Here is a 111,065-nt window from a genome sequence, read left to right as displayed (position 1 = left end):
GGGCGCGGCAAGCCCGAGATGGCTCCACGCCTTGGCGGCCAACATCCTGCCGCGCGGGGTACGCTGGATCAGCCCCTGCTGCAACAGGAACGGCTCGATGACCTCCTCCAGCGCATCGCGGCTTTCCGAAAGCGCGGCGGAAAGCGTCTCGATCCCCACCGGGCCGCCCTGGTAATTCTCGGCCATCAGGCGCAGGTAGCGCCGGTCGGCCCCATCGAGGCCGAGGTGATCGACCCCGAGCCGGGTCAGCGCCATATCCGCCAACTCGCGCGTCACGCGGCCATCGCCTTCGACCACGGCGAAATCCACCACCCGGCGCAACAGCCGCCCGGCGATACGCGGCGTGCCGCGGGCGCGTTTGGCGATCTCGCGCGCGCCGCCTTCGTCCGCCGGGGCGCCGAGCTTGCGGGCGTTGCGGTCGACGATGATGTAAAGCTCGTCCTCGGTGTAGAACTGCAGCCGCGTCGGAATGCCGAAACGGTCGCGCAGCGGCGTCGTCAGAAGCCCCATGCGGGTGGTGGCGCCCACCAGCGTGAAGGGCTGCAACTCGATCCGCACGGTGCGCGCGGCGGGGCCTTCGCCGATCACCAGATCAAGCTCGAAATCCTCCATCGCCGGGTAGAGCACCTCTTCGACCGAGGCGTTCAGTCGGTGGATCTCGTCGATGAAAAGCACGTCGCGCGCCTCGAGATTGGTGAGGATCGCGGCAAGGTCACCGGCTTTGGCCAGCACCGGGCCGGAAGTCATGCGAAAGCCCACGCCAAGCTCGCGCGCCATGATCTGCGCCAGTGTCGTCTTGCCCAAGCCCGGCGGCCCGTGGAACAGCGTGTGATCCATCGCCTCGCCGCGCTGGCGGGCCGACTGGATGAAGACCGACAGGTTCGCCCGCGCCTCCGCCTGCCCAACGAATTCGCTGAGCATTTGTGGCCGCAGCGCGCGGTCGGTGTCTTCGGGCAGCGGGTCGGGCCGCACGGTTGGGTCGATGTCGGTCATAGGGCCTCGTTATGCCGTAGGGTGCGTGGTTCTTCCAGCGGAAGGTTCACGCACCAGCCGCCGCGCGCATTCATGCTCACCCCTTCGGCGCCAGCAGTTTCAGCGCCGCGCGAATGAGCGCCTTGGTATCGGCCTCGGGCGTCTCGCCTGCCGCCTGCGCCACGGCGCCCGCCGCATCGCCCGGGGCATAGCCGAGGTTACCGAGCGCCGAAAGCGCCTCGGACTGGGCAGAGGCATTGGGGGCGGCAGGTTTCGGCGCGGGGCGCGGGGCGGCAGCTTCAATCACCGCCTCGTCGGCGGCGGCCTCAGTCTCGCCCATGGCGTCGGCCACGGTGCCGGTCATCGCCATGACGCCGGGCGCCTTGTCCTTGAGGTCAAGCACCACGCGTTGGGCGATCTTGGGCCCGATGCCCTTCGCGGCCTTCACCGCGTTCCAGTCACCAAGCGCGATGGCGCGGCTCACGCCATCCGGCCCCAGCGTGCCGAGGATCGCGAGCGAGGCCTTGGCCCCCACCCCCTGCACCGAGGTCAGCAGCCGGTGCCACTCCTTCTCCACCAGCGTCTGGAAGCCGAGAAGCTGCATCAAGTCCTCGCGCACCACGAGGTCGGTATAAAGCGCCACCGCCTCGCCCACGCCCGGGAGTGCTGCCATGGTTCGGTCGGAGACATAGACGAGGTAACCCACCCCGCGCACGTCGATCAGCACATGATCCGTAGCGCGGTAGTCGATGCGGCCCGAAAGCTTGCCGATCATGCGCTTGCCCTCGCCACCGCCTGCGCCAGCGTGCTCGCCCCGCCGTGATGCGCGTGGCAGATCGCGATGGCCAGCGCGTCGGCGGCATCCGGCCCCGCAATCTCGATCCCCGGCATCTGCATCTTAACCATATGCGCCACCTGTCCCTTATCCGCATGGCCGACGCCGACCACGGTTTTCTTGACCTTGTTGGGGGCATATTCGCCCACCGTCAAACCAAACTGCGCGGGCACCAGCATGGCGATGCCCCGCGCCTGCCCCAGCTTCAACGTCCCGGCGCCATCCTTGTTCACGAAGGTCTGCTCAACCGCTGCCGCTTGGGGCCGCCATGCCGTCAGCACGCGCGTAAGCTGCCCATGCAAGGACAAGAGCCGCGCGCCAAGGTCGTCGCCTTCGGAGTGACAGATGCCATTGGCCACATGGGCGATTCGGCTGCCCGAGACATCGATCACGCCCCAGCCCAGATTGCGCAGCCCCGGATCTATGCCGATCACCCGTATCATCTCTGCCCCTCGATAAAATTGTTGCTTTTTTGGTGCACTAGCACGAAAGGCGAACATCGCAAAGCCCTGAAGCGTGGCGGGCGCTTTGCGACAGGCGCTCTGTCGCTTTTAAACCGCGGTGTCGAATTGCGCCTCTCCATGGTTCAAAACCGACATGCCGGGCGGTGAATTTTTCCCGTAATGAGAGTGGGTTAACCCTGTTTTCGACCCATGCAAAAAACGCAGGCCTCACTGTCGTTTTTGAGGGATTGCGCGGGGCGAATTTCGGGCATACTTGCCAAAAATTCCGTTCGGTAAGGAAGGCCATCCTGCCCTCCTGCCGGCGCAACCTGAGATCAAACAAAGGACGGCCCCATGGCAGCTTTCGACACCACCCGCACCGCTTACGGCTCCCCCTCGGCCGTCACACGTATCCTTGGCTTTTTCGGCGCCTTCTTCGCTGCGGTTGAGGCTTGGCAAGACAGCCGCGCCACCCGCAAGGCGCTGTCGGACCTGACCGATCTCGAATTGCAAGACATCGGCTTGATCCGGGGCGACATTGACCTTGTGGCGCAGAACCACTTCGTGCGTTGACCCTACGGGATAAACATCAGCCCCATTAGAAAAGCCGTAGCGGAGAGCCTCCGCTACGGCTTTTTCTTTACGCAAGGGGCGGTGCCACGTTACCGCATGATCGGGCCGGTCAGCTCGGACAATGTCTGGGTCACCGGGTCGATGGCCATCATCTTGGCGCCGATCTGCTCAAGGTTCGACCCATTGGCGAGGCGCGAAAGGCGTTCGTTATAGGTCACCGGGCCGATCGCGGCGAGGGTGAAGGCTTTGAAGCCGAAAAACACCAGAACGATCAGGAAAAGCCCTGTCATCGGGAACCCCCGGCGGGCGCGTTTCGGCAAGACGGAGATCAGCCCGTCGCGTCCGACGCGGGTGACATGTCCTCGTTCCAGCTTCCGATGCTTGCGCCCCAGAAGTTCGATCCGTTTCGCGAATTGAGCGTGTCCTTCAGCCATCACAGCCTCCGTAGCAATCCGGCCCCCACCGTTTGCTGCCAATTTGAATAAAGTCCAAATGTGGCAACAAAGCGGCAAAAGGCTCGAATGCAACGAAAATGAGGCGTGAATTATACTTTCGTTTGAAGCGTCAGTGTCGTCCAGTCACCAATGCTCTCGCGGTGGGTCAGATTGATGCCAGATCGTGCATAAACCTCGATCACCTCTTCCGCCTGTTCGTTCAGCAGGCCGGAGAGAATCGCATAGCCGCCGGGTTGGAGCGCCGCCGCCATGTCGGGGGCCAGCGCCACCAGCGGTCCTTTGAGGATATTGGCAAAGACCAGATCGAAAGGCGCGGCTTCGGCCAGCGCGGGGTGGTCGAAGCCCGCCGCTTCCACGCAGGTCACGCGGCCCGTTAGCCCGTTGGCATCGACATTGGCCTGCGCCACTTCGACCGCGACCTCGTCGATGTCGCTGGCCAGCACGGTTTCCGGCCAGATGCGCGCGGCGGCCATGGCCAGCACCGCGGTGCCGCAGCCGATGTCGGCGACGTTGCGGCCGTGGAACCCCTCGTTCGCCAGCCGGTCCAGCGCCTTGAGACAGCCCAAGGTGGTGCCGTGATGCCCGGTGCCGAAGGCCATGGCGGCCTCGATCAGCAGCGGCTCGCAGTCTTCGGGCACCTTGTCCGCGTCATGGCTGCCGTAGACGAAGAAGCGGCCCGCCTCCACCGGCGCCAATTCGCGCCGGACATGGGCGACCCAGTCGGTCTCGGGCAGTTCGGAGACGGTGAATTCCTTGGCGCCCATGGCCTTGGCCAGCACGGCAAGTGCTGCGGTATCGGGCGCTTCTTCGAAGTAGCCGCCGACTTCCCACAGGCCCGAGCCGTCCTCGACCTCGAAAACACCCACGCCGGTGGGCTCAGGGGTCAGCCGCTCCATCGCCTCGCCCAGAGCATAGGCGGGGTCGCGGCCTTCAAGGGTGGTCAGGGCGGTGAAAGTGGGCATGGCGCGGTCCTTTGCTGCGGTGCGGTTGCGTTTCGCCTAGGGCCACGCGCGCGCCGGGTCAAGCCATGCCGGGTTTTGCCCGTTACTCGGCGGCCTGCGCCACGACAGGTTGAAAGATCGTCTCATGCCCCGGCGCGGGGTGGCGCGGGATCAGCAGCGATAACATCAAAGACACCGCCGCCATCCCTGCCGCAAGGAAGAACACTGCCGCCGGAGAGGCCAGCCACAGAAGCCCCAAGAGTACCGGCAGGAAGACCGCGGCGATATGGTTGATGGTGAAAGCCACCGCCGCCGTGGGCGCGATATCCGCCGGATCGGCGATCTTCTGGAAGTAGGTCTTCAGCGCCAATGCGAGGGCAAAGAACATGTGGTCAATGACATAGAGCGCCGCCGCGATCACCACGCCCCAGCCGAGGTAATAGACCCCGCCATAGGCCAGAAAGACCAAGATCAGTCCGATGTATTCCACCGCCAAGGTCCGGCGTTCGCCGAAATGGCCCACCGCGCGGCCCATCAGCGGGGCAAAGAGCATATTGGCGACAAGGTTGATGAGGTACAACATGGTGATCTCATGCACCTCAAAGCCGAAGCGCTCGACCATCATGAAGCCCGCGAAGACCACGAAGATCTGCCGCCGCGCGCCGGACATGAATTGCAGCGCGTAATAAAGCCAGTAGCGGCGGCGCAGCACCATTTTCTTGTTCTGCACCGTGGGCGCCTCGAACTGCGGATAGGCCAGCATGGCGGTGATCGCGATAGCGACGGTGACACCGCCACCGATCATATAGACGATGCTGTAGCTCAGGCTCAGCGTCTCCCACAGCGCCATGATCGCCAGATAGGCCACCAACGTGGCCAGCGAGCCCGCGGCCATGAGCCAGCCGATCATCCGCGGGGCGTCCTCGATCTTCAGCCATTGTAGTTGCAGCGACTGGTTCACCGTCTCGTAGTAGTGAAAGCCGATGGAGCTGAGCATGGTGATCGTCAGGATACCGCCCATGGAGGGGAAATAGGCCGTGACCGCCGTGGCCGCGCCCAGAAGCGCGAGCGAGACCAGCCCCAGCACCTGTTCGCGCATGAAGAGCAGGATGGCGATGACACCGATGGCGAAGAAGCCCGGGATCTCGCGCACCGTATGCAGCAGCCCGATGTCGGACCCGTCGAAATCCGCGACCTCGATGACGAAGTTATTGAGCAGCGCCGACCATGTATTGAAGGCAATCGGCATGGCCAGCGCCATGAGGAACAGCAGGGCCACGGGACGGCGCCAGAACGGCAGGCGCTTGGCCTCTTCGAGGGTGATAAAACGGGTCATGGCAATTCATTACGCCCAAGGCCCGGGGATGGCGAGAGAAAAGGACGATCCGGCTCAGGAGCCGGGCAGTGCCAGACCGGGGGCTGGCGCACACGAACTTTCAGGTGGGCACTTTATGGCAGCAACTCATATGAAACATGCGCAAGCCGCCACTCCGATAGCAAAAGCGCCAGACCATGGGCCGGTCTGGCGCTGCCCGGCGGCCTTCGGCCTTGATTCCGGGCTGTTTTGTTCGATGCAGATGCCCTGCCAGCCAGCCTCAATAAAAACTCTGCGGATCGATATCCACCGCCAGCCGCAAGTCCCCCTTGAGCCGCAGCCCGCCGACCCAGCGGCCCAGCGCCTCCTGCAACGCCACGCCTTTATCCGCCTTCACCAACAACCGCACCCGATGCCGCCCACGCACCCGCGCGATCGGCGCGGGCGCCGGGCCGAAGACCTGCGCCCCCACGGCACGCAAAGGCGCATCATGCCGCGCCAGATGGTTGCCCAGATCGAAGACCGCCGCCGCATCGCTGCCGCTCAGGATGATCCCCGCCATGCGCCCATAGGGCGGCACCCCGGCTTGCCGCCGTTCCCCGGCCTCGGCGGCCCAGAAGGCCTCCTCCTCACCCGCCAAGATCGCCCGGATCACCGGGTGCTCGGGCTGATAGGTCTGCAACAGCGCCGCGCCCGGCGCCTCGGCCCGGCCCGCACGCCCCGCCACCTGCCGCATCAGTTGGAACGTCCGCTCCGCTGCGCGCAGGTCCGACCCGGTGAGCCCGAGATCGGCGTCGATCACCCCCACCAGCGTCAGCTTGGGAAAGTTATGCCCCTTGGCCACCAGCTGCGTGCCGATGATGATATCCGCCGCCCCCTCGGCGATGCCTGCGATCTCGGCCTTGAGCGCGCGGGCCGAGCCGTACATGTCAGAACTCAGCGTCGCGATCCGCGCCTCGGGCCAGAGCGCTGCCGCTTCTTCGCCCAGACGCTCCACCCCCGGCCCCACGGGCGCGAGCTTGCCCTCGACCTCGCAAGAGGGGCAGGCCTCGGGCATCGGCTTGCTCTCACCGCATTGATGGCAGACGAGGCGTTTCAGGAACCGGTGTTCAACCATCCGCGCATCGCATTGGTCGCAGCCGATCTGCTCGCCACAGGCACGGCAAAGCGTGACCGGCGCATAGCCGCGGCGGTTGATGAAGAGCATCGCCTGTTCGCCGCGCGCCAGCCGCGCGTCGACCTCGCGCTTCATCTCGCCCGAAATCCATTTATCCCCCGGCAGCCCCGCCTGCCGCATGTCGATCGCGCCCATCTGCGGCATCACCGCCGGGCCGAAACGCGAGGTCAACTCCAGCCGCCGGTACTTCCCGGCCTCGGCATTGGCCCATGTCTCGAGGCTCGGCGTGGCGCTTGCGAGCACCACCTGCGCGCCGCAGATTGAGGCCCGCAGCACCGCCATGTCCCGCGCGTTGTAGAGCACGCCGTCTTCCTGCTTGTAGGAGGTGTCATGTTCCTCATCCACGACGATCAGCCCGAGGTTCTGGAACGGCAGGAACAGCGCCGAACGTGCGCCGATCACCAGTTGCGCATTGCCCTGCCCCACCATGCGCCAGATGCGGCGCCGCTCCGTCATGGTCACGCCCGAGTGCCATTCGGCGGGCTTGGCGCCGAAACGCTCTTCGACACGCTCCAAAAACTGTTCGGTGAGCGCGATCTCGGGCAGCAGCACCAGCGCCTGCCGCCCGGCCTGCACCGCCGCCGCCACGGCTTCGAGATAGACCTCCGTCTTGCCCGAACCGGTGACCCCGCGCAAAAGCGTGGTGCCGTAGGTCTCGGACTTGATCCCCTCGCGCAGCACTGCCGCCGCCTTGGCCTGATCCTCGGTCAGCGCCTTGCCCGGCAGCGAGGGATCGAGCGGGCGGAACGGCAGGTCGCGGGGGCTTTCCTCCTCGCGCACGGCGCCTTGGTCGACCAGCCCTTTCACGACCGAGGACGTCACCCCGGCCATCTCAGAAAGCTCCTTCAGCGTGAAAGCCAGATCGCCATATTCCTCCAGCACCGCCATGACCCGCTGGCGCGCATCGGTCATGCGCGACGGCACGCCCTCACCGGCCCGGTAGATTTTGCGCATCGAGGGCGGATCGCCCAGCCCCGGCGCACGGGTTGCCAACCGCAGCATGGCGGGCAGCGGGGTCAGCGTATAGGCTGCGGACCGTAGCAGAAACTCGCGCATCTCCTCGCGCATCGGCGGCGCGTCGAGCACCCGGATCACATGGCGCACCTTGTTGATGTCGTAATCCCCAGCCCCCGGCCCCCAGACCACACCCATCACCTTGCGCGGCCCCAGCGGCACCTCGACAAAGGCCCCTGCATGGCAACCGCCCTCGGGCGCGCGATAATCCAGCGCGCGGCCCAAAGGCTGGGTGGTCATCACCGACAACAACTCACCATGGTGGTAGAATTCAGCCATACCTGCTGCATGCTCCGTGTCGCTTGGGGGAATTGAGGCTTTAAGCATCGCAGATCATGCGGTAAAGCCAAGGCAACGAATTGACCCGATAGCGATCACATTCCAACCCGGAAGGAAAGCCCATGAAATTCTTCGTAGATACAGCCGAGATCGACGCCATCGCCGAACTCAACGACCTTGGCATGGTTGACGGCGTGACCACCAACCCCTCCCTGATCCTGAAATCGGGCCGCAACATCCTTGAAGTCACCAAAGAGATTTGTGACCTCGTCGATGGCCCCGTCTCCGCCGAAGTCGTGGCGCTGGAAGCCGACGCGATGATCGCCGAGGGCCGCAAACTGGCCGAGATCGCCGACAACATCACCATCAAACTGCCGCTGACATGGGACGGGCTGAAAGCCTGTAAGGTTCTGTCGGGCGAAGGTCACATGATCAACGTAACACTCTGCTTCTCGGCGAACCAAGCGCTGATCGCGGCCAAGGCGGGCGCGACTTTCATCTCGCCCTTCATCGGGCGTCTCGACGACATCAACCTCGATGGCATGGACCTGATCCAAGACATCCGCACCATCTATGACAACTACGGTTTCGAGACGCAGATCCTCGCCGCCTCCATCCGCAGCGTGAACCACATTCTGGACGCCGCACGCATCGGTGCCGACGTGATGACCGCGCCGCCAGAGGTGATCAAGAAACTGGCCGCGCATCCGCTGACCGACAAGGGGCTGGAGCAGTTCATGGCCGATTGGAAAAAGACCGGTCAGAACATCCTCTGATCCGGCCTTAACGCGCGAACATCAAACCCCTTCCGCCCGTGGCGGAGGGGGTTTTTCTTTGCCTTAGGCCGCACTCCCTTCGACCGTCAGGTGATCGCCCGACCACAGGCCCGGACGCACCTCGGCCTCGGCCGCGCCTGCGCGGATGCGGCGGCATTGCCCCACGGGGATCGCCGGGGCTTGCAAGACCAGATCCATGCCCTGCGCCGCCGTCTGGGGCGGCAGGGCCGCATGCATCCCGTCCAATGCCACCGACACATCGCAGGGCAGATAGACGCTCGCCCCGCCCACGCCGGTATCCTCTTGCCATGGGGTCAGCGGCGCGCCGACGGCGCCGACACAGCAGACGGCGGTTTGCAATTCGATCGCCCGCGCCCGCGCACAGCTGAACACACGGTTATAGCCGGTGATCATATCGGTCTTGGCGGGAATGATCACCAGATCGAGGTTCAGCTCCCCCAGTTTTGACCAGAGCGCGGTATATTCCGCATCAAGACAGATCGCGATGACACAGCGCAAACCGTTCCACTCGAACAGGTTGATCCCCGTGCCCGCGATGGTCACGCCGCTGGCGCCATTCGCCTCAAGCGGGGTCAGGCTCAGCTTGTTCTGCACTTGCAGCCCGCCATCGGGGGTTAGAAACCACGCTTGATTAAGGTAACCTTCGGGTGCATCGACCGAAGGGAAGGCCACGGGAAAGGTGCCGGGCAGCAGGGCCACGCCGGCTTGCTCAACCATGCGCCGCATCGGGTCGAGCGCCAGCGTGGCGGTCTGCGCGAGCCAGCCAAGCTGCTCTTCCGCAGGTAAGTCGGCGGGGGCGAAACTCAGCCACTGCGCGCAGCAGAACTCGGGCATCACCAAAAGCTGCGCCTCGCGCGCGGCGGCCTGCTGCAACCGCGTCTCGACACTGGCGAGCCAGCTTTGCAGCGAGTCCGGCGCGACCTGAAGGTTGGCGGCCCAAAGATCGACAGAGACATGTTCCATGTAAGATTTCCTCTCCCGGCAAAGACCTGTTCCACCGCATCCGGGGATATGCGGCAGGCTTCGATCAGCTACGCGCGGCCCTACGGCTGAAATCCGCGCGTCGACCGGGGCTAACACGTCTGCGCCGCTTTTGTTCCGCCGGGCTTCGTTCTACATCCCGGCTTGACGCAATGCGGCAACAAAGATCGCAGGCGGCAGCACCCGTGACCAATTGGGGGCAGATCTTGACGCCCCAGCATGCTATGACACCGCAAATCAAAAAGAGACGCCCATGAGCAGCAGCCCCAAAATCGACGACGCCCTGCGGGAGGCGATCATCTCAGCGCCTGACGTCATTCTTGACGACAGCGACGTGATGCAGGCGCTGATCGCGGCCAATGAAAAGGCCATGGGCGGCAATATCGTCGATCTGCGCGGCATCGCGATGGAGCGGCTGGAAACCCGTCTTGACCGGCTGGAGGACACCCACCGCAGCGTGATCGCGGCGGCCTATGAGAACCTCGCCGGGACCAACCAGATCCACCGTGCCATCCTGCGCATGCTCGACCCGGTGGAGTTCGAGACCTTCCTGCGCAACCTCGGCGGCGAAGTGGCCGATATCCTGCGCGTCGATGCGGTGCGGCTGGTGTTGGAATCTACTCAGAACGACAATGACCCGGCGGTGCAGCGCTTGGGCGATGTGCTCAGCGTGGCCGAACCGGGGTTCATCGACGACTACCTGAGCCAAGGGCGCGGCGGCATGGTGCGGCAGGTGACCCTGCGCGCGCTGCAAGATGGGTCCGAAGCGCTTTATGGCAGCAAGGCGGGGTGGATCCGCTCGGAAGCCTGTCTCAAGCTTGATTTCGGCCCCGGTCGGCTGCCCGGCCTGTTGGTCATGGGCGCCGAAGACCCGCATATGTTCGGCCCGCAACAGGGCACCGATCTGCTCACCTTCTTTACCGGCGTGCTGGAGCGATCCATGCGCCGCTGGCTGTCTTGAGCGAGAAGGCAAATCCGCTGCTGATCAGCCCCGCCGCGCGGGACGCGCTTCAGACGTGGTTGGAACACCAAAGCGCGCTCAAGGATGCGGCCGAAAATACGATCATCGCCTACCGGGGCGATGTGACCGAATTTCTTACCTTCATGACGCTGCATAAGGGCGACACCCAAGGTCTGGGGGCGTTGGCGAAAATCACCATCAGCGATATGCGCGCATGGATGGCCAGCACCCGCAGCGGCGGGGCGGGGTCACGCTCTGTCGCGCGCAAACTCTCGGCGGTGAAAGCCTTTTACCGCTGGCTGGCCGAGCGGGAGGGGTTCGAGCCCACTGCGGTCCTCCTCGCCCGGTCGCCCAAGTTCACCAAGAAACTGCCCCGCCCGCTGGCCGAAGACGCCGCCCGCGCGCTGATCGACTGTGTCGAGACCCAAGCCCGCGCGCCATGGGTCGCGGCGCGTGACGTGGCGGTGCTGACCCTGCTCTGGGGCTGCGGACTGCGGATTTCCGAAGCGCTGGCGCTGAAAGGCGGCGATGCGCCCCTGCCCGCCAGCCTGCGCATCCTTGGCAAAGGCGGGAAGGAACGGGTCGTGCCGGTCTTGCCCGCCGCCCGCGCCGCGGTCGCAGACTACCGCGCCCTCTGCCCGCACCCGCGTGAGGCGCAGGCCCCGCTGTTCCGCGCCATCCGCGGCGGTGGTTTGGGCGCGCGCGCCGTGGCGCAGGTGATGGCCGATGCGCGGATGCAACTGGGCCTGCCCGCCAGCGCCACGCCCCACGCCATGCGCCACAGCTTTGCCACCCATCTGCTCGACGCGGGCGGTGATCTGCGCGCCATTCAGGAGCTTCTGGGCCATGCCTCCCTCTCGACCACGCAGGCCTATACCGCCGTCGATACCGCGCGGCTGATGGAGGTCTATAACAACGCCCATCCCAAGGCGGGCCGCTGAGCCCCTTGCACCCCGCGCGTCAATCGCCATATTGGCCCCAAGCGAGGACGACCTCCCCCATTTGGGCAGCCACTCGGGACGACCCGACCAATACCGGGACCACCCCATGCGCAGCACCGCAGACCGCATCCGCCACGCCCTTAGTTTTGAGATCATCGCCCTGCTGATCGTCACCCCCGCCAGTGCTTGGCTCTTTGACAAGCCCATCGGCCATATCGGCGTCGTCGCCGTGGTCAGCGCCAGCATCGCGACGGGGTGGAACTATCTCTACAACCTCGGCTTCGACCACGCCCTGCGCCGGTTGCGCGGCACGGTGAAAAAGACGGTGCCGATCCGCGTGCTTCATGCCGTGAGTTTCGAGATCGGGCTGCTCTTCGTGCTCTTGCCCTTCATCGCGTGGTATCTAGAGATTTCTCTGCGCGAAGCCTTCTTGATCGACGTGTCCCTGGCGGTGTTTTACCTGATCTACGCCTTCGTGTTTAACTGGATCTACGACGTGCTCTTCCCCGTCTCGGAACCCGCAAACGCGTCTTAATCTGCCCTGAGGCGGCGAACGAATTCCGCCGCCGCTTCCGCCGGATCACGCGCCCCATCGGCCACGGCATCGCTGAGCCGCGTCAGATCGTCCTTGGCCTGCGGGGTCTCAAGCTGCGCCAAAAGCCGCTGCTTCACGTCCTGCTCAAACCAATAGCGCGCCTGTGCGGCGCGGGTGCGGTCCCAGAACCCGTTTTCGCGGCGCCAGTCGGTCAGTTCCTGCAAGGCGGCCCAAGTCTCCTCTAGCCCGTTTTCTTCCAGCGCAGAGACGGCGGTGGCACGCGGAAAGCCCTCGGGGTCTTGCGGGCGCTTGCGCAACAGGCGCAGGGCACCGGCATAGTCAGCGCGGGTGCGCGCGGCGGTGGATTTCAGATCGCCGTCGGCCTTGTTGATGACGATAAGGTCGGCAATCTCCATGATGCCGCGTTTCACGCCCTGCAACTCGTCCCCGCCAGCGGGGGCCAGAAGCAGCACGAAGGCATCCGACATCTCGGCCACGACAGTCTCCGACTGGCCCACGCCCACGGTCTCGATCAGCACCACGTCAAAGCCCGCCGCCTCGCAGAGCCGCACCGCCTCGCGCGAGCGGCGCGCGACGCCGCCCAGGTGGGTCTGGCTGGGCGAAGGGCGGATGAAGGCATTGGGGTCGCGGCTCAGCCGGTCCATCCGCGTCTTGTCGCCGAGGATCGAGCCGCCGGTGCGCGCCGAACTGGGGTCCACCGCAAGCACCGCCACGCGTTTGCCCTGCCCGGTCAGCATCATGCCGAAGCTTTCGATGAAGGTGGATTTGCCCACACCGGGCGTGCCCGAAAGCCCGATGCGCAGCGCCTGCCGGTCGGTGGGCAGCTTCGCCAACAGCTCCGCCGCCGCCGCGCGGTGATCGGCGCGGCCCGATTCCACCAAGGTGATCGCCCGTGCCAATGCGCGGCGCTCTCCTGCTATGATGCCTTCGGCCAATGTCTCGATATCCATGGGGCAACTTTTGCGGGGGCGGCGTGGAATTGTCCATCCCCACCCTTGGCGCGGCGACGGCTTTGCCCGATAACCGCGCCATGTCCAACGCTGATTTCGCCCTGCCCATCGACGCCGTTCTGCCGGATGTGATCGCCGCCCTGCGCAACACGGGCCGCGTCGTGCTGCAAGCGCCCCCCGGCGCGGGCAAGACGACGCGGGTGCCGCTGGCGATGCTGGAGGCCGGGCTGACCCAAGGCCGCATCCTGATGCTGGAGCCGCGCCGCCTTGCCGCCCGCGCTGCCGCTGCGCGCATGGCCCAAAGCCTCGGCGAGGAGACCGGCCAGACCGTGGGTTTTCGCGTACGCGGCGCCTCGGCGGTGTCCAAGGCCACGCGCATCGAAGTAGTCACCGAGGGTATTCTGACCCGCATGTTGCAGGACAACCCCGACCTGCCGGGCGTCGGCGCGGTGATCTTCGACGAATTTCACGAACGCTCGCTCAACGCCGATCTTGGCCTCGCGCTGGCGCTCGAAGTCGCGGGCGCGCTGCGCGACGACCTGATGCTGGTGGCCATGTCCGCCACGCTCGACGCCGCCCCGGTGGCCGCGCTGATGGAGGCGCCGATCGTGACCTCCGAGGGGCGCAGTTTCGAGGTTGAACCGCGCTGGCTCGACAAGCCCATGGGCAAACAACGGCTAGAGAACGCCGTGGCTGACCTCACGCTGAAGGCGCTTTCGGAATCGCCCGGCTCCGCGCTGGTCTTCCTGCCCGGCGAGGGGGAGATTCGCCGGGTCGAGGCGCTTTTGCGCCCCGCCCTGCCAGCAGATTGCACCCTCGCCCCGCTTTTTGGCGCGCTTGATTTCAAGGCGCAGCAGGCCGCCATCGCGCCCGCGCCCTCGGGCCGCAAGGTCGTGCTGGCGACCTCCATCGCCGAGACCTCCCTGACCATCGAAGGCATCCGCATTGTCGTCGACGCGGGCCGCGCGCGGCGCGCGCTCTTCGATCCCGCCTCGGGCATGTCCCGGCTGGTGACCGAGCGGGTGACCCGCGCCGAGGCGACGCAGCGCGCGGGCCGGGCCGGGCGGCTTGATACCGGGGTGGCCTACAAGCTCTGGACCCGGGGCGAAGAAGGGGCGCTGGCGGCCTTTCCCCCGGCCGAGATCGAGGCTGGCGACCTCACCGGTTTCGCCTTGGAACTGGCGCTCTGGGGCGCGCAGGCGAGCGATCTGAGCTTCGTCACCCCGCCCCACGCAGGCCGTCTGGCCGAGGCGCAATCGGTGCTCCAGATGCTGGGCGCGCTGGACGCTGCGGGGCGCATCACCGAACATGGCCGCACCTTGGCAAAACTCCCCCTGCACCCACGATTGGCGCATATGGTGGCCCGCGGCGGCCCTCGCGCGCCGATTCTGGCGGCCCTTCTGGCCGAGCGTGACCCGATGCGCGGCGCACCCGTCGACCTTGCGCAGCGGATGGACGCGCTGGCCGGCAAACGCACTGCCACGCCGCCCCATGCGCCCACGCTAGCGCGCATCAAGGCCGAGGCGAAACGCCTTGCACGCGGCGCGAAGGGCGACGGGCCGGACTCCTTGGGCGTGCTGGCGGCCCTCGCCTACCCCGACCGCGTCGGGCTGCGCCGCAAGGGCGAGGCACCGCGTTATGTGCTCTCGGGCGGCAAGGGCGCGGTGCTGCCAGAGGCCGACCCGATGGCGGGCGCGCGGCTCTTGGTGGCCACGGACCTCGACGGCGACCCGCGCGAGGCGCGCATCCGGCAGGCGGCGCTGATCTCGGACGCCGAGCTGCGCGCTACCTTCGCCGATCAAATCCGCTGGCAGGATGTCTGCCTATGGTCGCGCCGTGAGGGGCGTGTGCTGACCCGCAAGCAAGAGGTCTTTGGCGCGCTGGTTCTAGAGGACCGCACATGGCCCGATGCGCCCGCCGATGCAGTGGCAGTCGCGATGCTGGACGGGGTGCGGCAATTGGGGCTGAACCCCGGCAAGACGGCGGCGCTGTTTCTGGCCCGCGCCCGGCTGATGCCCGCGCCCTTCCCCGATTTCACCGAAGCGCATCTGATGGAGACGCTGGAAGACTGGCTGCTGCCGCATCTCACGGGCGTGCGCAGCAGCGCCGATTGGAAAGGGTTCGACATCACCCCGGCGCTCAAAGCCCGGCTGAGTTGGGAGCAGCAACAAGAGTTGGACCGCTCGGCCCCTGCCCATTTTGAAACCCCGCTCGGGCGGCGCGTGGCCATCGACTACAGCGGAGAGACCCCCGGCATCGCGCTGCGTTTGCAAGAGATGTTCGGCGTAACACGGCACCCGACGGTGGGCGGTCAGCCATTGCAGGTCACCCTGCTGTCGCCTGCACAGCGCCCGGTGCAGGTCACGATGGATATCCCCGGCTTTTGGGCAAGCTCCTATGCCGATGTGCGAAAGGACATGCGCGGGCGGTATCCGCGTCACCCGTGGCCCGACGACCCCACGGTGGCGGACCCGACCCTGCGCGCCAAACCGCGCGGCACCTGACAAGACAACGCGCGCCGAAAGCGGCGCGCGATCCGTTCGGGTGAGACGTACCTGTTAAGCCGCGACGAACTTCAACGAGACGCCGTTGATGCAATGCCGCTTGCCCGTGGGCTCTGGCCCGTCATCAAAGATATGGCCCAGATGGCTGCCGCAGCGGTCGCAATGCACCTCGGTCCGGCGCATGAAGAAACTGTTGTCGGCCATGGTCTCGACCGCATTGTCGAGCGGCTGATAAAAGCTCGGCCAGCCGGTGCCGCTTTTGAACTTGGTCGCCGCATCATAAAGCGGCTGATCACAGCCCTTGCAGATGAAGGTGCCGGGGCGTTTCTCGTCGTTCAGCGGGCTGGTAAAGGCGCGCTCCGTGTCGCCTTCGCGCATGACCGCATATTCCAGATCGCTCAGCATCGCGCGCCACTCGGCCTCGCTGCGGGTAACCTCGAAGTCGCCCTCGACATAGGCCGCCGATGCCCCGCGCGCGCCCAACCCGATGGCGGTGGCGCCCAGAAAGGTCGATGTCAGAAAATGACGTCTGTTCATGGTGTTACTCCTCGCGTTCGGATGGGATGGCGGCGGGCCAGCATGGGGGTACTGGCCCGGCCACATCATGCAGGTTGCCTATTACTTGGGCACCAGCACGCTGTTTACAACGTGGATCACCCCGTTGGACTGGTTCACATCTGCGATAGTCACGCGCGAGGCATTGCCGCTTTCGTCGATGATATAGACGTTGCGGCCCTTCACCTGCGCCGACAGCGCATCGCCGGAGACGGCGTTGAAGTGGTAGAACCCATCGCTGGAGGCGCGGGCCTTGGCGGCGATGTCGGCGGCGGACCATTTACCGGCCACCACATGGGCGGTCAGCACTTTGGTCAGCATGTCCTTGTTCTCGGGCTTGAGCAGGGTCTCGACAGTGCCCGCAGGCAGCGCGTCAAAGGCGGAGTTGACCGGGGCGAAAACGGTGAACGGCCCTTCGGAGGCCAGCGTGTCGACCAGACCGGCGGCCTTCACGGCGGCGACCAGCGTGGTGTGATCGGCGGAGTTCACGGCGTTTTCGACGATGTTCTTATTCTCGAACATGGGCGCGCCGCCCACTTCGGGATTGGCGGCGATGGCACCGGTGGCCAGCAGAGCGGCAGTGGCGGTGGCGGCGGCGAATGTCTTGAGCGTCTTCATTGGGTTTCCTCCCTTGAATGCCCCCCGTTGTGGGCGGCGATACTGGACCCACGGGGCAGACGTGAGAGGAGTTTCAGAATGGTTCAGAAAATTCGCAACAAAGTTATAACGCGTTGTAAGGGGGGTGAAAAATGAAACGCCCTGCTCGGTCAAAGCAGGGCGTTTCGGGGTTTAGAGCTCCGCCACAGCACCAGCGGCCATGACCTCCCCGGTGGGGACACCGCCGGGTGCGCCGCCGGGCGGCTCATCGGTGATGGCCAGCGTGATCTGCGCCGCCTCGGGCGCCAGATCGGCGGGCAAGGCCACGCGGTTGACCTCCCCCTCAGGCAGCACGCCCAAAGAGATCGGCGCGCGGTCCGGCAGGATTGCCCAAAGCTCTAACACGCGACCCGCGGGCGCGTCGCCCGAGACACGGCGCAGCGCGATATCGCCGCGCGACATATCCATGACGGCCAGCAATTCCAGCGCGCTGTCCTCGGCGGCCATGCGGGTGGCATAGACCTCTGCCGGGGGCCGCATCTGCGGCTCGCGCAGCATCGGCAGGGCAAGGAAGGCCACAGTGGCCAGTGCTGCCACCGAAACCCCCTGCCACAGCCAGAGCCGCTGCAACAGCGGTACCTGCCGCGCGGGGAAAAGCCGCGCCATCAGCGCGCGGCGCAGCTTCGCGGGCGGGGCGACGGGGGCGATATCGTCGGTCATCGCCACGAAACGCTCCTGCCAATCGGCCACGCTGCGGGCAAATTCACGGTCTTGCATCAGGCGGGCGCGTGCCGCGGCACGGTCTTCGCCTTCCAAAAGGCCCAAGGCCATTTCGGCGGCCAGCAGATCGTCGTCTTCGGGCGGGGTGATGGGGGTGTCGCTCATACGCTCATACACTCCCGCAGGGCCATCAAACCGCGGCGCAGCCAAGTGCGCATGGTATTGAGCGGCACGTTGAAACGTTGCGCCAGATCGGCATAGCTGTCGCCGTCGAGGTAGGCGCCCCGCACCGCCGCACCGCGATCCGCTTCGAGATCATCCAGACAATTGGTCAGGCGCTTGGCCTCTGACGCGGCCACGGCGGATTGTTCGGGGCTCGGTCCCGGCGCGGCAAGCTCCAACCCCGGCGTGTCGATGTCCTGATGGCCCTTACGGGTGGCGCGCAAACGGTCGATCGCGGTATTGCGCGCAATGGTGATCAGCCACGTCATCGGCGACAGACCATTGGCCTGATAGCGGTCGGAATTATTCCAGATTTTGACGAAACTGTCCTGCATGGCATCCTCTGCTGCGGCGCGTGTATCCAACACACGCAGGCAGACCCCGAATAGTTTCGCCGACACCCGATCATAAAGCGCCTCAAAGGCGGCACGATCCCCCAATGCGACCTGCGCAATCAGACGTTCAATCTCTTCACGGTCGCTGTCCAAGGGCCACTCCTTCGGGCGGTCATGTCTTTCGCGACACGTCGATCATGGTGCGACGGCCGCTGCAAAAGTCAACGATGCAATAGAAGCGCATCTTTCGAATGCCACCCTGCCCCATCCTTGGGCAGTCGCGCAACCCATCGCGGGAAAACGAAAATTCGCGCCACCGTTCACAGAGATTGCAGGCTTTGAAAGCTTAGGCTACCCACGATTCAGAGGGGAATGCGCAAAGGGAGACTGTGCATGCAAAACGCGCTTGAGACATCCTATGACGTGGTGATCGTGGGCGGGGCCATCTATGGCTCGGCTTTGGCTTGGTGGTTGACCAACACGCCGGGGTTCGACGGCGAGGTGCTGGTGGTCGAGCGTGATCCAACCTATGAATTCGCCTCGACCAGCCATACGAATTCCTGCATCCGCCAGCAGTTCAGCGCCCCCGTGAACATCCAGATTTCGCAATTCGGGGCCGAGTTCATCAAAAACTTCCGCCACTTCATGCATGACGATCCCGAGGTGCCGGAACTGGCGCTGCAAAGCTTTGGCTACCTCTATCTTGCCGACACGCCCGAGTTTGCCCAGACCCTGCGCGAGGCGCAGGGCATCCAGACCTCCATGGGCGCCCATACCCAGCATATGACCAAGGATGAGATCGCCGCGCGCTATCCCTTCTACATGCTCGACGATGTGATCGCTGCCAATCACAATACGGTGAATGAGGGCTATTTCGACGGCGGCACGATGTTCGACTGGTTCAAACGCATGGCCAAGCGCCGCGGCGTGACCTTTGTGCATGACGAGGTGACCGGCATGGTGCTGAACCCCGCGGGCAGTGCGGTGGATGCGGTGACGCTGAAGTCCGGCGCGACGGTCTCCTGCGGGACGGTGGTCAATGCCTCTGGCCCTCGCGCGGCGGCGACGGCGCAGATGGCCGGGATCACCCTGCCCGTGGTGCCGCGCAAACGCTACACCTTCATCTTTGACGCCGCCGAGCCGCTGGAAATGGACCTGCCGCTGACCATCGACCCCAGCGGCGTGCATATGCGCCAAGAGGGCAAATATTACATGGCCGGCTGCCCGCCAGAGGATGACTATGACGCGGCCTATGATGATTTCACCTTCGTCCATTCGATCTGGGAAGAGAAGGTCTGGCCCATCATCGCTACCCGCGTTCCGGCCTTTGAGCGGGTCAAGGTGATCAACGAATGGGTCGGCCACTACGCCTATAACACCGTCGACCAGAACGCGATTCTGGGTCGGCACGACAAGGTCGCGAACTTCGTCTTCATGAACGGCTTTTCCGGCCACGGCTTGCAACAGGCCCCCGCCATCGGGCGCGGCACGGCAGAGTTGATCACCCATGGCGGCTACCGCACGCTCGACCTAACCCCGCTAGACTACGCGCGGATCGTGCGTTCCGAGAAATTCGTCGAAAGGGCTGTGATATGAAATTGCGCGAGAACAGCTTCCTCACGGCCATTCGCGCCGGTCAAAAGCAGCTTGGCCTCTGGGTCTCCCTCTCCAACGGTTATGCCGCCGAGGTGGTGGCCCATGCGGGCTATGACTGGGTGATGCTGGATATGGAGCATGCGCCCAGCGACATGGCCTCAGCCCTCGGGCAGCTACAGGCGTTCTCGGGCAGTGAGACCACGGCAATGGTGCGGCCCGACTGGAACGATGCGGTCAAGGTCAAACGGCTGATGGACCTCGGCGCGCCGGGCCTGCTGTTTCCCATGGTGCAGACCCCTGATGAGGCCCGCGCCGCCGTGGCCGCCTGCCGCTACCCGCCGCGCGGTATCCGGGGGGTGGCCGGGCTGAACCGCGCCAATCAATTTGGCCGGGTCGCGGATTACAACGCCGAGGTCGAGAATCAGACCGCCATCCTGATCCAGCTTGAAACCCGCGCCGCCGTCGAAAACGCCGCCGCCTTTGCCGAGGTTGAGGGGATCGACGGCATCTTCTTTGGCCCCGCCGATATCGCCGCCGACATGGGCCATCTGGGCCAGACCCTGCACCCCGAGGTCTGGGAGGTCATCCGCCCCGCGGCCAAACTCTTGATGGACAAGGGCATTCCCGTGGGCACGCTGGTCACCGACCCCGATTTCGCCGCCCAACTGCTGAACGAAGGCTTCACCTTTGTCGCCTGCGGCACGGATGTGGGCCTTTTGGCCCAAGGGGCCGATGCGCTGCGCGCGAAGGTGCGCGACAAGATTTCTGAGACGTGAAAGGAAGATGTTATGAAATTTAAGAAACTGGTCCTGACGGGCGCCGCCGGGCGCCTCGGCTCCTACCTGCGTGAGCCGCTAGCCGGCATGTGTGAGGAACTGGTCAGCTCCGACATCGCCGAGGACATTGGCAAGCTTTACGACGGTGAGCGTTATCAAAAGGCCGATCTGGCGGAATACGACCAAGTCGCGGCCCTGATGGAGGGCGCCGACATGGTGGTGCATTTCGGGGCCATCGTGGACGAAAAACCCTTTATGGAACTGCTCGGCCCGAACTTCGTCGGCTCTTACAACGTATGGGAAGCGGCCTATCAGGCGGGCGCACGGCGCGTCGTCTATGCCTCGTCGATCCATGCGGTGGGGATGCACAAAAAGGCCGATTTCATCGGCATCGATGCGCCTCACAAGCCCGACACTTTCTACGGCCTCGCCAAATGCTTCACCGAAGACCTCGGCTCCATGTATTGGGACAAACGCCAACTTGAATCCGTACATCTGCGCATCCTCAGCGCGGCACAGGTCAACAACTCCCGCGCGCTCGGCTCTTGGCTCAGCTATGACGACCTGATCCAACTGGTGACCCGCGCGGTGGACACGCCCTCGGTCGGATTCTCGGTGATCTACGGCGTGTCGAACAACGACCGCGCCCCGGTGGACAACTCGAAAGCCTCCTTCCTCGGCTACCGGCCTAAGGACAATGCCGAGCAATTCGCCGAAAAAGTGCTGGCCGAGGAAGGCCCCGTGGACATCACCGACCCCGGCCAGATGTGCCACGGCGGCCCCTTCGCCAAGGTCGATCTGGGCGAAAGCGGCATCGCGCAGATGACCATCGTCGACGACAAGAAAGAGACCTAAGCGGCCAAACGAAAGGGACCGTCATGAAACTGCAAGACCTCGATATCATCGTGACGGCCCCGCCCGCCCCCGGCTGGGGCGGGCGCTATTGGATATTGGTCAAGGTGACCACCGACGCCGGCGTAACCGGCTGGGGCGAATGCTATGCCGCCAGCGTCGGGCCCGACGCGATGCGCGCGGTGATCGAAGATGTCTTTGCCCGTCATATGCAGGGCGAAAACCCCGAGAATATCGAGTTGATGTTCCGCCGTGCCTATTCCGCAGGCTTCACCCAGCGGCCAGACCTGACCGTGATGGGCGCGTTTTCGGGGCTTGAGATCGCCTGTTGGGACATCTTGGGCAAGGACCGTGACCGCCCGGTGCATGCGCTGATCGGCGGGCGCACCAATGACCGGGTGCGCGGCTATACCTACCTCTACCCCCTGCCGCATCACAGCATGGCGGATTTCTGGACCTCGCCCGAGATGGCGGCGGAATCGGCGGCGGATTGCGTGGCGCGCGGCTATACGGCGGTGAAATTCGACCCCGCTGGCCCCTATACGCTGCGCGGCGGGCATATGCCTGCAATGTCGGACATCAGCACCTCAGCGGCGTTCTGCAAGGCCATCCGAGAGGCGGTGGGCGACCGCGCCGACCTGCTGTTTGGCACTCACGGGCAATTCACCACCGCGGGCGCAATCCGGCTGGGCCAAGCGATCGAACCCTATAGCCCGCTGTGGTACGAAGAGCCGATCCCGCCAGACGCGCCTGAGCAGATGGCCAAGGTCGCGCGCGGCGTGCGCGTCCCTGTGGCCACGGGCGAGCGGCTGACCACCAAGGCCGAGTTCGCGCCGCTGTTGCGGGCGGGCGCGGCGGAGATCCTGCAACCGGCCCTTGGCCGTGTGGGCGGCATCGCGGAGGCCAAGAAGATCGCCACCATGGCCGAGGTGTACAACGCGCAAGTGGCGCCGCATCTCTATGCCGGGTCGGTGGAATGGGCCGCGAATGTGCAGCTTGCCACCGCGATCCCGAACATCCTGATGTGCGAATGTATTGAGACGCCATTTCATGACCAATTGATCAAAGGGTCGATCCGGGTGGAGGACGGCTTCATCACCGCCCCCAAAGCGCCCGGTCTGGGGATCGAAGTTGATGAGGAACTCGCCCGCGCGCATCCCTATACCGGCGACGGGCTGCATCTGGAGATGCGCGAAGAGCCTTGCGACTATGTGAACGGGAATAATTTTCAGGGCGGTGCGCCAGCGGATAGCCACTAGGCGCGCGTACCCGGCCCGGATTCAAGCCGCAGGCGCCGGGCCATCGCCTGCCCGCCCCCCCCCCCGGGTCGGCGCTGGCCCTCAGCTACCCCAACAGCTTCCGCGCCGCCGCGACGATCCCCTCGCGTGAGGGCAGCGTCGCCGCATAGGCCGGACCCGTTGCGATGAAACTGTCCTCCGCCGTCAGCCGCGCGAAACGCTTCACACCGCGCTCGGCCATCAGCGCCATCAGCGCCTCCGCCTGCCCGCCAGTGCGGCGGCATTCGTCGACGATCAGCACAGGCCGATCCCCGATGGCCGCAATCAGCGCCTGCTCCGGCATGGGGGCCAACCAACGCAGGTCGATCACCCGCACATCGACGCCCGCCTCTGCCAAATCCCGCGCCGCCTGCTGGCTCAGATAATGCCCGTTGCCATAGCTCACGATCGCCAGATCCGCGCCCTCGCCCGTGACGCCGACCTCGCCCAGTCCGATCCGCCGGTCCGGCGCCGGATAGCTGCGCATCCAGCCGCCATCCCCGGCCTCCATCAAATCGCGCATTGGGTAGAGCGCGATGGGCTCGACAAAGACCACAACGCGCTGCTCCTCCCGCGCCAAACGGTGCGCCTCCCGCAGCATCATCGCCGCGTCGTCCCCCGCCGAGGGGCAGGCGATGATAATGCCGGGAATGTCGCGCAGCACGGCCAGCGAATTGTCGTTATGGAAATGCCCGCCGAACCCTTTCTGATAGCCCAGCCCCGCGATGCGCAGCACCATCGGGTTGCTCCACTGCCCGTCCGAGAAGAAGGGCAAAGTCGCCGCCTCGCCGCGCAGCTGGTCCTCGGCATTGTGCAGATAGGCGAGGAACTGGATCTCCGGCATCGGCACGAAACCATTGTGCGCCATCCCGATGGCAAGGCCCAGAATGCTCTGCTCGTCCAGCAGCGTGTCGATCACCCGCCCCGGGCCGAAACGGTTCTGCAACTTCTGCGTGACGCCGTAGACCCCACCCTTGCGGCCCACGTCCTCGCCCATCAGCATGGTCTCGGGATGGGACAGCATCAGGTCGTGCAGCGCCCAGTTGATCAGCCGCGACATGGGCTGGGGGTTATCCATCTGCCCCATGTCGCTGCCAAAGGTCTCGGCCCGCGCCTCGGCGCTCGGCCCGTTGCTGGGCGCGCAGTCGCGCTTGGGCGGCACGAGGCTCGCCATGACGTCCGACGCCGCCTTCAGCCGGGGGCGTTTCACCACCTCGTCAGCCGCCTTCGCGACCGCCTCTTGCGTATCGCGGTAAATCGCCAGCGCTTCCTCGGCAGACGCCCCAGCCTCCACCAGCAGCCGCGCGGAATGCAGCAGCGGATCGTTGGCCTCATCCGCCTCCACCTCGGCGCGGGGCAGATAGGAGGTCGCCACATCCGCCCCGGCATGGCCATAGAGCCGCACCGTGCGCAGGTGCAGGAAAGCCGGCTTACGGTGCACGCGCACGTAATCCGCCGCCTCCTTCGCCGCCGCATAGGCCGCGTGAAGATCAAGCCCGTCGCCCTCGAAATACTTCAGCCCCGGTCGGGCAGACATCGACGCCTTGATCCAGCCCGTCGGCGTCTTGGTCGAGATGCCGATGCCGTTGTCCTCACAGACAAACAGCAGCGGCAGCGGCACGCCCTGCACGGCGGTCCAGCAGGCGGCGTTGATCGCGCCCTGCGCGGTGGAGTGATTGGCCGAGGCGTCGCCGAAACTGCACATGGCGATGCCGTCGCGCGGCAGGATCGCGTGCTCGGGCCGGTGCCGCCGCGCCATGCCGATGGAATGCGCCGCCCCCACCGCCTTGGGCAGATGGCTGGCGATGGTCGAGGTCTGCGGCGGGATCATCAGTGGGCGCGAGCCCAAGACCTTGTGCCGCCCGCCGCTGGTCGGATCCTCCGCCGAACAGGCAAAACTAAGCAGCATGTCGCGCATCATGTCCTGCCCGCCCGCCTGATCGGCCCGGGCGATCTGGAAGGCCGCATCGCGGTAATGCAGGAAAGCGATGTCATCGACGCGCAGCGCCGCCGCCACCGCTGCCATCCCCTCGTGGCCGGAGGAACCGATGGTGTAGAACCCCTGCCCCTCCTTCTGCATGACGCGGCTTTGCAGGTCGAGCGCCCGGCTCAGCACCTGCGCGCGGTAGAGCTGCTCCAACTGGTCGCGCTCCAGCGCCTTTTCGGAATGGGTGGAATCGGGAAAATCCCCCGCCGCAACGCGACGGAGGAAGTTCTCATGAACGATGGCAACGCGGTCCATGGGGCCTCTTGAAATAGAAATTAATCGCCCTCGGCGAAAGCATGTCGGCCAGAAAGAAAGGCGCCGCCCCTCTTTCTGGCCATAAGTATTTTGGATGGCTGGGGGAGGTTCCCCCGATGCCGGTGTTTAGAAGAACGCCTGCAGGCCGGTCTGGGCGCGGCCCAGGATCAGCGCGTGCACGTCATGGGTGCCCTCATAGGTGTTCACCGTCTCAAGGTTCATCATGTGGCGGATCACTTGGAATTCGCCCGAGATGCCGTTGCCGCCGTGCATGTCACGCGACATGCGCGCCACGTCGAGCGCCTTGCCGCAGTTGTTGCGCTTGACGATAGAGATCATCTCGGGCGCGGCGTTGGCGGCATCCATCAGACGGCCCACTTGCAGCGAGCCCTGAAGGCCGAGCGAGATTTCGGTCATCATGTCCGCGAGTTTCTTCTGGAACAGCTGCGTTTGCGCCAGCGGCTTGTTGAACTGCTTGCGGTCCAGCCCGTATTGCAGCGCGGCGTGCCAGCAGAACTCGGCGGCACCCATCGCGCCCCAAGAAATGCCGTAGCGGGCGCGGTTGAGGCAGCCGAAGGGGCCTTTCAGACCCTGCACATTCGGCAGCAGCGCATTTTCGCCGACTTCAACACCGTCCATCACGATCTCACCGGTGATCGAGGCGCGCAAGCTGAGCTTGTTGCCGACCTTGGGCGCGCTCAGACCCTTCATGCCTTTTTCCAGCACGAAGCCGCGGATTTTGCCGTCATGCGCCTCGGACTTGGCCCAGACCACAAAGACATCGGCGATGGGGGAGTTCGAGATCCACATCTTGGAGCCGGTCAGCTTGTAGCCCGTGTCGGTCTTCACGGCGCGGGTCTTCATGCCCGCGGGGTCGGAACCCGCATCGGGCTCGGTCAGGCCAAAGCAGCCGATCCATTCGCCCGAGCAGAGCTTGGGCAGGTACTTCTGGCGCTGCTCTTCGGAGCCATAGGCATAGATGGGGTACATGACGAGGCTCGCCTGAACCGACATCATCGAGCGGTAGCCGCTGTCGACACGCTCAACCTCACGCGCGACGAGACCGTAGGACACATAGCTGCCGCCGAGACCGCCGTATTCCTCGGGGATGGTGACGCCGAGAAGGCCCATCTCGCCCATCTCGCGGAAGATCTCGGGGTCGGTCTTTTCCTCGGCAAAGGCTTCGATAACACGCGGTTGCAGCTTTTCCTGCGCATAGGCGCGGGCGGAATCGCGGATCATGCGCTCGTCTTCGGTCAATTGGCTGTCGAGGCGGAAGGGATCCTGCCAATCGAAGGTACCAAGATCGGGTTTGTCCTTGGCGCGCAGCTTGGGGGCGTCAGCGGTCATGATGCATCCTTTCGGGTGATGTGATTTGCGGCAGTATTGCAAATCGGCGGCGCGAACTCTATCGCTGCTTTGTCCTGAGTTCATGAGAAAAAGTCATATGATCGCGCCGCGCCGCTTCCTGCCTTCGATCTCGGCTCTGCTGTCTTTTGAGGCGGTCGTGCGGCTGGGCACCGCCACGGCGGCGGCGCAGGAATTGAACCTCACGCAGAGCGCGGTGAGCCGTCAGATCAAGACGCTGGAGGAACAGCTGGGCGTGACGCTGATGATCCGGCAGGGCCGCCGTCTGACCCCGACGCAGGCCGGGTTGGATTATGTAACGCAGGTGCGCGACATCCTGAACCGGCTGGCGCAGGCCTCGGTCTCGGCCCGGACGAACCCTACGGGGGGCACGCTTAATCTGGCGATCCTGCCTGCCTTCGGGATGCATTGGCTGGCCCCGCGCCTGCGCGATTTCGCGCGTGACCACCCGGAGGTGACGGTGAACCTATCGACTCGGCTGCGGCCCTTCGCCTTTGCGGGCAGCCGATTCGACGCCGCCATTCATTTCGGTCATGAAGATTGGCTCGGCGTGCGCTACCTGCCGCTTTTGCCGGAAACGGTGGTGGCGGTCTGCGCGCCCGATCTGCTGCCCGCACCCTTGGAGGATGCACGCGACGTGCGCCATCTGCCGCTGCTTCATCTGGAGACCCGCCCGCGCGGATGGGCGCGCTGGCTGTCCTCGCTCGGCGTGACGGATGAGCCGCCCGGCGGCATGATGTTCGACCAATTCTCGACCATGGCGCAGGCGGCCATTCACGGGCTGGGGGTGGCGCTGCTGCCGACCTTCTTCGCCCGCCCCTACCTGCGCGACGGGCAATTGGTGCTGGCCGCTTCACCGACCACGCAAAGCATCGGGAACTACTACCTCGTCTGGCCCGACGACCGCGATGAGACGGCGGCGCTTGCGTCATTCCGCGGCTGGCTGGCCCAACAGGCGGAGCCTGCGACGGCGGGGTGAGCCGCGCAAGGCTGGCCCAAGTTATGCCGCATTTACCTTGTAAGAAACCGGCTAACCCGCCCGCATCGGGCGTTCCAAAGGAGCAGATGATGCTAAGTTCATACCGCAAAAGCACCGGCGCTCTGGCCCTTGCCCTGAGCCTCTGCGCCGCTGGCGCCATGGCCGAAAGCCGCAACGTGCTGATCGTCGACGGCGCCTACTTCCCATCGCTGTCCCATGTGCAGCCGGGCGATCAGGTGGTCTTTACCAACAACGCCACCGGCAGTCATACGATCACCGGCGAGGACGAGGCATGGACCAGCGGGCCGATCCCCGTGAACGGCAGCTACACGCTCGACATCACCGCACAGACCCCGACGCGTTTCAGCGGGCAGACTTTGGAAGAGCCTGCTTTCGAAGGGGCGATCAGCTTCGACTGAGCCCGCACCGGTTTCAGCCCTTCAAAGCCCCGCTTGCGACAGCGGGGCTTTGTCGTTTCAGCGCTTGACCTTATTGGGCAAAAACGCGGTCCATATCGGCGAAACCCTTGACCTCGATCGGATTGCCCGACGGGTCGCGGAAGAACATGGTCGCTTGCTCGCCCGGCTCCCCTTCGAAACGCAGCGAGGGTTCGATCACGAAGTCGACCTCTGCGCCCTTCAGCCGCTCCGCCAGCGCCTTCCAATCCTCCATCCGCAGGACGACGCCCAGATGCGGCATCGGCACCATATGCTCACCGACCTTGCCGGTGGCCTCTGTCTTGAAAGGCTCGCCCAGATGCATGGAGATCTGGTGGCCGAAGAAGGAATAATCGACCCAAGTTTCGGTCGAACGGCCTTCGGTGCAGCCCAGCACATATCCGTAGAAGGCGCGGGTCTCATCAAGGTCGCGGACGTTATAGGCAAGGTGGAAGGGGGTGAGCATAGCGGTCTCCTGTTTGGTTACCGCATGTGTATCCCTTGGCGGGAGAGGTGCAAGGGGCTGGCTTGCGGGGGGGGGGGGACGCGCAGCTTAGGCAACAGCCCGGAAACAAGGGCGTAGGCCCGGCTACTCGTAAACAAAAAGGGCGCGCCCCGCTGGACGCGCCCTCTCGCTAAGGCCCGAGACCCTTACTTCATCTTGATGCGGCCATCGGTGTAGGGCTTGTAGCTGCCGTTCTTCGCCAGATACTCCGCCGTCACATCCGCCAGATCGGGGCCGAAGTCATAGGCATTCTCGGCGTCCTTGAACATCGCATAGCCGTCGCCGCCATTGCGGACATAGTTGTTGGACACGGCGCCATAGGTCTTTTCGGGATCAATCGGTTCGTCACCCACCATCACATCGCTGATGCGGCTGCCGGGCTCGGCCTTGGGATCAAAGGTGTAGGACATGCCCGCCACCTGCGGGAAGCGGCCCGCGCCGTCTTCCAATTGGCTGACACCGTTCTCCAGCGCCTCGATCAAAGTCGCACCGCTGATCTGGAAGGTCGAGAGCGTGTTCTGGAACGGCAGCACGGTCAGCACTTCGCCCATGGTCACCTCGCCTGCGTCGATCGAGGCGCGCAGGCCGCCCGCGTTGGAGATCGCCACGTCGATACCTTGATCCTTCACCCGGTCCAGCATGGCGTCGGAGACAAGGTTGCCCATTGCGCATTCCTGCGCGCGGCAGACATCACGGCTGCCTTCGATGGTCTCCGAAGTCTCGGCCACGACCTTCTGGCGCAACTCCTCCAGCGGGGCGGCGCGTTCGGCAACCAGATCAACCGTGGCCTGATCCTCTTCGACAGAAGCGTCAAGCAGGATCGGATCGCCTGAGATCGAGGTCACCTCGCCCGCATCATCGAAGGTGACATTCACCTCGCCCAGATACTTGCTGTAGGCATAGGCCTGCACGATCGGCACGTCGTTGACCATGGTCGGATAAGCGCCCTCGGCCCGTTCCTCGCTGTTGCTCAGAAGCGTGTGGGAATGGCCGCCGACGATCAGGTCGACGCCGGTCAACTCCTCGGCCAGCCGCTTGTCGGCGGCAAGCCCCACATGTGTGAGCAGGATGATCTTGTTAACCCCGTCCTCGGTCAGCGCGTCGATCTCGGCCTGCGCCGCATCCGCTGCGGGGGAGAAGATCACCTCCGCCCCGGGCGAGGAGGTTTCGGGCGTATCTTCGGCAAGGACGGAAACGATGCCGATACGCTCTCCACCAACCTCAACCACGGTGGATTTGCCGATCTCGCCCTCCAGCCCCTCGACACCGCTCACGTCGATATTGGCCGAGAGCACCGGGAAATCGACCTGTGCCACGAAATCGGCCAGCCCCTCGGGGCCGTCGTCAAACTCGTGGTTGCCCACGGCCATCACGTCATAGTCGAGCTTTGACATGAACTCGGCCGCCATGTCGCCCTTGTAGCGCGTGTAGAAAAGCGAGCCTTGGAACCAGTCGCCTGCATCCAGCAGCAGGTGGTTCTCGCCCGCGCGTTCGCGTGCGGCTTCGATTGCGGTGACCATGCGCGCGACGCCGCCAAAGCATTTTCCCTCGGCGTTATCCTCGGCGCTGCAGGGGCCGTCATATTTGCTGATCGGCTCGAACCGGTCATGGAAATCATTGGTATGCAGAATGGTCAGATTATACTCGGCCGCCGCCATGCCGCTGGTCAAAGCCAGCGCAGCGGTCGCGGTCAGGAATCGTTTCATGATAGTTCCCCTGTTGCTTGTTATGCCGGTATCGTGGCGCGGGGTTTGGCCCGTGTCAAAGGTCATATGACCTGCCCTATGGTCACCCGCGGGTCTTGACCCCGCCCCGCCCGGCGGGCATCAGAAGCCATGCTGATTTTCAAGATATTCCGCGCAGACGAATGGGCTGCGCTGCGCAAGAACGGGGTCTCGGACGGGGCGCCGATCGATGTCACCGATGGCTATGTGCATTTCTCCACCGCCGAACAGGCGGCGGAAACCGCTGCCAAACATTTCAAGGGGGAGGACGGTCTCTTCCTGCTCGCGCTTGAGGCCGACGCTCTGGGCGATGCGCTGAAATGGGAACCCTCGCGCGGCGGTGCGCTTTTTCCCCATCTCTACCGCCCGCTCAAAATCGAAGACGTGGTCTGGGCGCAGCCCCTGCCGCTGGTGGATGGCGTGCATGAATTCCCCGCAGGATTGGGCGAGGCCAGCAAATGACGCCGCTCTTGGAAAAGCTGGGCCTGCAGGCGCTGCACCGGGTCGATCCCGAAGCGGCCCATAGTCTGGCGATCCGCGCGCTGCGGGCGGGGCTTGCGCCCGCGCCGGGGCCGCAGACTTCGGCGCGGCTGCACACCACGCTTGCCGGGCTGGACCTGCCGAACCCTGTCGGGTTGGCGGCGGGGTTTGACAAGAACGCCACTGCAATCGCCCCCCTCTCCCGCGCCGGGTTTGGCTTTGTCGAAGTGGGGGCCGCCACGCCCCTGCCCCAGCCCGGCAATCCGCGCCCGCGCCTGTTTCGCCTGACCGAAGACCGCGCCGCAATCAACCGCTTCGGCTTTAACAACGAGGGGATGGAGGCGATCTGCGCCCGGCTTTCACGCCGTGGCACGGGTGTGCCGGTGGGGTTGAACCTCGGCGCGAACAAGACCAGCAAGGACCGTGCTGCCGACTTTGCCCGCGTGATGACCGCCGCACGCAACCACGTCGATTTCGCGACGGTCAATGTCTCGTCCCCCAATACCGAAAAGCTGCGCGACCTTCAGGGCAAGGCGGCGCTGTCGGCCCTGCTCGAAGGGGTGATGGATGTGCGCGGCGCCACGCCGGTTTTCCTGAAAATCGCCCCCGATCTTAGCGAATCCGAGATTGAGGATGTCGCCGAGGTTGCCCAAAATTCGGGCGTTGCTGCCATCATCGCGACCAATACCACGCTTGACCGGACTGGCCTTGCCAGCGCCCATGCGGGCGAAGCGGGTGGTCTGTCCGGTGCGCCGCTGTTCGAACGCTCGACCCGCGTCTTGGCGCGGCTGGCGGGGCTGACGGATATTCCGCTGATCGGCGTCGGCGGGGTGTCGGACGCGCAGACCGCCTATGCCAAGATCTGCGCCGGGGCCTCTGCCCTGCAACTTTACACCGCGCTGGTCTTCGGCGGCCTCGGACTGGTGCGAGAGATCACCACCGGGCTGGATGCGCTCTTGGCTCGCGACGGTTTTGCCAGCGTGGCCGAGGCCGTGGGCAGCAAACGCGAGGACTGGCTATGATCACCCTATGGCATAACCCGCGCTGTTCGAAATCGCGGCAGACGCTGGCGCTGATCGAAGCGGCGGGGGTGGAAGTAACACTCCGCCGCTACCTCGAAGACGCGCCGACACGGGATGAGATCATCGCCGCCCGCGACGCCCTTGGCCTGCCTGCGATCAAGATGATGCGGACAGGCGAGACGCTGTTCAAAGAGTTGGGCCTGACCAAGGACAGCCCCGAAGAGGCTCTGATCGACGCCATGGCCGCCCATCCGATCCTGATCGAGCGCCCCATCGCCTTTAGCACTGGCCGCGCAGTGATCGGCCGCCCGCCCGAAGCGGTGCAGGCGCTGCTCTAGCCCGCCGCGCGCTCCAACGCCGGATAGCGCAGCGCCAAGGTGATGCCGCGCACCACGAAGGACACCAGAAGCGATATCCAAAGCCCGTGATTGCCCAGGCTTGGCACCAATGCCAGCGCGGTCACGGCATAGATCAGAAACGACACAAGCATCATATTGCGCATGTCGCGCGACCGCGTGGCGCCGATGAAAATACCGTCGAACATATAGGCCGCACAGCCCAGCAGCGGCGCCGCGACCATATAGGGCAGATAGACCCGGGCGAGCTCTTGCACCTGCGGGGCCTTGGCCATCAGGTCGATAATCGCGCCACCGCTGACGGCAAAGACCACCGCCAACAGCAGGCTGACCAACAGCGCCCAAGCGGAGGTCAGCACCGCCCCGCGCCGCAGCACATCGCGCTGCCCCGCGCCGTAGGCCCGGCCAATGATCGCCTCGGCGGCGAAGGCGAAACCGTCCAGCCCGTAGGAGGTGATCATCAGGAATTGCAGCAGCACCTGATTGGCCGCCAAGGTCACATCGCCCAAGCCCGACCCCATGAAGAGGAAGGAGACAAAGATCGCCTGCAACAAAAGCGAGCGGATCAGGATATCGGTGTTCACCTGCATCATGCGCGTCCAGCGAGGCCCGTCAAAGACCTGCGCCCAATCGCGCCACGCCACCCCTGCGAAAGCCGCGCGGCAGAACCACAGGCCCAAGGCCGCCCCGCTCCACTCTGCAAGGAAGGTGGCGATGGCGACGCCTTCGACACCCCAACCGAGGCCCAGCACAAACCACAGGTCCAGCAGGATATTCAGCCCGTTCATCCAGACCTGCAACACCAGCACGGCGCGGCTGCGCTCCTGCGCGATGAGCCAGCCGGTGATCGCATAGATCGAGATCGCGGCGGGGGCAGACCAGATGCGGATCGCCATATATTGCCGCGCCAGCCCCTCGACCTCGGGCGATCCGGGGGCGATCTGGAACGAGGCCCAGAAAAGCGGCCATTGCAGCGCCATCAAGGCCAGCCCCGCCCCCGCGCCGATCAAAAGCCCGCGCGTCAGCAGCGCGGCGACCTCGCCCTCTTCGCCATTGCCCGCCGCCTGCGCGGTCAGCCCCACGGTACCCATCCGCAGAAAGCCGAAAATCCAGTAAAGCGCCGAGAGGATGATCGCCCCCAGCCCCACCGCGCCGATGGGGGCGGCGGCGCCCATCTGCCCCACCACCCCGGTGTCGACCGCGCCGAGGATCGGCACGGTGGCGTTGGAGATGACAATGGGAACCGCGATCTTGAGCACACGGCGGTGGGTCACCACATCCCGCGCCGCCAGCGTACCACGCTCAACCGCGCGCACCTCTGCCTCGGTCAGCGGCTCTGTCTCTGATTGCGGCTCAGCCACGCCGTTGCGGCATCAGGAAATGGCCCGTGGCCTGCGCGAAAATACGGCTGCGGTTGTCCTGCCATGCCTCGACATGGACGCTGGCATAGCGCCGCCCCGAGCGGTTGATACGCGCCCGCGCATAGGCATCGCGCGGCAGGCCCGACCGCAGGTAATCCACGGTGAAATCGATCGTCTTGGGCAGCCGCGGCAAGTGGTCGGCATCCAGATTGTCCAGATCGAGCGCGCCGCTTTCCATATCTTCCCAGATCAGCCCCCAGCTGAGGGTGATGATCGCGGTCGCCTCAAGAAAGGCCGCCGTGGCCCCGCCATGCAGGGCGGGCAGGATCGGGTTGCCGATCAGTTGCTCGGAAAACGGCATGATGCCGGTTAGCTCATCGCCACGGCGCTCGAACTCGATGCCCAGAAAACGGATATAGGGCACGCCTTCGACCATGGCGCGCAGCACCCCGTCGCGGCGTTGTTTGATGACCTGAACTGGCTCCGGCTTGCGACGTGTGGTCATGTGTGCCCCTCCACGGTGAAAGTGCCGGTTGCCGTGGCGACAAGGTTGTCGGCGTCCTCATCCGTCGTCGTGGCCCGCACGAAGGCCACCGAACGGGTGACGTGATAGCAGGTCGCGCGGGTGATGATCGTCTGCCCCGGTGTGGCGGCACGCAGATATTCGATCCGCAGGTCCATCGTGGCAGTGGCCGCCGGGTTGCTGGGGTGGCTCATCACCGCAGCGCCGCAACAGGTGTCCATCAGCGCCGAGACCGCCCCGCCGCTGATCACCCCGGTCTGCGGGTCACCGATCAACTTGTCGTCATAGGGCATGGTGATCACGGCAGAGCCATCGCCCAACTCCTGCAACTCCATCCCCAGAGCCAAGGAATGGGGCAGCGCCTGAATGAACTGTCGCGCCAGCTTTAATTTGTCGGACATGCAACCCAACCCTCTGCCTCTGGTTTTGTCCTTTATCAGGGCGAGATAGCCAAAGGGCAAGACCGCCTGTTGCGCATCCCCGCGCGTGACCATAGTTTGCCGGAAGGGAGAAGATGCTTTGGACGATGAACGCCTGACATTCAAAGAGATGTGCGCGGCTTTTGACGTGACGCCACGCACGTTGCGCTATTACGAGTATATCGAATTGCTGCAACCGCACCGCGAGGGGCGCTCGCGTTTCTATGGCCCACGCGAACGGGCGCGGATGAAGCTGATCCTGCGCGGCCGCAAGTTTGGCTTCGCGTTGGAGGACATCCGCCAGTGGCTGTTGATCTACGAAAAAGAGGGGACCGAGGCGCAGATGCGCACTTGGGTCACCATGGCCGATGGGCAGTTGGAAGAACTGGCCGAGCAGCGCCGCCAGTTGGACGAAGCCATGGCGGAATTGCAAAAGCTGCGCGACGACACCGCCGCGGCCATCGCCTCGGACAAGGGCTGAGCGGCTGGCTGAGCGGCGGGCTCAGCGGCTGTTGCGCTGCGCCAACTGCCCGATAAGCATCTGCAAATCCGCCGTGATGCGGATGAGATCGGACACCACATCCGCGCTCGCGTCTCCGGCCAGATCGAATGCGCCGTTTTCGATGGTCTCGGACGCGCCTTTCAGCTCTGCAACCACGCGCGCGCGCGTTTCTGCCACGGAACCGTTTTTAGCCCCGCTACCTGTCTGCTCTTGTTTTTCTGACATGCCTGGTGCCTCTTTAGGTCGAGCGCCCGCACCTACAGCCCCCACGACGTGGGGTCATGTCACGCAGTCACGCGACAGCGACGCGAGGTCAACCTTGCCCTAGGGCGCGCCCTCTTTCGGGCGGCGCAGCAGCCCCGCCCCCAGCCCGCGAATGGCCGCGGTCGTGCGGTCATTCACCTCAAGCTTGGAGAAAATCCGCCGCACGATCGTATCGACCGTATGAGGCGAAATCCCAAGTATCTCGGCAATGACCCCATTGCTCTTGCCGGTTGCGATCCACTCCAACACCTCGACCTCGCGCGGGGACAGGCCGAAATCCCGCGGCGATTGGCTTTCGGCCAAGACGCAATAGCGCAGATGCGCGATCTGGGCGGCGCTGAGAAGTTTGTACAACGCCTCCGGCGACAGACGCGCCTGTTTGGCGGCAAACCCCAGTCCTACCACGGCGGAATCCCTGCCCGGGCCATGCACCCTAAGCGAAATGCCGTCATTCGGGTAGCGCCGCATCAATCCTTTCATATAGAGGCCTTCCGCAGAGGTAAGCCGCGCCGTGCGGGCCACATCCGACCAGTAAATCGGCATCACCTGTTGCCGGGCCAGCGCCTCCACCGGGCTTGCGCGCAGCTTCTCTATGTCCAGAAACTGCGAATGCCACTGCGGTCCATCTGTCCCACTGCTGTCGAACTGATAGAGGATCGCAGGCGCGCCGGGGCTGTCCCCGTGATAGCTGACCAGATCAATTCCAAGACCTTGATAATAGGCAAGACCGCAGGCCAGAAGCCGCGCCGCGGAGGTGGCGTTCTGCGCGCAGTGAACCAATCCGTCCAGCGTCTTCGGCCCGCTTTGTTCGAGGTTTGCCATCTCCCACCCGTTTTGCTGCCCAGCGCCATGGCGGCGGCGCACGCCCATCATCCTTTCAAACCTAAAGGAAATTACACTGCGCATAAAGTGACGCAACGTATCACTTACGTCAACGTCAACTCCCATTGTATCAGAAATGCCAGCCCCCAACTGAAGTCATGAAACGACGATTGGAGAGTGATGAGATGACCGCCGACACGCTGACCATTCGCCAGATGTGCGACGCTTTCGAAGTGACCCCCCGCACCCTGCGGTTCTACGAAGCGAAAGAGCTGCTCTTCCCATTGCGCGAGGGCCAGAAACGCCTATTCACCAAAAGCGATCGCGCCCGGCTCAAGCTGATCCTGCGTGGCAAGCGCTTTGGCTTCAGCCTCGAAGAAATCCGCCAGCTGCTCGACCTTTATCATATGGGCGACCAGCAGCAGACGCAGATCGCTGCCGCCTATGAGATCGCCCGCGCCCGTCTGGCCGACCTCGAGTCGCGCCGCGAAGAGCTGAACGAGGCCATCGAAGACCTCAAGGACCAGTTGAAATGGGGGGAAAAGATGATCGCCTCCATGAACCAACCCCGCCGCGCCGCCGAATAACCCCGGCGACGCCGCCCCTCACATCCATAAAAAGACGACCCGGAGAGCAAAGATGCCCAGTTACACAGCCCCCACCAAAGACCTGCAATTCGTTCTGCACGACGTGCTGAAGGTGACCGAAAGCAAGACCCCCGGCTATGATGAGCTGGAGCCCGATTTCACCTCCGCCATCCTCGAAGAGGCGGGCAAGCTCACCTCCGAAGTGCTCGCCCCGCTGAACGTCGTGGGCGACAAGGAAGGCTGCCGTTTGGAAAACGGCGTCGTCTACACGCCCAAAGGTTTCAAGGAAGCCTTTGAAAAGGTGAAAGAAGGCGGCTGGGCCGGCCTCGACATGCCCGAAGCCTATGGCGGGCAGAACATGCCCTACGTCCTCGGCACCGCCGTGGGCGAGATGTTCTCCGCCGCGAACCAAGCTTTCACCATGTATCAAGGTCTGACCCACGGCGCGGCCTCCGCGATCCTCGCCCATGGCACCGACGCGCAGAAAGACACCTACCTGCCCAAGATGGTCTCGTGCGAATGGACCGGCACCATGAACCTGACCGAGCCGCATTGCGGCACCGATCTGGGCCTGATGCGCACCAAAGCCGCCCCGCAGGACGACGGCAGCTATAAAATCTCCGGCCAGAAGATCTTCATCTCCTCAGGCGAGCATGACATGGCCGACAACATCATCCATCTGGTGCTGGCCAAGATCGAAGGCGGCCCCGAGGGCATCAAGGGCGTATCGCTCTTCATCGTGCCGAAGTTCATGGTGAACGAAGACGGCTCCTTGGGGGAGCGTAACGGCGTCTCCGTCGGCTCCATCGAAGAGAAAATGGGCATCCACGGCAACTCGACCTGCGTGATGAACTACGACGGCGCCACCGGCTATCTGCTGGGGACCGAACACAAGGGCATGCGCGCCATGTTCACTATGATGAACGAAGCCCGCGTCGGCGTCGGCATGCAGGGTCTGGCACAGGCCGAAGTGGCCTATCAAAACGCGCTGGAATACGCCAAGGACCGCCTGCAAGGTCGTGCCGTCACCGGTGCCGTCGCCCCCGAAAAGCCCGCCGACCCGCTGATCGTGCACCCCGACATCCGCCGTTCGCTGATGGACCAGAAAAGCTTTGTCGAAGCCGCCCGTGCCTTCATCCTCTGGGGGGCCACGATGATCGACGCGGCGCACCGCGCCGAGGATAAGGACGCCGATGGCCTCGTCTCGCTGCTCACCCCGGTCATCAAGGGCTTCCTCACGGACCAAGGCTACGACATGACCGTGAAGGCGCAGCAGGTCTACGGCGGCCACGGCTATATCGAGGAATGGGGCATGTCCCAATTCACCCGTGACGCCCGCATCGCACAGATCTACGAAGGCGCCAATGGCGTGCAGGCGCTTGACCTCGTGGGCCGCAAACTGGCGCAGGACGGCGGCAAGCACGTCATGGCCTTCTTCGACCTCGTAAAGGGCTTCATCAAGGACAACGCGGGCCAAGACGCCGAATTCGACGCGGCATTTCTTGAGCCCCTGAAGGCGGCCAGCAAGGACCTGCAATCGGCGGGCATGTACTTCATGCAGAACGGCATGAAGAACCCCAACAACGCGCTCGCCGGGTCCAATGACTTCATGCATATGTTCGGTCATGTCTGCCTTGGCCTGATGTGGGCCAAGATGGGTCTGGCGGCGAAAGAAGCATTGAAGAACGGCAGCGGCGACGCCACCTTCTACGAGACCAAGCTGGCCACCGGCCGCTACTATATGGCGCGCCAACTGCCCGCCACGGCCTTGCACCTGACCCGCATCCAATCGGGCGCGGATACGGTCATGGCGCTGGAGGCCGCAAACTTCTAAAACGGGGGGTGGGGGCAAGCCCCCCACCCTGCCCAACACCCGGAGAGACCATGCCCAAACGCTTCCGCCTGACCCGCCGCTTCCCCGTCGCCATGACCGAGGAGGGCTACCGCAGGCTAAAGAAGTTCAGCACCGACGCAGGTCTTGATGAGGGGGAAGCGCTGTCGTTCCTGTTCGAGAATTTCAACTCGGTCATGAACGAGGAAAACCTGATCGCGCGGCTGCGCCTGTTCAACGCCGAACTGGACGCCCGCAAACGCTGAACCCTTGGGGAGGGGGCCAGAAGATGCAGACCAAAACATCCAGCTGGATGACCGAAGAACACCAGATGATCGCCGACATGACGGCGCAGTTCATCAACACCGAATGGGCGCCGCATTTCGAGAAATGGCGCAAACAGGGCCAGATGGACCGCGACACATGGGCACAGGCCGGAGAGCTCGGCCTGCTCTGCCCCTCGGTGCCCGAAGAATACGGCGGCGCTGGTGGCGACTTCGGCCATGAGGCCGCGATCCTCATCGAAGGCTCCCGCGCCAACCTCGCCTCCTGGGGTCACGGCATCCACTCCGGCATCGTGGCGCATTACATCCTCGCCTATGGCACCGAGGACCAGAAAAAACGCTGGCTGCCCAAGATGGTCTCGGGCGAGTTGGTCGGCGCGCTGGCGATGACCGAACCCTCCACCGGCTCGGACGTGCAGCGCATCAAGACCAAGGCGATCCGCGAGGGCAATGCCTACCGCCTGTCGGGTCAGAAAACCTTCATCACCAACGGCCAGCACGCCAACCTGATCATCGTGGCGGCCAAGACCGACCCCAAGGAAGGCTCCAAGGGCGTCAGCCTCGTCGTCGTGGAAACCGACAAGGCCGAAGGTTTCCAGCGCGGCCGCAACCTCGACAAGATCGGCCTGCATGCCGCCGACACTTCCGAGCTCTTCTTCGACAATGTCGAGATCCCGCCTGAGAACATCCTCGGCCAAGACGAGGGCCAGGGCTTCTACCAGATGATGCAGCAACTGCCGCAGGAACGCTTGATCATCGGCTGCGGCGCGGTGGGCGCCATGGAAGGCGCAGTGGCGCGCACGGTACAATACTGCAAGGAACGCGAGGCTTTCGGCGGCCCGCTGACCCAGTTCCAGAACACCCGCTTCCAACTCGCCGAGGTCAAAACCAAGACCGCGGTGGCCCGCGCCTTCCTCGACGAATGTATCGCGGAACACCTGCGCGGCGAGCTCAGCGTCGATAAGGCGGCAATGCAGAAATACTGGCTCACCGACACTCAAGGCGAGGTGCTGGATGTCTGCTTGCAGATGCACGGCGGCTACGGCTTCATGCAGGAATATGCCGTGGGCGAAATGTGGGCCGATGCGCGGGTGCAGCGCATTTACGGCGGCACCAATGAGATCATGAAGGAACTGATCGCGCGCAACCTCTAGCCGTGCGCGGGTTGAAACTCCGGCGCAGAGGTATTTGAAAAAGGATGAAGATAAGGCGCCCCCTGCCCCCTTCATCCTTTCACAAATACCTTCCGACATTTCAGCGGGCGCCGAAAGAAGAGGAGGAATGACAGGTGACCATACAGCTTTATTGCTTTGGCGAATCGGGCAACGCCTACAAGGCGGCGCTTGCGCTCGAATTGTCCGGGCTCGACTGGGAGCCGGTGAAGGTGGACTTCTTCGGTGGCCAGACGCGCCAGCCCGACTACCGCGCGCAGATCAACAACATGGGCGAGGCGCCGGTGATGATCGACGGCGATCTGCGGCTTACCCAATCGGGCGTGATTCAGGATTACGTCGCGGAAAAGACGGGCAAATTCGGCGGCCGCGACGCGACGGAACGGCGCGAAATCCTGCGGTGGGTGCTATGGGACAACCACAAGCTTAGCTCCGTTGCCGGGATGACCCGTTTTCTGATGAACTTCCTGCCCGAAGACAAACGGCCCGCCGAGGTCATCGCCTTTAATCAAGGCCGGCTCAAGGCGGCCTATAGCGTGCTGAACGACCATCTCGACGGCCGCGCCTGGATCGTGGGCGACGACATCACCAACGCGGACCTCAGCTGCTGCGGGTATCTTTATTACCCCGAGCCTTTCGGTTTCGACCGCAGCGACTGGCCCCATATCGACGCGTGGCTTACGCGTCTGAGCGAAACACCGGGCTGGAAAGCCCCCTATGATTTGATGCCCGGCAGCCCTGCTGACCGCGCCTGACCCGGAGGACATGACATGACCCAAGACGTTTACATCTACGACGCCCTGCGCACCCCGCGCGGCAAGGGCCGCAAGGACGGCGCCCTGCACGAGGTGACCTCGCTGCGGCTTTCCGCCCAGACCCTGAACGCCGTGAAGGAGCGCAACAACCTCGAAGGCCATGCCGTCGAGGACGTGATCTGGGGCAACGTCACCCAGGTGATGGAACAGGGCGGCTGCCTGGCCCGCTCGGCGGTGCTGGCCTCGGACCTTGATGAGCGCATCCCGGGTCTGGCCATCAACCGTTTCTGCGCGTCGGGCATGGAAGCGGTGAACCTCGCCGCGAACCAAGTCAAAGGCGGCGCGGGCAACGGCTATATCGCCGGTGGTGTCGAGATGATGGGCCGCGTGGCCATGGGCAGCGATGGGGCGGCCATCGCCGTGGACCCGACGCTGGCGATGGAGAAATACTTCGTGCCCCAAGGCATCTCGGCGGACATCATCGCCACCGAGTTCGGCTTTTCGCGCGACGAGGCCGACCAACTGGCCATGCAGTCCCAGCAGCGCGCCGCGCGGGCCTGGGAAGAGGGCCGCTTCGACAAGTCCGTCATCACCGTGCGTGACCAGAACGGCCTCGCGATCCTCGACCGCGACGAATACATGCGCCCGCAGACCGATATGCAGAGCCTTGGCGGCTTGAACCCCGCCTTTCAGCAGATGGGCGAGGTCATGCCCGGCTTCGACAAGGTCGCGCTGATGAAATACCCGCATCTTGAGCGGATCAACCACATCCACCACGCGGGCAACTCGTCGGGCATCGTCGACGGCGCCGCCGCCGTGCTGATCGGTAACAAGGAGTTTGGCGAGCAGCATGGGCTGAAGCCCCGCGCCCGCATCCGCGCCACCGCCAAGATCGGCACCGATCCCACCATCATGCTGACCGGCCCGGTGCCGGTGACCGAGAAAATCCTCAAGGACAACGGCATGACCATCGGCGACATCGATCTGTTCGAGGTCAATGAGGCCTTCGCCGCCGTGGTGCTGCGCTTCATGCAGGCCTTCGACGTGGATGACAGCAAGGTCAACGTGAACGGCGGCGGCATCGCCATGGGGCACCCCCTGGGCGCCACCGGTGCCATGATCATCGGCATCCTGCTTGATGAGATGGAGCGCGCCGACAAGGAAGTGGGGCTGGCCACGCTCTGCATCGCGTCCGGCATGGGTGCCGCCACCATCATCGAGCGCGTGTGAGCCGCGAAGGGAGCAAAAGAATGACCGATTTCACCATGAACAAGGATGCCGAGGGCATCGCCACCATCACCTGGGACGTGCCGGGCAAGAGCATGAACGTCATGTCCTTCGACGGCCTGCGCGATCTGGAAAAGCATATCGACGACGCGCTGGCCGATGAAGCCGTCAAAGGCATCGTCATCACCTCCGGCAAGGAAGGCTCCTTTGCCGGGGGCATGGACCTGAACCTGCTGGCGAAGATGAAGGAAGACGCAGGCGACGATCCGGCCAAGGGGCTTTTCGAGGGCACGATGCAGATGCACGCCCTGCTGCGCAAGATCGAGCGCGCGGGCATGGACCCCAAGACCAACAAGGGCGGCAAGCCCGTGGCCTGCGTGATCCCCGGCACCGCCGCGGGCATCGGGCTGGAACTGCCACTGGCCACGCATCGCACCTTTGCCGCCGACAACCCCAAGGCGCGCATCGGCCTGCCGGAGATCCTCGTGGGCATCTTCCCGGGTGCGGGCGGCACCACGCGAATGGTGCGCAAGCTCGGCGCCATGGCGGCCTCGCCCTTCCTTCTGGAAGGCAAGATGGTTGCTCCCGCCGCCGCGCAGAAGGCCGGGATCATCGACGAGGTCAGCGAAGACCCGATGGCCGCAGCCCGCGACTGGGTGCTGAACGCCAAGGACGCCGATCTGGTCAAGCCGTGGGATGCCAAGGGCTACAAGATGCCCGGCGGCGCGCCTTACCACCCGGCGGGCTTCATGACCTTCGTCGGCGCCAACGCCATGGTCAACGGCAAGACCCAGGGCGTCTATCCGGCGGCCAAGGCGCTCTTGTCGGCGGTTTACGAAGGCGCGCTCGTGCCTTTCGACACCGCACTGAAGGTCGAGGCGCGCTGGTTCACCAACGTGCTGATGAATCCGTCGTCGGGCAACATGATCCGCTCGCTCTTCCTCAACAAGGAAGCGCTGGAGAAAGGCGCCGTGCGGCCCGAAGGCGTGCTGGACCAGCGCGTGAAGAAGCTGGGCGTTCTGGGCGCGGGCATGATGGGTGCCGGCATCACGCTGGTCTCGGCGCAGGCCGGGATCGAGGTGGTGCTGATCGACCAGACGCAGGAGGCCGCGGACCGCGGCAAGGCCTATACCGAGGGCTATTTCGACAAGGGCATCGCCCGTAAGAAAGCCACGCCCGAGAAGAAGGCCAAGGTGCTCGATCTGATCACCGCCACCACCGATCTGGAGGCGCTGAAAGGCTGCGACCTGATCATCGAAGCGGTCTTCGAGGACCCGAAGGTGAAGGCCGAGATGACCCAGAAGGTCGAAGCCGTGATCCCCGAAGATTGCATCTTTGCCTCCAACACCTCGACCTTGCCGATCACCGATCTGGCCAAAGCGTCGAGCCGCGATGAGCAGTTCATCGGCATCCACTTCTTCTCGCCCGTCGAGAAGATGCTGCTGGTGGAGATCATCAAGGGCCAAGAGACCGGTGACCGGGCCGTGGCGAAAGCGCTCGACTACGTGCGCCAGATCCGCAAGACCCCGATCGTGGTCAATGACGCGCGCTTCTTCTATGCCAACCGCTGCATCATTCCCTATATCAACGAGGGTGTGCGCATGGTGCAGGAGGGTGTCGAGCCGGCGCTGATCGAGAATGCGGCCAAGCTGGTCGGCATGCCCTTGGGCCCGCTGCAGCTGATGGACGAGACCTCGATCGATCTGGGCGCGAAGATCGCCCGGGCGACCAAGGCGGCGATGGGCGATGCCTATCCGAACGACGACATCGACCCGCTGGTGTTCTGGATGGAGGAAGAAGGCCGTCTGGGCCGCAAGGCCAACGCCGGTTTCTACAGCTACGACGCCAAGGGCAAGCGCGAGGGTCTGTGGCAGGGCATGGGGGACAAGTACCCCGTGGCCGACGAGCAGCCCGAGTTGATCGAGGTGCAGCACCGCTTGCTGTTCTCGCAGACGCTGGAAGCCGTGCGCGCGCTGGAGGAAGGTGTCTTGATGGACATCCGCGAGGGCGACGTTGGCGCGATCCTCGGCTGGGGTTTCGCGCCCTGGTCCGGCGGTCCGCTGAGCTGGCTCGACATGATCGGCGCGCCTTATGCGGCGGAGCGTTGTGACGAGTTGACCGAGAAATACGGTGAGCGCTTTGCCTGCCCGGATCTGCTGCGCGATATGGCGCAGAAGAACCAGAGTTTCTACGGACGGTTCAACCCGGACGCCAAAGCGGCGTGAGGGGGAGAGGGGCGCTTCGGCGCCCCTTTTTATTTGACGCTCCTGCTGCCACCCGGCCCGGAATCAAGCCGCAGGCGCCGGGCCATTGCCTGCCCGTCCCCCGGGTAGGCGATTTGGTGAGGCTGAGCGTGACCCCGCGAGGGCACATCACGGTTGAACCATAAAGTGGCAACAACACTGCGCGGGTCGCCAACCCACGGGCAGGCGCTGGCCCTAGTGCTCTTGGTAAACGTAACCGAACCGCGCGATGTCCTCGGCGCAGATCTCCGACACCAAATCGCGCAACTCGGGCGTATAGGCCGCCTGCCCCTCCGAGGCATTCACCCGCGGCAAGTCCAATTCAAACCCAAGATGCTCAAACAATGGCGCCGCATCCTGCGCAAAATGCTCCAGCCGAATATAAAGATCGCAACGCTCCCGCCCCGCCGCATCCTGCATATACCGCCGCGCAGGCCATGCGCGCAGACTGGCTTGCGTCTGCGGATGCCGCAGGAACCCGGCGAAATCCGTCGCCTTCGCCAAAGCCACCGCCGGATGATCGAACCCCTGCCCCCGCAGCCAGCGATAGTAGCTCGCCACCCGATCCCACGGGTTGCGCACCAGCGTGAAGCAGAACAGATCGTCCAATTCCTCAGCGCGCACCAGCCCATCGATGTCCGCCAGTGTCGAGTGCTTCCACAGCCGCCCCGCCGCCTGCGCGCCCTGCACCCGCCGCCGCCGCTTGCGCGCTTTCGGCGTATCGCCCAGCATCACATCGTCTTTCATCGCGCGATCTTCAAGCGCCAGCGCTAGTGAGGTGCCCCCGGTCTTGGGGATATGAACGAAGACGTAACGCCGACCGCGACTGATGATCACTCCACCGCCTCCGGCGCGCGCAGGGTCGAAGGCTCATCGCTGCGTAGGGCGATCACCGCCCCGGCCAGTGCGATCAACGCCATGCCCGCGAATCCCAAGGGCGGCACCTCTTGATCCCAAAGGATATAGGCCCAGAAACTGGCGAAGATCAGCAGCGAGTACTCGAAAATCGCCACATGCCCGGCCTCTCCCAGTTGGTAGCCGCGCACCAGAAAGCCGATGCCGATGAGCGAGCCCACCGCCTGCACCGCGATCCAGAACCACATCGCGCCGTCGAGCGGGCCCCATGTGCGGCTGACGAAACCTTCGGCCCCCGCCACCTCCGCCCCCGGCAGGACCAAGACACCGATGCCGCCCATAACAGCCAACATGCCGAAGAAGCCTGCGGTCATCACCATCGTGCTCTCCCCCTCGCACCACGCCCGCGTCGCCACGGCACCGATGGCATAGAGCGCCCCGGCCAGCAGCGGGAGGAAGGCCACGGGGTCAAGATCGCTCGGGTCCGGGCGGATCACCATCAAGGCCCCGGCAAAGCCCACGGCCACGGCCCCCCACCGCCACGGGCCGACGCGTTTGCCCTGAAACAGGGCCGAGATCATCAGCACGAAAAGCGGCGAGGTGAACAGCCCGGCCACCACCACCCCGATGGGCAGAAAAGCCAGACAGCCGAAATAGATCAACATCGCCCCGGCCTGAAACAGGCTGCGCCCGGCCACGGCCCAGAACCGCCGCGGGCGCAAAATGCCGAAACCCAAGGCCGCGAGCACCATCAGGATCGCCACCGCCATAAGCCCGCGCAGGAAGTGAAACTGCCAGAGCGACCCGCGCTCGGTGATGAAGGGGACGAAATTGTCCGTCAGCCCCAAAGCCGCCATACCGCTTACCGCGCAAAGCGCCGCCAGCCCCGATTTTACCGCTATGTCCTGCATCTGCCCTCCTTTTCCCTCCTGACCTCTTTTCAAAGTCACGTCCGGGCAGCAATACTCAACCCCAAATCGCAACCAATGCCTTGGGAGGGGTCGCATGGGGTGGATGACGGATGAAAGCGGGCTTGAGAAATGCGCGGCGAATTTCGTGCCGCTCACGCCCTTGTCGCATTTGGCCCGCGCCGCAGAGGTTTTCCCGAACCAGACGGCAGTGATCCACGGCGTGCATCGCGTCACCTATGCCCAGTACCATGACCGCTGCACCCGCCTCGCCGCGCTACTGGCCGAGATCGGCGTGACCCCGGGCGATGTGGTCGCCACCCTTATCCCCAACTTGCCCGCGCAGGCCGAGGCGCATTTCGGCGTGCCCGCCTGCGGGGCCGTGCTCAACACCATCAACATTCGCCTCGATCCCGACACGGTGGCCTATATCCTCGACCACGGCGGCGCCAAGGTGCTTTTGGTCGATACCGAGTTCCTGCCGCTCGCCGAAGACGCCTGCGCGCGGATGGAGGGCACCTGCCCCGCGATCATCGAAGTGCCCGACCCTGCCGCCGGTTTCCCTACCAGCGGGCGGCACCCGCAATACGAAGACCTTCTGGCCGAAGCCAATCCGAATTTTCACTGGATCATGCCCGAAGATGAATGGGAGAGCCTCGCGCTCAACTACACCTCCGGCACCACCGGGCGGCCCAAGGGCGTGGTCTATCACCACCGCGGCGCCTACCTGATGACCATGGGCACGGTGATCTCTTGGCAGATGGTGCTGCGCCCGGTCTTCATGCAGATCGTGCCGCTGTTTCACTGCAACGGCTGGAATCACACTTGGATGATGCCGCTTTTGGGCGGCACGCTGGTCTGTTGCCGCGACATCACCGCCGCCGCGATCTATGACGCCATCGCCGATCACGGCGTCACCCATTTCGGCGGCGCGCCCATCGTGCTGAACATGCTGGTCAACGCGGACGCAGAAGACCGCCGCGCCTTCGATCACCGGGTCGAGGTTTTCACCGCGGGCGCGCCCCCGGCCCCCGCGACCCTGTCGAAGATCGAAAAGCTGGGGTTCAACGTCACGCAGGTCTATGGGCTGACCGAGACCTTTGGCCATGTCACCGAATGTCTCTGGCAAGGCGCATGGGACGGGCTGCCCGAGCCTGAGCGCGCCGGGATCAAAGCGCGCCAAGGTGTCGCCATGCCGATGATGGAAGAGATCACCGTGATGGACGCCGAGATGGCCCAAACGGCGCGCGACGGAGCGGCGCAGGGCGAGATCATGATCCGCGGCAATGCGGTGATGAAAGGCTACCTTAAGAACCCCGAGGCCACGGCAGAAGCCTTCGCAGGCGGCTACTTCCACTCCGGCGACATCGCGGTGCAGCATCCCGACGGCTACATCCAGATCGCCGACCGCGCCAAGGACATCATCATCTCGGGCGGAGAGAATATTTCGAGCGTCGAGGTCGAGGGCGTGTTGATGGGCCACGAGGCGGTCAACCTCGCGGCCGTGGTGGCGCAGCCGGATGAGAAATGGGGCGAGGTGCCTTGCGCCTTTGTCGAGCTGAAACCGGGGGCGGAGGCCAGCGAAGAGGCGCTGATCGCCTTCGCCCGCGCGCGCCTTGCCGGGTTCAAGACGCCCAAGCGCGTGGTCTTTGGCGAACTGCCAAAAACCTCCACCGGGAAAATCCAGAAGTTCGAATTGCGCAAACAGGCGGCGGCCCTCTAAGGCGGGGCATTATGTCACCTGCCATTGCTGATCCCGCAGCGCGTGGTAGAGTGGCGAAAACTGACAGGCCCGCAGCAGAACCCCATGACCGCCTTGACAAAATACGCCCGGCTCGAAGCGACGGGCCTTTGGCGCGCCACGCCCGATGCGCAGCGGCGCGAGGTGATCGTCTCTATCGGTGACGCCACGCTGGTGATCAGCGATCTCAAGGATCAGGCGCTGACCCATTGGTCGCTGGCCGCCGTCGACAGGGCCAATCCCGGCCAGACCCCCGCGCTCTATCATCCCGACGGCGATCCGGGCGAAACTTTGGAACTGCCCGACAATGAAACCGAGATGATCGAGGCCATCGAAAAGCTGCGCCGCGCGATCAACCGCAGCCGTCCCAAGCCGGGGCGTTTGCGGTCGGTCGGGATGCTGGCCTCCGTCGCGGTGGTGGCGGCGCTGGCGGTCTTTTGGATGCCCGGCGCGCTGCGCGATCATGCGATCAAAGTGGTGCCAGAGGTCAAGCGTGTCTCTTTGGGCACGGCGCTGCTCAAGCGGCTTGAACGCGTCTCTGGCCCCGCCTGCGAAAGCCCCGGCGGCAGCGCCGCGCTGGCGCGGCTCACCAAACGGTTGGAGGTCGGGCGCGTGGCGATCCTGCCCGATATGACCCGCGCCAGCCTGCATCTGCCGGGCCGTCTCATCGTGCTCGACCGCGCGGTGCTGGAGGATTACGAAGAGCCCGATGTCGCCGCGGGCTATGTGCTGACCGAGGATGTGGCGCGCCGGGAACATGACCCGCTGCGCGCCCTTCTGGAGGCCGTGGGCCTGCGCGAGAATTTCCGCCTGCTGACCACCGGCGATATCTCTTCCGCGGCGCTGGATGCCTATGCCGAGCAACTGCTGATGCGCCCCGCCGCGACACCGCAGGTCGAGGCTCAACTGGCGCGATTTGCCCAAGCCGAGCTGCGCAGCAAGCCCTATGCCTTTGCGCGTGACATCACCGGCGAAAGCACCCTGCCCCTGATCGAAGGTGACCCGATGAACGGCAAGCTGACCGCGCCGCTGATGTCGGATGCCGATTGGCTGAGATTGCAAAGCATCTGCGGCGGCTGACGGATTGGCCCAAGAAAAAGGCCAGCCCGGGATCACCGTGGCTGGCCTTTTCTGTCGTCACTGCCTAACGCTTAGCGCCGCAGATAGGCGTCCCGATACCCCGCCCGGCGCAACTGGCCAAGGGCCGCTTGCGCGGAGCCGCCCGCGATGGGGCCTGCCTGAACGCTGTGATAGGTCTTGCCGCCCCGTGTCTGTTTGCCGATGCGGGCGGGCAGGCCCAAGGCCGCGATCTGCCGCGCCGCGCGCTGCGCATTGGCGGGGCTGCCAAAGACACCGACCTGCACATAGCCCGCTTTGGTGCTGGGCTGGGCTGTCGGGGCCGAGCGGCTGGAATAGACGGGGGCCTTCTTGATCGGGCGGGCATCCCGATGGATCGGCGCGGCGTTGCGGTAGCGCAGCACCCGTTTCACCACTTGGCCATCCCGCTCGACGATCTTGACCCGCCCCAGCTTGCGGCGTTGCGTTTCGATATCGAGATAAGGATAGATCAGCGGCACCTTGGCGGTCACGTCTTCGCCGGTGGCCTTGTTCACCAAACGGCGCGGCACGGTCTGGGTCCAGACCAACAGCATGTCGGCGCGGCCTTCCAAGGTCTGCTCGGCCCGGTGCGGGTTCAGACGGTCGTCCTCCCAAACCTTCCGGTATCCTTTGGGGACTTTCACATTAGTCGTGTTCACCCGATTGATCGCCACGTGTTTCGGCACGATCCGCGTCTGCGTGCCCACGGCGCGGGCGGGTTTGGCGCTGACCACCGGGGCGGCGACGGCGGCAGGGGCCACGATCCGCGCGGGTGCAGCGGCAACGCCGGGCATCACACCCGCGCTGCGGTAGGGCTGCGGTGCGGTGCCGCGCTGCGGGCTCGAAGGGGCAAGACGCCCCGTCACAATCGGCTCCGCCTGCGGACCACAGCGCACGCTATACCCATCCCCGCGCCGCATATAGCGCTGCGACAGGGGCGAAGCGCCGGGGCAAGCGGTGACGAAGCCAGCCGGTGCCGGGGCGGCCAGCGCGACGGGTTTGCTGGGCACCACGGGCACGGGGCGCGGCGCGGTCTCGCGCACGACTTTGGGGGCAGTGCTCCGCGCCGGGGCTGGCGCGACACGGCGCACCACTTTTTGCGGCGCGGGCCGGGCCACGGGGGCTTTCGGCTTCGCCTTGGGCGCGGGCGCTTCGGCGACACGGGCTGGGGGCCTCTTGGCCGGGGCGGGGTCGACTTTGGTCTGCGCCGCCTCAACCTTGGCCTCTGCCACTTTCACGCCATTCGTGGGCTGGAACCCGCAGATTTGCTCGCGCGCGCGGCTCATGCGGGGCACCCAAGACACATTCCCGTCAATGCCCGCGCGGATGAACACACATCCCGCGCTGTCGACATATTGCTTACCCTTGTAAGAGGACGGCGGAAACTCTGCCGGTTGGCTGCGGCTGTCCTGCGCTTGGGTCTGCGATCCGCCGACGCCCAAGGCTGCGACGATCATCGCCATGGCAATACTTCTGGTAAGTGTCATCTAATGCCCCCACACTATCTGGTAGAACGATGCATCAGCGCGCGGCCTGAGTAAAGCACCGCGCGCCGATTAGCGAAACTTACCCGATCACTTGGTGCCGAACATCCGGTCACCTGCGTCGCCCAAACCGGGGATGATATAGCCCTTTTCGTTGAGGGACTCGTCCAGCGAGGCCGTGACGATGCGCACGTCCGGATGCGCCGCTTTCATGGTGGCGACCCCCTCGGGCGAGGCCAGCAGGCAGAGGAAGATGATATTGGTGGCGCCTGCCTCTTTCAGCAGGTTGATCGCCGCGACCGAAGAATTGCCGGTGGCCAGCATCGGGTCCACGGCGATGACCAGACGGTCTTCCATCGCCTCGGGCACTTTGAAGTAATACTGCACCGGCTGGAGGGTCTCTTCGTCACGGTAGAGACCGACAAAGCCGACCCGCGCCGAGGGGATCAATTCGAGCACCCCATCCATCAGCCCGTTGCCCGCCCGCAGGATCGAAATCAGCGCCAGTTTCTTGCCGTCGAGCGTCGGCGCGTCCATCTCTTGCATCGGGGTCTCGACCCGTTTGGTCGTCATCGGCAGGCCGCGCGTCACCTCATAGGCCAAAAGCTGGCTGATCTCGCGCAGCAACTGCCGGAAGACGGCGGTCGAAGTGGCTTTGTCGCGCATGATGGTCAGCTTGTGCTGCACCAGCGGATGGTCGACGATCGTCAGGTGATTGGGGGTATCGGTCATGCGGCAGGCTCCTTTATTTGCCCTGCTTCTAGCCGCACAAGCGCCCCGCTCGCAAGCAAAGGCTGCGCGGCTACTGCGGCACCTCTACCCCCAGATGCCCGGCGACGAGGGCTGCGACATCGGTAAAGCCGATATGCCCCAATGCCCCTGCCCCGGTCCCGGCGACCAGCACCGGCACCCTTTCCCGGGTGTGATCGCTGCCCGCCCATGTCGGATCATTGCCATGGTCCGCCGTGACCACCAGCATGTCGCCCTCGCGCAGCGCCGCGATCACCTTGCCGATCTCGGCGTCGAACCACTCCAACGCGCGGGCATAGCCCGAGACATCGCGGCGGTGCCCGTAAAGGCTGTCGAACTCCACGAAATTGGCGAAGGTCAGGCTGCCCTCTTCGGCTTCACCCACCAGATCATGCAGATGATCCATCAGCTTGGCATCCGGCCCTTTGCGCAGCTCGTCGATGCCCTGCATGGTGAAAATATCGCCGATCTTGCCCACCGCATAGACCCGCCCTCCGGCGTTCTGCACCCAGTTGGTCAGCACGGGTTTGGGCGGCGTGATGGCATAGTCGCGCCGGTTCGCGGTGCGCTCAAAGGCGCCCACTTCCCCGGTGAAGGGCCGCGCGATGACACGGCCCACCTTCATCTCATGCAGCCGCGGTGCGATGTCTTGGCAAAGCTTCAAAAGGCGGTCGAGGCCAAAGGTCTCTTCATGCGCGGCGATCTGGAACACGCTGTCGGCAGAGGTATAGCAGATCGGCCAGCCGCTTTCGCAATGCTCCGCCCCCAGCCGTTCGATGATCGCCGTGCCAGAGGCGTGGCAATTGCCCAAAATGCCATCGGTGCCCGCCAACTGTGCGACTTCTGCGGTCAGGGCGGCGGGAAAGGCAGGCGTCTCATCCGGGAAGTAATGCCATGCCCAAGGCACCGGCAGCCCGGCCAATTCCCAATGGCCCGAGGGGGTGTCTTTGCCCTGCGAAACCTCCGTCGCAGCACCCCAGCGGCCTTCGGGCGCAGCACCCAGCCCCGGTGCCTCCATCCCGCTGGCGAGCTTCAGCGCGGCACCCAGACCCAACCGGTCGAGATTGGGCAGCGCAAGCGGCCCGCTCCGCCCCTCTTCGGCCTTCCCCGCGGCACAGGCCTGCGCGATATGGCCAAGCGTATTGGCCCCGGTGTCCGGCAGATCGCCGTTAAAGAAATCCCCCGCGTCCGGCGCGCCGCCGATGCCCACGGAGTCGATCACGACCAAGAATGCACGTCCCATCAGCCGATCCTTTCCAAGATCAAATCCGGCGTTTCAACCGCCCTGTCACCAAGCGTGATCGCCGCCAGAACCGCCGCCTCTGCCGCATCCGCAGCCACGTCCTCCGCCGCATGGATCAGTGCCAAGGGCTGGCCCGCACGGACCTCATCGCCCAAGCGCAGCACTTCCGACAGGCCCACTGCCGGGTCGATCTGGTCCGCCTCAACCACCCGGCCTCCGCCGAGATTGACCACCGCCATGCCGAGTGCCGCGCCGTCGATCGCGCTAACGTAGCCACCGCGCGGTGCGGGGACTGCGCGGATCACGGGGGCTTTGGGTAGAATACGCTCCCAGTTTTCGGCGAAATCAGCGGGTGCGCCCATGGCGCTGAGCATCCGGGTGAAACGCTCCAACGCGCGGCCATCGCGGACCGCCGCGCGCAGGGCTTCGGCCCCCGCCTCAGCCGTCGCGGCCAAACCGCCATTGGCAAGAAGCCCGCCGCCCGATTCTGCCGCCACATCAAGGATCGGCCCCGTCGCCGCCCCGGTCAGCACCCGCATCACCTCGGCCACTTCCAACGCGTTGCCAAGGCTCGGCACCAGCGGCTGGTTCATGTCACTAATCACCGCCGTCGTCGGGCAGCCCGCCGCCGTGGCGGTGCCGCTCAGCGCTTCGGCCAAGGCGCGGGCTTGCACGAGATCCTTCATGAAGGCGCCCGAGCCCACCTTTACGTCAAGCACCAGCCCATCCAGCCCGGCGGCGAGCTTTTTCGACAGGATCGACGCGGTGATCAGGTCGAGCGAATCCACGGTCGAGGTCACATCCCGCACCGCATAAAGCCGCCGATCTGCCGGGGCGATGTCGCCGCTGGCGCTAACAATGGCGCAACCCACCTCCCGCACCACGTCGCGAAACCGCGCCTCTTCCAACTGCGTGCTGACGCCGGGGATCGCCTCAAGCTTGTCGAGCGTGCCGCCCGTATGCCCCAGCCCCCGACCCGAGATCATCGGCACATAGGCCCCGCAGGCGGCCAGCGCGGGGGCGAGGATCAGTGAGACGCAATCGCCCACCCCGCCGGTCGAATGTTTGTCGAGCACGGGGCCATCCAAATCCCAGTCCAACACCTGCCCCGAATCGCGCATCGCGAGGGTCAGCGCCACGCGGCCCTGCTGGTCCAAGCCATTAAGGCAAATGCCCATGGCAAAGGCCCCGGCCTGCGCGTCACTGACACGGCCATCGGCCAGCGCCCCGGCCATCCAGGTCAGCGCCTCTGCATCCAATGCCTCACCATGGCGCAGCCGCGCCAGAATGTCCCGCGCGCTCATGCGGTTAACCCTGCATATGGGCGGCGCCAAAGGCCCCCGGCAGCAAGTCGCCCATGGTGGTCTGCTGTTCCTTGCCCGCCACGGTCGCCATGGTCACGGATACATCCCCGCCCGAGAATTCCGCGAGTTTCTGGCGGCAACCGCCGCAAGGCGTCACCGGCATATCGCTGCCCGCCACGACATAGACCTCGGCGATCTCACGCTCGCCCGCCGCCACCATGGCGGCAATCGCGCCCGCCTCGGCGCAGGTGCCCTGCGGGTAAGCGACGTTTTCGACATTGCAGCCACTGAACACCGCGCCCGAGGCGGTGCGGATCGCCGCGCCGACCTTGAAATTCGAATAGGGCGCATGGGCGTTTTCCCGCACCAACACAGCCGCGTCGCGCAAATCAGTCATTAGGCTCTCCCTTTTCTCGGACTATAGAAAATTGCCCCGCCCTGTGCGATGCAAAACCACATGTCCCCTCAATCGCCTCTTAAAGCCCGCGCAAAATGACCTGCAAGGGCGACGCTGGGGCAAAGCCATCCGGCACCTAGACCGCCCCCGCCAAAAGCCGCTTTGCTTGCGCGCGAAAATTAGTTTAACGCTAAACCATTATTCGGGAGAAGCATAAAAGATGTCCGACACCCCCAACCTGCGCCAAGCTGCATTGGATTACCACGAACACCCCCGGCCCGGGAAACTGGAGATCCGCGCGACCAAACCGCTGGCCAATGGCCGCGATCTGGCGCGGGCCTATTCACCGGGCGTGGCCGAGGCCTGCATCGAAATCAAAAACGACCCCGACACCGCCGCCCGCTATACCTCGCGCGGCAATCTGGTGGCCGTGGTCAGCAATGGCACGGCAGTGCTGGGGCTGGGCAATATTGGCGCGCTGGCCTCGAAACCGGTGATGGAGGGCAAGGCCGTGCTCTTCAAGAAATTCGCCAACATCGATTGCTTCGACATCGAGCTCGATCAATCCGACCCCGAAAAACTGGCCGAGATCGTCTGCGCAATGGAGCCGAGCTTTGGCGCGATCAACCTCGAAGACATCAAGGCGCCCGACTGTTTCGTAGTCGAGAAGATCTGCCGCGAGCGCTTGAACATCCCCGTTTTCCATGATGACCAGCACGGCACCGCCATCGTCGTCGGCGCTGCGGCCAAGAACGCGCTGCATGTGGCGGGCAAACGTTTCGAGGACATCAAGATCGTCTCCACCGGGGGCGGGGCTGCGGGCATCGCCTGCCTCAATATGCTGCTGAAACTCGGCGTGAAGCGCGAGAACGTCTGGCTCTGCGACATCAACGGGCTGGTCTATGAGGGCCGGACCGAGGATATGAACCCCAGCAAAGCCGAATATGCGCAGAAATCCGATCTGCGCACGCTGGATGATGTGATCGACGGGGCCGACCTCTTCCTCGGCCTCTCCGGCCCCGGTGTGCTCTCGCCCGAGATGGTGGCGAAGATGGCCAAACGCCCGATCATCTTTGCGTTGGCGAACCCCACGCCGGAAATCCTGCCCGATGTGGCCCGCGCTGTGGCACCGGATGCGATCATCGCCACAGGGCGCAGCGATTTTCCCAATCAGGTCAACAACGTGCTCTGCTTCCCCTTCATCTTCCGGGGCGCGCTGGACGTGGGTGCGACCACGATCAACGACGAGATGAAGATCGCCTGTATCGACGGCATCGCAGCCCTCGCCCGCGCCACGACAAGCGCGGAGGCGGCAGCGGCCTATCAGGGCGAACAGCTGACTTTTGGCGCGGAATATCTGATCCCGAAACCTTTTGATCCGCGTCTCATCGGCGTCGTCTCCTCCGCCGTGGCCAAGGCCGCGATGGAGACGGGCGTCGCGGCGCGGCCCATCGAAGACCTCGATGCCTATAAACGCAAACTCGATGGGTCGGTCTTCAAATCAGCGCTGATCATGCGCCCGGTCTTCGAATCCGCCCGCTCCTCCCCCCGCCGTCTGGTCTTTGCCGAGGGTGAGGACGAACGCGTGCTGCGCGCCGCGCAAGCGATCATCGAAGAGACGGTGGAGCGGCCCATCCTCATTGGCCGCCCCGAGGTGATCGAACGGCGCATCGAAAAGGCGGGTCTGAACCTGCAACTGGGCCAAAACGTCGATCTGGTGAACCCCGAGAACGACCCCCGCTACCGCGATTACTGGGAGACCTATCACAGCCTGATGTGCCGCCGCGGCGTCAGCCCCGACATCGCGCGGGCGATCATGCGCACCAACACCACCGCCATTGGCGCCGTCATGGTGCATCGTGGTGAGGCCGACAGCCTGATCTGCGGCACCTTTGGCGAATTTGGCTGGCACCTCAATTACGTCAACCAAGTGCTGGGCCGCGACGGTTTCCGCCCGCATGGCGCGCTTTCGATGATGATCCTCGAAGACGGGCCGCTTTTCATCGCGGATACCCAAGTGAACCTGCACCCCACCCCCGAACAGATCGCCGAGATCGCCATCGGGGCCGCCCGCCACGTCCGCCGCTTTGGCATCGAGCCGAAAGTGGCGCTCTGCTCACAAAGCCAGTTCGGCAATCAGGGCGAAGGGTCGGGCAAACGTCTGCGCGCGGCGCTGGAAATCCTCGACGCGGGCAATCATGATTTCGTCTACGAAGGTGAGATGAACATTGACACCGCGCTTGATGCCGAACTGCGCGCGCGGCTGCTGCCCTGCAACCGGATGGAAGGGGCCGCCAATGTGCTGGTCTTTGCCCATGCCGATGCTGCCTCGGGCGTGCGCAACATCCTGAAAATGAAGGGCGACGGGCTCGAGGTCGGACCGATCCTGATGGGCATGGGCAACCGGGCGCATATCGTGTCGCCCTCGATCACCGCGCGCGGGCTGCTGAACGTGGGCGCCATCGCGGGCACGCCGGTCGCGCATTACGGCTAAGACAAGACAAAGCGCCGCCCCGAAAGGGCGGCGCAAAGCCGTTTAGAACCGCCAAGTAAAGGCGCGGCTGACGCCAATGCGCATGGTCCATTGATCCTCTGACCCGGCCTGCGTGATCGGGCTGTCGGCGGCGTCATTCAGCAGGCGTTGATAGGCCACGGCCCCTTCCAGCGCCCAAGCGTCATCCAAACGATAGGTCGCCTCAACCTCGACACCAGCGCCGAGCAGACCGCCACCGGCCTCATAAGCGGCGAAGTTCGTGGTGGCGGTGTCGACGCCGTAATAGGTGTCAGCATAGGTGTCGTTGCCAAGGCTGAAACGCGGGCCTGCGGTGATGGTCCAGCGCTCATCGGGGCGGAAGATTACATCGGCACCGATGTCGCCGGTCACGCCTTCATGGCCGCCAAAGCCACGGCGCACCTTGCCGAAGACCTGCCAGTTCAGCTCGCGGTAGACCACGCCAAAGCCCAGTTCGACCGCCGCGTCGATATCCTCAAGCCCCGCAAGCTCCGCGTGATCGGAACTGTCACGCTCACCCAGATAGCGGAACGCGCCAGTGAAGCCGAAACCGGTCTTGGGCGCTTCGCCAATGTTGGTGCCGATCTTGCGCCCGCCCCATTCCAGCGAACCGAAGGTAAAGGCCAGATCCGGCGTCGCGCGATAGCTACTGGCGCCCGGATAATCCGGCGCCGCCCCGACACCGCCGCGCAGGGCGAAGTTGATGCTACGGTCCTGCGCCGCCGCAGGCAGCGCGGCAACAATGGCAAGGCAGGATGCAAGAGGCAAAGAAAGGGCGAGACGCATAATGGCAGGCTCCGGAAAAAACATTCGATTTCGACGCAATCTAGCATGACGCGCCACGACTGACAGGAACAATAGCGTTCCGCTTGCCGAAATCTTTCTAAGCGGCCAGAGTGACTGGAAATAATTGCGCGACAGTGCACCTATACCCGGCCCGCGGGTTTGCCGCACAGCGCAACAGGAGGAGGAACACCATGGGATATCGCGACACCTACGACCGCTGGAAGGCCGACCCGGAAGCCTATTGGCTTGAGCAAGCCGAGGCGATCGACTGGGACATCGCGCCGACGCGCGCGCTGTTTGACCGGGGCGACCATATCTATGAATGGTTCGCGGATGCCAGTGTGAACACCTGCTACAACGCCGTCGACCGCCATGTCGACCAAGGCAATGGCAAACGCGTGGCGATCATCCATGACAGCCCGATCACCGGCAGCAAATCCACCCTGACCTATGGGGAGTTGCAGGCCCATGTCGCCTCGCTCGCCGGGGCGTTGGTGGCGCAGGGCGTCGAGAAGGGCGACCGCGTGGTGATCTATATGCCCATGGTCCCCGAAGCGGTGGAGGCGATGCTGGCCTGCGCGCGCATCGGCGCGATCCATTCGGTGGTCTTTGGCGGTTTTGCCTCTAGCGAATTGGCGGTGCGGATCGACGATTGCAAACCCAAGGCGATCATCGCCGCCTCCTGCGGAGTGGAGCCCTCGCGGGTGGTTGATTACAAACCGCTGCTTGACGGAGCCATCGAACAGGCCAGCCACAAGCCCGACACCTGCATCATCCTGCAACGCGGCCAGAAACCCTGCGAGTTGAACCCCGAGCGGGACATCGACTGGTACGCCGCCCAAGACGGCGTGCGCCCGGCGCCCTGCGTGCCCGTGGAGGGGAACCACCCGGCCTATATCCTCTACACATCCGGCACGACCGGCGCGCCCAAGGGCGTGGTGCGGCCCACGGCGGGGCATCTGGTGGCGCTGAACTGGACCATGAAAAATGTCTATAACGTCGAACCGGGAGAGGTCTTTTGGGCCGCCTCGGACGTAGGATGGGTCGTGGGGCACAGCTATATCTGCTACGCCCCGCTGATCGCCGGGAACACCACCGTCGTATTCGAAGGCAAGCCCGTCGGCACGCCCGATGCGGGCACCTTCTGGCGGGTGATTGAGGAACATGGCGTGGCGAGCTTCTCTACCGCCCCCACCGCCATCCGCGCCGTGAAACGCGAAGACCCCGAGGGCGAAGAGATCAAGAAATACGACCTGTCGAGCCTGCGTGCGCTCTATCTCGCGGGGGAGCGGGCGGATCCCGATACCGTCGAATGGGCGCAGGAGAAACTGGGCAAGCCCGTCTACGATCACTGGTGGCAGACCGAGACAGGCTATACCATCGTCGGCAATCCGGCGGGGCTTGAGGCGCTGCCGGTCAAGGTCGGCTCCCCAACCGTGCCGATGCCGGGCTATGACGTGCAGATTTTGGATGAGCACGGTGACCCCCTGCCCGCCGGAGAGTTGGGCGCCATCGCCATCAAGCTGCCCCTGCCCCCCGGCACCCTGCCGGGGCTCTGGAACGCCGAAGACCGTTTTCGCAAATCCTACCTCAGCACCTTCCCCGGCTATTATGAGACCGGCGATGCGGGCCGGATCGACGAGGACGGCTATGTCTGGATCATGGCGCGTACCGATGACGTGATCAACGTCGCGGGCCACCGCCTCTCGACCGGCGCGATGGAAGAGGTCTTGGCCGGTCACCCCGACGTGGCGGAATGCGCCGTTGTGGGGGTGAGCGATGAGCTCAAAGGGCAGATGCCCATCGGCTTTTTGTGCCTCACGAAAGGCGTAGACCGCCCGCATGAGGAAATCGTCGCTGAATGTGTCACCCGGATGCGGGAGCAGATCGGTCCGGTTGCGGCGTTCAAACAGGCCGTGGTGGTGGACCGGCTGCCCAAGACCCGCTCGGGCAAGATCCTGCGCGCAACGATGGTGAAGATCGCGGATGGAGAGGACTTCAAGACCCCCGCCACCATCGATGATCCGGCGATTTTGGACGAAATCCGCGAGGCGTTGAAGGGCATCGGCTACCCGCAGAGCTAACCAAAAATCACATGGCGGTGGACCTTTGCCCGTCCGGCGCTACACTCAGCCCCACAGAAACGCGCGCGCAGCCCAGCCCGCGCGTTTTTTACAATTGCGTTGCTTGCGCAAAATATGCGAAGCGCCCCCGGAAATGCCCCCCGGCGGGGCCAACCACGACAGCACATTCAGTGGGTCTTTTCCCTCCCGGAGCTTGCCCTCCGGCCGCGCAGAAAGGTTTTCGACGTGCAGACACCCTATTACCTGATCGACAAGGCCAATCTCCGCGACAATATGGAAAAGATCGCCCGCCTGCGCGCGCTGTCGGGCGCGCGTTGCCTGCTGGCGCTAAAGTGTTTCGCCACATGGTCGGTTTTCGATTTCATGTCGGAGTATATGGACGGCTCGACCTCGTCGTCGCTCTACGAAGTGCGGCTCGGGGCCGAGAAATTCCCCGGTGAGACCCATGCCTATTCGGTGGCCTATGCCGAGCATGAGATCGACGAGGTGTTGGGCCATGCCGACAAGATCATCTTCAACTCCATCGGCCAGCTCGACAAGTTCGATGCGCAATCGCAGGGCCATATCCGCGGGCTGCGGGTGAACCCCGGCGTCTCCACCTCGGACTTTGATCTCGCCGACCCCGCCCGCCCCTTCAGCCGTCTGGGCGAGCATGATCCAGCAGCGATCGACGCGGTCGCCGAACGAATCAGCGGGCTGATGTTCCACAACAATTGCGAGAATGACGACTTCGCCCGTTTCGACGAGATGCTCACCCTGATCGAGGGGCGCTTCGGCGCGGTGCTGCATAAGATGGAGTGGATCAGCCTTGGCGGCGGCATCCACTTCACCGGCGAGGGCTATCCGCTCGACGATCTGGCCCTGCGCCTCAAAGCCTTTGCCGACCGGTTCGGCGTGCAGGTCTACCTTGAGCCCGGGGAGGCCGCGATCACCGGGGCGGCGACGCTGGAGGTCACCGTGCTCGACACGATGTTCAACGGTAAGAACCTTGCCATCGTCGACAGTTCCATCGAGGCGCATATGCTCGATCTGCTGATCTACCGCGAGCCCGCGAAGGTGAGCCCCGACAGCGGTGACCACGAATGGATGATCTGCGGCAAGTCCTGCCTTGCGGGCGATATCTTTGGCGAGTTCCGCTTCGATGCGCCGCTGAAGGCGGGCGACCGGCTCTCGTTCCAGGACGCCGCCGGTTACACGATGGTCAAGAAAAACTGGTTCAACGGCGTCAAGATGCCCGACATCGCGGTGCGCGAGTTGGACGGAACCACCCGAATGGTGCGCGATTTCGACTATGACGATTTCGCCGCCGCCCTGTCGTGACAAGGAAAGAGGTCAACACTATGAAACGCAATGTTCTTATCATCGGCGCGGGCGGCGTCGCACAGGTCGTGGCGCATAAATGCGCGCAGAATAATGACCGTTTGGGTGACTTGCATATCGCCAGCCGCACCCTCTCCAAATGCGAGGCGATCATCGCCAGCGTGCATGAGAAAAGCGCGATGAAGCAGGATGGCGTCTTCAAGGCGCATGCCGTTGACGGGATGGACACCGATGCCGTGGCCGCCCTGATCAAGGAGACCGGCTGCCAAATCGTCATCAACGTGGGCTCGCCTTTCGTGAACATGACCGTGCTTCAAGCCTGCATCGACACCGGTGCTGCCTATATCGACACGGCGATCCACGAAGACCCGACCAAAATTTGCGAGACCCCGCCGTGGTACGGCAACTACGAGTGGAAGCGCCGCGAGGCCTGCGCCGAAGCGGGGGTGACCGCGATCTTGGGCGCTGGCTTCGATCCGGGCATGGTCAACGCCTTCGCGCGTTTCGCGGTGGACGCGTTCATGGATGAGGTCAAATCCATCGACATCGTCGACATCAACGCGGGCAACCACGGCAAGTATTTCTCGACCAACTTTGACCCTGAGATCAACTTCCGCGAATTCACCGGCACGGTCTACAGCTGGCAGGAAGGCGCGTGGCAAGAGAACAAGATGTTCGAAGTGGGCCGCGAATGGGATCTGCCCGTGGTCGGCAAGCAGAAGGCCTATCTGTCGGGCCATGACGAGGTGCATTCGCTGTCGGCGAACTACCCGCAGGCCGACGTGCGCTTCTGGATGGGCTTTGGCGATCACTACATCAACGTCTTTACCGTGCTGCAGAACCTCGGGCTGCTGTCCGAACAGCCGGTGACCACCGCCGAGGGGCTGGAAGTGGTGCCGCTGAAAGTGGTGAAAGCCGTGCTGCCCGACCCGTCGAGCCTTGCGCCCAACTACACCGGCAAGACCTGCATCGGTGACTTAGTGAAAGGCGTGAAGGACGGCGACGAGGTCGAGGTCTTTGTCTATAACGTCGCCGATCACAAAGACGCCTATAACGAAGTGGGCAGCCAAGGCATTTCCTACACCGCGGGCGTGCCCCCGGTGGCCTTTGCGATTCTGATCGCCGATGGCACCTATGACACCGCCACCATGGTCAATGTCGAAGAGTTGGACCCCAAGCCCCTCTTTGGTTTGCTCGACGACATCGGCCTGCCCACCCGTGTCAAAGACGACAAGGGCGACCGCGCGTGGCACGAGGCTTAAGCCTCTCTTGAAACGCAAAAGGCGACCCTCAAAGGGTCGCCTTTTCTAATTCTGCCGACGAAACTCAGTATTTCGCGGCGAAGTCATCGACTTGACGCTCGGCCTCGTCTTTGGCGATGCCATAGCGTTCTTGAATCTTACCCACCAGCTGCTCGCGATTGCCACGGGCTTCGGCGATTTCGTCATCGGTCAGATCGCCCCATTGCGATTTCACCGCGCCGGTCATCTGGTTCCAATTGCCTTCGATACGGTCCCAATTCATCTCAGGTCTCCTTTCTTCGGCTGTTAAGACGCGGGAGGATACCGCTCTTGCAGGCTCAACGCAGGCGCGAAGTCAGGGTTCCGGCGGGCGCGAGGTGCGGCGGAAAGGCGCCGCCCTTCCCGGTCAGTTGAACTGTTCCGAGATCAACCGCTCTTCCAGCCCATGACCGGGATCGAAGAGGATCCGGTGGCTGACGCTGGGGTCCGAGGAAACTTCAACCGTCGTGACATCGCGGTGCGACTGGCCGTCGGCATCGGCCATCACGGGGCGTTTTTGCGGTTCTTGCACATCGAAACGCACCGTGGCCCGTTTCGGCAACAAGGCCCCACGCCAGCGGCGCGGGCGGAAGGCGGCAATCGGGGTCAGGGCCAAAACGTCAGAACCGATGGGCAGGATCGGCCCATGGGCCGAGTAGTTATAGGCGGTGGAGCCCGCAGGGGTCGCCACAAGTGCCCCGTCGCAAACCAGTTCCTCCATCCGCTGACGCCCGTCTATCGTGATGCGCAGCTTGGCCGCCTGCGGCCCCGCGCGCAGCAAAGACACCTCGTTGATCGCCAGCGCGGTCGAAATCGTCCCGTCGATATGGGTGGCGCGCATGACCAAAGGGTTAATCACCGCCTCTTCCGCCGCCGCCAACCGTGCTTGCAGGTCGCCCTCGCGGTAGGCGTTCATCAAAAAGCCGATGGTGCCCCGGTTCATCCCATAGACCGGCGCGTCCATGTCTTGGGTGCTGTGCAGCGTGTGCAGCATGAACCCGTCGCCCCCAAGCGCCACGATCACCTCGGCCTGACGCAGTGGCACATCGCCATACCGCCCGATCAAAGCGGCCCGCGCCGTCTGTGCCACGCTGGCCCGGCTGGCCACAAAAGCGATCTTTAAGGACATGTCAGCAGGCTCATTCCGGCGAAGTTTCCGATCATCGGCGTTTGGGGCCAAAACAATCACATTATTCCGTGCGCCACCAGTGTTGACGCACATATCTTGCAACCTGTCGGTTTACAGCCTTCACCTCAGGCCGGGTTTCCGATAGGCAACACGCGAAACCAGCTCCAATGAGGATCCCCTGATGTCCGATTTCTTCACCAAATCTCTCGCTGATTCCGACCCCGCCCTCGCCGCTGCGATCGATGCCGAACTGGGCCGCCAGCGCGACGAGATCGAGTTGATCGCCAGCGAGAACATCGTTTCGGCTGCGGTGCTTGAGGCGCAGGGCAGCATCATGACCAACAAATACGCCGAAGGCTATCCGGGGCGCCGCTACTATGGCGGCTGTGAGCATGTCGACGTGGCCGAGAACCTCGCCATCGAACGCGCCTGCGCGCTGTTCGATTGCCAGTTCGCCAATGTGCAGCCGAACTCCGGCAGCCAAGCGAACCAAGGTGTCTTCACAGCGCTGCTGCAACCGGGCGACACCATTCTGGGGATGAGCCTTGATGCCGGCGGCCACCTGACCCACGGGGCCAAGCCGAACCAGTCGGGCAAATGGTTCAACGCCGTGCAATACGGTGTGCGCAAACAGGACAACATACTGGACTACGATCAAGTCGCCGAACTGGCGAAAGAGCATCAGCCCAAGATGATCATCGCCGGTGGCTCCGCCATCCCGCGTCAGATCGACTTTGCCAAGATGCGCGAGATTGCCGACAGCGTGGGTGCCTATCTGCTCGTCGACATGGCGCATTTCGCGGGCCTCGTGGCAGCGGGTGAGCATCCCTCCCCCTTCCCCCATGCGCATGTGGCGACGACCACGACCCACAAGACCCTGCGCGGCCCGCGCGGCGGCATGATCCTGACCAATGACGAGGCGATCTCGAAAAAGATCAACTCCGCCATCTTCCCCGGCATTCAGGGCGGCCCCCTGATGCATGTGATCGCGGCCAAGGCTGTGGCCTTTGGCGAAGCGCAGCAGCCTGAGTTCAAAGCCTATGCCAAACAGGTCATCGCCAATGCGCAGGCGCTGTCGGATCAGTTGATCAAAGGTGGCCTCGACACCGTGACCCACGGCACCGACACCCATGTTGTGCTGGTCGATCTGCGCCCGAAAGGCGTGAAGGGCAACGACACCGAGAAGGCTCTGGGCCGCGCGCATATCACCTGCAACAAGAACGGCGTGCCGTTTGACCCGGAAAAGCCGATGGTGACAAGCGGCATCCGTCTCGGCTCCCCTGCGGGCACGACACGCGGCTTTGGTGAGGCCGAGTTCCGCCAGATCGCCGATTGGATCATCGAAGTGGTCGATGGGCTGGCGGCCAATGGTGCCGATGGCAATGCCGAGGTCGAGGCCAAGGTGAAAGCCGAGGTCGAAGCGCTGTGCCAGCGTTTCCCGATGTATCCGAACCTGTAAGCTCTCTGGCCCTCGCAGCGGTGCGGGGGCCACTTTACCCTCCGGCCGGGCGGCGCCCGACCGCGGTTGGGCATCGCAACCTGCGTTCCTACCGCTTTATTTCTCAACCATGATGTGCGGCCAAGGTGATGTGCCCGGCAGCAAAAGCGCCCGCCCATGGGGCGGTCGGGCGCTGCCCGGCGGCGCAAAGCGCCTTGATTCCGGGCGATCATCGCCGGACAGCCCCCTTGCCGATCCCCCCTCCCCGCGCCACATTCTCCTGCAAAGGAGAACCGCATGATCATTCACCCCAAGGGCAGCCGCCCCTCTGAACCCGGCCCTGACGATTACTTCACCGGAGAGGTCGAGATGACCCCGCTGATCTCGGCCCCGGCCCCTGCCCGCCTCCGCGGGGTGACGGTGACCTTTCAGCCCGGCGCGCGCACGGCGTGGCATGTCCACCCTCTGGGCCAGACCCTGATTGTTACCGAAGGCACAGGCCGCGCCCAGACCGAAGGCAGCCCGGTGCAGACGCTGAACAAAGGCGATGTCGTCTGGTTCGGCCCCGGTGAGAAACACTGGCACGGGGCCGCGCCCGACAGCGCCATGACCCATATCGCCCTGCAAGAGGCACAGGTCGGTGAGGCGGTCGAATGGATGGAAAAGGTAACGGACGCGGATTACGACCCCGCCTGAGCCCTTGGGCGCGGCGGCTTAAACGTAGCCGCGCCACCAAAGCCAGATCACGAAGCCCACGATAACCACAAGGATGTTGAAGGCCACCCCGGCCAAACGGTCAAGGATGATGCCGCACCGCCGGGCTTTGGGGTCGATCTCTTTCAAATGCGCTGCAACCCGGTTGAAGGCGGCCCAAACCGGGGCATCTTCCAACTGTCGGGCGATATGGGGATTGGCGACCAGATGCTCGGTCTTGCTGAGCAACACCCCGTCACCACGAATGCCGCGTGGCAGTTCTGGTCCGGCGCGGTGAAACGCCTCGCGTAGGTCACGGGCCTTGATGCGCAGACGGTCCTCGAACAGGGGGCGCAGCGCCTCGGCGCGGGTGTTGAAATCTTGCCGGTCAATCATGGGCGCATCTAATCGCTCTGGTCCCCGGGCTGCAATGCCCGTAATTTGCCCGCATGTTGAATTACACCGAATATGGCGAAGCCACCGCCGACCGCCCGACCCTGCTTATTGTCCATGGCCTCTATGGCTCTGGCCGCAACTGGGGCGTGATCGCCAAACGCCTCGCGGACGCGCGTCATGTCGTCACCGTCGACATGCGCAACCACGGCAGCAGCCCGCATCACGATACCCACAGCTACCCCGAAATGGCGCAGGATCTGGCCGAGGTGATCATGCATCTGGGCGGCCCGGTGGACATCTGCGGCCACTCGATGGGCGGCAAGGCGGTGATGATGCTGGCGCTGACCCGGCCCAAGCTGCTGCGCCGCGTGATCGTCGCCGACATCGCGCCCGTCGCTTACGGCCACACGCAGCAAATGTTCATCGACGCCATGCGCGGCGTGGACCTAAGCGAAGTCGAGCGCCGCTCGGACGCCGAGGCGCAACTGGCCTCAGCAGGGGTCGAGCGTGCGTTGCAGAGCTTCTTCACCCAATCGCTCGACCTGCCCGGCAAACGCTGGCGGCTGAACCTTGACGCGCTTGAGGCAGAGATGCCCAAGATCGTCGGCTGGCCCGAAGACGTCGATGGCCAGTTCACGGGGCCGACCCTGTTCCTCTCGGGCGGCGCCTCGGACTATGTGCAGCCCAAACACCGCGAGCCGATCAAGGCGCTGTTCCCACAAGCGCGCTTTGCCAAAATCCCCGGCGCGGGGCATTGGCTGCACGCAGAGAAACCGCGCGAGTTCGAAGCCACGCTGCGCATCTTTCTAAACGCCGAAGGGGCCGCGCCCGTGGGCTGACCCCTTCCGCCCCGGCGGATCGCCCCTGCATAGCGCCCGCAAAGGTTGAACAGACGGCCCCGCCCTTATTTCTGGGGCCGTCAAAGCCATTCCCCCCTTGCAGCCCGTGCCGCCATCCCTATAAGGCAGGACAATTTGCAAAATTAGGGGGCCGCCATGCCGAAACGTACCGACATCCAGTCGATCATGATCATTGGTGCGGGGCCGATTGTCATCGGACAAGCCTGCGAGTTCGACTATTCCGGCGCCCAAGCCTGTAAAGCGCTGAAAGAGGAAGGCTACCGCGTCATCCTCGTCAACTCCAACCCGGCCACGATCATGACCGATCCCGGGCTCGCCGATGCCACCTATATCGAGCCCATCACGCCCGAAATCGTCGCTAAAATCATCGAGAAAGAGCGCCCCGATGCGCTGCTGCCCACCATGGGCGGGCAGACGGGCCTCAACACCTCGCTCGCGCTCGAAGAAATGGGCGTGCTAGAAAAATTCGGCGTCGAGATGATCGGGGCCAAGCGCGAGGCCATCGAGATGGCCGAAGACCGCAAGCTGTTCCGCGAAGCGATGGACCGTCTGGGCATCGAAAACCCCAAGGCCACCATCGTCACCGCGCCCAAGCGCGAAGACGGTAAGAAAGACCTCGCCGCCGGCGTGAACCTCGCGCTCGAAGCGCTGGAATACGTGGGCCTTCCGGCGATCATCCGCCCCGCCTTCACCATGGGCGGCACCGGCGGCGGCGTGGCCTACAACCGCGAGGATTACGAGTTCTACTGCCGCTCGGGCATGGATGCCTCGCCGATGGGCCAGATCCTCGTCGACGAGTCGCTGCTGGGCTGGAAGGAATACGAGATGGAGGTGGTGCGCGACACCGCCGACAACGCCATCATCGTCTGCTCGATCGAGAACATTGATCCGATGGGCGTGCACACCGGCGACAGCATCACCGTGGCCCCCGCGCTGACGCTGACGGACAAAGAATACCAGATCATGCGCAACCACTCCATCGCGGTGCTGCGCGAGATCGGGGTGGAAACCGGCGGCTCCAACGTACAATGGGCGGTGAACCCCGCCGATGGCCGCATGGTGGTGATTGAGATGAACCCGCGCGTCAGCCGCTCCTCGGCGCTGGCGTCCAAGGCCACGGGTTTCCCCATCGCCAAGATCGCCGCGAAGCTCGCCGTGGGCTTCACGCTAGATGAGCTCGACAACGACATCACCGGCGTCACCCCCGCCTCCTTCGAGCCAACCATCGACTATGTGGTCACCAAGATCCCCAAATTCGCCTTCGAGAAATTCCCCGGGGCCGAGCCCAACCTGACCACCGCGATGAAATCGGTGGGTGAGACCATGGCCATTGGCCGCACCATCCACGAGAGCCTGCAAAAGGCGCTGGCCTCGATGGAATCGGGCCTCACAGGCTTTGACGAAGTCGAAATCGCCGGGCTCAACAGCGACCTGCTCGGCGACGCGCCTGAGAATATGGCGGCGCTTATCAAAGCCGTGTCGGCGCCCACGCCCGACCGGATGCGCACCATCGCCCAAGCGATGCGGCACGGCATGTCCGACGACGATCTACACGCGCACACCATGTTCGACCCATGGTTCCTTGCCCGCATCCGTGAGATTGTCGAGGCCGAGGAAGGCGTTCGCGCAAACGGCTTGCCAAGCGATGCCGATACCTTCCGCGAGTTGAAAATGATGGGCTTCACCGACGCCCGCCTCGCCATGCTGACCGACAGCCGTGAGGCACAGGTCCGCGACGCGCGGCTCGCGCTTGGCGTCAAGGCCGTGTTCAAACGCATCGACACCTGCGCCGCCGAGTTCGAGGCGCAGACGCCCTACATGTACTCCACCTATGAAACCCCGCTGATGGGTGAGGCGGAATGCGAGGCGCGGCCTTCGGACCGCAAGAAGGTCGTCATCCTCGGCGGTGGCCCGAACCGGATCGGTCAGGGCATCGAGTTCGACTATTGCTGCTGCCACGCCTGCTATGCGCTGACGGATGCGGGCTATGAGACCATCATGGTCAACTGCAACCCCGAGACGGTTTCGACCGACTATGACACCTCGGACCGCCTGTATTTCGAGCCGCTTACCTTTGAGCATGTCATGGAGATCCTGCGCGTCGAGCAGGAGAACGGCACGCTGCACGGCGTCATCGTCCAGTTCGGCGGCCAGACCCCGCTGAAGCTCGCCAATGGTTTGCAAGAAGCGGGCATTCCGATCCTCGGCACCACGCCCGACATGATCGATCTGGCCGAAGACCGTGAGCGTTTCCAGCAGCTTGTGCTGAACCTTGGCCTGAAACAGCCGCGCAATGGCATCGCCCATTCCGATGCAGAGGCGATGGAGATCGCCAAGGAAATCGGCTTCCCGCTGGTGATCCGCCCCTCCTACGTTCTGGGCGGTCGCGCCATGGAGATCGTGCGCGATCAAGCCAGCCTTGAGCGCTATATCACCACCGCCGTCGTCGTCTCGGGCGACAGCCCGGTGCTGCTCGACAGCTATCTCTCGGGCGCGGTGGAGCTTGATGTCGACGCGCTCTGCGACGGCGAGAATGTCCATGTGGCGGGCATCATGCAGCACATCGAAGAGGCGGGCGTCCACTCCGGCGACAGCGCCTGTTCGCTGCCGCCCTATTCTTTGCCGCGCGAGGTGATCGAAGAGGTCGAAGAGCAGACCCGCGCGCTGGCCAAGGCGCTTAACGTCGTAGGCTTGATGAACATCCAGTTCGCGGTGAAGGACGGCGAGATTTACCTCATCGAGGTGAACCCCCGTGCCTCGCGCACCGTGCCCTTCGTGGCCAAGGCGACCGACAGCGCCATCGCCTCCATCGCCGCGCGGATCATGGCCGGTGAGCCGCTGAGCAACTTCCCGCAGCGCCCGCCCTACCCCGATCAGGCCGCTTATGAAGACACGCTGCCCTTGGGCGATCCGATGACGCTGGCCGACCCCGATATGCCTTGGTTCTCGGTCAAAGAGGCGGTGCTGCCCTTTGCCCGCTTCCCCGGCGTCGACACGCTGCTGGGGCCAGAAATGCGCTCCACCGGTGAGGTCATGGGCTGGGACCGCGACTTCCCCCGCGCCTTCCTCAAAGCGCAGATGGGCGCGGGCAACCCGCTGCCGCGCAAGGGCTGCGCCTTCCTGTCGGTCAAGGATGCGGATAAGGGCCAGAACATGCTGGATGCGGCGAAGATCCTGCTGGACCAAGGCTTTACCCTCATCGGCACCCGTGGCACGGCGGAATGGCTCACCGCCAATGGCCATGCCTGCGATGTGGTGAACAAGGTCTACGAGGGGCGCCCCGACATCACCGATATGATGAAGAACGGCGAGGTGCATCTGGTGATGAACACCACCGAAGGCGCACAGGCGGTCGAAGACAGCAAGTCGATCCGCTCTATCGCGCTTTACGACAAGATCCCCTATTTCACCACCGCCGCAGGCGCCCATGCCGCCGCATTGGCAATCAAGGCGCAGGCCGAGGATGCGATCGGCGTGAAAGCGCTTCAGGGATAAGAAAAAGGGGCTGCCCATCGGGCAGCCCCTTTCGCATTTGGACATCGGTGCCCGCTTAGCTGATGATGCACCGGATCCAGCAAAGCTGAGGTGCGAAACGCATCCGCGTGGCATGCGAGACGTTGACCTCCGTGCCCTCCAAGCCGATCTGCGCAATCGGCTCGTGCATGAAAGAAGTCTCCACCAGCACCAGACGGTCACCATTGGCCATCAGCGGCACCCGTTCACGCGAAAGCCCCGCGATAAAGTCGATGTCGAGCAGGCTGTCCAGCCCTATGCCTTGCGAGAAATCCACCGCCAAAATCCGGCGGTCCAGACTGTCGCAATTCAGAATGCACCGCACCTGCGTGACGCGCAGAGAGACTTCGTAACCGGTGAGTTGCTCCGCGACCGACTGCAGGCCCAAGAGATCAGCGGCGTTGATCGGCGTCGTCTGCCGCGACAGGCTGTCGGCGATGACGGCGGTGGCATCGGTCGCCATCCCGCGGACCCGAAAGGCATCGGTAAAGGTCAGCATCGCCATGATCGACCAGACCAACAACGGCAGCAGAACCAGAAAGGCAATCGTCTGGCTGCCCTCTTCCGACTGGACGAAACGTTTGAATACGATCCCCCTCATCCGCGCGGCTCCGTCACGAAAGCGGTGGTGACCCGCACGCCATATGTGCCATCCGACCCTTCGGGCAATTTCCGGCCCAAGCCTGTCCCCGGCAAAAGCGGATCGAACAAACGACAGACCCGCATCATCATCAGGTTGTTCTGCTGACCCGGCAGAAAACCATTTGCCGGGTCGAAATCCTCATCCCGGTCGACACAGGGGGCAGCCCCGCTCAGATCAGCCCAATCGGCAATCGGCATGGCGCGCATCTCGATCCGGATATTCTCGATGCAGCCCGCATCGAAAACCGACCGCTCACAAATCAGCGCCTTCATCGCGTCATAGCCTGGCACAGAACCGGTGGCCAAACGCACGTCCCGCACGGCCAAATTCGTGGCCCGGCGCAGCATGATCTCACGCGCGCTCCACAACCCCGTCTCAAGCGCGAGGAAGAAAAAGTAAAAGACGAGCGGCAAAAGGATGACGAACTCGATGGTGACCCCGCCCGCCTCGGACCGGCGAAAGCGGTCTTTGACGAAGCGGATCATTTCGTCAGCCTCAACATAGAGATGGACGCCGCGATCATGTCGAAGGCGGTTTGGATTTCGAGACCCTGAACGTCGAAGTAATGGGCCTCGGAAGAGGCGCAGTCTTTCAGAAGGCTGAGGGAGTTGGTGCTGTCGACATCCATGCCGATGGAATAGACCACGACGCCAGCCGTGTTCGCGACGCCGCAGATTTGGCGCAGGCGGCGGTCTTTCTCGCTCGCGCTGATGGTGTCGTGCATGTTGTTCCAAAAACTGTTCGCGCGGGAACTCCAAGTCTGCGATCCGCCCCACCAGTTCGTCGTCCGCCGCCGGCCATAGAGATTATATCCGTAATAGTAAGGGGACATCTCGGCCCAAACCTCGGGCCATTCGAGCCGTTCTTCCTGCCCTTGATCCCTATAGTCCCGTAGACTGGGGTGGTTGAGCAGCGTGTAATCATCCCACCTACGATCAGAGCCCCAAGGGTGGGTCGCATAAAAGTAGTCTTCAGGATAGGAATTATCCCCGTCGTATTCGTTGGAGCGTTCGGCAGAATCCACTGTATAGAACACCACCGACCCGTAATCGGTGCGGATCACATCCGACTCGCCAGAGGCATACTCAGGCTCAAGACGGTATTCCGGAAAGTTCTCACCATCCGTCATCAGCACCAGAACCTTCATGCTGTTATCAGCCCCGTGTGGGTGCGGACGGCCTTGAAACTCCTGCGGGACCAGACCGGCGTCGATCAACCCGCTCACCGGCCCCTGTGCGGAGGGGTCAAGCAAGGCCAGCCCCCACTTCGCACCAACGTCGATCGACGTCGACCCTTCGGCGGTCAAAGCGAGGATTTGCGATCTCAGCGCCGCGACCGAGTCTGACAGAGGAGTAATTTCAAAACCTGCGTCTTTACGGCAAACCCATTGGCCCCTTTCCTGGTCGGAACTCGACATGCTCTGGAACTGGAAGTGCCCTGTCCGTTGCATCTGTTGTTGGGGGTCGATCGCCAAGGAACCATAGTCATTCCCATCGAAATCCACGCAGTGGGAATAGCTATGTTCGGTGGTTGTCGAATATTGGCCCAGCAGGGCTTCTCCCGCATTTACCTTGGTCGAATAGGGAATGATCGAAATCGATACGCGTCCCTCTTCGGTATCGCTTAGGATCGTATCGACAAAGTCGATGGCCGCATTCTTCAGCAGGGTCAACTTGATCCCGCTCCGGTCGCTGGTCCTCTCCCCCATCGACCCCGACACATCCAACACCAGCGAAATCTCGATGTCCTCAACCCGTTCGGTCGCCTCAGAACTGATCGTCATCCCGAGTGAATCGATGTCGAAAAACCGGAAGAAATAGGTGTTCAGCCCGGCAGGGAGCGAGGCTTCGACGGTGCGCCCCACCAGAATGCCGCCGATCTTTTCTTCGCTCGAGTCGATCACCACCTCGGACGGATCGAGCCCCGCTGAGGTAAGATAGCTGCGCACGACCTCTTCTGGGTCGAGGTCTTGTGACAGGCTCGCCGCGGCCAGCACGGCATTGTCCAGGTGGGTCTGAAAGGTGGTCCGCGTCCGCTCGTGGTTCGCCAGATCCACGGCCAGCCCGCCAAAGATCGTGATCCCGAAAAACACGACCAACATGAGGACCAGCATACCGCCGCCCTCGTCCTTGCGAAAACGCTTTGCCCGCTCGCAAAGCATTCGACTGATAATACTGCGCCTCATGACACCTCTCTTTTTCGGAGGTTGAATCCGTAAGCAAATTCTGTGCTTTAGGCTGCGGCATTCGCGGATGGTGGACCTGTAAATCACGCGCCGGAGGGGCCGCTGCCTCAAAAAAACCCTGACTGTTCTCGTTCAATTAATGATTGCTAATGCTCAATCACTGCGCGCTTCCGGTTGCATAGTCAAGCCAGCGCGCGGGGGCCGGGGCGATCAAAATTCGCAACTGTAGCGGCATTCACACGTCTGCCCCGTCAAAGCCGTGGCAAGTCCTGCGCGGTTTCGCTAGAGTATGGAACCTGCACCTTGCTGCCCCCTGCATCAAAGTGCACCGACATGACAACGGCCCTTGCAATTCGCCCGGGGCTGCTCAGCTTTATCAGACCAGCCATGCCGTTGGAGAGAAAGGGATCACACCGATGTATCAAGCCGCCATCACCGGTACGGGCGTTTTCACGCCGCAGCAAACCATCACCAACGCCGAACTGGTCGAAGCCTTCAACGCCTATGCCGACCTCTACAACGCCGAAAATGCCGAGGCGATCGAAGCGGGCACCCTAGAGGCCAAGGCGCATTCTTCGGAAGAGTTCATCGTCAAAGCCAGCGGCATCGAACAGCGCTATGTCATGGATAAATCCGGCGTGCTGGACCCCAATGTGATGCACCCCCTGCTGCGCCAGCGCGCGGATGAGGAACCTTCCCTCATGGCCGAAATGGCCATTGATGCCGCGCAGAAGGCACTCGCCGCCGCTGGAAAGAGTGCCGAGGATGTGGACGCGGTGATCTGCGCCGCCTCCAACCTCGAGCGCGCCTATCCTGCCGTGGCCATTGAGATTCAGGAGCTTCTGGGCGTAAAGGGCTTTGCCTTCGATATGAACGTCGCCTGTTCTTCGGCCACTTTCGGCATTCAGGCGGCGGCGGATATGATCCGCTCCGGCTCCATCCGCTCCGCCCTCGTGGTGAACCCCGAGATTTGCTCAGCCCACCTCGAATGGCGTGATCGCGATTGCCACTTCATCTTTGGTGACGTGGCCACCGCCACGCTGCTGGAACGGGCCGAAGATGTCGACGGCCCCTGTTTCGACGTCATCTCCACCCGCTGCGCGACCGAATATTCCAACAACATCCGCAACAACAACGGCTTCCTCCGCCGCTCCCGCCCCGATGGGCTGAGCGACCGGCGCGATATGCAGTTCATGCAGAATGGGCGCAAAGTGTTTAAGGAAGTGTTACCCATGGTGGCCGACCATATCGGTGGGCATATGTCCGACAACGGGTTGGAATCCGCCGATCTCAAGCGCATCTGGCTGCATCAGGCAAATAAGTCGATGAACGATTTCATCGGGCGCAAAGTGCTGGGGCGGGAACCCGAGCCGGGCGAACAGCCCAACATTCTGCAAGACTACGCCAACACCTCCTCCGCCGGGTCGATCATCGCTTTCGCCAAGAACTCCGACGATCTGGAAGACGGCGACACTGGGCTGATCTGCTCCTTCGGGGCGGGCTATTCCGTAGGCTCCGTCATCGTCAAAAAGCGCGGCTAACCCGCGGCGCCCGGCCCTAAGATCAGGGCGGGGTTTGCATCTTGATCCGCTGTCATGGGCGGCGTAACACCCTGCACATGGCAAAGCTCTACTTCAATTACTCCACCATGAACGCCGGTAAATCCACGGTGCTGCTTCAAGCGGCGCATAACTATATGGAACGCGGCATGGTGCCCTTTTTGCTCACCGCGCAGTTCGACAACCGCGCGGGCGAAGGGCGCATCGCCTCCCGTATCGGCATTGGGCAAGAGGCCGATACTTTCGCCCCGGGCGAAGACCTTTTGGCCAAGATCGAAGCTCGGTTGGAGCAAGGCCCCTGCGCCTGTATCTTTGTCGATGAGGCGCAGTTTCTGGAGGTCGAGCAGGTCTGGCAACTGGCCCGTGCGGTGGATGATCTGGGCGTGCCGATCATGTGTTTTGGCCTTCGCGTCGATTTCCGGGGTGAGCTTTTCCCCGGCTCCGCCACCCTGCTGGCGCTGGCCGATGAGATGCGCGAAGTGCGCACCATTTGCCATTGCGGCAAGAAGGCCACGATGGTCGTGCGCCGCGACGCCGAAGGGCAAGCGATGCGGGACGGCGCGCAGGTGCAGATCGGCGGGAACGAGACCTATGTCTCGCTCTGCCGCAAACACTGGCGCGCCGCCGTGGGCGACGGTTAAACCCGGTTTGGCGGGGTCTCTCCGTCGATGAAGGCTCGTAGATTGGCAACGGCCATCAGCCCCATATCGACACGGACTTCATGCGCCGCCGTGCCGAGATGCGGCAACAGCACAACGTTGTCGAGATCGCGCAGCGCCTGCGGCACCTTGGGCTCGAACTCATAGACATCCAAACCCGCACCGCCAATGCGCCCCGCTTGCAGGGCTTTGATCAACGCGGCCTCCTGCACCACATCGCCGCGGGCGATGTTGATCAGATGGGCATGGGGCTGCATCGCGCCGAGAACGGCTTCATCGATCAGATGCCGGGTCTCGCCGCCGCCGGGCACGGCGATGACAAGCACATCCACGGCTTCAGCCAGCGCGGTCAGGCTCTCGACACGGGTAGCGGGAAAATCGAGGTCTTTCTCACTGCGGTTGAAATAGCTGACCTGCATTTCGAACCCATAGTGGCAGCGCCGCGCGATGGCCTGCCCGATCCGCCCCATGCCAACGATGCCGACCCGTTTGCCTGTCAGATGCAGGCCCAGCATCTGCGTCGGGTGCCAGCCCGCCCATCCGCCGGAGCGGACCAGCCGCTCCCCTTCGGCAGCGCGGCGGGCGGACATCAGCATGAGCGTCATGGCGACATCCGCCGTGGCATCGGTGACGGCGCCGGGGGTGTTGGTCACCTCCACCCCCGCCGCGCGCGCCGCTGCCGCGTCGATGTGGTTATAACCGACGCCGAAATTGGCGAGGATCTTGCAGCGCGGCTCGGGCACATCGGCGAAAACCTCGGCCGAGAAAGCATCCCCCAGGGTCGGCATCACTCCGTCATAGTCGCGCAGCGCGGCGCGCATTTCTTCGCCCGAAAGCGGCGCAGTTTCCTCGCGCACCGTCACTTCGCAGCCCTTTAACGCTTCGGTGACTTCTTTGGGCAAGGGTCTGGCAATCAATATCTTTTTCAATGCATCCGCCCTCCTTCGGGCACTTTTTGATCGGGCGACAAAAGCACGATCTCTCCGTCCTTGTCGGGCAGGCCGAGCACCAGCACCTCGGACATGAAAGGCCCGATCTGACGGGCGGGGAAGTTAACCACGGCCACGACCTGCCGTCCCACCAGCGTCTCCGGCGTATAATGCGCGGTGATCTGGGCCGAGGTCTTACGCTCGCCGATCTCCTCGCCGAAATCTACCCAGAGTTTGATCGCCGGTTTGCGTGCTTCCGGAAAGGCTTCGGCCCGGGTCACGGTGCCGACGCGAATATCGACTTTCAGGAAATCGTCGAAAGTGATCTCAGCCATTGGCCAGCTCCCGCGATCTGTCCGCCGCGGCGGCGACTGCGCGCTTGAGAAGGGGCGGGAAGCCTTGGGCCTCGTCCATCAAAACCTCAAGCGCCGCTTGGGTCGTGCCATTGGGGCTGGTGACGTTGACGCGCAACTGCGCCGGTTCCTCTTCAGCCTGCATCGCCAGCGCCCCTGCCCCGGCAACGGTTGCCTTGGCCAATTGCATCGCCAATTCTTCGGGCAAGCCTTGGGCCACACCAGCGGCGGCCATGCATTCGATCATGTGAAAGACATAGGCCGGACCGGAGCCGCTGACCCCCGTGACCGCGTCGATCTGCGCCTCTTCGGTCAGACGGACGACCTCGCCCACCGCGCTCAGCAGGGTCTCAGCTTCATCCAGCGACCGGCTGCCCGCTTTGGCGTTGCCGACAATGGCGGTGATCCCTTTAGAGATGGCAGCAGGGGTATTGGGCATGGCCCGCACGATAGGCGTGTCGCCGCCAAGGATGCTTTCGAAGTAACCGATGGTCGTTCCCGCCGCGACGCTGACAAAAAGCGTCTCGCCATTGCCCATCGCCTGAAGCGTCGGCAGTGCGTCCGCCATCATCTGCGGTTTGACCGCCACCAGCACCACCGCTGGCGCGGCAGGCAGGTCGGCGTTCAGGTTCACGCCGGTGCCTTGCAGCCAATCGGACGGTTTCGGGTCCACGACCCAGACCGCGCTTGCCGGCAGCCCCTGCGCCAGCCAGCCTTCCAACATGGCCGATCCCATTTTGCCACAGCCCAGCAAAACCAGACCGTCGCGTGCTACTCTCCCGTCTTTCATCCTATCCCCCGAAGTTGTTCGGGGACTTTGTTACGCCCGGCCGTAAGCCTCTGCAATGGCGACGTCCATCGCGGCCTTTGGGGATTGATCGCCCCAGACGAGCAATTGCAGCGCAGGATAGTAGCGTTCCGCGCTCATGACGGCGGCCCCGATCATCGTGTCGATCTGCTCTGGCCCCGCGACCTGTCCGCCCGCCAAAACCAGCCCGTAGCGGTAGACCATCAACTGCTGATCGGCCCAAAAGCTGAAGGCCCCCGCCCAGCATTGATCGTTGACGAGGTTTAACAATTCGTAAAGTTCCGGCAGTTTTTCAGCCGGAGGCTCCATCTCGAAGGTGCAGATCAGCCGCAGCGTTTCATCGTAAGCCGACCATGCCAGCGTGATGGAATAGGTCCGCCACTGCCCCTCGACCGCCATGGCGATCTGGTCATCCGCCACGCGGTCGAATTCCCAATCGTGATGGGCCGCGAGATTTTCAACGATATCAATGGGGTGGATTTCTTCTTCAAGGTAATGCTCGGACAGGGCCATTTCGCCACCTCTCAATCTGTTCCACGGGGCGGGACTTGGCCCACCATGCATGGAAGCCTGCACAAATAGGCGTGTAGGTTCACATCACCTATACAAGATATGGTGCTTGCGGCGGAACAGTCTGGCAAGTTTTTTCTTGGGGATAACCACAATTGATAGGGGATAACCGCAATAACTTGTGGGTAAATCGCGGAAATCGTCTATAAATTGGAGAAAGAGGGCGCGAGGGGCCGCAAACGGCCCCTGTCCACGCGGGGGATCGCCGCCCCGGCCCGGGGCGGCTGATCGAATTCTATCGGGTTCAGTCTTTGGCTTCGAGCTTGTCGAGCCGCGCTTTCAGCGCTTCGTTCTCTTCGCGTGCCTTCTGCGCCATGGCGCGCACCGCGTCGAACTCCTCACGGGTGACGAAATCACGGTCAGCGAGCCAACGGTCGAGCATGCCCTTGAAGGCGGTCTCGGCCTCGTCCTTAGCGCCTTGGGCGACGCCCATCGCGTTTGTCATCATCTGTGAAACATCATCGAAAAACTTGTTGCGGGTCTGCATGTCTGGCCTCCGGAGGTTTGTTAGCCTCTATATGGGGCGCGACGCCCTTGCTCGCAAGGTTGACTTCCCCGCGCGGCCTTGCTCAATCAGCAGCATGATAGCCATGCTCCCCTTCCCCGATATCGCGCCGGAAATCTTTTCGGTGACCCTGTTTGGTTCCACCTTCGCGCTGCGCTGGTATGCGCTGGCCTATATCGTGGGCATTCTGCTGGGCTGGCGCATCGCCACCGCGGCGGTCAAACGCCCCCAACTGTGGAAGAACGACACGCCGGTGATGAAACCCGGTCAGGTCGAGGATCTGCTCTTTTGGGTCATTCTGGGCGTGATCCTTGGCGGGCGGCTGGGCTATGTCCTGTTTTATCAGCCGGCCTATTACCTGTCGAACCCTGCGGCCATCTTGCAGCTTTGGGAAGGCGGCATGTCCTTTCACGGCGGGGCGCTCGGGGTCATTCTGGCCGGGCTTTTCTATACATGGCGGCACCGCATCCCGGTAATCTCGACCGGGGATATGGTCTGTCTGGGGCTGGCGCCGGGGCTGTTTCTGGGGCGTCTGGCGAATTTCATCAATGCCGAGCTTTGGGGCCGCCCGACCGATCTGCCTTGGGGCGTGGCCTTCCCCGGTGAAGCGGCGCAGTTCTGCCCCGATGTGGCGGGCATCTGCGCGCGCCATCCCTCGCAGCTCTATGAGGCGCTGCTGGAGGGGCTGCTCTTGGGCGGCGTCCTGATCTGGATGGCGTGGAAACGCGGCGCGCTCAAAATGCCGGGGCTGATCGGTGGCACTTTCCTTGCGGGCTATGGCGCGGCACGGTTCGCGGTGGAGTTCCTGCGCCAGCCCGACGCGCAATTCGTCACCCCCGGCAACCCGCTGGGGCTGGCTTGGCATATCGGCGGCTGGGGGCTGACCATGGGGCAAATCCTATCGCTGCCGATGATTGCCGTGGGCGTCTTCCTCATCATCCGAGCGCGGCGGCAGGCATGAGCCTGAAGGACCATCTGCTCACACGGATCGCACTGGAAGGGCCGATGCGGCTGGACGCCTATATGCAGTCCTGCCTGCTGCATCCCGACTGGGGGTACTATACCACCCGGGCGCCTTTCGGCCCGGAGGGGGATTTCATCACCGCCCCCGAGATCAGCCAGATGTTTGGCGAGTTGATCGGCCTGTCGCTGGCGCAAAGCTGGCTGGATCAGGGCGCGCCCTCCCCCTTCACACTGGCCGAGCTTGGGCCGGGCCGGGGGACATTGATGGCCGATATCCTGCGCGCCACGGCGCGGGTGCCGGGGTTTCAGGACGCGGCGCAGGTCACGCTGGTCGAAGCCTCTCCTTCTTTACGCGAGGTGCAGCGCGAGACGTTGCGAGGGGCCGAGGTCACTTGGGCCGAGAGTGCCGCTGACCTGCCAGATGCGCCGCTGTTCCTCGTCGCCAATGAGTTTTTCGACGCGCTGCCGATCCGGCAATTCATCCGCCAAGGCGCAGGCTGGGCCGAGCGCCGGGTGGGCGCGGCAGAGGGGGCGCTGACCTTTGGCCTCGGCCCCGTGACCCCACAGCCTGCCCTTGCCCATCGGCTGGAGGATACGAAAGACGGCGACCTTGTTGAGCTTTGCGCTCCGGCGGCGGAGATCATGCAAGAGATCGGCAAACGTATCGCGGCCCATGGCGGGGCGGGGCTGATCATCGACTATGGCGATTGGCGCGCCTTGGGCGACACGCTGCAAGCGCTGGAAAACCACAGCCCTGCCGATCCGCTCGCCAATCCCGGGCAGGCCGATCTGACCGCCCATGTCGATTTCGAGGCGCTCGCCCGCGCCTGCCCCTGCCCCCATAGCCGCGTGGTCACCCAAGGCGTTTTTCTGGAGCGGTTGGGCATCACCCCCCGCGCGCAGAAACTGGCCGAGGCGCTGACCGGTGACGCGCTCAGCAACCATATTGCCGCACATCGACGGTTGACGCACCCGGCGGAAATGGGAAACCTGTTCAAAGTGATGGGGCTCTACCAAAAAGGTCAGACCCCGCCCCCGGGGACAGAAGTATGACGCTCGAAATTCTGACATCCGATGCGCTTGCCCCTTTGCGGCACGGGTTTTTCACCCGCCGTGGCGGCGCGTCATCGGGGGTGTTTTCCGGGCTGAACTGCGGCAGCGGCAGCTCGGACCAATCCGAAATCGTGCGCATCAACCGCGCCCGCGCCGCCGAGGCGATGGGCCTCCCCGCCGACCATCTTGTCGGGGTGCATCAGGTCCACTCTGCCACCGTCGTCACCGTGACGGAACCGCGCGACGACAAGCCCCGCGCCGATGCGCTGGTGACCCAAACCCCCGGCATCGCCCTGTCGATCCTGACCGCTGACTGCCAGCCCGTGCTCTTTGCGGATGCGCAGGCCGGTGTGGTCGGCGCGGCCCATGCAGGCTGGCGCGGCGCACTTGATGGGATACTCGAGGCGACGGTCGACGCGATGGTCGATCTCGGCGCTACCCGCGAAAAGATCACCGCGGTGATCGGCCCCTCCATCAGCCAGCGCGCCTATGAGGTCGGGCCGGAGTTTCTGGACAACTTCATGAATGCCGACCCCGAGTTTGCCCGCTACTTTGCCCAAGGCGAAGGCGACCGCCTGCATTTCGACCTGCCCGGCTTTGGCCTGAACCGGCTGCGCGCGGCAGGGGTGGGCCATGCGGAATGGACGCGGCATTGCACCTACGCCGATGCCGCGCGATTCTATTCCTACCGGCGCACGACCCACGCCAAGGAAGCGGACTATGGCCGCTTGCTCTCGGCGATCACCCTCTGAACGGGGCGGGATTGCGGCAAAGCCTGCCCGTTTCGCGCCGCATTGCTGTCGCGAAACTTAGCACAATCAGCCCCTTGCGACCCCATTGTTTCCAGCACCCCCTGCAAACCACCGAAAATTAACACTTTTCGAAGTATGGCAAAGGCGCCCAAGACCGCCCTTCGAACCCGCCAAATTCCCACAAGTTTCTCGCCCACGGTCAAAAACCGGCCCGATTGCACTGCGATAGTGGATGCAACGATGCCCGCGTGACCCGAAGAGGAACAAAGCCATGAAAAAGAACCCGCGCTTCATCAAATCCGTTGTCGAGACAGCGGCCAAGACCGACACCGTCATGCCATGGGCCCGCGGTGTGCGCCGCGCCGCTTTCATAGCCAAACGCTCCGGCAATGCCCCGGTCCGCAAGACCGCCTGAGAAGTTTCCCCCGGTACCGGTGCCACGTGCCCGGTATAGCAGACCGCCCCTCGTGACGTTGATTCGTTGCGAGGGGCGTTTTCATGCGAATATGGCGATCACGCACCCGGCCCGGAAACAGCCCCCCCGCATTCAGCCGAGATTGGCGCGCAAAGCGCAGCGCTCAGGCCGGATATTTTGACAAATCCCGCAGAACATGGCGCAGTATCCGTCAGCCCGAGCCGGTGCATGCCGCCCACGGCAGCGCTGTGCCGGGCCGACAAAGGGTTTTGCATGACTCAGACCGCCACCAAAGCCGAAGGCCCACCGCCCGCGCCGATGCGCAGCTATGAAGTCGCCGCGCTCCGCGCCGACGGGTCGCTCTATATCGGGCAAGACACCGCCCCCACTGCGCCACTTTTCGAAGCCGCTTTCGCGGCCTTCGCCCGCGGGACGCCAATCCAAACGGTGCAGGGCGACATCGCCATCGAAGATCTCCAGCCCGGCGACATGATCCACACGAGTCCCGGAGGTCCGGCGCAGTTGATCTGGATCGGGTCGAGCCGTTTCATCCCGGCGGACAGTGGGCGGCTGCCCCTCATCCGCATCATGCCCGACAGTTTCGGCGAGGGGCGCCCCAGTTCGTTCCTCACTCTCGGCCCCGCCGCACGGGTGCTCCAGACGCCGCCCGACCTGCGGGCCGAGGCGGAGGGCAGCCGCCTGCTCACCCCGCTGCGCGAATTTGTGGATGGGGTCAATGTGATCGAGGTCACCCCGCCAACCCCGGTGCGCCTGTTTCATATCTGTCTGTCGCGCCATGCGGTGATCAAGGCAGGCGGGCTAGAGATGGAGACCTTTCACCCCGGCGCTCAAGCGCTGCGTGACGCAACGCCCGGCCTGCGGGATCGCTTTCTATCCATGTTTCCGCAGATCGCGCATGGGCGTGATTTCGGCCCCCTCGCCCATCCCCGCGCGCCTGAAGCGGCAGAAGACCGCGCCGACAGCTGATCTCAAGGCGCTGTCGACAGCCGCGCTTCCAACACGTCGAAAGGCACGCCCGGCTCATCCTTGGCTCCGCGGATCACGAGGCTGGTCTTCACGCTTTCCACATTGGGCGTGGTCAGCAATTGTCCGGTCAGGAAACTTTGAAAGCTCGACAGATCCGGTGCCACGCATTTCAGGATGAAATCGACCTCACCGTTCAGCATATGGCACTCGCGCACCAGCGGCCAACCACGGCATTTCTCTTCAAACGCACTCAAATCAGCCTCGGCCTGACTGGCCAGCCCGACCATGGCGAAGACCTGCACCTCAAAGCCCAGTTCGCGCGCATCGACATCCGCATGATAGCCTTTGATATAGCCCTGCTCTTCCAAGGTACGCACGCGCCGCAAACAGGGCGGCGCAGAGATGCCGACGCGTTTGGCCAGTTCGACATTCGTCATCCGGCCATCAGATTGCAACTCGGCCAAGATCATCCGGTCTATCGGATCAAGTCGTGTACCCGCCATAACATCCTCAGTGAATTTTCGATTCTTATAGCAGCCTGCGTGGTGCGCGCAATAAAGTTTCACACAAGCGCAATATTCTTTATCACGGCCCTTGAGACCAGCCGCCCGTCCGTTCACGCAAGCGTAATGACGGGGCGGTGACGGCAGGGGTTTAACGGCTTCGCGGCTATCGCTATATGAGGCGGGCAATATCAATGACAGCCCGGGGGCGCCAGATGGCCGAGACACGTAAAACCAAGGTACTGATCATCGGCTCCGGCCCTGCGGGTTATACCGCCGGGGTCTACGCAAGCCGCGCCATGCTGGAGCCGATCCTCGTGCAGGGGATCGAGCCGGGCGGCCAGCTGACCACCACCACCGAGGTCGAGAACTGGCCCGGCGACAGCGAGGTGCAGGGCCCCGACCTGATGATCCGCATGCAGGACCACGCCAAGGCCATGGGGACCGAGATCATCGGCGACATCATCACCGACCTCGACCTGTCGAGCCGTCCGTTCCACGCCAAGGGCGACAGCGGCACGACTTACGTCGCCGATTCCGTGATCCTCGCCACCGGGGCGCGGGCCAAGTGGCTCGGGCTGGAGAGCGAAGAAAAGTTCAAGGGCTTCGGCGTCTCGGCCTGTGCCACCTGCGATGGGTTCTTCTACCGCGGTCAGGAGATCGTGGTCATCGGCGGCGGCAACACCGCCGTGGAAGAGGCGCTGTTCCTTACCAACTTCGCCTCCAAGGTCACGCTGATCCACCGCCGGGACGAGCTGCGCGCCGAGAAGATCCTGATCGACCGTCTGATGAAGAACCCCAAGATCGAGCCGCTGTGGTTCCACGAGTTGCACGAGGTCTACGGCACCGACAACCCGCTCGGCGTCGAGGGCGTGAAGGTCAAACACACCAAGACCGGCGAAATTACCGACATCCCCGCCAAGGGTGTCTTTGTCACCATCGGCCATGCGCCCGCCAACGAGTTGGTCAAGGACACGCTGGAGACCCACATGGGCGGCTACGTCGTGACCAAACCCGACAGCACCGAAACCTCGATCCCCGGTGTCTTCGCCGCGGGTGACCTGACCGACCACAAGTACCGCCAAGCGGTGACCAGCGCTGGCATGGGCTGCATGGCTGCACTCGAAGCCGAGCGTTTCCTTGCCGAAGTGGGCGACGATGACGGCAAAGATACCTCCCTCCCGCTCGGCTATGGGGCCGAGGTGAAGAAAGACGTTTAAGTCAGACGAAGGCGCGGCGGAGATAATTCCGGTTTCCGCCGCCCCTCAGCACCCGAATTGCAGGCCACCCTCGGATCATGGGATTTCGGCCTTTAACGGGGCGACACCCCTTAGTTCTATAGACTTTTCACATATTTTGCAGCTATGGCAGCCGGGACCAAAGCCGCCTGTTCCCTGAAGAAAAGTGATAGTCATGATGCCCAGCAACCTCACGCCGATCCCCGAACTCTACGTCTCTTACGAGTCTTCGCAAAAGCTGAAGGTGGAGGCGGGCAATCTGGTGAGCCTCGACCTCACCCCGCGCCAGATCTGCGATCTGGAACTCTTGATGAACGGTGGCTTCAACCCGCTGAAAGGGTTCTTGGGCGAAGAGGACTACGACAGCGTGGTCGAGAATATGCGTCTGGCGGATGGCTCGCTCTGGCCGATGCCCATCACCCTCGACGTGACCGAGGCTTTCGCCGAGCAGCTCGAAGTAGGGCAGGACATCGCCCTGCGCGACCAAGAGGGCGTGATCCTCGCGACCATGACCGTGACCGACCGCTGGACCCCGAACAAATCGCGCGAGGCCGAGAAGGTCTTTGGCGCCGATGACGAGGCGCATCCGGCGGTGAATTACCTGCACAACCAAGCGGGCAACGTCTATCTGGGCGGCCCCGTGACCGGCATCCAGCAGCCGGTGCACTACGACTTCCGCGCCCGCCGCGACACGCCCAACGAGCTGCGCGCCTATTTCCGCAAGCTGGGTTGGCGCCGCGTCGTGGCCTTTCAAACCCGCAACCCGCTGCACCGCGCACATCAGGAACTCACCTTCCGCGCCGCCCGTGAAGCGCAGGCCAACCTGCTGATCCACCCGGTTGTCGGCATGACCAAACCGGGCGACGTCGATCACTTCACCCGCGTGCGCTGCTACGAGGCGGTGCTCGACAAATACCCTGCCGCCACGACCTCCATGTCGCTCCTGAACCTCGCCATGCGCATGGCTGGCCCGCGCGAGGCCGTCTGGCACGGGCTGATCCGCAAGAACCACGGCTGCACCCATTTCATCGTCGGTCGCGACCACGCCGGCCCCGGCAAGAACTCGGCGGGCGAGGATTTCTACGGCCCCTATGACGCGCAGGAACTGTTCCGCGCGCATCAGGAGGAGATGGGCATCGAGATGGTCGACTTCAAACACATGGTCTATGTGCAGGAGCGCGCCCAGTACGAGCCCAACGACGAGATCGAGGACCGCGACAACGTCACCATTCTCAACATCTCGGGCACCGAACTGCGCCGCCGCCTGCGCGAAGGTCTGGAAATCCCCGAGTGGTTCTCCTTCCCCGAAGTGGTCAAGGAGTTGCGCCGCACTTCCCCGCCGCGCTCGAAGCAGGGCTTCACCGTCTTCTTCACCGGCTTCTCCGGCTCGGGCAAATCCACCATCGCCAACGCGCTGATGGTCAAGCTGATGGAAATGGGCGGGCGCCCGGTGACGCTGCTGGACGGTGACATTGTGCGGAAAAACCTCAGTTCTGAGTTGGGCTTCTCGAAAGAGCACCGCGACCTAAACATCCGCCGCATCGGCTATGTCGCCTCCGAGATCACCAAGAACGGCGGCATCGCCATCTGCGCACCGATCGCGCCCTATGCCGCCACCCGCCGCGCGGTGCGCGAGGATGTAGAGAACTTTGGCGCCTTCGTCGAAGTGCATGTCGCGACCTCCATCGAGGAATGCGAACGCCGCGACCGCAAGGGGCTCTACAAACTGGCGCGAGAGGGCAAGATCAAGGAATTCACCGGCATTTCCGACCCCTACGATGTGCCGCAGAACGCCGAACTGGTGCTGGAGACCGAGAATGTCGAGGTCGACAACTGCGCGCATCAGGTGTTGCTGAAGCTCGAAAGCATGGGGCTGATCGCGGGGTAAGCCGCTCAGTCTCTGCTAAGAACAACGCAGCCCCTCGGGGCTGCGTTTTACGTTTGGGGTCAGGCCATCTCGGGCATGAAGACTTGGCCCGACATCACCACGCGCCCCTGCCCCGCCACGCGGACACCGGTGATCGCATCGCGGGGGCCAAGCACCTCGACCTCCGCCCGTCCGGGGCGGCCCATGAGGTGCCCCTGCTCGGCCACGAAGGCCGGGCTCTCGATCAATCCGCGCGCCCAGAGATAGGCCGCCATGGCACCCGTCGCCGATCCGGTGAAAGGGTCTTCGGCGGGGCTCGGCGGGGCGAGCAAGAGCCGCGCATAGGTATTGCCCGCAGCGGTCGCGCCTTCGAGGGTGACCCAAAAAGGCTCCATCATATCGCTGCCCTGCCCCAGATGGGCATTATAGGCCGCGAGCGCCTCGGGGTTGAGCTTCAGCCCTTCCAAGGCGGCGCGACTGCGCAGAACGGTGACACAGAACGGCAGCCCGGTAGAAACTACCTGCGGCGGCGCGATGATATCCCCCGGGGCCACGCCGCCCACCTTGGCGACGAGATCGGCAGGCACTTCTTCCCCGAAAACCGGCGCGATCTGGGTCATGGCGATCTGGGAGCCGCGCACCTCGACCTCAACGATCCCCGCGCCAGTCTCCAACCGCAGTGGCCCTTCGCCGATCAACCCACGATGGCGCAGCGCTGCGACGGTGGCGATGGTGGGGTGGCCCGCAAAGGGTATCTCTCGACTGGCGAGGTAGTATTTCACCTTTAAATCCGCGACCTCCGACGGGCCGGTAAAGGTGCATTCCACGAGGGATGTTTCGCGCACATAGGCCATGCATAGCTCATCCGGCAGCCCTGCCCCGCCATGCACCACGGCGCAGCCATTGCCGCCAAAGACTTGGTCGGTAAAGGCGTCTACCCAGTCGAAATCGAAATCCATAAGACCGCTCCCAATAAAAAAGGCCGCAGCGGACTGCGGCCTTGCATCGGGCTTAGCGTATCTTCGTGCCGCGCGGCGTCAATGCACCATCACTGGCCGGTAGTCATGCTCTCGCGCCAGCGAGAAAGCGAGTTTCTGATCGCCGACCAGCGCAAGCTGCTGCCCTTCGGCATCGTGAACGGCATAGAGAAGCTCAAGCCCCTCGGCCTGATCGCGCACCTCGCGCGGCAGATCGGCGACAGCGATGGTTTTGACATAGACCATACGGTCGTTTCCGTGGGTGATTGCGTCTTGCATGATGTTACCCCTTCTTGATCTTGATGGTTTGAACCACCGTTTCAGGCTTGGCGCGGGTCAGGTCGACATGCAGCAGACCATTCTCCATAACCGCCTCGCCCACATCGACCCCATCGGCCAGTACGAACGAGCGCTGGAATTGACGCGCAGCGATTCCACGGTGCAGAAACACCCGGTCTTCGCCATCGTCGGACTGACGCCCACGGATCACGAGCTGTCTATCCTCAACGGTTATCGACAGATCCTGTTCCGAAAAACCCGCCACCGCCAGCGTGATGCGATAGCTGTAGTCCGAGGTTTGTTCGATGTTGAACGGCGGATAACCTTCGTTTCCGGCCTTGGCGCTGCGTTCGAGCACCCGTTCCAATTGTTCAAACCCAAGCATATGCGGGTAAGAGGCAAGCGTTAATTTCGTCATGCGACACGTCCTTATCAGGTCAAGCGACAGTGTTTCACAGGCCCCGCAACCGGCAGCCCGTTGCATTGAATATGGGGGGGCTTGGGCAAGGGCGCAAGGGCTATGCCAAATGATCTCAACCGCTTATATTCAAGGTTCAGATGCCCAACGGAATCACCTGCCCATGAATGCCCCTACCGATCTGTCGATGAAAACGGACGAAGTGCTGCGTGTCGAGCTTGAGGTCTTTCGACGGGAACATCGCGATCTGGATGACGCCATCCATGCGCTGGTCGAACGCGGCACCGGGGATCAACTGACCCTGCAACGGCTCAAGAAACGCAAACTGCGTCTCAAGGATTTGATCGCCCAGATCGAAGACCGGCTGACGCCCGATATCATCGCCTGACCCATTATCCCCATGGCCCACGGCAATCGGCGTTGCCAGATGGGCCGTGATGGGTATAGTGCGCGCTCTGATCCACCAAGAGAAGGCCCGCAGCAATGACCACGCCCCCGGTTGGCATCATCATGGGGTCCCAGTCCGACTGGGCCACCATGCGCGAAGCAGCAACCCTGCTGGACGAGCTTAACATCCCCTTCGAGGCGCGCATCGTTTCGGCCCATCGCACGCCGGACCGGCTCTGGGACTATGGCAAGACGGCGGTGGACCGGGGTTTGCAAGTCATCATCGCGGGCGCAGGCGGGGCGGCGCATTTGCCGGGCATGATGGCCTCCAAAACCCGCGTGCCGGTGATCGGTGTGCCGGTGCAGACCAAGGCGTTGTCGGGTGTGGATTCGCTTTATTCCATCCTGCAAATGCCACGCGGCTTCCCGGTCGCGACCATGGCCATCGGTGCTGCAGGCGCGGCCAATGCCGCCCTGATGGCGGCAGGCATCCTTGCGCTGCAAGACCCGGAATTGGCCAAACGGCTAGACGATTGGCGCGATGCGCTCAGCGCTTCGATCCCCGAGGTGCCGCATGACTGAACCCCTGCAAACCGGCGCCACCATCGGCATTCTGGGCGGCGGCCAATTGGGCCGCATGCTTTCTGTCGCCGCAGCACGGCTTGGCTTTCGCACCCATATCTTCGAGCCGGGCGCCAACCCGCCCGCCGCCGATGTGGCCCATGCGGTGACCACCGCCCCCTATGACGACCACAAGGCGCTGGAGGCTTTCGCCCGCGCCTGTGACATCGTCACCTTCGAGTTTGAAAACATCCCCACCGAAGCGCTCGACGTGGTCGAGGCGATCACCCCGCTGCGCCCGGGCCGAGAGGCGCTGCGCATTTCCCAAGACCGGCTGACCGAGAAGACCTTCCTCGGCGATCTTGGCCTGCGCGTGGCCCCTTTCGCCGATGTGAGCGACGCGGCCAGCCTCAAGGCCGCCGTGGCCCAGATCGGCACGCCTGCGATCCTCAAAACCCGCCGTTTCGGCTATGACGGAAAGGGCCAAGCGCGGCTGAAAGACGATGCCGACCTCGACGCCGCTTGGGCCGAGATGAACGGCGCGCCTTCCGTGCTCGAAGGTTTCGTGAACTTCAGCGCCGAAATCTCTGTCATCGCCGCGCGCAGTGCCACGGGAGAGGTCGCCTGTTTCGACCCTGGTGAGAATGTCCACCGCGATGGCATCCTGCACACCACCACCGTGCCCGCCAAGATCAGCAATGCACAGCGCACCGACGCGGTGCTGCTTGCCGGTCGCGTGCTGAACGCACTGGATTACGTCGGCGTCATGGGCGTCGAGCTTTTCGTCACGCCGCAGGGGCTGATCGTGAATGAGATCGCCCCGCGGGTGCATAACTCTGGCCATTGGACCCAGAACGGCTGCACCATCGATCAATTCGAGCAGCATATCCGCGCCGTGGCCGGGTGGCCCTTGGGCGATGGGCAGCGCTATGCAGATGTGGTGATGACCAACCTCATCGGCGATGACATGGACCGCGTGCCCGAACTGGCCCGCGCCCGCGACACGGCGCTGCATCTCTACGGCAAGGCCGAGGTCAAACCGGGCCGCAAGATGGGTCATGTAAACCAGATCACCCGCGGCTGAGGTCAGCCGAAGAACCGATCCGCAACCGCGCCGGACATGAAGCTCACCCGCCCCGCCGCGAAAGTGGCGGCGACCCGGCCCGTGGCCTTGTCCAAGACGACGATATCGGCGCGTTTGCCCGGCGCGAGCGTGCCGCGATCCGTAAGCCCCAAGACCTGCGCCGGCCCGGATGAGACCAACGCCCAAGCGCCCGCAAGGTCCAGCAATCCGCTCTGCGCCAGCATCAAGGCGGCGCGGCGCGGCGAGGGGTAATGGTAATCCGACGCCAGCGCGTGACAACGCCCCATGGTGATCAGGTCCAGCGCCGAAAGGTTGCCGTTATGCGACCCGCCGCGCACCACATTGGGCGCGCCCATGATGACCGCATCCCCCGCTCCATGCGCGGCCTCGGCGGCCTCCTGCGTCTCGGGGAATTCCGCCAGTGTCACGCCCCGCGCCCGCCAAAGGGCGCGGCCCTCGGCGGTCTGGTCATCATGGCTGCCCATTTTAACGCCACGCTGCGCCAGTTCCGCGCAAAGCCCGTCCAGCGCCGCGGGCACCTCATCGCGCCGCGCGTGCATCTCCTGCATCTGTGCCAAATGGCTCTCCGGGCTGCGCCCGGCCTTCAGCGCCTGCCCGACCAGCCGTTTCGGGGTCTTGCCCGCCGCCAAACGGTCATGCGGCAGGTGATCGTTGAACACCACATAGCCCACGCCCCAATCCGCCATGCGCTGCGGCAGACTGTCGTAGAGGTCGAGCATATGGGTCTCGAACCGAAGCTGCGGGCGGATGTCGGTGACCAATTCCGGCGCGGTATCGCGGATGCCGCTAAAGACCTGATCGGCGAACGCCAGCCCCCGCAGCCCGCCTTCCCAACTGACGAATTGCGCCAAAACCGCGGTGGTCATGCCATTGGCCGCGAGCTCGGCCTCCGCTGCGACCAACCCTTCAGACAGTTGTTTCATCGCCCCGCGGCGCGGAGCCAGATGCCGCTCGAACGCGTCGCCATGCAGATCGACGATCCCCGGCATGACTCGAAAGCCGGTCAGATCGACAGGCCGCCCGACCGGGGCATCGGCAATCACCCCGTCGGCAAATGAGAGCGGCGCGCGGCTCAGCCCCTCGGGGTGAAGCACCTCCACATTGACGAGATTAAGGTTTGGCATCGTCCCCTCCCACCCCCGGCAGGCAGCCCGCTTCCGGGCAGCCGATCGCATTCAGGACCCCGTCGATGAAGGTCATCGACCGATCAAAACTGCCGGTTTTCAGAAAGGCCATAGTTTGGGCGATGACGCGCGGGTTGTTCATCATGAAGGTATGGGTCACCGGCAAGACGATATGATCTTTCATCCCCGCCACACGGGTCGAAGCGACCGAGACTTTTCCATCATCCGGCCCCGGCAAAAGGCTCGAAAAATAGGGGTTGAGCGACTGTGAGCCGGCAATCACGCCCAGCTCGAAAGGGACCGGCGGCAATTGGTTCGGCAAGGCCGCGTCATCGGTGCCGATCTCGGCCCCGGCGGGCCCGTTCAACCATTCGAACGCAGGGTTCTCGACCAATTCGTCCACCACCTCGCTGCCGTGATTGGGCGGCCCCAGCATCACCACGCGCCCGACCCGGTCGGCCCCGGCCTCGGCCACCCATTTGCGCACCAAAATACCGCCCATGGAATGGGTCACGAAATCGATCCGCGCGGTGCCGCAGGCCTCAATCGCGCGCGGCAGGGTCTGTTTCGCCAATTCCGCGATATTGGCCTCAGTCGAAGGGTAGCCCGGGCGCACCACGCGGTAGCCTTCGGCGGCCAAGGCGGCTTCCATCACGGCAAAAGACATCTCGGTCCGGGCCAGCCCATGCAGCAAAACAACACAGCGCCCCGCCGCGTTTTCGGCCGCGGCAGGCAGGGGGATCGCCAAGGAAATCGCGGCAATCAGCAGGGTGAAAAATCTCATCATGCCCTCCAGATAGACTGATTGCCCCGACTGTGAAATGGTCTTGGCGCGTTACCTGACGAAAGTATGCCGATGCCCCGACCCTGCCCTCGATTGGCCGCCCGCGCCGTGCTGCTGCACGAAGGCCGGCTGCTGCTGGTCAACGCCTATGCCGATGATCGGCTGGGCCTGATGTGCGCCCCCGGCGGTGGCGTGGAGGCCGGCGCCTCCCTTCCCGACAACCTGCGCCGCGAGGTCTTTGAGGAAACGGGCCTCACGATCTCTGTCGGCGCGCCCTGTTTGGTCAATGAGTTCCACGACCCCGGCGGCGAGTTCCATCAGGTGGATATCTATTTCAGATGCCACATCCTCGGATCCGCCCAAATCGCCCCCGATTGGCAAGACCGAGAGGCCATCGTCACGCGGCATCGATGGGTCACCCAAGCGGAACTGGCACAAGTCCCCCACAAGCCCGATAGCCTCGGCACAGTTGCCTTTGGCCCGACGGAGGCGGCGATCACCTACGATCCTTTGGAGCCGATTTTGCGCTGATCGCCCAAGCGATCCCGCCCAGAACCAAGGCCGTCGCGATGATCAGCGTCAGGCTCAGCGGCTCACCCAAAAGCAGCGCCCCGGCGAGGATGGCGATGATCGGCACGCTTAGCTGCGCCACCGCCGCCGTGCCCCCGTCGATCCGCGTCAGCACCGCATACCACAGGGCATAGCCAAGGCCCGAAGTCAGCCCGCCGCAAAGCGCGCCCAACAAAAGCCCCGTCAGGCTGAACTGCGCCCCCGCAACAGCGGGCAGGATGAGCATGAACGGCAAACAGAGCAAAAAGTTCGCCGAAGTCGCCGCCAGCGGATCGCCCGATGTGCGACCGATGATCGTATAGGCGGCCCAGCCGATCCCCGCCAGAACCATCAACCCGGCGCCGATTGGATCCGTGGAACCCTGCCCATCCGGCCAGAGGACCAAAACCAAGCCCGCAAAAGCCGCCGCAGCCCCTGTAATCTGACGCGCGGTGGGCGCCGCCCCAGTTAAAGCGGCGTAGGTGAACATGGTAATCTGCACCACGCCAAAAAGGATGAGCGCCCCGAGCCCCGCATCCAACGTCAGATACGCCAGACTGAACCCGATCATATAGACAGCGAGACTCACGGCCCCGCCGATCCTGTTGCGCCGCAAAAGCGGCAACCGCCCACCCCGCAGCGCAACCAAGATGGCCAAAACCAATGCCCCCGCACCGACCCGCACAAGGGCAAAGCCCGCCGGATCGATATGCCCGCCGTCCACCGCCATCCGGGTCAAAATTGAGTTCGCCGCAAAGGCGCACATGGTGAGGGCGGAAAGAAGGAAAAGCTGCATGACCTCCCGCTTAGCCTCACTCTCCAGCCGCGCCAAGCGCGGAATGCCTTTTGCACAAGGTTCTAACTGTGACGTGATGATCCCCTCGTTCGCAGTGAATGCTGTGATAAGATAAGGCGGTACGCGCGCTGCAATTCGATAGTGGTGCCAGAGGGGTTCCATGGCTCTCTAGGGTTTCACCTATGCTATGTCATAGCCACGCCCTCGAAACGCACGGATACAGTCGTACCACGCTCATTACAGGTGGATACCAAACAGGCATGGCCCCCATAGGCCGCCGCGACTTTGCGAACCAAGGCCAACCCCAAGCCCGACCCTTCAACCTCATCGCGCGACCGCAAAGTGGTCATCGGCTGGAAGACACGCTCATGATAACGCGGCGGTATTCCCGGCCCATCATCGGAAACGGTCAGCATCATGGCCTCCCCTTCGTTTTTTACCACTACCTCGACCCGCCCGGAAAACCGATCATGATGCTTGATCGCGTTTCCAATCAACGCCACGAAAAGCGAGTGCAGGTCCTGATCGTCAACGACGAAAGAGTCGCACCCGAAGTAATGATCAACCCGGAAACCACCGGGCGGCCCGACTTCCTCCAACGCGGCATCAAAGGCCTGACGAAGCTCAAGCACGGTCGCATTGCGCCTCCTTCCGGCGCGCGAGTATTGAAGCAGGTCGACTAACATCCGATCCAACCGCCGCGTGTGCCGCTTCATCAAGGCGATGGAACTGTGGACCGAAGCGCTTACCTCCAGTCCCGCCTCCTCAATATCCTCGGCGATCCATTCAGGCAGTTCCAACAGCGCGCGAATGGAGCCGCGCAGATCGTGACTTACCAGATGGATAAACTCCTCTGCATTAGGGCCGGCAGGCTGCGGCTCTTCGCGCGAAGGTAGCTCATGGTCGGCAGGTAACTTTATCAGCCGCTGCGTCATATCGCGACCTTCCTGCGATCAGCGCATGAGCAAAACGCCCTGCTAACCCGAATTAAAACTAAAGGTTCCATCAAGCGATATCCCGTAGCAATCGACGCGCATCGGGGGAATATTTCGCTCGCAGGCGCGCCCACCTTTGTATTTGCCTTTCGCGTCCGACCCGGCTTGTGATCAACTGCCATTGCTGTGCCACCCGGGTCAGGGCCATTTTCGGCGAAACCTCACCCTGAAGGGCCTTATCCAATCCCCTCCCCAATGTTTGGAAATACTCTGATTGCCCTTTCAAATAGAAATCGGGAATCGCCCCTTTAAGCGCCGCGCGGTGCACCTTCAGAAAGGGCTTTGAATAGGCCGCCTCCACTCCCGGGTCACTGTAGTGCTCATTACGAAAAGGGTCGAAAAACCCATCCGGCTGCCGAACGGCAAGTGTCGACATTGCTGGCGTGACCGCGAAGAGGGCGAATAGATAGGCGAGTTCTTTCTGGGTCGATGCCGCGCTGATGACAAAGCTCCACCCCCAGTTGAAATAGGGGATTTCAAGCAGTTCCTCCCCCACCTGCCCTCCGGGGGTTGGCCCGTAAACCATCCGTCCGCGCATCAATGATCGACGAGAGTTAAGGTATTTCTGCGTTCCGCCCCAGCCGATATTGCAATAGACATCACCCTTCGCGTAACGCGCCCAATTTCCAAACAGCCCCAGGCTCGAGGTTTCGGGGGCAAGGCAGTCCGTGATCGCAATCAACTCTTCCAGCGCCGCGACACCCGGATCATCTGCAATCTGCGGCGTCATATCGGGGGACAGAGGCCAATAGCCCTTGGCGTGAAACCGCACCCACCATTCCCATGCCAGATACCCCGGCGTGCGGAACAACAATCCGCCATATCGACCGGTCTCTGGTGCATGAAAGAACCGGATTTGCCGGTCCAGTTCCTGCCAAGTTTCTGGCTGAACAAGTGGATAGCCGAAACGATCAGCGTAGCGCGCTTGGTCATCCGGATCGCGCAGCATCTCGCGATGGTAGAACATCAAATAGGCGTCACCATCCGTTTGAAAACCATAGGTTTTACCGTCGAACCTATCCCCTTCTTGATAAAGCATAGGGTCGCGAAACCCCGGCGTTTCATAGCGTGCGGCGAGGCCATCCAAAGCATGGACCGCCCCCGCGGCCACCAGATCTGCGACACCAAAAGTCGCGGGCAAAGCGACGTCATATCGCGCGTCACCGAGTACACTATTGAGCATCAGTTCCGCGTTGATGTGATCTACATGCACTTCTTGTAGGTCGACCGCGACCCCGGTCCGTTCTGTAAAGGCTTTTGCAACCGGCGCGAGATTGGCCCGCGACCCTTCAGGCAACAGCACCGAAAGCGTCTTGACGTTTCCCCCCAATTCGCGGGCCTGCGCGGCCACCTTTATGTCGATCGCCTCACCGAATGCCGGGGCGGCGATCAGCGTGCTCAAACCGGCGCCCAATCCGATTGAAACCGTTCGTCTTGTCAACCTGCGGCCGCCTGACACGATTCGACCCTCCAATACGCCGGGGCAGGAACCCCTCCTGCTGTCATGGCGCTGGTTTTAGGGCGACGGCGATTAACATTGCGTTAATCGGTCACGGCTATTCACAAGGCATGAAAACGATGCCCCCCCCTTGGCGCCTCCTGCAGCTTTTCGGCAGCCGCATCAGCACCCGTCTCCGGGCCGCTTTTCTGCTCGTCGCGGGCATCATCGGCCTAGCGGGGTGGGTTGCTACGGGGCAAATGCGCGCTGTGTTGGCCAGTCATGCTCATTTAAGCCAATCAGCGCTACCGATGTTGGGCGTTTCCCAGCAGATTGAGCGGTCTTTGAATGGTGTGTTCCTTTCGATTGAGCAGTTAAATCAGCAAGGTACCACCGCTTCGCCATCAGTCCTTGGGCAGGAAATCGAGACAAAAATCAGCAAAATCTCCAAACTTCTAGATGACTTATCGACGTCCGAGATCGCGCCCCCCTTGGCCGCCCGGCTGGAACAGCGTCTGCAGATGGCACGGCGTGCGACGGATGCGACAGTAGTCAGCCTTCAGGAGATGCGGCGCGCAGAGGCGCAAATCGTCTCAACCCTCGATTCTGTCGAGCAAATTCAAGAGCAAAGTCACCTCATTATCGACGAGCTGGCCTATCGGCTTTCCAGGCAGACCGAAGCTGTTCTGGACGAACCCTTTGGGATTTCGAGTTCCGGCCAGCTTCAAAATCCTACGTCCCGCTTTCCCGAATTGCTGTTAAGTGCGGTCAATTTGAATGACATTCGGCTCAGTCTCGACACGCTGATCAATATCGTCATGTCGCAAGGGCTACAGAACCAACCCCTTCAACTCGAGCGTGCGAAACTACTTGTCGACGAACATTTTCAGGATGCCATAACCCGCTTACCGCGCATTCACGAGACAGCAAGCAGGCGGTCACTTGCCCGCCAAATTGACGCGTTGCGCGACCTGCTGCTGCGTGCCGAAACAGGGTTCTTTGCCCATACAACGGCCCGCCTGCGGTTCCATAATAGCTTCGAAAGGCTGCAAGCCGAACACCTTCCCATGATCGTGGAAATTTCCGATATCTCCTCCGATCTGACCCAGAATACCCTAGAGCGGGTGGATGCTGCGACGCAGGCCCTGCGTGATACCATCAACCAAGTCATTTGGACCGTGGGTCTCACCATGGCCTGCGCCTTTCTCGTGATTGCGATGGCAAACGGCTTGGTTATCGAACGGCAGTTTAACCGCCGGATCAGACGCTTGACCGATTCCGTGACCGCGATTGCTCGGGGGGATCTCGACCATCCGATTACCGTGAGAGGGCGGGACGAACTTGGAGAGATGGCGCGCGCATTGACCGTCTTCCGCACCACGGCGGAGGAGCTTCGGCGCTCGAATATCGAGTTGGAAAAATTCGCCTATGTCGCTGCGCACGACCTGCGGTCGCCCCTCCGGGCGGTGCATGAATTGAGCCTTTGGGTGCTGGAGGACGAGGACAACGCGCTAAGTGCCGAAAGCCGAAGCTATTTGCTGATGTCTCAACAGCGGATCGACCGGCTAAACCGTCTTTTGGCCGATCTGTTGGACTACGCCCGCGCAGGGCAGGACCAACCTGCGTCGGAGCCCGTGCATCTTGGCCGCTTGGTGACGGAGCTCGCTCGCTACATTGATACCGAAGGCCGTTTCAAAATCACCTTTACCGGGGCGGAGCAGGTCGTCGACGCGCAGCTCACACCCTTGCAGCAAATCTTGGGCAATCTCATCTCGAATGCGATAAAGCACCATGACCGGGATCATGGGACGATCCATATCAGTGTACAACGGCGGCAGAACCACCTTATCTTGACCGTCCGCGATGATGGGCCGGGTATAGAGTTTCGACATCAGCAAAAGGTATTTGAACTCTTTCAAACCCTCAAACCCCGCGATGAGGTTGAGGGGAGCGGCTTGGGACTCGCCATCGTAAGCAAGCTTGCGGCCCACCAAAAAGGCAAGGTCACGCTATTTTCCGACCCTGACAAAGGGCGCGGCGCGACCTTTGTGGTTGAGCTTCCACTGGCACCACAAGCACATCAATCCCTGCCCGTGGCGGCCGCAGCGTGACAGCAGTCGGAAAGGAATATCGGATGAAAACGACGCCCGCGAAATTTCTTATCGTCGATGACGACAAAGTCAGCGTGATGGCCATGCAACGGGCAATGCGCAAGTTGAAGATCGTCAATGAGACGGCGGTTTGCCATGACGGCCAGCAGGCGCTTGAGTTTCTAGCGGAGGAGGTGAAGCGGCACGGGCGATTGCCGCCTTACATCATCACACTCGACCTCAATATGCCGCGCATGGGCGGGCTTGAGTTCTTGGAGGTCGTTCGGGCCGATCCCGCCTTGGAGCGCATGGTGGTTTTCGTCTTCACGACCTCCGACATGCCCACGGATGTGCAATCGGCTTATAGCAAGAATGTCGCGGGCTATATCGTGAAGGAGAACCCGTCAGAGACCTTTGCCAATGCGCTCGACATGTTGAACACCTACGCGCGGATTGTGGAGCTGCCCAGTTAGGCCGATGAGAACCGGTTAACCGCCAGTCAAAGCCCCCCGAAACAAAAAGAGGCGCGCCATTGCTGGCGCGCCTCCGGAACCTTAGCCGAAAGGGCTGGCTTACATCATGCCGCCCATGCCGCCCATGTCGGGCATGCCGCCTGCGGGGGCTGCGCCCTCTTTGGCGGGCTTGTCGGCAACCATCGCTTCGGTGGTGATCAGCAGACCTGCGATCGAAGCTGCGTCTTGCAGTGCGGTGCGCACCACTTTCGCCGGGTCGATGACGCCGAAGGAGAACATGTCGCCATATTCTTCGGTCTGTGCGTTGAAGCCGAACTTCAGGTCGTCGCTTTCGCGGATTTTGCCGGCCACAACCGAACCGTCCACACCGGCGTTCTCAGCGATCTGACGCAGCGGTGCTTCCAGCGCCTTGCGGACGATGGAGATACCGACGTTCTGGTCGTTGTTGTCGCCTGTGAGGCCTTCCAGCTTCTTGGCGCCTTGGACCAGAGCCACACCACCGCCAACGACGATGCCTTCTTGAACAGCGGCACGTGTCGCGTTCAGGGCGTCATCGACGCGGTCTTTGCGCTCTTTCACTTCGACTTCGGTCATGCCGCCAACGCGGATCACGGCAACACCGCCTGCCAGTTTGGCAACGCGTTCTTGCAGCTTCTCACGGTCGTAGTCGGAGGTGGTCTCTTCGATCTGGTTGCGGATCTGAGCCACGCGGGCTTCGATCTCGGCCTTCTCGCCAGCGCCGTCAACAACGGTGGTCTCGTCTTTGGTGATCGACACTTTCTTGGCCGAACCCAGCATGTCCATGGTCACGGACTCGAGCTTCATGCCGAGGTCTTCGGAGATCACTTGACCACCGGTCAGGATCGCGAGGTCTTGCAGCATCGCTTTGCGACGGTCACCGAAGCCCGGTGCCTTCACAGCAGCAATTTTCAGACCACCACGCAGCTTGTTCACGACGAGGGTCGCCAGGGCTTCGCCCTCGACGTCTTCGGCGATGATCAGAAGCGGCTTCTGGGACTGGATCACCTGCTCGAGCAGCGGCACCATCGGCTGAAGGCTCGACAGTTTCTTCTCGTGCAGCAGGATGATCGCGTCTTCCAGCTCGACAGTCATCTTGTCGGAGTTGGTGACGAAATAGGGGCTCAGGTAGCCACGGTCGAACTGCATACCTTCGACGACATCGGTCTCGGTTTCCAGACCTTTGTTCTCTTCGACGGTGATCACACCTTCGTTGCCGACTTTCTGCATCGCGTCCGCGATCTGGCGGCCGATTTCACGCTCGCCGTTGGCGGAGATGGTGCCAACCTGCGCGACTTCGTCGCTGTCGGACACGTCGCGTGCGGCGGCTTTGATCGCGTCGACGACCTTGGCAGTCGCCAGATCGATGCCGCGCTTGAGGTCCATCGGGTTCATGCCAGCGGCAACCGATTTCATGCCTTCGCGCACGATGGCTTGGGCCAGAACGGTCGCGGTGGTGGTGCCGTCACCGGCTTCGTCGTTGGTCCGGGAAGCGACTTCCTTGACCATCTGCGCGCCCATGTTTTCGAACTTGTCTTCCAGTTCGATTTCCTTCGCCACGGATACACCGTCTTTGGTGATGCGCGGTGCACCGAAGGATTTGTCCAGAACCACGTTCCGGCCTTTGGGGCCGAGTGTGACTTTCACCGCATCGGCAAGGATGTTCACACCCTTAAGCATCCGGTTGCGGGCATCGGTGTCAAATTTGACGTCCTTAGCAGCCATGTTGTCTTCTCCTAAAATCTTGGATTGATGTCAGCGTCTTCAAAGGGTCGGCAAGCCGGCTGGCTTACGCGATGATCCCCATGATGTCGCTTTCTTTCATCATCAGCATTTCTTCGCCGTCGACGGTGACCTCTGTGCCGGACCACTTGCCGAACAGGATTTTGTCGCCGGGTGCGACGGCCATTTCGATCAGCTCACCGTTGTCTTTGCGGGCGCCAGTGCCGACAGCCACGACTTCACCTTCGGAAGGCTTTTCCTTGGCGGAATCGGGGATGATCAGCCCGCCGGCGGTTTTCTCTTCGCTTTCTGTGCGCTTGACCAGCACACGGTCATGAAGCGGTTTCAATGCCATCTTTGCAGCTCCTTAAGGCTCAAAGTTACTCTTCCAAGCCACCCCCTCCGGGCGAGGGGTGCAGCCGTTAGCACTCGACCCATGTGAGTGATAACGATGCATAGCTAAGGAGCGGCCCGCGGCCTGTCAACAACGGCGTTGAAAAATTTTGAGCGCATTGGAACCATTATTCGGCCCCTAAAACACGTCCCGCAGTCGCAACGGCCTCGGCCCCCTTTGGGGTCAGCCCGTATATGCCTTTGTCGACCTTTTCAAACCAACCATAGTGATCGTCCCGCATCATGCGGGTCGCCGTCGGGACGGCAGTCGCGCGGGCCACATCCGCGCCTTTGCTGGCGCCCGCTTCGAACAGATAAACCGCGAGCTTCAGCGCATCCTGTCGGTAAGCCGTCACCAACCCCGCCCGGGTCTGGCCGCCGTCGTTCGGATCGCCCTGCCGCCGGGCAAACTCCCGCAAGAGCAGCGCTGCCCGTTTGGCATTCTTGCGCGGCGCATAGGGGCCGGGATCGCAATGCACCTCGACCAGCCCATCCGACAGCCGCACGGTGATCAGCCCCAGCCCCAGCCGCCGGGCCAGCGTGACGTTGTCCTTCACCGCCTTGGCAAAGCGCTTTCCCGGTTGGCGCGCCACGGCAAGGTAGACATCATCCGCCACTTTCAACCGCGCCAGACATTGGTGGAACAGGGCCAGCGAGAAGCCGAGCTTCAACTCCACCACCACCGGCGGCTCTGCCCCGCGCACGGCCACCACATCCGCCGCGCCGACCTCGGCCTTCACCACATAGCCCTGATCCTCAAGGAAGGCTTTGATCGGCGGGTAAAGATCGGTTTCGCGAGGATTGCTCATGGCGCGCAACTTGCCCCATCGCGCGGCGCTATGCAAAGGGCGGCGGCGGCTGAAAGTGCCGCGCAATGCCGCATTGCAGCGCGCGCAGGTGACAAGCCTATTCAACCTGCTATAAGGCGCGCAAATCCACCCGAACAGACAGGACCGCCCCATGACAACGCTTGTTTTTGGCCATAAATCCCCCGACACCGACAGCACCGGCAGCCCGATCGTTTGGGCGTGGTATCTCAATGAGATCAAAGGCATCCCCGCCAAACCCGTCCTGCTGGGCGAGCCGAATACCGAAGCGCTGTTCATGCTCGACAAATGGGACCTCGAAAAGCCCGAAATCCTGACCGAGCTTGAAGCCGACACCAAGGTTGTCATTGTCGACACCAACAACCCCGCCGAACTGCCCGACAACATCAACGATGCCGACATCACCGGCATCATCGACCACCACCGTCTGGTGGCGGGGCTTGAGACACGCGGCCCGATCGAGATCAACATCCAGCCGCTCGCCTGCACCGCGACGATCATGTACAAGATGATCGGCAAGGATTGGGCGCAGGCCCCGCGCGGTGTGAAGGCCGCGGCCCTGTCGTGCATCCTGTCGGACACGCTTGAGTTCCGCAGCCCGACCACCACCCAAGAAGACCGCGCCATCGCCCATGACATCGCGCAGGATCTCGGCGTCGATATCACGGATTATGCAACCGAAATGTTCGCCGCGAAATCCGATGTGTCCTCCTTCAGCGAAGCGGAACTGCTGCGCATGGACAGCAAGGGCTTCGACCTTGATGGTACCAACCTGCGCGTGAGCGTGTTGGAAACCACCTCCCCCGCGCCGCTGCTCGAGCGTAAGGACGCGCTGATGGCCGAGATGCCCAAAGTGGCCGAAGCCGACGGTGCCGCGCAGGTGCTTTTGTTCATCGTCGACATTCTGAAAGAAGAGGCGACGCTCTTGGTGCCCAACGACATGGTCAAACATATCGCCGAGCAGAGCTTCGGCGCTGAGGTCTCCGGCGACACGGTCGTGCTGCCCGGTGTGATGAGCCGCAAAAAGCAGATCATCCCGAACCTCAAGATGTAAGCCAATCGGGCGGGCCAAGTGCCCGCCTCACTTTTTGAAAGGCCGCCCATGACCCGCATTATCTCTGCTCTGCCCGACGTATCCGATCAATATGACGCGCTTTTCGTCGATCTTTGGGGCTGCGTGCATGATGGGCGCAAAGCGCTGCCCGCGGCGGTGGCGGCCTTGCAGGCCTATCGCAAGACCGGCGGCAAGGTCGTCTTGGTCACCAACTCCCCCCGCCCCCGCGAAGGCGTGGAGAAACAGTTGCAGCAATTCGGCGTGCCGCAAGACGCATGGGACAGCATCGCAACCTCCGGCGATTCCGCCCGGTCGGCGATGTTCCGGGGGGCCGTGGGCGAAAAGGTCTGGTTCATCGGCCATCCCGGAGAGCGCAAGTTTTTCGAGCCGCTGACCATTCTGAAAGACCCGGTCGAGATCGAGACCGTCCCGCTGGCGCAGGCCGAGGGGATCGTCTGCACCGGCCCCGTCGACGCCATGGCCGATCCGGAAGTCATGCGCCCCGAATTTGAGCAGGCCATCGCCCGCGGGCTGAAGCTGCTCTGCGCCAACCCCGATATCGTGGTCGACCGGGGCGAGGTACGCGAATGGTGCGCCGGGGCGCTGGCTGCGCTCTATACGGAAATGGGGGGCGAAAGCCTCTATTTCGGCAAGCCGCATGCCCCGATCTATGACCTCGCCCGCCGCCGTCTTGACGCGCTTGAGGTCGACATCCCCGACAATCGCATCCTCGCCATCGGCGACGGCATCCTGACGGATGTCAAAGGCGCAATGGACGAAGGCATCGATTCGCTCTTCATCACCGGGGGGCTGGCCGCCGCGGAAACCGCTACGACCGAGCAGCCTGACGAAGCCAAGCTCCGCGCCTATCTCGACCGCGAGGCATCGGCCCCGACCTATGCCATCGGATTCCTACGCTAACCCAGAAAGAGCTTGATTTTCTGCGTCTGCGAAGTAATAAAGTTGCAACTCGACGCAGCTTAGCGTCACTTTGTTACCAAGGAGCCGTCATGTTGGACAATATGCCACGCGGGACGATCTGCATCGAAGATATCGAAATCGGCATGTCGCGCCATCTGCGCAAGGTCGTGACCGATATGGATATCGAACTTTTCGCGCAGGTCTCGACCGACCGCAACCCGGTGCATCTGGATGACGACTATGCCCGCGAAACGATATTCGAGGGGCGCATCGCCCATGGGATGCTGACCGCCGGGCTGATCTCGGCGGTGATCGGGGAACAGCTGCCCGGTCATGGCACGATCTACCTTGGGCAATCGCTCAAATTCCTCGGGCCCGTGCGCCCCGGCGATATGGTGCTGGCCGAAGTCACCGTGACCGACATGGACATCGCCAAACGCCGCGTGAAAATGGACTGCCGCTGTACGGTCGACGGCAAACCCGTGCTGGCCGGAGAGGCCACGGTGCTGGCGCCCTCGGCCAAGCTTGACTGAGCGGGCAGTTTTCGCCGCCCGTGCATCTTGCTCTTGCCCCGCTGCACGGCTAGGCAAGGCGCATGCGGATCATCCGAGATTATCAATTCGTCGACCTGCCATATCGCGGTGCCACCGCCGCGATCGGCAATTTCGATGGCGTCCACCTTGGCCACCGGTCGGTGATCGAACTGGCGCAGCAGGCGGCCCCCGACGCGCCGCTTGGCGTCGTCACCTTTGAGCCGCATCCCCGCGAATATTTCGCCCCCGACGCCCCGCCCTTTCGCCTGATGGGGCGCGAAGCCCGCGCGCACCGGCTGGAGAAGATCGGCGTCAAACGGCTCTATGAACTGGCCTTCAACAGCACGCTTGCGGGCCTCTCGCCCGAGGCTTTTGCCCGCGACGTGCTCCACGAAGGGCTGGGGCTGGCCCATGTGGTCGTCGGCGCTGACTTCTGCTTTGGCAAGGGCCGCGAAGGCACGGCTGAGGATCTGGTCCGCTTCGGCGTGCAATATGACTTTGGCGTCACCATTGCCCCGCTGATGGCGCGTGATGAGCTGACCGTGTCGTCGACCGCCATCCGCGAAGCACTGACCCGCGGCGCGCCGCGCGAGGCCGCCGCCATGCTGGGCCATTGGCACCGTATTGACGGGCCCGTTATCTCGGGCGAGCAGCGTGGCCGCGAGTTGGGCTTTCCCACCGCGAATATGTCCATCGACGGCCTGCACCCGCCCGCCTTTGGCGTCTATGCCGTGCTGGTTGACGTGCTGGAGGGGCCGCATAAGGGCAGCTATCACGGTGCGGCCAGCATCGGCACCCGTCCGATGTTCGGTGAGAACAAAGCCAATATCGAGACCTATGTCTTTGACTTCAAAGGCGACCTTTATGGCGCGCCGCTCTCGGTCGGGCTGGTCGAACATCTGCGCGTCGAAGAGAAGTTTGACAGCCTCGATGCGCTGATCGCCCAGATGGGGCAGGACTGCGACCGCGCCCGGACCATTCTGGCGGCGTTATGAGCGATCCGATCCCCCGCAAGGGCCTGACCCCGAAGTTCTGGGAGAAGAAACCCCTGACGGAAATGTCCCAGACCGAATGGGAAGCGCTCTGCGACGGTTGCGGCAAATGCTGCCTCAACAAGCTCGAAGACGAAGACAGCGGCGAAGTGGCCCTGACCCGCGTCGCCTGTCGCCTGCTCGACGACAGCAGCTGCCGCTGCGTGCATTACGAGAACCGGCATGAATTCGTGCCCGATTGCATCGTGCTGCGCCCCGACAACCTTGATACCCACGCCTATTGGATGCCGCAGACCTGCGCTTACCGCCTGCTGTGGGAGGGCAAGCCCCTGCCCGAGTGGCACCCGCTCAAGACCGGCACGCCGGACAGCGTGCATGACGCCGGGGTCAGCGTGCAATTTGATACCGTGTCTGAATTTGATACCCCGTTCGAAGAATGGGAAGACCATATTATCGAGGAGCCCACCTGATGTTTTTCGCCTCTGACAACGCCGGTCCCGTCCACCCCAAGGTGATGGAGCGCGTGATCGCCGCCAATACCGATTACGCGATGCCCTACGGCAAAGACCCGATCATGGATGAGGTCCGCGACCAAATCAGGCAGCAGTTCGAGGCACCAGAAGCCGAGGTCTACCTCGTTGCCACCGGCACCGCGGCCAATGCGCTGGCGCTGGCCTGCTACACCCAGCCGTGGCAGACGATCTTCTGTTCCAAGGTCGCGCATATCGAAGAGGATGAGTGCAACGCGCCCGAGTTCTACGCAGGTGCGGCCAAGCTGACGCTGGTAGAGACCGAAGACAAGATGACTCCCAAGGCGCTGCGCCGCGCCATCGTCGCGCGGGTGGCGGGCGACGTGCACACGCCGCAACGCGGTCCGGTGTCGATCACGCAAGTCACAGAACGCGGCGGGGTGCACAGCCTTGAAGAGCTGCGCGCGCTGACCGCGGTGGCCAAGGAATACGACCTGCCCGTCCATATGGACGGCGCGCGTTTTGCCAATGCGCTAGTGGCCTTGGGCTGCACCCCGGCTGAGATGACGTGGAAATCGGGCGTCGATGTGGTGAGCTTTGGCGGCACCAAGAACGGCTGCATGGGTGTCGAAGCCGTGGTCTTCTTCGACCCCAAGAAGGCGTGGGAGTTCGAGTTGCGCCGCAAGCGCGGGGCGCATCTCTTCTCCAAACATCGGTATCTCTCGGCCCAGATGGCGGGCTACCTTGCAGATAGCACATGGCTGGAAACGGCCAAAGCGGCCAATGCCAATGCGGCCCATCTTGCCCAAGGGCTGCGCGCGGCGGGGGCGGAATTCCTGCATGAGCCTGCGGCGAACATGATCTTCGCCCGCTTCCCCCGCGCCATCCACCGCAAGCTGCATGAAGCGGGCGCGCGCTATTATCTGTGGGACGGCACGCTGGACGGTGATGATGACGAGATGGTCGCGGCGCGTATGGTCTGCGACTGGTCAATCAGCCGTGAGCAGATCGACCAGTTCCTAAGCCACTTCTAAACGCTCACGCCAGCGGCACGTCGTTCAGGAAATCACGGATCGCCTCGGCGACCTCGGCGGCATGGGTGATGGGCACCATATGCCCTGCCCCCTCGACCGAGACGCGCCGCGCGTCCGGCAAGCGGCGCATCAGCGACGCGTTGATCGCATGGGCCGCTTTGGGAGAGGCGCTGCCTTCAACCAAAAGCGCGGGCATCGACGCACGGTCGAACATGCCCGGTGCCAGCAAGCCAGCGCTATCCTCGTCCAAAAAGGGCGAAGAGGCGGGGATGAAGCCGATGCGATCGACCATATAGGCGCGGGTCGGCTCGGGGATTTGATCCCATTTCGTGCCATCGCCCCAAACGCGGTTGAACAGCCGCGCGGCTGTTTCCGCGTCGCCCCCGGCCAAAGCCGCCTCAAAGGCCGCGTTCTGTTCGTTGTATTCGGCCATCGCCTCAGGGTCATCCTGTTTGGCGGCGGCGAAATAGACAGGCTCGATCAGCGTGATGCTGCGCACCAATTCGGGATGCTCGATCGCCAACCGCATGGCCACCGTCGCGCCAAAGGAATGGCCGATCAGGTCCATCGGCGCTTCGAGCAGCCTCAGCGCCATCTCGGTCGCCACGTCGTGGATATTCCCCTGCCCGTCCCAATCGCCCGACCGCCCGTGCATCGGCAGGTCGAAAGCACGCAGGGTCAACTCATCCGACAGCGCCGCCCCAATCCCCCGCCACGCGCCGGAATGCGCCAGCGAGCAATGGATCGCCAAGGCCGGGCGCGGGCCGTGACCAAAACGGCGCGCGTTAATCTCTGGAATCACAGCTTGCCCCCGAGGTGCAGATCGAGGTCTTCCAAACGGTCCTGCCCCCAGAATTTCTGATCGCCGACGATATAGAACGGCGCGCCAAAGACACCCTGCGCCACAGCCTCTTCAAGGTTCGCGGCATAGGTCTCGGCGCCTTGCAGCAACCCGCTGTCGGCCAGAGCCGGATCGAACCCCGCCTCACTCAGACAGGCGCGGACCACATCGTCATGGCCGATGTCCTTTTCCTCGGCCCAGACGGCGCGGGTGATGGCATGGGTCAGCTTGCCCAAATCGCCCCCGCCCGCGTTCTGCGCCGCGATCACCGCATAGGCCGCAGGCGCGCCATTCGTCGGCCAATGCGCGGGCTTGAGGTTGAAGGGCAGGCCCAGCTTGCGCGCCTGCCGCGGCAGGTCTTGAGCGCGGTATTCATTTCGGCTGGGGTGACGCTCTGCCGGGGGCAGCCCGCCGGTACGCGGGAAAGCGGCCACGATGTCGAAAGGTTTGTAAACGATCTCGGCCCCGTGCTTTTCGGCAATCGCCTCAAGCCGATTCCCGGCGAGGTAGCAATAGGGTGACAGCGTTGCGAAAAAATAGTCGATCCGGGCCATTTGGCTCTCCTTCGGGGGCGGTGCAGCTTTGCCCGACCGTAAGCGCATGCTAAGCGGTGTCAACGTCACGAATCTGCAACCTACCGCTGCCCCGGAGCTCCTATGCCACGCACTTCAGAACCTAAACTGATCTCAGGCAATGCCAATATGCCGCTTGCCAAGGCCATCGCGCGGCGCATGTCGCTGCACCGCGGCGTCAATGTCGGCCTTGTCGATGCACGGGTCGAACGGTTCAACGACGGCGAGATTTTCGTCGAGGTTTATGAGAACGTGCGCGGCGAGGATATGTTCATCATCCAGCCCACGTCGAACCCCGCGAACGACAACCTGATGGAACTGATGATCATGGCCGACGCGCTGCGCCGATCCTCTGCCGCGCGGGTCACTGCCGTGCTGCCCTATTTTGGCTACGCCCGTCAGGACCGCCGCACCAAGGCGCGCACGCCGATCACCGCCAAGATGGTCGCCAACATGCTGACCGGCAGCGGGATCGAGCGGATCCTGACCATGGACCTGCACGCCGCGCAGATCCAAGGTTTCTTCGACATTCCGGTCGACAACCTCTACGCCTCCCCGATCTTTGCGCTGGATATCAAGGACGCTTTCAAAGACCGTATGGATGAGTTGATGGTCGTCAGCCCCGACGTTGGCGGCGTGGCCCGCGCACGCGAACTGGCCAAGCGGATCAACTCCCCCCTGTCGATCGTCGACAAACGCCGCGAGAAAGCGGGCGAAGTGGCCGAGATGACCGTGATCGGCGATGTAAAGGGCAAGACCTGCCTGATCGTGGACGACATCTGCGACACCGCGGGCACGCTCTGCAAAGCCGCCGAAGTGCTGCTTGAGAACGGCGCAAAGGAAGTGCACTCCTACATCACCCACGGCGTCATGTCCGGCCCGGCGGTCGAACGTGTGGCCAATTCGGTAATGAAATCGTTGGTCATCACCGACAGCATCGCGCCGACCCCCGCGGTCAAGAAAGCGCCGAACATCCGCATCGTGCCCACCGCGCCGATGTTCGCCCAAGCGATCCTGAACATCTGGAACGGCACCTCCGTCTCCTCGCTGTTCGAGGCGGAAACGCTGGGCCCGATCTATGACGGGATGTATGCCGCGAGCTAAGCCGCGTGTTGTGATCTAGGGCCGGCCCAAACGGGCCGCCCGCGCCTTCTGGGCCCCTCCCGCCGAAGCGACGGGCCTAGCCGATGACCCAGTCATCCTCCTCCCCCAGTGATCCAATCGCCGTCCAAGCCAGCCGCGCCCGTGCGACGCGGGTGTCTCCCCATGTGCGGAACACCATGTCAAAGCCTGCCTCGGTCACCGCCTCGGCGCAGATGTCGGCGCGGGTGACGGTGCTGGCATCAATGTCCCAAAGCGACATCGTGACCTGAACATGCGGCGGCTCTCGGAAAGGTTCGGAAAAATTGATCCGGCGGCGGCGTTCACGCTGGCCATGGCCCGTCCACATCGAACCGCCGTCTTCGAACTCTGAAAACAGCATGACATCGCCATTATCCACGCCGATGGTATGGCTGCGCAGTCGTTTCATATCCCTAGCCTGCCCGCTTTTTTGTTCACTTCACAATGATGCCGCAGCAGCGAGAGGCAGAAAAGCAAAAAGCCCCGCCGAAGCGGGGCTTTTCACGAATTTTCAACGCATTACAGGTTGGGCTGCTTGCTCGACAGACCGATGTGATCGCCAACGGCAACCATGTCGGCCAGAAGCTTGGCCGCGTCATCCACGGGACCGGGCTCGTTCTCCCAGTTGTCCTTGGCGCGGGTGTAGAGGGCATGCGCCTCTGCCACCATGTCGTCCATCTGCTCCTGCGTCATGTCGGCACGCGCCACGGCACGTTCCGCCAGCACAGACACGCCGCCCTGACCGCCGATTTCGGCGAAGCCGCCGGTCACGACATATTCGGTCGTGCCCTCCGGCCCTTCCACGCGCAGAAGGCCCGGACGCAGGGTGGTGATGGTGGGCGCATGATCGGCCATGGCCGTCATGTCGCCCTCAGTGCCCGGAATCTGCACGGCCGTCACCTGCATCGATGCCAGCCGCCGTTCCGGCGAAACGAGGTCGAATTGCATTGTGTCTGCCATTGTCAGCGCTCCTTAAGCGGCGTCTGCCGCCATTTTCTCGGCTTTCGCCTTCACTTCGTCGATGCCGCCAACCATGTAGAAGGCACCTTCGGGCAGGTGGTCATACTCACCGGCAACCACGGCCTTGAAGGAGGCAATGGTTTCTTCCAGCGGCACCTGAACGCCGTCGGACCCGGTGAAGACTTTCGCCACGTCGAAGGGCTGGCTGAGGAAACGCTCGATCTTACGGGCGCGTGCCACGGTCAGCTTGTCCTCCTCGCTCAACTCGTCCATGCCGAGAATGGCGATGATGTCTTGAAGCGATTTGTAGCGCTGAAGCACCTGCTGCACGTCCGTCGCCACCTTGTAGTGCTCGTCGCCGATGATCAGCGGGTCAAGCAGACGCGAGGTGGAGCCGAGCGGGTCAACCGCAGGGTAGATGCCCTTTTCCGAGATCGAACGGTCGAGAACCGTTGTCGCGTCGAGGTGCGCAAAGGAGGTCGCCGGCGCGGGGTCGGTAAGGTCGTCCGCGGGAACGTAGACGGCCTGAACCGAGGTGATCGAACCGTTCTTGGTCGAAGCAATACGCTCCTGCATCACGCCCATGTCGGTCGCCAGTGTCGGCTGGTAGCCCACGGCCGAAGGAATACGGCCCAGAAGGGCGGACACTTCGGAACCGGCCTGTGTGAAGCGGAAGATGTTGTCGACGAAGAACAGAACGTCGGAACCGGATTCGTCGCGGAACTGCTCGGCCAGTGTCAGGCCGGTCAGGGCGATACGCATACGCGCGCCCGGAGGCTCGTTCATCTGGCCGTAGACCAGCGCAATTTTCGAATCGACGAGGTTATCGGGGACGATAACGCCAGATTCGATCATCTCGTGGTAGAGGTCGTTGCCCTCACGGGTCCGCTCACCCACGCCCGCGAACACGGAAAGACCCGAGTGCACTTTGGCGATGTTGTTGATCAGTTCCATAATGAGAACGGTCTTGCCCACGCCGGCACCGCCGAAGAGGCCAATTTTACCGCCCTTGGTGTAGGGGGCCAGCAGATCGATGACCTTGATGCCGGTGACGAGGATCTCCGTCTCGGTCGACTGGGCCGCGAACTCGGGCGCTTCGCCGTGAATGGCGCGGGAGTTGTCCGCGTTGACCGGGCCCTGCTCGTCCACGGCTTCGCCGGTGACGTTCATGATGCGGCCCAGGGTCGCGTTGCCGACGGGCACGCGGATCTGGTCGCCTGTGTCTGTCACCGCTTGACCGCGCACCAGACCTTCGGTCGCGTCCATCGCAATGGCACGCACAGTGTTTTCGCCAAGGTGCTGCGCCACTTCGAGAACCAGCGTCTTGCCTTGGTTCTCGGTGTGGAGCGCGTTGAGAATCTCGGGCAGGTCGCCCTCGAATTGAACGTCAACGACAGCGCCGATGACCTGTGTAATTTTACCGACAGCTTTTGCCATGTCGTGTCTCCGATTTGCTTACAGCGCTTCCGCGCCGGAAATGATTTCGATCAGCTCGTTGGTGATGACAGCCTGACGCGAGCGGTTGTACTCGATGGTCAGCTTGTCGATCATCTCACCCGCGTTGCGTGTGGCGTTGTCCATCGCCGACATCCGGGCACCCTGTTCGGATGCACCGTTCTCCAGCAGGGCCGAGAAGATCGCCGTGGCGACCCCGCGCGGCAGAAGGTCGGCCAAGACCGCCTCTTCGCTGGGTTCATAGTCGAACAATGTGGACGCTGCGCTGTCGTCGCCTTCTTCGCCGTCGAATTTGGCGGGGATGATCTGCTGCGCCGTCGGCGTCTGCATGACCACGTTGACGAACTTCGCGTAGAAGATCGTCGCCACGTCGAATTCGCCCGCGTCAAAGCGGTTCAGCACGTCCTGCGCGATGTTCTGCGCGTCGCCGTAGCCGATCTTTTTGACTTCGCTGAGGTCAACATGGCCCACCAGATGATCGCCCAGATCGCGGCGCAGCGCGTCGCGGCCTTTCTTACCAACGGTGAGGATTTTCACCTCTTTGCCCTGGGCCAGCAGATCGCGCGCATGGGCCTTGGCCTTCTTCGCGATGTTGCTGTTGAAGCCGCCGCACAGCCCGCGTTCGGCGGTCATGACCACCAGCAGATGCACCTTGTCTTCACCCGTGC

114 protein-coding genes (2 of these 114 running past the window's edge) are annotated in these 111,065 nt (G+C 63.4%); 55 read left to right on the top strand and 59 right to left on the bottom strand.

Going from position 1 to position 111,065, the window contains the following annotated elements; all coding sequences use genetic code 11:
• The 3 genes from ruvB to ruvC form a co-directional block, all read right to left on the bottom strand.
• A protein-coding gene (ruvB, locus tag HKX24_RS04920; protein ID WP_271693148.1) for a Holliday junction branch migration DNA helicase RuvB crosses the window boundary here: on the bottom strand, positions 1–993 show its 5' portion. It extends 27 nt beyond the left edge of the window; the window shows 993 of its 1,020 coding nt (coding positions 1–993); its start codon is at positions 991–993; its stop codon lies off the left edge, out of view.
• 76 nt (positions 994–1,069) lie between these two features.
• Positions 1,070–1,747 carry a Holliday junction branch migration protein RuvA gene (ruvA, locus tag HKX24_RS04915; RefSeq protein ID WP_271693147.1) on the bottom strand — a complete coding sequence of 226 codons (678 nt, stop codon included), beginning with the start codon at positions 1,745–1,747 and terminating at the stop codon, positions 1,070–1,072.
• Positions 1,744–2,250, bottom strand: a complete 507-nt coding sequence (gene ruvC, locus HKX24_RS04910) for a crossover junction endodeoxyribonuclease RuvC (RefSeq protein ID WP_067263543.1) — start codon at positions 2,248–2,250, stop codon at positions 1,744–1,746. Before ruvC ends, ruvA begins: the two co-directional genes overlap by 4 nt.
• 354 nt (positions 2,251–2,604) lie before the next feature.
• Between ruvC and HKX24_RS04905 the strand changes: the two genes are divergently transcribed.
• On the top strand, positions 2,605–2,823 hold the full coding sequence (locus HKX24_RS04905) for a DUF1127 domain-containing protein (protein ID WP_209218191.1): 219 nt from the start codon (positions 2,605–2,607) through the stop codon (positions 2,821–2,823).
• An 89-nt stretch (positions 2,824–2,912) separates the two neighbouring features.
• Here the strand turns inward: HKX24_RS04905 and HKX24_RS04900 are convergent, their stop codons facing one another.
• The 4 genes from HKX24_RS04900 to HKX24_RS04885 form a co-directional block, all read right to left on the bottom strand.
• Entirely contained in the window at positions 2,913–3,257 is a 345-nt protein-coding gene (locus HKX24_RS04900; RefSeq protein ID WP_271693144.1) for a hypothetical protein, read from the bottom strand.
• 110 nt (positions 3,258–3,367) lie between these two features.
• Positions 3,368–4,240, bottom strand: coding sequence for a 50S ribosomal protein L11 methyltransferase (locus HKX24_RS04895; protein WP_271688066.1), 873 nt, complete (start codon positions 4,238–4,240; stop codon positions 3,368–3,370).
• Positions 4,241–4,322: 82 nt separating this feature from the next.
• Positions 4,323–5,555, bottom strand: coding sequence for an MFS transporter (locus HKX24_RS04890; protein WP_271693143.1), 1,233 nt, complete (start codon positions 5,553–5,555; stop codon positions 4,323–4,325).
• 259 nt (positions 5,556–5,814) lie between these two features.
• Positions 5,815–8,004, bottom strand: a complete 2,190-nt coding sequence (locus tag HKX24_RS04885) for a primosomal protein N' (RefSeq protein ID WP_271693141.1) — start codon at positions 8,002–8,004, stop codon at positions 5,815–5,817.
• Between the two features lie 122 nt (positions 8,005–8,126).
• Here HKX24_RS04885 and fsa point away from each other — a divergent pair, with 122 nt between their 5' ends.
• Positions 8,127–8,780, top strand: coding sequence for a fructose-6-phosphate aldolase (gene fsa / locus HKX24_RS04880; protein ID WP_067263530.1), 654 nt, complete (start codon positions 8,127–8,129; stop codon positions 8,778–8,780).
• Between the two features lie 63 nt (positions 8,781–8,843).
• Here the strand turns inward: fsa and HKX24_RS04875 are convergent, their stop codons facing one another.
• The gene (locus HKX24_RS04875; RefSeq protein WP_271693140.1) at positions 8,844–9,764 is read right to left on the bottom strand and encodes a nitrilase-related carbon-nitrogen hydrolase; all 921 of its coding nucleotides are present in this window, start codon (positions 9,762–9,764) and stop codon (positions 8,844–8,846) included.
• 271 nt (positions 9,765–10,035) lie between these two features.
• Here HKX24_RS04875 and HKX24_RS04870 point away from each other — a divergent pair, with 271 nt between their 5' ends.
• From HKX24_RS04870 to HKX24_RS04860, 3 genes are all read left to right on the top strand, one after another.
• Positions 10,036–10,743: a DUF484 family protein gene (locus HKX24_RS04870; protein WP_271693139.1), complete on the top strand. Its 708-nt coding sequence runs from the start codon at positions 10,036–10,038 to the stop codon at positions 10,741–10,743.
• Entirely contained in the window at positions 10,740–11,684 is a 945-nt protein-coding gene (locus tag HKX24_RS04865; RefSeq protein WP_271693138.1) for a tyrosine recombinase XerC, read from the top strand. Before HKX24_RS04870 ends, HKX24_RS04865 begins: the two co-directional genes overlap by 4 nt.
• A gap of 106 nt (positions 11,685–11,790) precedes the next feature.
• Positions 11,791–12,219, top strand: a complete 429-nt coding sequence (locus HKX24_RS04860) for a PACE efflux transporter (protein WP_271693136.1) — start codon at positions 11,791–11,793, stop codon at positions 12,217–12,219.
• Here the strand turns inward: HKX24_RS04860 and meaB are convergent.
• The gene (gene meaB / locus HKX24_RS04855; protein WP_271693134.1) at positions 12,216–13,190 is read right to left on the bottom strand and encodes a methylmalonyl Co-A mutase-associated GTPase MeaB; all 975 of its coding nucleotides are present in this window, start codon (positions 13,188–13,190) and stop codon (positions 12,216–12,218) included. The two genes, HKX24_RS04860 and meaB, sit on opposite strands and share 4 nt — an antisense overlap.
• An 80-nt stretch (positions 13,191–13,270) precedes the next feature.
• On the opposite strand from meaB, the gene hrpB reads away from it, so the two are divergent.
• On the top strand, positions 13,271–15,694 hold the full coding sequence (hrpB, locus tag HKX24_RS04850) for an ATP-dependent helicase HrpB (protein ID WP_271693791.1): 2,424 nt from the start codon (positions 13,271–13,273) through the stop codon (positions 15,692–15,694).
• 54 nt (positions 15,695–15,748) lie between these two features.
• Here hrpB and msrB read toward each other — a convergent pair whose 3' ends face one another.
• The 4 genes from msrB to HKX24_RS04830 all read right to left on the bottom strand — a co-directional run bounded on the left by msrB (position 15,749) and on the right by HKX24_RS04830 (position 18,276).
• A complete protein-coding gene (gene msrB / locus HKX24_RS04845) occupies positions 15,749–16,231 on the bottom strand; it encodes a peptide-methionine (R)-S-oxide reductase MsrB (RefSeq protein WP_271693133.1) in 483 nt (160 codons plus the stop codon).
• An 81-nt stretch (positions 16,232–16,312) separates the two neighbouring features.
• On the bottom strand, positions 16,313–16,867 hold the full coding sequence (locus HKX24_RS04840) for a fasciclin domain-containing protein (protein WP_067268384.1): 555 nt from the start codon (positions 16,865–16,867) through the stop codon (positions 16,313–16,315).
• A 171-nt stretch (positions 16,868–17,038) separates the two neighbouring features.
• Entirely contained in the window at positions 17,039–17,731 is a 693-nt protein-coding gene (locus HKX24_RS04835; protein WP_271693132.1) for an anti-sigma factor, read from the bottom strand.
• Entirely contained in the window at positions 17,728–18,276 is a 549-nt protein-coding gene (locus tag HKX24_RS04830) for a sigma-70 family RNA polymerase sigma factor (RefSeq protein WP_271693131.1), read from the bottom strand. The genes HKX24_RS04835 and HKX24_RS04830 overlap by 4 nt, the downstream gene beginning before the upstream one ends.
• Positions 18,277–18,516: 240 nt before the next feature.
• Between HKX24_RS04830 and HKX24_RS04825 the strand changes: the two genes are divergently transcribed.
• The 4 genes from HKX24_RS04825 to HKX24_RS04810 are packed head-to-tail and all read left to right on the top strand — an operon-like array spanning position 18,517 to position 22,606.
• Positions 18,517–19,719, top strand: a complete 1,203-nt coding sequence (locus tag HKX24_RS04825) for an FAD-binding oxidoreductase (RefSeq protein ID WP_271693130.1) — start codon at positions 18,517–18,519, stop codon at positions 19,717–19,719.
• Positions 19,716–20,495, top strand: a complete 780-nt coding sequence (locus tag HKX24_RS04820) for an aldolase/citrate lyase family protein (protein WP_271693129.1) — start codon at positions 19,716–19,718, stop codon at positions 20,493–20,495. Before HKX24_RS04825 ends, HKX24_RS04820 begins: the two co-directional genes overlap by 4 nt.
• Positions 20,496–20,507: 12 nt before the next feature.
• Positions 20,508–21,350: an NAD(P)-dependent oxidoreductase gene (locus HKX24_RS04815; protein WP_271693128.1), complete on the top strand. Its 843-nt coding sequence runs from the start codon at positions 20,508–20,510 to the stop codon at positions 21,348–21,350.
• Positions 21,351–21,373: 23 nt separating this feature from the next.
• Positions 21,374–22,606 carry a mandelate racemase/muconate lactonizing enzyme family protein gene (locus tag HKX24_RS04810; protein ID WP_271693127.1) on the top strand — a complete coding sequence of 411 codons (1,233 nt, stop codon included), beginning with the start codon at positions 21,374–21,376 and terminating at the stop codon, positions 22,604–22,606.
• 85 nt (positions 22,607–22,691) lie between these two features.
• Here HKX24_RS04810 and HKX24_RS04805 read toward each other — a convergent pair whose 3' ends face one another.
• Positions 22,692–24,866: a thiamine pyrophosphate-dependent enzyme gene (locus HKX24_RS04805; protein ID WP_271693126.1), complete on the bottom strand. Its 2,175-nt coding sequence runs from the start codon at positions 24,864–24,866 to the stop codon at positions 22,692–22,694.
• Positions 24,867–24,992: 126 nt separating this feature from the next.
• Positions 24,993–26,216 (bottom strand): acyl-CoA dehydrogenase, encoded by a 1,224-nt coding sequence (locus HKX24_RS04800; RefSeq protein WP_271693125.1) that lies wholly within the window; start codon positions 26,214–26,216, stop codon positions 24,993–24,995.
• A 97-nt stretch (positions 26,217–26,313) separates the two neighbouring features.
• On the opposite strand from HKX24_RS04800, the gene HKX24_RS04795 reads away from it, so the two are divergent.
• Positions 26,314–27,213, top strand: a complete 900-nt coding sequence (locus HKX24_RS04795; RefSeq protein ID WP_271693124.1) for a LysR substrate-binding domain-containing protein — start codon at positions 26,314–26,316, stop codon at positions 27,211–27,213.
• An 86-nt stretch (positions 27,214–27,299) separates the two neighbouring features.
• Complete coding sequence (locus tag HKX24_RS04790) at positions 27,300–27,632, top strand: hypothetical protein (RefSeq protein WP_271693123.1); 333 nt, start codon at positions 27,300–27,302, stop codon at positions 27,630–27,632.
• Positions 27,633–27,702: 70 nt separating this feature from the next.
• On the opposite strand, the gene HKX24_RS04785 is transcribed toward HKX24_RS04790, so the two are convergent.
• Together HKX24_RS04785 and HKX24_RS04780 are read right to left on the bottom strand one after the other, a co-directional pair.
• On the bottom strand, positions 27,703–28,116 hold the full coding sequence (locus HKX24_RS04785; RefSeq protein WP_271693122.1) for a VOC family protein: 414 nt from the start codon (positions 28,114–28,116) through the stop codon (positions 27,703–27,705).
• A 185-nt stretch (positions 28,117–28,301) separates the two neighbouring features.
• On the bottom strand, positions 28,302–29,861 hold the full coding sequence (locus tag HKX24_RS04780) for a bifunctional metallophosphatase/5'-nucleotidase (RefSeq protein ID WP_271693121.1): 1,560 nt from the start codon (positions 29,859–29,861) through the stop codon (positions 28,302–28,304).
• Between the two features lie 129 nt (positions 29,862–29,990).
• Here HKX24_RS04780 and HKX24_RS04775 point away from each other — a divergent pair, with 129 nt between their 5' ends.
• From HKX24_RS04775 to arsC, 3 genes are read left to right on the top strand one after another with little or no spacing between them, the layout of a single operon-like run.
• Positions 29,991–30,341 (top strand): DUF952 domain-containing protein, encoded by a 351-nt coding sequence (locus tag HKX24_RS04775; RefSeq protein WP_271693120.1) that lies wholly within the window; start codon positions 29,991–29,993, stop codon positions 30,339–30,341.
• Complete coding sequence (locus HKX24_RS04770) at positions 30,338–31,381, top strand: quinone-dependent dihydroorotate dehydrogenase (protein WP_271693119.1); 1,044 nt, start codon at positions 30,338–30,340, stop codon at positions 31,379–31,381. The genes HKX24_RS04775 and HKX24_RS04770 overlap by 4 nt, the downstream gene beginning before the upstream one ends.
• Positions 31,378–31,719, top strand: coding sequence for an arsenate reductase (glutaredoxin) (gene arsC / locus HKX24_RS04765; RefSeq protein WP_271693118.1), 342 nt, complete (start codon positions 31,378–31,380; stop codon positions 31,717–31,719). The genes HKX24_RS04770 and arsC overlap by 4 nt, the downstream gene beginning before the upstream one ends.
• On the opposite strand, the gene HKX24_RS04760 is transcribed toward arsC, so the two are convergent.
• The 3 genes from HKX24_RS04760 to HKX24_RS04750 are packed head-to-tail and all read right to left on the bottom strand — an operon-like array spanning position 31,716 to position 34,022.
• The gene (locus HKX24_RS04760; protein ID WP_271689992.1) at positions 31,716–33,053 is read right to left on the bottom strand and encodes an MATE family efflux transporter; all 1,338 of its coding nucleotides are present in this window, start codon (positions 33,051–33,053) and stop codon (positions 31,716–31,718) included. The two genes, arsC and HKX24_RS04760, sit on opposite strands and share 4 nt — an antisense overlap.
• A gap of 37 nt (positions 33,054–33,090) precedes the next feature.
• Entirely contained in the window at positions 33,091–33,603 is a 513-nt protein-coding gene (locus HKX24_RS04755; protein ID WP_209218213.1) for a PaaI family thioesterase, read from the bottom strand.
• Positions 33,600–34,022: a PaaI family thioesterase gene (locus HKX24_RS04750; protein WP_209218214.1), complete on the bottom strand. Its 423-nt coding sequence runs from the start codon at positions 34,020–34,022 to the stop codon at positions 33,600–33,602. The genes HKX24_RS04755 and HKX24_RS04750 overlap by 4 nt, the downstream gene beginning before the upstream one ends.
• A gap of 118 nt (positions 34,023–34,140) precedes the next feature.
• Here HKX24_RS04750 and HKX24_RS04745 point away from each other — a divergent pair, with 118 nt between their 5' ends.
• Positions 34,141–34,521, top strand: a complete 381-nt coding sequence (locus tag HKX24_RS04745; RefSeq protein WP_067261191.1) for a MerR family DNA-binding transcriptional regulator — start codon at positions 34,141–34,143, stop codon at positions 34,519–34,521.
• 21 nt (positions 34,522–34,542) lie between these two features.
• On the opposite strand, the gene HKX24_RS04740 is transcribed toward HKX24_RS04745, so the two are convergent.
• Together HKX24_RS04740 and HKX24_RS04735 are read right to left on the bottom strand one after the other, a co-directional pair.
• The gene (locus tag HKX24_RS04740; RefSeq protein ID WP_156505595.1) at positions 34,543–34,719 is read right to left on the bottom strand and encodes a hypothetical protein; all 177 of its coding nucleotides are present in this window, start codon (positions 34,717–34,719) and stop codon (positions 34,543–34,545) included.
• A 147-nt stretch (positions 34,720–34,866) separates the two neighbouring features.
• Complete coding sequence (locus tag HKX24_RS04735) at positions 34,867–35,628, bottom strand: LuxR family transcriptional regulator (RefSeq protein ID WP_271693117.1); 762 nt, start codon at positions 35,626–35,628, stop codon at positions 34,867–34,869.
• A 185-nt stretch (positions 35,629–35,813) separates the two neighbouring features.
• On the opposite strand from HKX24_RS04735, the gene HKX24_RS04730 reads away from it, so the two are divergent.
• The 7 genes from HKX24_RS04730 to HKX24_RS04700 all read left to right on the top strand — a co-directional run bounded on the left by HKX24_RS04730 (position 35,814) and on the right by HKX24_RS04700 (position 43,709).
• Positions 35,814–36,215, top strand: coding sequence for a MerR family DNA-binding transcriptional regulator (locus tag HKX24_RS04730; protein WP_067261195.1), 402 nt, complete (start codon positions 35,814–35,816; stop codon positions 36,213–36,215).
• 52 nt (positions 36,216–36,267) lie between these two features.
• Positions 36,268–38,049 carry an acyl-CoA dehydrogenase C-terminal domain-containing protein gene (locus HKX24_RS04725; RefSeq protein WP_271693116.1) on the top strand — a complete coding sequence of 594 codons (1,782 nt, stop codon included), beginning with the start codon at positions 36,268–36,270 and terminating at the stop codon, positions 38,047–38,049.
• A 50-nt stretch (positions 38,050–38,099) separates the two neighbouring features.
• Positions 38,100–38,312 (top strand): hypothetical protein, encoded by a 213-nt coding sequence (locus HKX24_RS04720; RefSeq protein ID WP_067261198.1) that lies wholly within the window; start codon positions 38,100–38,102, stop codon positions 38,310–38,312.
• Positions 38,313–38,335: 23 nt separating this feature from the next.
• Positions 38,336–39,484, top strand: a complete 1,149-nt coding sequence (locus HKX24_RS04715; protein ID WP_276153839.1) for an acyl-CoA dehydrogenase family protein — start codon at positions 38,336–38,338, stop codon at positions 39,482–39,484.
• A gap of 134 nt (positions 39,485–39,618) precedes the next feature.
• A complete protein-coding gene (locus HKX24_RS04710; RefSeq protein WP_271693114.1) occupies positions 39,619–40,257 on the top strand; it encodes a glutathione S-transferase family protein in 639 nt (212 codons plus the stop codon).
• A 15-nt stretch (positions 40,258–40,272) separates the two neighbouring features.
• Positions 40,273–41,487 (top strand): acetyl-CoA C-acetyltransferase, encoded by a 1,215-nt coding sequence (locus tag HKX24_RS04705; RefSeq protein WP_209218222.1) that lies wholly within the window; start codon positions 40,273–40,275, stop codon positions 41,485–41,487.
• 20 nt (positions 41,488–41,507) lie between these two features.
• Complete coding sequence (locus HKX24_RS04700; RefSeq protein WP_271693113.1) at positions 41,508–43,709, top strand: 3-hydroxyacyl-CoA dehydrogenase NAD-binding domain-containing protein; 2,202 nt, start codon at positions 41,508–41,510, stop codon at positions 43,707–43,709.
• A 213-nt stretch (positions 43,710–43,922) separates the two neighbouring features.
• Here HKX24_RS04700 and HKX24_RS04695 read toward each other — a convergent pair whose 3' ends face one another.
• A complete protein-coding gene (locus HKX24_RS04695; RefSeq protein ID WP_271693112.1) occupies positions 43,923–44,564 on the bottom strand; it encodes a sulfotransferase family 2 domain-containing protein in 642 nt (213 codons plus the stop codon).
• Entirely contained in the window at positions 44,561–45,493 is a 933-nt protein-coding gene (locus tag HKX24_RS04690) for a DMT family transporter (protein ID WP_271693110.1), read from the bottom strand. Before HKX24_RS04690 ends, HKX24_RS04695 begins: the two co-directional genes overlap by 4 nt.
• A gap of 94 nt (positions 45,494–45,587) precedes the next feature.
• On the opposite strand from HKX24_RS04690, the gene HKX24_RS04685 reads away from it, so the two are divergent.
• Both HKX24_RS04685 and HKX24_RS04680 read left to right on the top strand, forming a co-directional pair.
• A complete protein-coding gene (locus tag HKX24_RS04685; RefSeq protein ID WP_271693109.1) occupies positions 45,588–47,213 on the top strand; it encodes an AMP-binding protein in 1,626 nt (541 codons plus the stop codon).
• Between the two features lie 84 nt (positions 47,214–47,297).
• A complete protein-coding gene (locus HKX24_RS04680) occupies positions 47,298–48,311 on the top strand; it encodes a hypothetical protein (RefSeq protein WP_271693108.1) in 1,014 nt (337 codons plus the stop codon).
• A gap of 71 nt (positions 48,312–48,382) precedes the next feature.
• Here HKX24_RS04680 and HKX24_RS04675 read toward each other — a convergent pair whose 3' ends face one another.
• The 5 genes from HKX24_RS04675 to HKX24_RS04655 form a co-directional block, all read right to left on the bottom strand.
• Positions 48,383–49,816, bottom strand: a complete 1,434-nt coding sequence (locus tag HKX24_RS04675; RefSeq protein ID WP_271693107.1) for an SPOR domain-containing protein — start codon at positions 49,814–49,816, stop codon at positions 48,383–48,385.
• Between the two features lie 87 nt (positions 49,817–49,903).
• Positions 49,904–50,545, bottom strand: coding sequence for a uracil phosphoribosyltransferase (gene upp, locus HKX24_RS04670; RefSeq protein WP_067263778.1), 642 nt, complete (start codon positions 50,543–50,545; stop codon positions 49,904–49,906).
• Between the two features lie 70 nt (positions 50,546–50,615).
• Complete coding sequence (locus HKX24_RS04665) at positions 50,616–51,806, bottom strand: phosphopentomutase (protein WP_271693105.1); 1,191 nt, start codon at positions 51,804–51,806, stop codon at positions 50,616–50,618.
• Entirely contained in the window at positions 51,806–53,110 is a 1,305-nt protein-coding gene (locus HKX24_RS04660) for a thymidine phosphorylase (protein WP_271693104.1), read from the bottom strand. The genes HKX24_RS04665 and HKX24_RS04660 overlap by 1 nt, the downstream gene beginning before the upstream one ends.
• A gap of 4 nt (positions 53,111–53,114) precedes the next feature.
• The gene (locus HKX24_RS04655) at positions 53,115–53,507 is read right to left on the bottom strand and encodes a cytidine deaminase (protein ID WP_067267269.1); all 393 of its coding nucleotides are present in this window, start codon (positions 53,505–53,507) and stop codon (positions 53,115–53,117) included.
• Between the two features lie 220 nt (positions 53,508–53,727).
• Here HKX24_RS04655 and HKX24_RS04650 point away from each other — a divergent pair, with 220 nt between their 5' ends.
• Positions 53,728–56,001, top strand: a complete 2,274-nt coding sequence (locus HKX24_RS04650; RefSeq protein WP_276153838.1) for an NADP-dependent malic enzyme — start codon at positions 53,728–53,730, stop codon at positions 55,999–56,001.
• Between the two features lie 42 nt (positions 56,002–56,043).
• On the opposite strand, the gene HKX24_RS04645 is transcribed toward HKX24_RS04650, so the two are convergent.
• Positions 56,044–56,805 carry a MipA/OmpV family protein gene (locus HKX24_RS04645; RefSeq protein WP_276153837.1) on the bottom strand — a complete coding sequence of 254 codons (762 nt, stop codon included), beginning with the start codon at positions 56,803–56,805 and terminating at the stop codon, positions 56,044–56,046.
• A gap of 191 nt (positions 56,806–56,996) precedes the next feature.
• On the opposite strand from HKX24_RS04645, the gene HKX24_RS04640 reads away from it, so the two are divergent.
• From HKX24_RS04640 to HKX24_RS04630, 3 genes are all read left to right on the top strand, one after another.
• Positions 56,997–58,889: a propionyl-CoA synthetase gene (locus tag HKX24_RS04640; RefSeq protein WP_271693100.1), complete on the top strand. Its 1,893-nt coding sequence runs from the start codon at positions 56,997–56,999 to the stop codon at positions 58,887–58,889.
• 225 nt (positions 58,890–59,114) lie between these two features.
• Positions 59,115–60,209: a carboxynorspermidine decarboxylase gene (locus HKX24_RS04635; RefSeq protein ID WP_271693098.1), complete on the top strand. Its 1,095-nt coding sequence runs from the start codon at positions 59,115–59,117 to the stop codon at positions 60,207–60,209.
• Between the two features lie 20 nt (positions 60,210–60,229).
• Positions 60,230–61,471 (top strand): saccharopine dehydrogenase family protein, encoded by a 1,242-nt coding sequence (locus tag HKX24_RS04630; protein WP_271693097.1) that lies wholly within the window; start codon positions 60,230–60,232, stop codon positions 61,469–61,471.
• A 64-nt stretch (positions 61,472–61,535) separates the two neighbouring features.
• On the opposite strand, the gene HKX24_RS04625 is transcribed toward HKX24_RS04630, so the two are convergent.
• A complete protein-coding gene (locus HKX24_RS04625; RefSeq protein ID WP_067267282.1) occupies positions 61,536–61,733 on the bottom strand; it encodes a CsbD family protein in 198 nt (65 codons plus the stop codon).
• Positions 61,734–61,856: 123 nt separating this feature from the next.
• Positions 61,857–62,618 carry an NAD kinase gene (locus tag HKX24_RS04620; protein ID WP_067267283.1) on the bottom strand — a complete coding sequence of 254 codons (762 nt, stop codon included), beginning with the start codon at positions 62,616–62,618 and terminating at the stop codon, positions 61,857–61,859.
• Between the two features lie 181 nt (positions 62,619–62,799).
• Between HKX24_RS04620 and glyA the strand changes: the two genes are divergently transcribed.
• Both glyA and HKX24_RS04610 read left to right on the top strand, forming a co-directional pair.
• The gene (gene glyA / locus HKX24_RS04615) at positions 62,800–64,077 is read left to right on the top strand and encodes a serine hydroxymethyltransferase (RefSeq protein ID WP_271693096.1); all 1,278 of its coding nucleotides are present in this window, start codon (positions 62,800–62,802) and stop codon (positions 64,075–64,077) included.
• 276 nt (positions 64,078–64,353) lie between these two features.
• The gene (locus HKX24_RS04610; protein ID WP_271693095.1) at positions 64,354–64,752 is read left to right on the top strand and encodes a cupin domain-containing protein; all 399 of its coding nucleotides are present in this window, start codon (positions 64,354–64,356) and stop codon (positions 64,750–64,752) included.
• 18 nt (positions 64,753–64,770) lie between these two features.
• Here the strand turns inward: HKX24_RS04610 and HKX24_RS04605 are convergent, their stop codons facing one another.
• Positions 64,771–65,145: a hypothetical protein gene (locus HKX24_RS04605; RefSeq protein WP_271693094.1), complete on the bottom strand. Its 375-nt coding sequence runs from the start codon at positions 65,143–65,145 to the stop codon at positions 64,771–64,773.
• Between the two features lie 53 nt (positions 65,146–65,198).
• On the opposite strand from HKX24_RS04605, the gene HKX24_RS04600 reads away from it, so the two are divergent.
• Both HKX24_RS04600 and carB read left to right on the top strand, forming a co-directional pair.
• Positions 65,199–65,984, top strand: a complete 786-nt coding sequence (locus tag HKX24_RS04600; RefSeq protein ID WP_271693093.1) for an alpha/beta fold hydrolase — start codon at positions 65,199–65,201, stop codon at positions 65,982–65,984.
• Between the two features lie 156 nt (positions 65,985–66,140).
• Positions 66,141–69,500 (top strand): carbamoyl-phosphate synthase large subunit, encoded by a 3,360-nt coding sequence (gene carB, locus HKX24_RS04595; protein ID WP_271693092.1) that lies wholly within the window; start codon positions 66,141–66,143, stop codon positions 69,498–69,500.
• Between the two features lie 55 nt (positions 69,501–69,555).
• Here the strand turns inward: carB and HKX24_RS04590 are convergent, their stop codons facing one another.
• The 3 genes from HKX24_RS04590 to HKX24_RS04580 are packed head-to-tail and all read right to left on the bottom strand — an operon-like array spanning position 69,556 to position 72,346.
• Positions 69,556–70,119, bottom strand: a complete 564-nt coding sequence (locus HKX24_RS04590) for a hypothetical protein (RefSeq protein ID WP_271693091.1) — start codon at positions 70,117–70,119, stop codon at positions 69,556–69,558.
• Positions 70,116–70,646: a TadE/TadG family type IV pilus assembly protein gene (locus HKX24_RS04585; protein WP_067267295.1), complete on the bottom strand. Its 531-nt coding sequence runs from the start codon at positions 70,644–70,646 to the stop codon at positions 70,116–70,118. The genes HKX24_RS04590 and HKX24_RS04585 overlap by 4 nt, the downstream gene beginning before the upstream one ends.
• Positions 70,643–72,346 carry a TadE/TadG family type IV pilus assembly protein gene (locus HKX24_RS04580; RefSeq protein WP_271693090.1) on the bottom strand — a complete coding sequence of 568 codons (1,704 nt, stop codon included), beginning with the start codon at positions 72,344–72,346 and terminating at the stop codon, positions 70,643–70,645. Before HKX24_RS04580 ends, HKX24_RS04585 begins: the two co-directional genes overlap by 4 nt.
• 416 nt (positions 72,347–72,762) lie before the next feature.
• On the opposite strand from HKX24_RS04580, the gene HKX24_RS04575 reads away from it, so the two are divergent.
• Together HKX24_RS04575 and HKX24_RS04570 are read left to right on the top strand one after the other, a co-directional pair.
• Positions 72,763–73,887 carry a beta-ketoacyl-ACP synthase III gene (locus HKX24_RS04575; RefSeq protein WP_067267298.1) on the top strand — a complete coding sequence of 375 codons (1,125 nt, stop codon included), beginning with the start codon at positions 72,763–72,765 and terminating at the stop codon, positions 73,885–73,887.
• Between the two features lie 77 nt (positions 73,888–73,964).
• Complete coding sequence (locus HKX24_RS04570) at positions 73,965–74,546, top strand: thymidine kinase (protein WP_271693089.1); 582 nt, start codon at positions 73,965–73,967, stop codon at positions 74,544–74,546.
• Here HKX24_RS04570 and HKX24_RS04565 read toward each other — a convergent pair.
• The 5 genes from HKX24_RS04565 to HKX24_RS04545 all read right to left on the bottom strand — a co-directional run bounded on the left by HKX24_RS04565 (position 74,543) and on the right by HKX24_RS04545 (position 77,711).
• Positions 74,543–75,493, bottom strand: a complete 951-nt coding sequence (locus tag HKX24_RS04565) for a D-glycerate dehydrogenase (RefSeq protein WP_271693088.1) — start codon at positions 75,491–75,493, stop codon at positions 74,543–74,545. The genes HKX24_RS04570 and HKX24_RS04565 overlap by 4 nt on opposite strands.
• On the bottom strand, positions 75,490–75,828 hold the full coding sequence (locus HKX24_RS04560) for a tRNA-binding protein (protein WP_209218245.1): 339 nt from the start codon (positions 75,826–75,828) through the stop codon (positions 75,490–75,492). The genes HKX24_RS04565 and HKX24_RS04560 overlap by 4 nt, the downstream gene beginning before the upstream one ends.
• Positions 75,821–76,636 carry a pyrroline-5-carboxylate reductase gene (gene proC, locus HKX24_RS04555; protein WP_271693086.1) on the bottom strand — a complete coding sequence of 272 codons (816 nt, stop codon included), beginning with the start codon at positions 76,634–76,636 and terminating at the stop codon, positions 75,821–75,823. The genes HKX24_RS04560 and proC overlap by 8 nt, the downstream gene beginning before the upstream one ends.
• 30 nt (positions 76,637–76,666) lie before the next feature.
• Positions 76,667–77,167: a YbjN domain-containing protein gene (locus tag HKX24_RS04550; RefSeq protein WP_271688136.1), complete on the bottom strand. Its 501-nt coding sequence runs from the start codon at positions 77,165–77,167 to the stop codon at positions 76,667–76,669.
• Between the two features lie 301 nt (positions 77,168–77,468).
• A complete protein-coding gene (locus tag HKX24_RS04545) occupies positions 77,469–77,711 on the bottom strand; it encodes an accessory factor UbiK family protein (protein ID WP_067267308.1) in 243 nt (80 codons plus the stop codon).
• Between the two features lie 94 nt (positions 77,712–77,805).
• Here HKX24_RS04545 and lgt point away from each other — a divergent pair, with 94 nt between their 5' ends.
• The 5 genes from lgt (at position 77,806) to HKX24_RS04520 (ending at position 81,899) form a co-directional block, all read left to right on the top strand.
• The gene (lgt, locus tag HKX24_RS04540; protein WP_271693085.1) at positions 77,806–78,690 is read left to right on the top strand and encodes a prolipoprotein diacylglyceryl transferase; all 885 of its coding nucleotides are present in this window, start codon (positions 77,806–77,808) and stop codon (positions 78,688–78,690) included.
• Positions 78,687–79,745, top strand: coding sequence for an SAM-dependent methyltransferase (locus HKX24_RS04535; RefSeq protein ID WP_271693084.1), 1,059 nt, complete (start codon positions 78,687–78,689; stop codon positions 79,743–79,745). The genes lgt and HKX24_RS04535 overlap by 4 nt, the downstream gene beginning before the upstream one ends.
• On the top strand, positions 79,742–80,497 hold the full coding sequence (pgeF, locus tag HKX24_RS04530) for a peptidoglycan editing factor PgeF (RefSeq protein WP_271693083.1): 756 nt from the start codon (positions 79,742–79,744) through the stop codon (positions 80,495–80,497). The genes HKX24_RS04535 and pgeF overlap by 4 nt, the downstream gene beginning before the upstream one ends.
• Positions 80,498–80,768: 271 nt before the next feature.
• On the top strand, positions 80,769–80,912 hold the full coding sequence (locus HKX24_RS04525) for a hypothetical protein (RefSeq protein WP_271693082.1): 144 nt from the start codon (positions 80,769–80,771) through the stop codon (positions 80,910–80,912).
• A gap of 273 nt (positions 80,913–81,185) precedes the next feature.
• Positions 81,186–81,899: a Hint domain-containing protein gene (locus HKX24_RS04520; RefSeq protein ID WP_271693081.1), complete on the top strand. Its 714-nt coding sequence runs from the start codon at positions 81,186–81,188 to the stop codon at positions 81,897–81,899.
• 2 nt (positions 81,900–81,901) lie between these two features.
• Here the strand turns inward: HKX24_RS04520 and HKX24_RS04515 are convergent, their stop codons facing one another.
• The gene (locus HKX24_RS04515; protein ID WP_067267317.1) at positions 81,902–82,402 is read right to left on the bottom strand and encodes an Lrp/AsnC family transcriptional regulator; all 501 of its coding nucleotides are present in this window, start codon (positions 82,400–82,402) and stop codon (positions 81,902–81,904) included.
• Between the two features lie 215 nt (positions 82,403–82,617).
• On the opposite strand from HKX24_RS04515, the gene trxB reads away from it, so the two are divergent.
• The gene (trxB, locus tag HKX24_RS04510; protein WP_271693080.1) at positions 82,618–83,622 is read left to right on the top strand and encodes a thioredoxin-disulfide reductase; all 1,005 of its coding nucleotides are present in this window, start codon (positions 82,618–82,620) and stop codon (positions 83,620–83,622) included.
• 193 nt (positions 83,623–83,815) lie between these two features.
• Positions 83,816–85,528 (top strand): bifunctional sulfate adenylyltransferase/adenylylsulfate kinase, encoded by a 1,713-nt coding sequence (locus HKX24_RS04505; protein ID WP_271693079.1) that lies wholly within the window; start codon positions 83,816–83,818, stop codon positions 85,526–85,528.
• A 59-nt stretch (positions 85,529–85,587) separates the two neighbouring features.
• Here HKX24_RS04505 and HKX24_RS04500 read toward each other — a convergent pair whose 3' ends face one another.
• The 3 genes from HKX24_RS04500 to HKX24_RS04490 form a co-directional block, all read right to left on the bottom strand.
• Positions 85,588–86,466, bottom strand: a complete 879-nt coding sequence (locus tag HKX24_RS04500) for a PhzF family phenazine biosynthesis protein (protein ID WP_271693078.1) — start codon at positions 86,464–86,466, stop codon at positions 85,588–85,590.
• A gap of 78 nt (positions 86,467–86,544) precedes the next feature.
• On the bottom strand, positions 86,545–86,763 hold the full coding sequence (locus tag HKX24_RS04495; RefSeq protein ID WP_007119022.1) for a DUF1150 family protein: 219 nt from the start codon (positions 86,761–86,763) through the stop codon (positions 86,545–86,547).
• A gap of 4 nt (positions 86,764–86,767) precedes the next feature.
• Positions 86,768–87,181, bottom strand: coding sequence for an Hsp20 family protein (locus HKX24_RS04490; RefSeq protein ID WP_067267324.1), 414 nt, complete (start codon positions 87,179–87,181; stop codon positions 86,768–86,770).
• A 163-nt stretch (positions 87,182–87,344) separates the two neighbouring features.
• On the opposite strand from HKX24_RS04490, the gene HKX24_RS04485 reads away from it, so the two are divergent.
• From HKX24_RS04485 to HKX24_RS04475, 3 genes are all read left to right on the top strand, one after another.
• Positions 87,345–87,569, top strand: a complete 225-nt coding sequence (locus HKX24_RS04485; protein WP_067267347.1) for a DUF465 domain-containing protein — start codon at positions 87,345–87,347, stop codon at positions 87,567–87,569.
• Between the two features lie 95 nt (positions 87,570–87,664).
• Positions 87,665–88,150, top strand: a complete 486-nt coding sequence (purE, locus tag HKX24_RS04480; RefSeq protein WP_209218256.1) for a 5-(carboxyamino)imidazole ribonucleotide mutase — start codon at positions 87,665–87,667, stop codon at positions 88,148–88,150.
• Positions 88,143–89,213, top strand: coding sequence for a 5-(carboxyamino)imidazole ribonucleotide synthase (locus HKX24_RS04475; protein WP_271693077.1), 1,071 nt, complete (start codon positions 88,143–88,145; stop codon positions 89,211–89,213). The genes purE and HKX24_RS04475 overlap by 8 nt, the downstream gene beginning before the upstream one ends.
• A 2-nt stretch (positions 89,214–89,215) precedes the next feature.
• Here the strand turns inward: HKX24_RS04475 and HKX24_RS04470 are convergent, their stop codons facing one another.
• Positions 89,216–90,358 (bottom strand): alpha-D-ribose 1-methylphosphonate 5-triphosphate diphosphatase, encoded by a 1,143-nt coding sequence (locus HKX24_RS04470; protein WP_271693076.1) that lies wholly within the window; start codon positions 90,356–90,358, stop codon positions 89,216–89,218.
• A complete protein-coding gene (locus HKX24_RS04465; protein WP_271693075.1) occupies positions 90,345–91,145 on the bottom strand; it encodes an alpha/beta fold hydrolase in 801 nt (266 codons plus the stop codon). The genes HKX24_RS04470 and HKX24_RS04465 overlap by 14 nt, the downstream gene beginning before the upstream one ends.
• A gap of 63 nt (positions 91,146–91,208) precedes the next feature.
• Here HKX24_RS04465 and HKX24_RS04460 point away from each other — a divergent pair, with 63 nt between their 5' ends.
• Positions 91,209–91,673 (top strand): NUDIX hydrolase, encoded by a 465-nt coding sequence (locus tag HKX24_RS04460; protein WP_271693074.1) that lies wholly within the window; start codon positions 91,209–91,211, stop codon positions 91,671–91,673.
• On the opposite strand, the gene HKX24_RS04455 is transcribed toward HKX24_RS04460, so the two are convergent.
• The 3 genes from HKX24_RS04455 to HKX24_RS04445 form a co-directional block, all read right to left on the bottom strand.
• Positions 91,639–92,487 (bottom strand): DMT family transporter, encoded by an 849-nt coding sequence (locus HKX24_RS04455; RefSeq protein ID WP_271693073.1) that lies wholly within the window; start codon positions 92,485–92,487, stop codon positions 91,639–91,641. The genes HKX24_RS04460 and HKX24_RS04455 overlap by 35 nt on opposite strands.
• A gap of 185 nt (positions 92,488–92,672) precedes the next feature.
• Entirely contained in the window at positions 92,673–93,422 is a 750-nt protein-coding gene (locus HKX24_RS04450) for a HAMP domain-containing sensor histidine kinase (RefSeq protein ID WP_271693072.1), read from the bottom strand.
• A 70-nt stretch (positions 93,423–93,492) separates the two neighbouring features.
• Positions 93,493–94,884, bottom strand: coding sequence for an extracellular solute-binding protein (locus HKX24_RS04445; RefSeq protein WP_271693071.1), 1,392 nt, complete (start codon positions 94,882–94,884; stop codon positions 93,493–93,495).
• Between the two features lie 167 nt (positions 94,885–95,051).
• Here HKX24_RS04445 and HKX24_RS04440 point away from each other — a divergent pair, with 167 nt between their 5' ends.
• Together HKX24_RS04440 and HKX24_RS04435 are read left to right on the top strand one after the other, a co-directional pair.
• A complete protein-coding gene (locus HKX24_RS04440) occupies positions 95,052–97,031 on the top strand; it encodes an ATP-binding protein (protein WP_271693070.1) in 1,980 nt (659 codons plus the stop codon).
• Positions 97,032–97,054: 23 nt separating this feature from the next.
• Positions 97,055–97,483: a response regulator gene (locus HKX24_RS04435; RefSeq protein WP_067267334.1), complete on the top strand. Its 429-nt coding sequence runs from the start codon at positions 97,055–97,057 to the stop codon at positions 97,481–97,483.
• Positions 97,484–97,582: 99 nt separating this feature from the next.
• On the opposite strand, the gene groL is transcribed toward HKX24_RS04435, so the two are convergent.
• The 3 genes from groL to HKX24_RS04420 all read right to left on the bottom strand — a co-directional run bounded on the left by groL (position 97,583) and on the right by HKX24_RS04420 (position 100,425).
• Positions 97,583–99,226 carry a chaperonin GroEL gene (groL, locus tag HKX24_RS04430; protein ID WP_067267336.1) on the bottom strand — a complete coding sequence of 548 codons (1,644 nt, stop codon included), beginning with the start codon at positions 99,224–99,226 and terminating at the stop codon, positions 97,583–97,585.
• 64 nt (positions 99,227–99,290) lie between these two features.
• A complete protein-coding gene (gene groES / locus HKX24_RS04425; RefSeq protein WP_067267338.1) occupies positions 99,291–99,578 on the bottom strand; it encodes a co-chaperone GroES in 288 nt (95 codons plus the stop codon).
• Between the two features lie 166 nt (positions 99,579–99,744).
• Entirely contained in the window at positions 99,745–100,425 is a 681-nt protein-coding gene (locus HKX24_RS04420) for a DUF2161 family putative PD-(D/E)XK-type phosphodiesterase (RefSeq protein WP_271693069.1), read from the bottom strand.
• Between the two features lie 151 nt (positions 100,426–100,576).
• Between HKX24_RS04420 and HKX24_RS04415 the strand changes: the two genes are divergently transcribed.
• The 6 genes from HKX24_RS04415 (at position 100,577) to HKX24_RS04390 (ending at position 105,447) form a co-directional block, all read left to right on the top strand.
• Positions 100,577–101,497 (top strand): manganese-dependent inorganic pyrophosphatase, encoded by a 921-nt coding sequence (locus tag HKX24_RS04415; RefSeq protein WP_271693068.1) that lies wholly within the window; start codon positions 100,577–100,579, stop codon positions 101,495–101,497.
• Between the two features lie 48 nt (positions 101,498–101,545).
• Positions 101,546–102,418, top strand: coding sequence for a TIGR01459 family HAD-type hydrolase (locus tag HKX24_RS04410; protein ID WP_271693067.1), 873 nt, complete (start codon positions 101,546–101,548; stop codon positions 102,416–102,418).
• A gap of 89 nt (positions 102,419–102,507) precedes the next feature.
• A complete protein-coding gene (locus tag HKX24_RS04405; RefSeq protein WP_067267345.1) occupies positions 102,508–102,951 on the top strand; it encodes a MaoC family dehydratase in 444 nt (147 codons plus the stop codon).
• A gap of 62 nt (positions 102,952–103,013) precedes the next feature.
• Positions 103,014–103,946 carry a bifunctional riboflavin kinase/FAD synthetase gene (locus HKX24_RS04400; protein WP_276153836.1) on the top strand — a complete coding sequence of 311 codons (933 nt, stop codon included), beginning with the start codon at positions 103,014–103,016 and terminating at the stop codon, positions 103,944–103,946.
• Positions 103,943–104,413, top strand: coding sequence for a YcgN family cysteine cluster protein (locus HKX24_RS04395; protein WP_067262747.1), 471 nt, complete (start codon positions 103,943–103,945; stop codon positions 104,411–104,413). Before HKX24_RS04400 ends, HKX24_RS04395 begins: the two co-directional genes overlap by 4 nt.
• Positions 104,413–105,447 carry a beta-eliminating lyase-related protein gene (locus HKX24_RS04390; RefSeq protein ID WP_271693065.1) on the top strand — a complete coding sequence of 345 codons (1,035 nt, stop codon included), beginning with the start codon at positions 104,413–104,415 and terminating at the stop codon, positions 105,445–105,447. The genes HKX24_RS04395 and HKX24_RS04390 overlap by 1 nt, the downstream gene beginning before the upstream one ends.
• A 4-nt stretch (positions 105,448–105,451) precedes the next feature.
• Here HKX24_RS04390 and HKX24_RS04385 read toward each other — a convergent pair whose 3' ends face one another.
• Positions 105,452–106,249 carry an alpha/beta hydrolase gene (locus HKX24_RS04385; RefSeq protein WP_271693064.1) on the bottom strand — a complete coding sequence of 266 codons (798 nt, stop codon included), beginning with the start codon at positions 106,247–106,249 and terminating at the stop codon, positions 105,452–105,454.
• Complete coding sequence (locus HKX24_RS04380) at positions 106,246–106,842, bottom strand: 2-hydroxychromene-2-carboxylate isomerase (RefSeq protein ID WP_067262740.1); 597 nt, start codon at positions 106,840–106,842, stop codon at positions 106,246–106,248. Before HKX24_RS04380 ends, HKX24_RS04385 begins: the two co-directional genes overlap by 4 nt.
• Before the next feature lie 102 nt (positions 106,843–106,944).
• Here HKX24_RS04380 and HKX24_RS04375 point away from each other — a divergent pair, with 102 nt between their 5' ends.
• Complete coding sequence (locus tag HKX24_RS04375; RefSeq protein WP_067262737.1) at positions 106,945–107,964, top strand: ribose-phosphate pyrophosphokinase; 1,020 nt, start codon at positions 106,945–106,947, stop codon at positions 107,962–107,964.
• Between the two features lie 76 nt (positions 107,965–108,040).
• Here HKX24_RS04375 and HKX24_RS04370 read toward each other — a convergent pair whose 3' ends face one another.
• The 4 genes from HKX24_RS04370 to HKX24_RS04355 form a co-directional block, all read right to left on the bottom strand.
• The gene (locus HKX24_RS04370) at positions 108,041–108,391 is read right to left on the bottom strand and encodes an H-type lectin domain-containing protein (protein WP_067262736.1); all 351 of its coding nucleotides are present in this window, start codon (positions 108,389–108,391) and stop codon (positions 108,041–108,043) included.
• 110 nt (positions 108,392–108,501) lie between these two features.
• A complete protein-coding gene (locus HKX24_RS04365; RefSeq protein ID WP_271693063.1) occupies positions 108,502–108,942 on the bottom strand; it encodes a F0F1 ATP synthase subunit epsilon in 441 nt (146 codons plus the stop codon).
• Between the two features lie 12 nt (positions 108,943–108,954).
• On the bottom strand, positions 108,955–110,379 hold the full coding sequence (gene atpD, locus HKX24_RS04360; protein WP_271693062.1) for a F0F1 ATP synthase subunit beta: 1,425 nt from the start codon (positions 110,377–110,379) through the stop codon (positions 108,955–108,957).
• Between the two features lie 18 nt (positions 110,380–110,397).
• Positions 110,398–111,065, bottom strand: partial view of a F0F1 ATP synthase subunit gamma gene (locus HKX24_RS04355; protein ID WP_271693060.1) — the 3' portion only. Its footprint extends 214 nt past the window's final position; 668 of the gene's 882 nt are visible here — the last part of the coding sequence; the start codon falls outside the window, past its right edge; the stop codon is at positions 110,398–110,400.

Origin of the sequence: Sulfitobacter sp. M85, from assembly GCF_029285915.1 — a bacterium.
GTDB classification, from domain to species: Bacteria; Pseudomonadota; Alphaproteobacteria; order Rhodobacterales; family Rhodobacteraceae; genus Sulfitobacter; species Sulfitobacter faviae.
Note: the sequence above shows the minus strand (reverse complement) of the source record. Positions and strands in the feature narration are given on the sequence as shown.

Coding starts and splice junctions, on each gene's coding strand:
- ruvA (WP_271693147.1), bottom strand. CDS start 1,747: ATGATCGGCAAGCTTTCGGGCCGCATCGACTACCGCGCTACGGATCAT.
- ruvC (WP_067263543.1), bottom strand. CDS start 2,250: ATGATACGGGTGATCGGCATAGATCCGGGGCTGCGCAATCTGGGCTGG.
- HKX24_RS04905 (WP_209218191.1), top strand. CDS start 2,605: ATGGCAGCTTTCGACACCACCCGCACCGCTTACGGCTCCCCCTCGGCC.
- HKX24_RS04900 (WP_271693144.1), bottom strand. CDS start 3,257: ATGGCTGAAGGACACGCTCAATTCGCGAAACGGATCGAACTTCTGGGG.
- HKX24_RS04895 (WP_271688066.1), bottom strand. CDS start 4,240: ATGCCCACTTTCACCGCCCTGACCACCCTTGAAGGCCGCGACCCCGCC.
- HKX24_RS04890 (WP_271693143.1), bottom strand. CDS start 5,555: ATGACCCGTTTTATCACCCTCGAAGAGGCCAAGCGCCTGCCGTTCTGG.
- HKX24_RS04885 (WP_271693141.1), bottom strand. CDS start 8,004: ATGGCTGAATTCTACCACCATGGTGAGTTGTTGTCGGTGATGACCACC.
- fsa (WP_067263530.1), top strand. CDS start 8,127: ATGAAATTCTTCGTAGATACAGCCGAGATCGACGCCATCGCCGAACTC.
- HKX24_RS04875 (WP_271693140.1), bottom strand. CDS start 9,764: ATGGAACATGTCTCTGTCGATCTTTGGGCCGCCAACCTTCAGGTCGCG.
- HKX24_RS04870 (WP_271693139.1), top strand. CDS start 10,036: ATGAGCAGCAGCCCCAAAATCGACGACGCCCTGCGGGAGGCGATCATC.
- HKX24_RS04860 (WP_271693136.1), top strand. CDS start 11,791: ATGCGCAGCACCGCAGACCGCATCCGCCACGCCCTTAGTTTTGAGATC.
- meaB (WP_271693134.1), bottom strand. CDS start 13,190: ATGGATATCGAGACATTGGCCGAAGGCATCATAGCAGGAGAGCGCCGC.
- hrpB (WP_271693791.1), top strand. CDS start 13,271: ATGTCCAACGCTGATTTCGCCCTGCCCATCGACGCCGTTCTGCCGGAT.
- msrB (WP_271693133.1), bottom strand. CDS start 16,231: ATGAACAGACGTCATTTTCTGACATCGACCTTTCTGGGCGCCACCGCC.
- HKX24_RS04840 (WP_067268384.1), bottom strand. CDS start 16,867: ATGAAGACGCTCAAGACATTCGCCGCCGCCACCGCCACTGCCGCTCTG.
- HKX24_RS04835 (WP_271693132.1), bottom strand. CDS start 17,731: ATGAGCGACACCCCCATCACCCCGCCCGAAGACGACGATCTGCTGGCC.
- HKX24_RS04825 (WP_271693130.1), top strand. CDS start 18,517: ATGCAAAACGCGCTTGAGACATCCTATGACGTGGTGATCGTGGGCGGG.
- HKX24_RS04820 (WP_271693129.1), top strand. CDS start 19,716: ATGAAATTGCGCGAGAACAGCTTCCTCACGGCCATTCGCGCCGGTCAA.
- HKX24_RS04815 (WP_271693128.1), top strand. CDS start 20,508: ATGAAATTTAAGAAACTGGTCCTGACGGGCGCCGCCGGGCGCCTCGGC.
- HKX24_RS04810 (WP_271693127.1), top strand. CDS start 21,374: ATGAAACTGCAAGACCTCGATATCATCGTGACGGCCCCGCCCGCCCCC.
- HKX24_RS04805 (WP_271693126.1), bottom strand. CDS start 24,866: ATGGACCGCGTTGCCATCGTTCATGAGAACTTCCTCCGTCGCGTTGCG.
- HKX24_RS04800 (WP_271693125.1), bottom strand. CDS start 26,216: ATGACCGCTGACGCCCCCAAGCTGCGCGCCAAGGACAAACCCGATCTT.
- HKX24_RS04795 (WP_271693124.1), top strand. CDS start 26,314: ATGATCGCGCCGCGCCGCTTCCTGCCTTCGATCTCGGCTCTGCTGTCT.
- HKX24_RS04790 (WP_271693123.1), top strand. CDS start 27,300: ATGATGCTAAGTTCATACCGCAAAAGCACCGGCGCTCTGGCCCTTGCC.
- HKX24_RS04785 (WP_271693122.1), bottom strand. CDS start 28,116: ATGCTCACCCCCTTCCACCTTGCCTATAACGTCCGCGACCTTGATGAG.
- HKX24_RS04780 (WP_271693121.1), bottom strand. CDS start 29,861: ATGAAACGATTCCTGACCGCGACCGCTGCGCTGGCTTTGACCAGCGGC.
- HKX24_RS04775 (WP_271693120.1), top strand. CDS start 29,991: ATGCTGATTTTCAAGATATTCCGCGCAGACGAATGGGCTGCGCTGCGC.
- HKX24_RS04770 (WP_271693119.1), top strand. CDS start 30,338: ATGACGCCGCTCTTGGAAAAGCTGGGCCTGCAGGCGCTGCACCGGGTC.
- arsC (WP_271693118.1), top strand. CDS start 31,378: ATGATCACCCTATGGCATAACCCGCGCTGTTCGAAATCGCGGCAGACG.
- HKX24_RS04755 (WP_209218213.1), bottom strand. CDS start 33,603: ATGACCACACGTCGCAAGCCGGAGCCAGTTCAGGTCATCAAACAACGC.
- HKX24_RS04750 (WP_209218214.1), bottom strand. CDS start 34,022: ATGTCCGACAAATTAAAGCTGGCGCGACAGTTCATTCAGGCGCTGCCC.
- HKX24_RS04735 (WP_271693117.1), bottom strand. CDS start 35,628: ATGGCAAACCTCGAACAAAGCGGGCCGAAGACGCTGGACGGATTGGTT.
- HKX24_RS04730 (WP_067261195.1), top strand. CDS start 35,814: ATGACCGCCGACACGCTGACCATTCGCCAGATGTGCGACGCTTTCGAA.
- HKX24_RS04725 (WP_271693116.1), top strand. CDS start 36,268: ATGCCCAGTTACACAGCCCCCACCAAAGACCTGCAATTCGTTCTGCAC.
- HKX24_RS04720 (WP_067261198.1), top strand. CDS start 38,100: ATGCCCAAACGCTTCCGCCTGACCCGCCGCTTCCCCGTCGCCATGACC.
- HKX24_RS04715 (WP_276153839.1), top strand. CDS start 38,336: ATGCAGACCAAAACATCCAGCTGGATGACCGAAGAACACCAGATGATC.
- HKX24_RS04705 (WP_209218222.1), top strand. CDS start 40,273: ATGACCCAAGACGTTTACATCTACGACGCCCTGCGCACCCCGCGCGGC.
- HKX24_RS04700 (WP_271693113.1), top strand. CDS start 41,508: ATGACCGATTTCACCATGAACAAGGATGCCGAGGGCATCGCCACCATC.
- HKX24_RS04690 (WP_271693110.1), bottom strand. CDS start 45,493: ATGCAGGACATAGCGGTAAAATCGGGGCTGGCGGCGCTTTGCGCGGTA.
- HKX24_RS04685 (WP_271693109.1), top strand. CDS start 45,588: ATGGGGTGGATGACGGATGAAAGCGGGCTTGAGAAATGCGCGGCGAAT.
- HKX24_RS04680 (WP_271693108.1), top strand. CDS start 47,298: ATGACCGCCTTGACAAAATACGCCCGGCTCGAAGCGACGGGCCTTTGG.
- HKX24_RS04675 (WP_271693107.1), bottom strand. CDS start 49,816: ATGACACTTACCAGAAGTATTGCCATGGCGATGATCGTCGCAGCCTTG.
- upp (WP_067263778.1), bottom strand. CDS start 50,545: ATGACCGATACCCCCAATCACCTGACGATCGTCGACCATCCGCTGGTG.
- HKX24_RS04665 (WP_271693105.1), bottom strand. CDS start 51,806: ATGGGACGTGCATTCTTGGTCGTGATCGACTCCGTGGGCATCGGCGGC.
- HKX24_RS04660 (WP_271693104.1), bottom strand. CDS start 53,110: ATGAGCGCGCGGGACATTCTGGCGCGGCTGCGCCATGGTGAGGCATTG.
- HKX24_RS04655 (WP_067267269.1), bottom strand. CDS start 53,507: ATGACTGATTTGCGCGACGCGGCTGTGTTGGTGCGGGAAAACGCCCAT.
- HKX24_RS04650 (WP_276153838.1), top strand. CDS start 53,728: ATGTCCGACACCCCCAACCTGCGCCAAGCTGCATTGGATTACCACGAA.
- HKX24_RS04645 (WP_276153837.1), bottom strand. CDS start 56,805: ATGCGTCTCGCCCTTTCTTTGCCTCTTGCATCCTGCCTTGCCATTGTT.
- HKX24_RS04640 (WP_271693100.1), top strand. CDS start 56,997: ATGGGATATCGCGACACCTACGACCGCTGGAAGGCCGACCCGGAAGCC.
- HKX24_RS04630 (WP_271693097.1), top strand. CDS start 60,230: ATGAAACGCAATGTTCTTATCATCGGCGCGGGCGGCGTCGCACAGGTC.
- HKX24_RS04625 (WP_067267282.1), bottom strand. CDS start 61,733: ATGAATTGGGACCGTATCGAAGGCAATTGGAACCAGATGACCGGCGCG.
- HKX24_RS04620 (WP_067267283.1), bottom strand. CDS start 62,618: ATGTCCTTAAAGATCGCTTTTGTGGCCAGCCGGGCCAGCGTGGCACAG.
- glyA (WP_271693096.1), top strand. CDS start 62,800: ATGTCCGATTTCTTCACCAAATCTCTCGCTGATTCCGACCCCGCCCTC.
- HKX24_RS04610 (WP_271693095.1), top strand. CDS start 64,354: ATGATCATTCACCCCAAGGGCAGCCGCCCCTCTGAACCCGGCCCTGAC.
- HKX24_RS04605 (WP_271693094.1), bottom strand. CDS start 65,145: ATGATTGACCGGCAAGATTTCAACACCCGCGCCGAGGCGCTGCGCCCC.
- HKX24_RS04600 (WP_271693093.1), top strand. CDS start 65,199: ATGTTGAATTACACCGAATATGGCGAAGCCACCGCCGACCGCCCGACC.
- carB (WP_271693092.1), top strand. CDS start 66,141: ATGCCGAAACGTACCGACATCCAGTCGATCATGATCATTGGTGCGGGG.
- HKX24_RS04590 (WP_271693091.1), bottom strand. CDS start 70,119: ATGAGGGGGATCGTATTCAAACGTTTCGTCCAGTCGGAAGAGGGCAGC.
- HKX24_RS04585 (WP_067267295.1), bottom strand. CDS start 70,646: ATGATCCGCTTCGTCAAAGACCGCTTTCGCCGGTCCGAGGCGGGCGGG.
- HKX24_RS04580 (WP_271693090.1), bottom strand. CDS start 72,346: ATGAGGCGCAGTATTATCAGTCGAATGCTTTGCGAGCGGGCAAAGCGT.
- HKX24_RS04575 (WP_067267298.1), top strand. CDS start 72,763: ATGTATCAAGCCGCCATCACCGGTACGGGCGTTTTCACGCCGCAGCAA.
- HKX24_RS04570 (WP_271693089.1), top strand. CDS start 73,965: ATGGCAAAGCTCTACTTCAATTACTCCACCATGAACGCCGGTAAATCC.
- HKX24_RS04560 (WP_209218245.1), bottom strand. CDS start 75,828: ATGGCTGAGATCACTTTCGACGATTTCCTGAAAGTCGATATTCGCGTC.
- proC (WP_271693086.1), bottom strand. CDS start 76,636: ATGAAAGACGGGAGAGTAGCACGCGACGGTCTGGTTTTGCTGGGCTGT.
- HKX24_RS04550 (WP_271688136.1), bottom strand. CDS start 77,167: ATGGCCCTGTCCGAGCATTACCTTGAAGAAGAAATCCACCCCATTGAT.
- HKX24_RS04545 (WP_067267308.1), bottom strand. CDS start 77,711: ATGCAGACCCGCAACAAGTTTTTCGATGATGTTTCACAGATGATGACA.
- lgt (WP_271693085.1), top strand. CDS start 77,806: ATGATAGCCATGCTCCCCTTCCCCGATATCGCGCCGGAAATCTTTTCG.
- HKX24_RS04535 (WP_271693084.1), top strand. CDS start 78,687: ATGAGCCTGAAGGACCATCTGCTCACACGGATCGCACTGGAAGGGCCG.
- pgeF (WP_271693083.1), top strand. CDS start 79,742: ATGACGCTCGAAATTCTGACATCCGATGCGCTTGCCCCTTTGCGGCAC.
- HKX24_RS04525 (WP_271693082.1), top strand. CDS start 80,769: ATGAAAAAGAACCCGCGCTTCATCAAATCCGTTGTCGAGACAGCGGCC.
- HKX24_RS04520 (WP_271693081.1), top strand. CDS start 81,186: ATGACTCAGACCGCCACCAAAGCCGAAGGCCCACCGCCCGCGCCGATG.
- HKX24_RS04515 (WP_067267317.1), bottom strand. CDS start 82,402: ATGGCGGGTACACGACTTGATCCGATAGACCGGATGATCTTGGCCGAG.
- trxB (WP_271693080.1), top strand. CDS start 82,618: ATGGCCGAGACACGTAAAACCAAGGTACTGATCATCGGCTCCGGCCCT.
- HKX24_RS04505 (WP_271693079.1), top strand. CDS start 83,816: ATGATGCCCAGCAACCTCACGCCGATCCCCGAACTCTACGTCTCTTAC.
- HKX24_RS04500 (WP_271693078.1), bottom strand. CDS start 86,466: ATGGATTTCGATTTCGACTGGGTAGACGCCTTTACCGACCAAGTCTTT.
- HKX24_RS04495 (WP_007119022.1), bottom strand. CDS start 86,763: ATGCAAGACGCAATCACCCACGGAAACGACCGTATGGTCTATGTCAAA.
- HKX24_RS04490 (WP_067267324.1), bottom strand. CDS start 87,181: ATGACGAAATTAACGCTTGCCTCTTACCCGCATATGCTTGGGTTTGAA.
- HKX24_RS04485 (WP_067267347.1), top strand. CDS start 87,345: ATGAATGCCCCTACCGATCTGTCGATGAAAACGGACGAAGTGCTGCGT.
- purE (WP_209218256.1), top strand. CDS start 87,665: ATGACCACGCCCCCGGTTGGCATCATCATGGGGTCCCAGTCCGACTGG.
- HKX24_RS04475 (WP_271693077.1), top strand. CDS start 88,143: ATGACTGAACCCCTGCAAACCGGCGCCACCATCGGCATTCTGGGCGGC.
- HKX24_RS04470 (WP_271693076.1), bottom strand. CDS start 90,358: ATGCCAAACCTTAATCTCGTCAATGTGGAGGTGCTTCACCCCGAGGGG.
- HKX24_RS04465 (WP_271693075.1), bottom strand. CDS start 91,145: ATGATGAGATTTTTCACCCTGCTGATTGCCGCGATTTCCTTGGCGATC.
- HKX24_RS04460 (WP_271693074.1), top strand. CDS start 91,209: ATGCCGATGCCCCGACCCTGCCCTCGATTGGCCGCCCGCGCCGTGCTG.
- HKX24_RS04455 (WP_271693073.1), bottom strand. CDS start 92,487: ATGCAGCTTTTCCTTCTTTCCGCCCTCACCATGTGCGCCTTTGCGGCG.
- HKX24_RS04450 (WP_271693072.1), bottom strand. CDS start 93,422: ATGACGCAGCGGCTGATAAAGTTACCTGCCGACCATGAGCTACCTTCG.
- HKX24_RS04440 (WP_271693070.1), top strand. CDS start 95,052: ATGAAAACGATGCCCCCCCCTTGGCGCCTCCTGCAGCTTTTCGGCAGC.
- HKX24_RS04435 (WP_067267334.1), top strand. CDS start 97,055: ATGAAAACGACGCCCGCGAAATTTCTTATCGTCGATGACGACAAAGTC.
- groL (WP_067267336.1), bottom strand. CDS start 99,226: ATGGCTGCTAAGGACGTCAAATTTGACACCGATGCCCGCAACCGGATG.
- groES (WP_067267338.1), bottom strand. CDS start 99,578: ATGGCATTGAAACCGCTTCATGACCGTGTGCTGGTCAAGCGCACAGAA.
- HKX24_RS04420 (WP_271693069.1), bottom strand. CDS start 100,425: ATGAGCAATCCTCGCGAAACCGATCTTTACCCGCCGATCAAAGCCTTC.
- HKX24_RS04415 (WP_271693068.1), top strand. CDS start 100,577: ATGACAACGCTTGTTTTTGGCCATAAATCCCCCGACACCGACAGCACC.
- HKX24_RS04410 (WP_271693067.1), top strand. CDS start 101,546: ATGACCCGCATTATCTCTGCTCTGCCCGACGTATCCGATCAATATGAC.
- HKX24_RS04405 (WP_067267345.1), top strand. CDS start 102,508: ATGTTGGACAATATGCCACGCGGGACGATCTGCATCGAAGATATCGAA.
- HKX24_RS04400 (WP_276153836.1), top strand. CDS start 103,014: ATGCGGATCATCCGAGATTATCAATTCGTCGACCTGCCATATCGCGGT.
- HKX24_RS04395 (WP_067262747.1), top strand. CDS start 103,943: ATGAGCGATCCGATCCCCCGCAAGGGCCTGACCCCGAAGTTCTGGGAG.
- HKX24_RS04390 (WP_271693065.1), top strand. CDS start 104,413: ATGTTTTTCGCCTCTGACAACGCCGGTCCCGTCCACCCCAAGGTGATG.
- HKX24_RS04380 (WP_067262740.1), bottom strand. CDS start 106,842: ATGGCCCGGATCGACTATTTTTTCGCAACGCTGTCACCCTATTGCTAC.
- HKX24_RS04375 (WP_067262737.1), top strand. CDS start 106,945: ATGCCACGCACTTCAGAACCTAAACTGATCTCAGGCAATGCCAATATG.
- HKX24_RS04370 (WP_067262736.1), bottom strand. CDS start 108,391: ATGAAACGACTGCGCAGCCATACCATCGGCGTGGATAATGGCGATGTC.
- HKX24_RS04365 (WP_271693063.1), bottom strand. CDS start 108,942: ATGGCAGACACAATGCAATTCGACCTCGTTTCGCCGGAACGGCGGCTG.
- atpD (WP_271693062.1), bottom strand. CDS start 110,379: ATGGCAAAAGCTGTCGGTAAAATTACACAGGTCATCGGCGCTGTCGTT.